The 115343-nt window shown below is 41.0% G+C and carries 91 protein-coding genes and 2 tRNA genes (1 of these 93 running past the window's edge); 29 read left to right on the forward strand and 64 right to left on the reverse strand.

Annotated elements, in window-relative coordinates:
- Window positions 1-286: 286 nt before the first annotated feature.
- Both HPE56_RS10630 and HPE56_RS10635 read left to right on the forward strand, forming a co-directional pair.
- Entirely contained in the window at window positions 287-1000 is a 714-nt protein-coding gene (locus HPE56_RS10630; protein ID WP_188243743.1) for a hypothetical protein, read from the forward strand.
- A 226-nt stretch (window positions 1001-1226) separates the two neighbouring features.
- The gene (locus HPE56_RS10635) at window positions 1227-2876 is read left to right on the forward strand and encodes an AAA family ATPase (RefSeq protein WP_188243744.1); all 1650 of its coding nucleotides are present in this window, start codon (window positions 1227-1229) and stop codon (window positions 2874-2876) included.
- Between the two features lie 376 nt (window positions 2877-3252).
- Here HPE56_RS10635 and HPE56_RS10640 read toward each other — a convergent pair whose 3' ends face one another.
- The 3 genes from HPE56_RS10640 to HPE56_RS10650 form a co-directional block, all read right to left on the reverse strand.
- Window positions 3253-4530: a site-specific integrase gene (locus tag HPE56_RS10640; protein ID WP_188243745.1), complete on the reverse strand. Its 1278-nt coding sequence runs from the start codon at window positions 4528-4530 to the stop codon at window positions 3253-3255.
- A gap of 383 nt (window positions 4531-4913) precedes the next feature.
- Window positions 4914-5102 (reverse strand): hypothetical protein, encoded by a 189-nt coding sequence (locus HPE56_RS10645; protein WP_188243746.1) that lies wholly within the window; start codon window positions 5100-5102, stop codon window positions 4914-4916.
- A 135-nt stretch (window positions 5103-5237) separates the two neighbouring features.
- A complete protein-coding gene (locus HPE56_RS10650) occupies window positions 5238-7307 on the reverse strand; it encodes an alpha/beta hydrolase family protein (protein WP_188243747.1) in 2070 nt (689 codons plus the stop codon).
- A gap of 986 nt (window positions 7308-8293) precedes the next feature.
- Here HPE56_RS10650 and HPE56_RS10655 point away from each other — a divergent pair.
- Both HPE56_RS10655 and HPE56_RS10660 read left to right on the forward strand, forming a co-directional pair.
- The gene (locus HPE56_RS10655; protein WP_188243955.1) at window positions 8294-8518 is read left to right on the forward strand and encodes a sigma factor-like helix-turn-helix DNA-binding protein; all 225 of its coding nucleotides are present in this window, start codon (window positions 8294-8296) and stop codon (window positions 8516-8518) included.
- A complete protein-coding gene (locus HPE56_RS10660) occupies window positions 8466-8648 on the forward strand; it encodes a hypothetical protein (protein ID WP_188243964.1) in 183 nt (60 codons plus the stop codon). The genes HPE56_RS10655 and HPE56_RS10660 overlap by 53 nt, the downstream gene beginning before the upstream one ends.
- Window positions 8649-9080: 432 nt before the next feature.
- Here HPE56_RS10660 and HPE56_RS10665 read toward each other — a convergent pair whose 3' ends face one another.
- Window positions 9081-10472, reverse strand: coding sequence for a glycoside hydrolase family 28 protein (locus HPE56_RS10665; protein ID WP_188243748.1), 1392 nt, complete (start codon window positions 10470-10472; stop codon window positions 9081-9083).
- Window positions 10473-10984: 512 nt separating this feature from the next.
- Between HPE56_RS10665 and HPE56_RS10670 the strand changes: the two genes are divergently transcribed.
- Window positions 10985-11614 carry a SanA/YdcF family protein gene (locus HPE56_RS10670; RefSeq protein WP_223170274.1) on the forward strand — a complete coding sequence of 210 codons (630 nt, stop codon included), beginning with the start codon at window positions 10985-10987 and terminating at the stop codon, window positions 11612-11614.
- A gap of 56 nt (window positions 11615-11670) precedes the next feature.
- Entirely contained in the window at window positions 11671-12924 is a 1254-nt protein-coding gene (locus tag HPE56_RS10675; RefSeq protein ID WP_188243750.1) for an NRAMP family divalent metal transporter, read from the forward strand.
- Window positions 12925-12962: 38 nt separating this feature from the next.
- On the opposite strand, the gene HPE56_RS10680 is transcribed toward HPE56_RS10675, so the two are convergent.
- The 7 genes from HPE56_RS10680 to HPE56_RS10710 form a co-directional block, all read right to left on the reverse strand.
- Entirely contained in the window at window positions 12963-14891 is a 1929-nt protein-coding gene (locus HPE56_RS10680) for an OmpA family protein (protein ID WP_188243751.1), read from the reverse strand.
- A gap of 120 nt (window positions 14892-15011) precedes the next feature.
- Window positions 15012-16004: a PorP/SprF family type IX secretion system membrane protein gene (locus HPE56_RS10685; protein WP_188243752.1), complete on the reverse strand. Its 993-nt coding sequence runs from the start codon at window positions 16002-16004 to the stop codon at window positions 15012-15014.
- Window positions 16005-16011: 7 nt separating this feature from the next.
- A complete protein-coding gene (locus HPE56_RS10690; protein WP_188243753.1) occupies window positions 16012-20283 on the reverse strand; it encodes a Calx-beta domain-containing protein in 4272 nt (1423 codons plus the stop codon).
- A 164-nt stretch (window positions 20284-20447) separates the two neighbouring features.
- On the reverse strand, window positions 20448-21332 hold the full coding sequence (gene fabD / locus HPE56_RS10695) for an ACP S-malonyltransferase (RefSeq protein ID WP_188243754.1): 885 nt from the start codon (window positions 21330-21332) through the stop codon (window positions 20448-20450).
- A 200-nt stretch (window positions 21333-21532) separates the two neighbouring features.
- Window positions 21533-22048: a gamma carbonic anhydrase family protein gene (locus HPE56_RS10700; RefSeq protein WP_188243755.1), complete on the reverse strand. Its 516-nt coding sequence runs from the start codon at window positions 22046-22048 to the stop codon at window positions 21533-21535.
- Window positions 22049-22075: 27 nt separating this feature from the next.
- Window positions 22076-22804 carry a LytR/AlgR family response regulator transcription factor gene (locus HPE56_RS10705; RefSeq protein WP_188243756.1) on the reverse strand — a complete coding sequence of 243 codons (729 nt, stop codon included), beginning with the start codon at window positions 22802-22804 and terminating at the stop codon, window positions 22076-22078.
- Window positions 22801-25011 (reverse strand): tetratricopeptide repeat-containing sensor histidine kinase, encoded by a 2211-nt coding sequence (locus HPE56_RS10710; RefSeq protein ID WP_188243757.1) that lies wholly within the window; start codon window positions 25009-25011, stop codon window positions 22801-22803. The genes HPE56_RS10705 and HPE56_RS10710 overlap by 4 nt, the downstream gene beginning before the upstream one ends.
- A gap of 207 nt (window positions 25012-25218) precedes the next feature.
- Between HPE56_RS10710 and HPE56_RS10715 the strand changes: the two genes are divergently transcribed.
- Together HPE56_RS10715 and HPE56_RS10720 are read left to right on the forward strand one after the other, a co-directional pair.
- Window positions 25219-26073 (forward strand): DUF4349 domain-containing protein, encoded by an 855-nt coding sequence (locus tag HPE56_RS10715; RefSeq protein WP_188243758.1) that lies wholly within the window; start codon window positions 25219-25221, stop codon window positions 26071-26073.
- An 11-nt stretch (window positions 26074-26084) separates the two neighbouring features.
- Window positions 26085-27269: a vWA domain-containing protein gene (locus tag HPE56_RS10720; protein ID WP_188243759.1), complete on the forward strand. Its 1185-nt coding sequence runs from the start codon at window positions 26085-26087 to the stop codon at window positions 27267-27269.
- 74 nt (window positions 27270-27343) lie between these two features.
- Here the strand turns inward: HPE56_RS10720 and HPE56_RS10725 are convergent, their stop codons facing one another.
- On the reverse strand, window positions 27344-28336 hold the full coding sequence (locus HPE56_RS10725; protein WP_188243956.1) for a PorP/SprF family type IX secretion system membrane protein: 993 nt from the start codon (window positions 28334-28336) through the stop codon (window positions 27344-27346).
- Between the two features lie 122 nt (window positions 28337-28458).
- Here HPE56_RS10725 and HPE56_RS10730 point away from each other — a divergent pair, with 122 nt between their 5' ends.
- The 3 genes from HPE56_RS10730 to HPE56_RS10740 all read left to right on the forward strand — a co-directional run bounded on the left by HPE56_RS10730 (window position 28459) and on the right by HPE56_RS10740 (window position 30655).
- Entirely contained in the window at window positions 28459-29367 is a 909-nt protein-coding gene (locus HPE56_RS10730; protein WP_188243760.1) for a NifU family protein, read from the forward strand.
- A gap of 71 nt (window positions 29368-29438) precedes the next feature.
- Entirely contained in the window at window positions 29439-29639 is a 201-nt protein-coding gene (locus tag HPE56_RS10735; RefSeq protein WP_188243761.1) for a dodecin family protein, read from the forward strand.
- A gap of 179 nt (window positions 29640-29818) precedes the next feature.
- Window positions 29819-30655 carry a mechanosensitive ion channel family protein gene (locus HPE56_RS10740; protein WP_188243762.1) on the forward strand — a complete coding sequence of 279 codons (837 nt, stop codon included), beginning with the start codon at window positions 29819-29821 and terminating at the stop codon, window positions 30653-30655.
- Here HPE56_RS10740 and tsaB read toward each other — a convergent pair.
- From tsaB to queG, 25 genes are all read right to left on the reverse strand, one after another.
- Window positions 30652-31326, reverse strand: a complete 675-nt coding sequence (tsaB, locus tag HPE56_RS10745; protein ID WP_188243763.1) for a tRNA (adenosine(37)-N6)-threonylcarbamoyltransferase complex dimerization subunit type 1 TsaB — start codon at window positions 31324-31326, stop codon at window positions 30652-30654. The genes HPE56_RS10740 and tsaB overlap by 4 nt on opposite strands.
- 88 nt (window positions 31327-31414) lie before the next feature.
- Complete coding sequence (locus HPE56_RS10750) at window positions 31415-32764, reverse strand: TolC family protein (RefSeq protein ID WP_188243764.1); 1350 nt, start codon at window positions 32762-32764, stop codon at window positions 31415-31417.
- 30 nt (window positions 32765-32794) lie between these two features.
- Window positions 32795-33943: an efflux RND transporter periplasmic adaptor subunit gene (locus HPE56_RS10755; protein WP_188243765.1), complete on the reverse strand. Its 1149-nt coding sequence runs from the start codon at window positions 33941-33943 to the stop codon at window positions 32795-32797.
- Between the two features lie 42 nt (window positions 33944-33985).
- Complete coding sequence (locus HPE56_RS10760) at window positions 33986-35248, reverse strand: ABC transporter permease (RefSeq protein WP_188243766.1); 1263 nt, start codon at window positions 35246-35248, stop codon at window positions 33986-33988.
- Window position 35249: 1 nt separating this feature from the next.
- Complete coding sequence (locus HPE56_RS10765; RefSeq protein ID WP_188243767.1) at window positions 35250-36479, reverse strand: ABC transporter permease; 1230 nt, start codon at window positions 36477-36479, stop codon at window positions 35250-35252.
- A complete protein-coding gene (locus HPE56_RS10770; protein WP_188243768.1) occupies window positions 36472-37173 on the reverse strand; it encodes an ABC transporter ATP-binding protein in 702 nt (233 codons plus the stop codon). Before HPE56_RS10770 ends, HPE56_RS10765 begins: the two co-directional genes overlap by 8 nt.
- A 173-nt stretch (window positions 37174-37346) precedes the next feature.
- Window positions 37347-38459 (reverse strand): efflux RND transporter periplasmic adaptor subunit, encoded by a 1113-nt coding sequence (locus tag HPE56_RS10775; protein ID WP_188243769.1) that lies wholly within the window; start codon window positions 38457-38459, stop codon window positions 37347-37349.
- Window positions 38460-38487: 28 nt separating this feature from the next.
- Entirely contained in the window at window positions 38488-39744 is a 1257-nt protein-coding gene (locus tag HPE56_RS10780) for an ABC transporter permease (protein ID WP_188243770.1), read from the reverse strand.
- Between the two features lie 30 nt (window positions 39745-39774).
- Window positions 39775-41025 (reverse strand): ABC transporter permease, encoded by a 1251-nt coding sequence (locus HPE56_RS10785; RefSeq protein ID WP_188243771.1) that lies wholly within the window; start codon window positions 41023-41025, stop codon window positions 39775-39777.
- Between the two features lie 111 nt (window positions 41026-41136).
- Window positions 41137-41352 (reverse strand): hypothetical protein, encoded by a 216-nt coding sequence (locus HPE56_RS10790; protein WP_188243772.1) that lies wholly within the window; start codon window positions 41350-41352, stop codon window positions 41137-41139.
- Window positions 41353-41354: 2 nt separating this feature from the next.
- Window positions 41355-41885 carry a DUF420 domain-containing protein gene (locus HPE56_RS10795; protein WP_188243773.1) on the reverse strand — a complete coding sequence of 177 codons (531 nt, stop codon included), beginning with the start codon at window positions 41883-41885 and terminating at the stop codon, window positions 41355-41357.
- Window positions 41886-41890: 5 nt separating this feature from the next.
- The gene (locus HPE56_RS10800) at window positions 41891-42616 is read right to left on the reverse strand and encodes an SCO family protein (RefSeq protein WP_188243774.1); all 726 of its coding nucleotides are present in this window, start codon (window positions 42614-42616) and stop codon (window positions 41891-41893) included.
- A 138-nt stretch (window positions 42617-42754) separates the two neighbouring features.
- A complete protein-coding gene (locus HPE56_RS10805) occupies window positions 42755-43390 on the reverse strand; it encodes a thioredoxin domain-containing protein (RefSeq protein ID WP_188243775.1) in 636 nt (211 codons plus the stop codon).
- Window positions 43391-43504: 114 nt separating this feature from the next.
- Entirely contained in the window at window positions 43505-43891 is a 387-nt protein-coding gene (locus HPE56_RS10810; protein WP_188243776.1) for a cytochrome C oxidase subunit IV family protein, read from the reverse strand.
- A gap of 61 nt (window positions 43892-43952) precedes the next feature.
- Window positions 43953-44930, reverse strand: coding sequence for a cytochrome c oxidase subunit 3 (locus tag HPE56_RS10815; protein WP_188243777.1), 978 nt, complete (start codon window positions 44928-44930; stop codon window positions 43953-43955).
- Between the two features lie 98 nt (window positions 44931-45028).
- On the reverse strand, window positions 45029-45610 hold the full coding sequence (locus HPE56_RS10820) for a cytochrome c oxidase subunit 3 (protein WP_188243778.1): 582 nt from the start codon (window positions 45608-45610) through the stop codon (window positions 45029-45031).
- Window positions 45611-45692: 82 nt separating this feature from the next.
- Window positions 45693-46610 (reverse strand): heme o synthase, encoded by a 918-nt coding sequence (gene cyoE, locus HPE56_RS10825; protein WP_394355048.1) that lies wholly within the window; start codon window positions 46608-46610, stop codon window positions 45693-45695.
- Window positions 46611-47003: 393 nt separating this feature from the next.
- A complete protein-coding gene (locus HPE56_RS10830; protein WP_188243780.1) occupies window positions 47004-47723 on the reverse strand; it encodes an energy transducer TonB in 720 nt (239 codons plus the stop codon).
- Between the two features lie 60 nt (window positions 47724-47783).
- A complete protein-coding gene (locus HPE56_RS10835; protein WP_188243781.1) occupies window positions 47784-48176 on the reverse strand; it encodes a VanZ family protein in 393 nt (130 codons plus the stop codon).
- Entirely contained in the window at window positions 48169-48549 is a 381-nt protein-coding gene (gene gcvH / locus HPE56_RS10840) for a glycine cleavage system protein GcvH (protein WP_188243782.1), read from the reverse strand. Before gcvH ends, HPE56_RS10835 begins: the two co-directional genes overlap by 8 nt.
- A 217-nt stretch (window positions 48550-48766) precedes the next feature.
- A complete protein-coding gene (gene sov / locus HPE56_RS10845) occupies window positions 48767-55963 on the reverse strand; it encodes a T9SS outer membrane translocon Sov/SprA (protein WP_188243783.1) in 7197 nt (2398 codons plus the stop codon).
- Between the two features lie 5 nt (window positions 55964-55968).
- On the reverse strand, window positions 55969-56550 hold the full coding sequence (gene ruvA, locus HPE56_RS10850; protein ID WP_188243784.1) for a Holliday junction branch migration protein RuvA: 582 nt from the start codon (window positions 56548-56550) through the stop codon (window positions 55969-55971).
- A gap of 165 nt (window positions 56551-56715) precedes the next feature.
- On the reverse strand, window positions 56716-59007 hold the full coding sequence (locus tag HPE56_RS10855) for an NADP-dependent malic enzyme (protein WP_188243785.1): 2292 nt from the start codon (window positions 59005-59007) through the stop codon (window positions 56716-56718).
- A 160-nt stretch (window positions 59008-59167) separates the two neighbouring features.
- Window positions 59168-60496 (reverse strand): MFS transporter, encoded by a 1329-nt coding sequence (locus HPE56_RS10860; RefSeq protein ID WP_188243786.1) that lies wholly within the window; start codon window positions 60494-60496, stop codon window positions 59168-59170.
- Between the two features lie 122 nt (window positions 60497-60618).
- On the reverse strand, window positions 60619-61512 hold the full coding sequence (gene queG, locus HPE56_RS10865) for a tRNA epoxyqueuosine(34) reductase QueG (protein WP_394355049.1): 894 nt from the start codon (window positions 61510-61512) through the stop codon (window positions 60619-60621).
- 223 nt (window positions 61513-61735) lie between these two features.
- Here queG and HPE56_RS10870 point away from each other — a divergent pair, with 223 nt between their 5' ends.
- The gene (locus HPE56_RS10870; RefSeq protein ID WP_188243788.1) at window positions 61736-62425 is read left to right on the forward strand and encodes a collagen-like protein; all 690 of its coding nucleotides are present in this window, start codon (window positions 61736-61738) and stop codon (window positions 62423-62425) included.
- Window positions 62426-62504: 79 nt separating this feature from the next.
- Here HPE56_RS10870 and ruvB read toward each other — a convergent pair whose 3' ends face one another.
- The gene (gene ruvB, locus HPE56_RS10875; RefSeq protein ID WP_188243789.1) at window positions 62505-63527 is read right to left on the reverse strand and encodes a Holliday junction branch migration DNA helicase RuvB; all 1023 of its coding nucleotides are present in this window, start codon (window positions 63525-63527) and stop codon (window positions 62505-62507) included.
- Between the two features lie 182 nt (window positions 63528-63709).
- On the opposite strand from ruvB, the gene pckA reads away from it, so the two are divergent.
- Window positions 63710-65284 (forward strand): phosphoenolpyruvate carboxykinase (ATP), encoded by a 1575-nt coding sequence (gene pckA, locus HPE56_RS10880; protein ID WP_188243790.1) that lies wholly within the window; start codon window positions 63710-63712, stop codon window positions 65282-65284.
- 109 nt (window positions 65285-65393) lie between these two features.
- On the opposite strand, the gene HPE56_RS10885 is transcribed toward pckA, so the two are convergent.
- The 9 genes from HPE56_RS10885 to HPE56_RS10925 all read right to left on the reverse strand — a co-directional run bounded on the left by HPE56_RS10885 (window position 65394) and on the right by HPE56_RS10925 (window position 78167).
- Window positions 65394-66215 (reverse strand): GIN domain-containing protein, encoded by an 822-nt coding sequence (locus HPE56_RS10885; protein WP_188243791.1) that lies wholly within the window; start codon window positions 66213-66215, stop codon window positions 65394-65396.
- Between the two features lie 159 nt (window positions 66216-66374).
- Window positions 66375-68201 carry a cytochrome c oxidase subunit I gene (locus HPE56_RS10890; RefSeq protein ID WP_188243792.1) on the reverse strand — a complete coding sequence of 609 codons (1827 nt, stop codon included), beginning with the start codon at window positions 68199-68201 and terminating at the stop codon, window positions 66375-66377.
- Window positions 68202-68236: 35 nt separating this feature from the next.
- A complete protein-coding gene (locus HPE56_RS10895; protein WP_188243793.1) occupies window positions 68237-69295 on the reverse strand; it encodes a cytochrome c oxidase subunit II in 1059 nt (352 codons plus the stop codon).
- Window positions 69296-69441: 146 nt separating this feature from the next.
- The gene (locus HPE56_RS10900) at window positions 69442-70764 is read right to left on the reverse strand and encodes an urease accessory protein UreE (RefSeq protein ID WP_188243794.1); all 1323 of its coding nucleotides are present in this window, start codon (window positions 70762-70764) and stop codon (window positions 69442-69444) included.
- Between the two features lie 20 nt (window positions 70765-70784).
- The gene (locus HPE56_RS10905) at window positions 70785-71363 is read right to left on the reverse strand and encodes a c-type cytochrome (RefSeq protein WP_188243957.1); all 579 of its coding nucleotides are present in this window, start codon (window positions 71361-71363) and stop codon (window positions 70785-70787) included.
- A 10-nt stretch (window positions 71364-71373) separates the two neighbouring features.
- A complete protein-coding gene (locus HPE56_RS10910) occupies window positions 71374-71895 on the reverse strand; it encodes a DUF3341 domain-containing protein (RefSeq protein WP_188243795.1) in 522 nt (173 codons plus the stop codon).
- 6 nt (window positions 71896-71901) lie between these two features.
- Window positions 71902-73638 carry an NrfD/PsrC family molybdoenzyme membrane anchor subunit gene (nrfD, locus tag HPE56_RS10915; RefSeq protein ID WP_188243796.1) on the reverse strand — a complete coding sequence of 579 codons (1737 nt, stop codon included), beginning with the start codon at window positions 73636-73638 and terminating at the stop codon, window positions 71902-71904.
- 33 nt (window positions 73639-73671) lie between these two features.
- Window positions 73672-76797, reverse strand: a complete 3126-nt coding sequence (locus tag HPE56_RS10920; protein ID WP_188243797.1) for a TAT-variant-translocated molybdopterin oxidoreductase — start codon at window positions 76795-76797, stop codon at window positions 73672-73674.
- A gap of 32 nt (window positions 76798-76829) precedes the next feature.
- Complete coding sequence (locus tag HPE56_RS10925; protein ID WP_188243798.1) at window positions 76830-78167, reverse strand: cytochrome c3 family protein; 1338 nt, start codon at window positions 78165-78167, stop codon at window positions 76830-76832.
- A gap of 236 nt (window positions 78168-78403) precedes the next feature.
- Here HPE56_RS10925 and HPE56_RS10930 point away from each other — a divergent pair, with 236 nt between their 5' ends.
- Window positions 78404-78772, forward strand: a complete 369-nt coding sequence (locus HPE56_RS10930) for an SPOR domain-containing protein (protein WP_188243799.1) — start codon at window positions 78404-78406, stop codon at window positions 78770-78772.
- A 39-nt stretch (window positions 78773-78811) separates the two neighbouring features.
- On the opposite strand, the gene infB is transcribed toward HPE56_RS10930, so the two are convergent.
- The 3 genes from infB to rimP are packed head-to-tail and all read right to left on the reverse strand — an operon-like array spanning window position 78812 to window position 83396.
- Window positions 78812-81646 carry a translation initiation factor IF-2 gene (infB, locus tag HPE56_RS10935; RefSeq protein WP_188243800.1) on the reverse strand — a complete coding sequence of 945 codons (2835 nt, stop codon included), beginning with the start codon at window positions 81644-81646 and terminating at the stop codon, window positions 78812-78814.
- A 42-nt stretch (window positions 81647-81688) separates the two neighbouring features.
- Entirely contained in the window at window positions 81689-82921 is a 1233-nt protein-coding gene (nusA, locus tag HPE56_RS10940; RefSeq protein ID WP_109651218.1) for a transcription termination factor NusA, read from the reverse strand.
- 13 nt (window positions 82922-82934) lie between these two features.
- Window positions 82935-83396, reverse strand: a complete 462-nt coding sequence (rimP, locus tag HPE56_RS10945; RefSeq protein WP_188243801.1) for a ribosome assembly cofactor RimP — start codon at window positions 83394-83396, stop codon at window positions 82935-82937.
- Between the two features lie 190 nt (window positions 83397-83586).
- Between rimP and HPE56_RS10950 the strand changes: the two genes are divergently transcribed.
- Complete coding sequence (locus HPE56_RS10950; protein ID WP_188243802.1) at window positions 83587-84912, forward strand: cation:proton antiporter domain-containing protein; 1326 nt, start codon at window positions 83587-83589, stop codon at window positions 84910-84912.
- A gap of 138 nt (window positions 84913-85050) precedes the next feature.
- Here HPE56_RS10950 and HPE56_RS10955 read toward each other — a convergent pair.
- A tRNA-Gln gene (locus tag HPE56_RS10955) sits at window positions 85051-85122 on the reverse strand.
- A 210-nt stretch (window positions 85123-85332) separates the two neighbouring features.
- Here HPE56_RS10955 and HPE56_RS10960 point away from each other — a divergent pair.
- Window positions 85333-88665: a glycosyltransferase family 117 protein gene (locus HPE56_RS10960; RefSeq protein ID WP_188243803.1), complete on the forward strand. Its 3333-nt coding sequence runs from the start codon at window positions 85333-85335 to the stop codon at window positions 88663-88665.
- 143 nt (window positions 88666-88808) lie between these two features.
- Here the strand turns inward: HPE56_RS10960 and HPE56_RS10965 are convergent, their stop codons facing one another.
- From HPE56_RS10965 to HPE56_RS10975, 3 genes are all read right to left on the reverse strand, one after another.
- The gene (locus tag HPE56_RS10965; protein WP_109651210.1) at window positions 88809-89105 is read right to left on the reverse strand and encodes a thioredoxin family protein; all 297 of its coding nucleotides are present in this window, start codon (window positions 89103-89105) and stop codon (window positions 88809-88811) included.
- A gap of 92 nt (window positions 89106-89197) precedes the next feature.
- On the reverse strand, window positions 89198-90427 hold the full coding sequence (locus HPE56_RS10970) for a metallophosphoesterase (RefSeq protein WP_188243804.1): 1230 nt from the start codon (window positions 90425-90427) through the stop codon (window positions 89198-89200).
- 57 nt (window positions 90428-90484) lie between these two features.
- On the reverse strand, window positions 90485-91207 hold the full coding sequence (locus HPE56_RS10975) for a copper homeostasis protein CutC (RefSeq protein ID WP_188243805.1): 723 nt from the start codon (window positions 91205-91207) through the stop codon (window positions 90485-90487).
- Window positions 91208-91248: 41 nt separating this feature from the next.
- On the opposite strand from HPE56_RS10975, the gene HPE56_RS10980 reads away from it, so the two are divergent.
- The 3 genes from HPE56_RS10980 (at window position 91249) to HPE56_RS10990 (ending at window position 95619) form a co-directional block, all read left to right on the forward strand.
- Entirely contained in the window at window positions 91249-92244 is a 996-nt protein-coding gene (locus HPE56_RS10980) for an isoaspartyl peptidase/L-asparaginase family protein (RefSeq protein ID WP_188243806.1), read from the forward strand.
- A gap of 61 nt (window positions 92245-92305) precedes the next feature.
- Window positions 92306-95140, forward strand: coding sequence for a DNA polymerase I (polA, locus tag HPE56_RS10985; RefSeq protein WP_188243807.1), 2835 nt, complete (start codon window positions 92306-92308; stop codon window positions 95138-95140).
- Window positions 95141-95271: 131 nt separating this feature from the next.
- Window positions 95272-95619 (forward strand): T9SS type A sorting domain-containing protein, encoded by a 348-nt coding sequence (locus HPE56_RS10990; protein ID WP_188243808.1) that lies wholly within the window; start codon window positions 95272-95274, stop codon window positions 95617-95619.
- 50 nt (window positions 95620-95669) lie between these two features.
- Here the strand turns inward: HPE56_RS10990 and HPE56_RS10995 are convergent, their stop codons facing one another.
- Together HPE56_RS10995 and HPE56_RS11000 are read right to left on the reverse strand one after the other, a co-directional pair.
- A complete protein-coding gene (locus HPE56_RS10995) occupies window positions 95670-96170 on the reverse strand; it encodes a lipocalin family protein (protein ID WP_188243809.1) in 501 nt (166 codons plus the stop codon).
- 76 nt (window positions 96171-96246) lie between these two features.
- On the reverse strand, window positions 96247-98898 hold the full coding sequence (locus HPE56_RS11000) for a DUF5916 domain-containing protein (protein ID WP_188243810.1): 2652 nt from the start codon (window positions 98896-98898) through the stop codon (window positions 96247-96249).
- Window positions 98899-99165: 267 nt separating this feature from the next.
- Between HPE56_RS11000 and rplM the strand changes: the two genes are divergently transcribed.
- From rplM to HPE56_RS11050, 10 genes are all read left to right on the forward strand, one after another.
- Window positions 99166-99621: a 50S ribosomal protein L13 gene (gene rplM, locus HPE56_RS11005; RefSeq protein ID WP_188243811.1), complete on the forward strand. Its 456-nt coding sequence runs from the start codon at window positions 99166-99168 to the stop codon at window positions 99619-99621.
- Entirely contained in the window at window positions 99621-100007 is a 387-nt protein-coding gene (rpsI, locus tag HPE56_RS11010) for a 30S ribosomal protein S9 (RefSeq protein WP_188243812.1), read from the forward strand. The genes rplM and rpsI overlap by 1 nt, the downstream gene beginning before the upstream one ends.
- Window positions 100008-100251: 244 nt before the next feature.
- Complete coding sequence (rpsB, locus tag HPE56_RS11015) at window positions 100252-101349, forward strand: 30S ribosomal protein S2 (RefSeq protein WP_188243813.1); 1098 nt, start codon at window positions 100252-100254, stop codon at window positions 101347-101349.
- A 74-nt stretch (window positions 101350-101423) separates the two neighbouring features.
- The gene (gene tsf, locus HPE56_RS11020; protein ID WP_188243814.1) at window positions 101424-102248 is read left to right on the forward strand and encodes a translation elongation factor Ts; all 825 of its coding nucleotides are present in this window, start codon (window positions 101424-101426) and stop codon (window positions 102246-102248) included.
- Between the two features lie 154 nt (window positions 102249-102402).
- Window positions 102403-103110: a UMP kinase gene (gene pyrH, locus HPE56_RS11025; protein ID WP_188243815.1), complete on the forward strand. Its 708-nt coding sequence runs from the start codon at window positions 102403-102405 to the stop codon at window positions 103108-103110.
- A gap of 42 nt (window positions 103111-103152) precedes the next feature.
- Complete coding sequence (frr, locus tag HPE56_RS11030) at window positions 103153-103710, forward strand: ribosome recycling factor (RefSeq protein ID WP_188243816.1); 558 nt, start codon at window positions 103153-103155, stop codon at window positions 103708-103710.
- 143 nt (window positions 103711-103853) lie between these two features.
- On the forward strand, window positions 103854-106247 hold the full coding sequence (locus HPE56_RS11035; RefSeq protein ID WP_188243817.1) for an efflux RND transporter permease subunit: 2394 nt from the start codon (window positions 103854-103856) through the stop codon (window positions 106245-106247).
- 229 nt (window positions 106248-106476) lie between these two features.
- Window positions 106477-107910: an asparagine--tRNA ligase gene (gene asnS, locus HPE56_RS11040; RefSeq protein WP_188243818.1), complete on the forward strand. Its 1434-nt coding sequence runs from the start codon at window positions 106477-106479 to the stop codon at window positions 107908-107910.
- A gap of 39 nt (window positions 107911-107949) precedes the next feature.
- On the forward strand, window positions 107950-109407 hold the full coding sequence (gene rpoN, locus HPE56_RS11045) for an RNA polymerase factor sigma-54 (RefSeq protein WP_188243819.1): 1458 nt from the start codon (window positions 107950-107952) through the stop codon (window positions 109405-109407).
- Complete coding sequence (locus tag HPE56_RS11050; RefSeq protein WP_188243820.1) at window positions 109407-110012, forward strand: hypothetical protein; 606 nt, start codon at window positions 109407-109409, stop codon at window positions 110010-110012. The genes rpoN and HPE56_RS11050 overlap by 1 nt, the downstream gene beginning before the upstream one ends.
- A gap of 674 nt (window positions 110013-110686) precedes the next feature.
- Here HPE56_RS11050 and HPE56_RS11055 read toward each other — a convergent pair.
- The 8 genes from HPE56_RS11055 to HPE56_RS11090 all read right to left on the reverse strand — a co-directional run.
- Window positions 110687-110932 carry a hypothetical protein gene (locus HPE56_RS11055; RefSeq protein ID WP_188243821.1) on the reverse strand — a complete coding sequence of 82 codons (246 nt, stop codon included), beginning with the start codon at window positions 110930-110932 and terminating at the stop codon, window positions 110687-110689.
- A gap of 203 nt (window positions 110933-111135) precedes the next feature.
- Window positions 111136-111846, reverse strand: a complete 711-nt coding sequence (locus HPE56_RS11060; protein WP_188243822.1) for a porin family protein — start codon at window positions 111844-111846, stop codon at window positions 111136-111138.
- Window positions 111847-112072: 226 nt separating this feature from the next.
- Window positions 112073-112555, reverse strand: a complete 483-nt coding sequence (locus HPE56_RS11065) for an ExbD/TolR family protein (protein ID WP_188243823.1) — start codon at window positions 112553-112555, stop codon at window positions 112073-112075.
- Between the two features lie 19 nt (window positions 112556-112574).
- Window positions 112575-113189 (reverse strand): ExbD/TolR family protein, encoded by a 615-nt coding sequence (locus HPE56_RS11070; protein WP_188243824.1) that lies wholly within the window; start codon window positions 113187-113189, stop codon window positions 112575-112577.
- A gap of 9 nt (window positions 113190-113198) precedes the next feature.
- Window positions 113199-113630 carry a hypothetical protein gene (locus HPE56_RS11075; RefSeq protein WP_188243825.1) on the reverse strand — a complete coding sequence of 144 codons (432 nt, stop codon included), beginning with the start codon at window positions 113628-113630 and terminating at the stop codon, window positions 113199-113201.
- A gap of 24 nt (window positions 113631-113654) precedes the next feature.
- Window positions 113655-114404, reverse strand: coding sequence for a MotA/TolQ/ExbB proton channel family protein (locus HPE56_RS11080; protein WP_188243826.1), 750 nt, complete (start codon window positions 114402-114404; stop codon window positions 113655-113657).
- 229 nt (window positions 114405-114633) lie between these two features.
- Window positions 114634-114721, reverse strand: a tRNA-Ser gene (locus tag HPE56_RS11085).
- Between the two features lie 67 nt (window positions 114722-114788).
- Window positions 114789-115343: the 3' portion of an asparaginase gene (locus HPE56_RS11090; protein ID WP_188243827.1), read on the reverse strand. 474 nt of this gene lie beyond the right edge of the window; only the last 555 of its 1029 coding nucleotides appear in the window; its start codon lies off the right edge, out of view; its stop codon occupies window positions 114789-114791.

A 115343-nucleotide genomic window follows, 5' to 3' on the forward strand; every position in this document is an offset into this window, starting at 1 on the left:
AGATCGTCCTTGACTTTTTTTAAATACATATTCTTAAGGTTTTTATCAAACAGTAAGATAACGTACTTTTATAAACAAACTAAAAGCTTCCGAGGTACGAGGATTAGTTCAACACCGTATAAAAATAATTGCGGTTTAGTGCTTAATCAAAGGTAGTTGCGTGCTTGTAACGTCTGATTTTCCTGCGGAAAATCCTCACATACAAACCCGCAACTATTCTTATACATAAACGTTAGCTGTAATTTAAAAGCAACAATCCGTCTATCGAATAATCAGGAACAATTAAGTGAAAAAAGAAAGAAGAAAACTACCATCAGAAATTTTAAGAAAAGCAACTGGAATTGACGAAATACAAGACGGAATAATTTCAGGTGCAATATCCACCATTCCTTGGCTTGGACCAGTAATGAATGAAATATTTATTCAAGTCCCGAACAGAATTCAACAAAAAAGGATTAATGAAACTGTTCAGATTTTACAAGAAAAGGTAAGGAGAATAGAAACAAACGAGTTAATTGAAAAATATATTCAAAGTGATGACTTTTACGATTTTAATGTCGGTTTCTGGAAATCTTCAATGCGAGTAAGAGATGAAAAAATACGAAATACTTTAGCTAACGTTTTTATGGATTCCGTCTTGACTCAAGAAAATTATGAATTAAGTGTAAATAGACTATTTCTTGACTTTTTAGTGAGTTTATCACCAATTCAAATAATACTTATTTCTTACATTAATTTCAATGAGAAATTGCTGGAAAAAATCGAATCTTATGACAACTTCTTTGCAAAATATAATGAGTACGACAAAAAAATAGTGATTGACCAATCTGAATTTAAGTTTTATTGTCTAGACATAGAGAATAAAGGTTTAATTACAACAAATGGAGGTTTAAGGGATTTTGGAGTTAAGGACTCTATTTTATATGACCATACATACGTTGAACCTTCTGTAAAAATGACAGAACTGGGAAAAAGATTTATGGAATTTATTATAAAATGAAATAAAAACTACAGCTAACACAGGCTATAGCAAATAGGGCAAAAAGTGCTATATTTAAGGGCTTGGGCTTGTTTACTAAGTCCGCCAAATCTTTTGGATTTGGCAATTAAAAAAGAAAAAATAATTACAAAACAAAAAGCTCTGGCTCATAGTTCAGACGGAAACGAAAAGTTTCCTTGCCTGCCCTACTTGCCATAGCCCAACCGTTGTGCTCAATTAAAATAGAATGGAAACTAAAATTAAACTAAGCAGATTACCAGATGAAGAATTCGTCTTTAACCGAATAAACATTCTATTAGGTGCAAATGGTACAGGAAAATCCAAACTTCTAAAGGAATTAAGAGACCAAGCTCCGAACTACTTTGGAAACAGAACCGTAATTTTTGTCGAAGGTGGTCGTACAATTAAACTGACTAACTCACTTCAACTAACAAGACATAACTTTCAACAATACGGAACACTTCAGAAAGCGAATCAGACATTTCAAAGTAAAAGGAAATCCACTCTTTCAGATAGAGTAATGGACGCGCTACTTTTGTTGGACAGAATGGGTCAAGAAATTAGAGGACAACATTCGGACAAAGTAAATGAGTGGCAAAAAAACGGACAAAATGGCCCAATGCCTTTAAGAGAAGAACCACCGTTAACAAAGCTGTTTACTCTTTTTTCTGAAATATTCCCTTCTATCGAACTCAATTTAGATTCGGCAAACAAATCTATTACTTGTACAAAAAATGGAAGCAGTCCATATCCACCGTCAGAACTCTCTGATGGAGAAAAACAAGTTCTTTCAATTCTTGCTGATATCGCAATACTTGGTGATGACAGCAGTCTAATTCTTGTTGACGAGCCTGAATTAAACTTAAACCCTGCTTTGGCGTGTCGTGTTTGGGACACCATTGAAAATGACCTTCCAGATTGCGTTTTTGTCTATACTACACATAATGTTGGCTTTTCAATGAGAGCTAATGTGGATAACGTTCTAGTCTTAAGCAACACTAACGAAAACATAAGTGAAATAAGCAACATTGGCGAGATTGATGGTAATGATTTAAGAGCACTATTGGGTAGTATCCCAGCAATTCTTTCGACTTCAAATGCCTTAATAACTGAAGGACGTGAGACTTCTTTTGACTCAATATTTTATCGATGGTTAGTAGGAAGAACAGATATTGAAATTGTACCTATGGGAAGTGGAAGTGATGTTCAAGCTGTAGCAAATCGTTTAGGCATTTGGAATGCAATTGCACCTTCCGTTAAACTCATGGGTGTTTTCGATAGGGATTATAAATCAAATGAAACAATTGATAGTTTAACTTCTGATAATTGTATTCCTCTGTTATTTCATGAAGCTGAATCTTACTTCTGTATTCCAAACGTGGTTGTACAAATAACCCAAAATATGGGCTTAAAAGAGGCTGTTCCTACTGCCGAGGAAATTGAAAATTTAATAATCTCAGAATTTGAAAAATTAAAATTAGAAATTGCTGCTCAAAGAGTATTTGACAGAGCCAAGATTAATCTAGCAGTTTCAATTCCAAAAACAGAATTGAAGCAAATTGATACAGTTGAATCACTTGAATTAAAGCTAATTGAAGAATCCAAAAGCCAAACTGAATATGCTAATGAAAATCTTGATGAAGCTAAAATCAAGGAAATCTTAAAAACAGAATTGGACTTTTGTGAAAAAGCAATAAACGAAAGGGATATCGAACTGATCCTAAGTCTATTACCCGGTAAGTCATTAATTGCTAAAATAAGTTCTATTTCAGGAGCTAGAAATCCTTCAGACTATGCCAGGGCGTGTACAAAACACTTGTCAATTGACGAATACGAGCCATTTAAAAAGTTAAAAGAATCACTGAAATTTGAATAAAATAACTGAGCACAACAACAGTAACCGTTGCACAAGCCTTTAATCAGACATAATATCATCGATATAAGCCTCTTCAAGGGGCTTTTTTCTTATCAACTCAGAAGAGAAACACCAATTTTAGATGCTTTGTAGAAGTACCGAACAAGTATTGAAAGGCACTTTTCACTAAGGTTGTCAAAGCAAGCTGCCCGGCCCCACTTTTGGAGCGCTTTTCAATGAATTTCAGGTATTTCTTCAGGTTGCTCATAAACTTCCTTGCATGCTTGTTGTGCCTGTGTAATCGAATGTAGCAACAACATTTTTTATGTAATTGATATTTAAAGAATTACAATATTATCATGTATTTATGTAGTCCTAAAAACAACTTTTAAATAAGTCAATCGAAATATTTATAAGATTCTACAGCTAAATCAAGGTTTGATTTTTTGATATAATTAAGAAACATCTTTTCAGAGCTATGACCCGTTATATTTATTAAAAAAGTAGTTGGGACTTTGCCGTAATAATTACTCGCAAATGATCTTCTACCAATATGGGAACTAACAAGCTCCCATTTTTCAAAGGTATCTGATACATCTCGATAGGTTTTATCCTTTACCTTGGTTCGTTTCTTTCCTTTGACCAATTCATTCAATCCGGCTTTTTGACAAACAACTTTGATATAGTCATTATACTTTTGATCTGAGATAGGTCTAGGGAACTCCCCTCCTCTTTTCTTCAAAACTTCCCTAGCTTCTTTTGACAAAGGTATTACCATACGTTTCTTTGTCTTTTGCTGAGTGAATTCCAAAAAGTATTTACCTTTCTCAATCCTAATATTTTCTTTTGTGAACCTCATAAAGTCCGAAACCCTTTGACCAGTATAACAACTAATCAACAACCAATCCCTAGCATTATCCAAATACCCTGTATCCAGCTTTAGATTTTTGATTTTTTCAATCTCACCAAAATTTAGAAAAATATGATTGACTGGCTCTTTTGCTATTTTCAAACTATCTAATTGAACATGAGTTTCGAGTCCTGAGTATCTAGCATGATTACAAACCGTCTTTATCAATGACAGTTCCCTTTGTTGTGTGTTCTGAGAGTATTTCTCATTATTACAATAATCTTGATATTTGATTTTAAAGTCCTCGTTAATATCCTTGATCAAAATTATTGAACCAAGATATTCCTGAAGCCTAACCATTTTATTCTTTGTTACCTTTATCCTTCTAATTCCTTTTTCGTCAAGCTCGTTTCTTCTGTATTCAATATAATGATCAAAATATCCAATTAAATCAGTTGGGATTTTAGGACCATCATTTGAGGTCGGGTTATAGTACTTTTCAAGAATTGTGTTGAGCCATTTTTTATCAATAACCTCTTTAGAATCTACCTTATCAAATGCGGAAAGAATATGGTCCTCAATCCTCATTAACTCCTGATTGGTTTCTGTATAAAGATTCCTTTGGTCTACATCTTTAATATCCCGGAGGTTTTTCTTATGAGTTTCATCCCAGTAGTATTTAGATACTTTCAGTTTTGTTTTAGCCCCTAGGACAAAATCCTTATACCCTTTCTCGTAGTCTTGGGACACAACCCTATAAAGCAACCTTACATTTAAGAAAGCCTCTCTTTTTGTGGACCTGTACAAAAAATTCACTGATGCCATATATTTGTATTATTTTTGTACGGCAAAGTTAAAAATTATTCAAAATAATTCAACAGTATTCAATGTGAATATTTTATTAATCCTTCCTAAACCATTGTATACAAAGGCATATTTTAATATTTACGGTAATTTCAAGAAATTGTATTATTGAATAATAGTGTTCCCGTCTCGAGTACAGAAGAAGAAAGACCAAAGCGAAAGCTTTGGTTTTTTTGTTTGTGGTTTTGCCGAATTTATTCGAGTAATAATGCGAACAAACTACCAGTTCACAACACAAAAAAACTAATAACAAGAGGGCTTTTCCAATAATAACACGATCAGGAGGAATCGATCACAATACAATCCCATCCCAAGCATTTTCCTATCCTATTATTGGACACCCTCTAGTAATAAAGCATTTCGAAATACTGGGTGTATTTTTGGGTCATAGTAACATTGCGGTTTGGAAACATCAATGGCAGGAATAAATCCGTAGGACTTAGATCGATTTCTTTTTCGGTCTTGTCGTTCAGAAGACCGTCCTCTTCTTTTTCGTTTTCCTTGATAAAGCCCGTGGAAGCATAAAAGTTCATTTAATTCCCCCACCAATACCGACCCTCTTCAAAAACATAAAACGTTTCAAGTAATTGTCTACCCAAACCACAATTTAAAAAGTACCGGGAATTCTTAAAAGAAATCGGAGCGCCTGACAACAACGCCTGGTTACTTTATTTAGCAAAAAAGTTTAATGATTCTTTTACTCCTCCTTCTGATAAAGGGGTTTTGATTATTTTCAATCTATGTTTTGGATGTAGTTCTACAAGATTGAGCAGCTTGTAATATGGTAAACTTCCCGGAACACTAAAGAAAGCTTCTTCTGGATTATAATATTCCTTGGTAATGCCTTCCGGACCAGACAAATATTGGTTGATTACTACTGATCTATCAAAAGGATTCTTGAGCGCTATGTAATGAAGGAAGCTAAAACTTGCAGAATTTTCAATCATGGCATGCAATTTCCTCTTTTTATTCCGGGTATCTTTATGAATAAATTCCACAATCAGATCTATGGATTCTGCCTGAATACCTGTTATACTTTTGCCTACCAAATTTGCACCGAACAGATAATTTAAGGGCACCTGTTCAACAATTCCATCTCCTGAAAAGTCAGGATTAGACAACTCCCCCATTCCTGGAAGGTCGGCCGAAACTACCGTATAACCCTTATCCATTAATTCATTTACAAATGTGCTCTCCAATATAATTTCTTTTCCCTTAGGATGCAGCCACAATAGCACCTTATCAGCTTTGGAATCAGCTTTGGTAGCTACGTACACCGGCAAAGCATAATCCCCTTTTGTATTTTCAAGAAAATACTTCTCTACTTCCATTCCATCTTTAACAATTTTTCCGGTAAACACAGCCGATGATAACTTACGGTCGAGTTTTATCCCCGCCAATTCAGCCGAATACTCAGGCAAAAAGAATTCCGAAGTTCCTTTTTTACTAGCATATTCCCGGTTTAAGTTAAAAACCGTTTTACATTTTAACGAAGAGCTAAGCTGACCGGTTTGCGTTGACCATAGGTCTTCCACAGGGAAAGGTTCTATTTCAATGTCATTAGAATCCCCAGGCAGGGATAAATGCTTTTGAAAGAAACCATACATTGCCATCCTGTTTAATTTGGTCGATTCATGTTTTCCCATATCTTCTACCATTTCAACATTATCCCCTTTTCCAAGGGCTACATATGATTTCTTTACTTCATCAAATGTTTCACGTGCTCCCTGGATACTGAAAAAATCATTAATAGTTGTGATAATCAGGCTTGGCTTGGGCATCCTAACATGTAAAAAATCAGGGTGGTCAATTCCTTTAGAGATTCCATTATACAAATTCTGCTCGGCATCCTGAACACCTACGGACTGTAACAACCTCTTATAATTCGTAATAAAAGCTTCTGGTGCCGCTGCATAAATACGTTCGTCGCAGGCAGCTATCATAGCTGTTTGTGTACCTCCCCCGGACCTTCCCGTAATCCCGATACGCGATACATCAACTTCAGGTCTCGTATAAAGGTAATCCACTACCCTTATACCATCCCATATAAAATAGTCCGATAGTGAGACTCCCCACAACAGGGCTTGGGCTCCTGCATAAGAATGTTCCAGTGTAGGACCTCCTATTAGGGAGTTTCCTGTTTTTGAATCTAGGTACTGTAATCTTTCACCTTGTCCAATAGGGTCAAACGCCATTACAATAAAGCCTTTGGATACTAGGTTTAAAATAACATGTTGATATCCTTTACTTCTAAAGCCAAGACTAGTATGTCCTGAAGTAAAAATAATAGCAGGGGCAGGGTCTTGTCTTTTGTTAGGAAGAAATAGGCTGGCGGTAACATAAAATCCTGGATGGGATTCAAAAATAATTTTTTCAACTCTAAATGCTTCCCGTTCTATAGTTCCCGTAATCTGCGGATTCAGTGGTGTCTTCTCAAATTTGGAAAGAGGGGAAATCAATATATTCTTTATGCTATCCCTGTAGGACAACCAATCTGATTTTGTCTTTAAACCATCAATCGTTCCTTGCCTCTTTTCTAGATATTGAAATGCCGCATTATTGATTATCCGTTGTAGCGCATCATCATTGGATTTGTGAGAAATCCATTCATTGGTCTTTCCTCGGTTTACGTGAAAAACAGACTCCACAGGAATTTGAGCGTTCAAAACATTACTAACTAAGAAAAAATTCAAAAGCAATAGCGTAAACCTTAAACTCCTTATTGAAAAAAATACCATGTTGAATTTGTTTTTTTTATAAATGGATATAATTAATATTGGCTATTCAAGAAATTTCCCGACTTTCTATTTTGTTAAAGGAAATATCCCTTAGATTTTTCATTTTACCAATAATATATCCCCATTACTATCATAGAATGTAGAGTCTTTTATTGGTGAATCTTCTAGCCCCTCCGCATGAACAACCCTCTTGGCGTACAATTTACAATCAATTGAATTCATAATCGCATGAGAATAAAACCATCTCAATTTATTTTACAATAGTATCTGCTATTGTAAATTTTGTCTAACCAATTGTTACACCCTTCTACCTACTGACATTACTACCATCTAAAAAGAAATCTATCTTGACTGATAACCATATTTGGCTACAACATTCCTTGTTGTTGATAAATCATTCAAAATAAAAATATCGTACTTATTACCTCCAGGGTATACTCTGATGGCAATGTGCCCATTTTTAGACTTAAAAGCTTTGGAAAGGGATTCTCCCAAATATTGTTCGTTCACAGGATGTAGCGAGTTGGTAAACAAATCCCGTTCACCTGGATAAACATATGGACTCATAATGCATCTCAAAACATCCTCCCCCGGATGTCGAATGGTCCAGCTTTGACTAATCCATACTCTTGGTTGTAAACTACTAATAAAAAATTCATTCTGGGAATCGCGATTACCATGATGGTTTAGTAAAGCCACATCAACGTTTCCTATAACCGGGGCAACATGTGATTCCATGCTTTCGGGATCGAGGGAACTCGTATGTCCGATCCCGGGAATATCACCCCCCCGTATAAAAATCGAATAAACCGTAGCTTATACGTATGCCTAAAGAAAGACTATTTTCCGAAGGGTGATCAACTGGTTTATACTTACGAAATGCTACCCTATTACCTGTTGCAGAAGCGATTTCTCCATTTGCAAAAAGACTCTTGACAACAAAATTGGGAAATAAGGATGAATACACGTTGGAGCGCAACATAAAGATGGTACATCGAGAAATTCAAAAGCTGCCCCCAAAATGCAAGGCAATATTCCTTCTCAGCAAACAAGACGGACTTACCAACCTAGAAATTGCTGAGTACAAGGGGGTTTCAATAAAAGCGGTCGAGGCTCATATTACTAAGGCCTTTTCTATACTTAGGCAAACCATTGGAAATGAAGTACATCACCTTTTATTCCTTTTATTCAAATTCAAAAAAAGCAATTGACTTTAGTCAAACCATTGGTAATGGTACTATTTCAATCAAAACATTGCTCTATCTTCCCTTGTTGCCAGAGACCAAAATTCAGTACGGACACAGTACACAGTTTTATAGTATTTACCATCTAAAAGCGTAAAACTTTGGGATTTTATCAAGCCCATTACCCGAAAATCCCGGGTGCGCATCTAGATTTAATAACAAATTGCAATCCCTTAATGCCTGGCTTACTCTCCCTATTTTAATGCAATGGAAATTATAATGCCCTCCTTTTATTCAGAATTCGCCCCATGTATAATAAGGGCAAGGATAATAACGAAACAATTTTAAGAAATAGAGTAAAGGAATGATGGGTTAATTTGTCCATATCGTTAAAAGCTCCCTGCTTTTTCCAATACATCATCTGCTTCCCTATGCATAAAATTCGCTTGGCAATTGAATGTCGTCGTTACCGAAGAAGACAATATGACTTTTATAGTATCTGAAAGGGAATCTTACCTCCTACTTCGTTGTCGAAAATAAATCTAGCCATATGCCCGTCATTATGTATGATAGATTGTTGTGTGTTGTGTTATTCATTTTCATCTTGAAATAAAAGCTCTTTTCCTTTAATGGATATATTATTAAAACTAGAATTTTCAGTATTACTGAATTCTGATTTGCTATTCTCTTTTATTACCATAATATTTTCTAATACAATATGATGTATTGGTTTATTGATTAAACCTTTAATATTTATCCCTTTGTCTTTAGCACTACTACATATTATGTTCTTCAATTGAATATGATGAAATTCTGAAGGGGAATTACCTCCTGCATAACTGTGGTAATTGTTTGTAAAGAATATTGCTGTTTTCGTTTGGTCAATATAAACACCATCGAAATATATATTACGGATAAAACCACCCCGATCTTGATTTGATTTAAATTGTATGGCATTTTGTTCTACCGTTTTCATAATAAAGTTCTCAACATATACATTTTCTATTCCACCCGACATTTCACTACCAAAAGCAATTCCATGCAAAACATTCTCAGCGATGCAATTTCTGATGACTATGTTTTTACTTGGACGATTAACCCTCCATGCATCGTTATCTCTACCCGATTTTATCGCTATAGCATCATCCCCTGTATTAAAAATACAATCTTCAATAAGGACATCTTCGCTAGAATCAATATCGATTCCGTCATTATTCGGCATGTGACTTTTTATTTTCACATCTTTAATGGTTATACTTTTACAATATGTAGGTTGTATAATCCAAAAAGGTACATTTTCAATGGTAATATCACTAATTAGAATTCGTTCACAATTAAAAAATTGGATAAACGAAGGTCTTAAAAAATGACCTTCCCCAAACAAACGCTGATCAACGGGTTTGAGTTCCTTACCCATTTTCCTAAGACTTTCTTGCGCTGTTTTTTGTAAAGGTTTCCAAGCACCCATACCCCCTTTAGCATTTCCATCAAACTGTCCCTTTCCTGTAATGGCAATATTATTTTTACCGTTAGCATATATATACGGAGAATAATTATATATCTCTACTCCTTCCCAACGAACTAGTTTCATTGGTAGATAATCTTTAGGATTCTGACTAAATACGATTTTTGCACCTTCTTGGAGATGTAGATTGATATTGCTTTCAAAATGTATGGGGCCTTCAAATAAATACACCCCTTCAGGAACAACAATTTTTCCTCCCCCTTGCGAACTGATTTCTTTCATTAAAGAATCCATTAATGGTTTGCAATTCATTTCACCATCACCTTTTGCTCCCAATTCCTTAAAATTGCTTACGGATTTTGCAATACGCGGTAATTGTATACTTTTTATTATCTCTGTTTTAGAAATACTGCCACTATCAATTGCATCTTGCGTATTGCCTTTACAACCTAATATTAAAAGAAATAATATATTAATGGATATAAATAAGCGAAGGGTCTTTATGTAATTTTTCATTTTGTTATAGTTTGATTCAATAACTAATAGATCATATGTTCGTAAAGGCAGCTAGTTTACAAAGTTAAAAGGATATAGTTTATACCATATTTTGACTTACCCTTATTATTACTTATTTATTTTTAATCTTATTTTCATTAAAGAAACCTGAAATTACGTTTCAAAGGAAGACCTTCCAAATGTCCGTTCCCATATCCTCTATAACCATATATTTACCTTTGAATACTGCCGTTAGATACACCTATTAGTATGACTTCTGTCTTACGGCCCCATTTTGGCCTGCCTTCAATACTTTCATATTAGATTGATCATTGGATTTAGGTATTCTTTCCGGAAAAGGTCTATTGGAAAAATCATGAATAGAAACAGGGGTTTCCCATCCCAAACATATTTCTATCCTATTGGGCACCCTTTAGCGAAATAGCATTTCGGAATACAGGGCGTTTTTGTTTATTTTGCCCCTAATACTTTTCTTATTTGGCTACCTTTACAATATGGGTAAAGTGTTCACAATGGGATTTTTAAAAAAGGTAGGTTTACTGATCGCCTGTGTACTATTACTCATTTTTATCTGTAATTTGATTATTGAATCGGGCGCCAAAGGCAAAACATTCTCATCGCTGAACACGGTTCCCAAAAACCGTGTAGGCTTGGTCCTTGGTACTGCCAAAAAGCTCGTGGGTGGCCAACCCAATCCGTATTATTCCAATCGTATAAAAGCCACCGTAGAACTGTTCAATTCCCACAAAATCGATTTTGTATTGGTAAGCGGTGATAATGAGACCATTTATTACAACGAACCTAATACCATCAAAAAAGACCTCATTGAACAAGGCATCCCCAAAGAACGCATCTATTTGGACTATGCAGGCTTTAGGACCTTGGACTCCATGGTAAGGGCCAATGTTGTTTTTGGCTTGGACAGCGTTACCGTCATCTCACAAAAGTTCCATAACGAACGCGCCATTTACATTGCCAACCAAAAAGGATTGCACGCCATAGGGTACAATGCACAAGGTATTCCAGGAAAGGGAGGATTCAAAGTGCAAATCAGGGAATATTTTGCCCGGGTAAAGGTCTTTATCGATCTTCTTTTAAAAACCGAACCTAAATTCTACGGTAACACCATCGAAATAAAATAGCCCCAAGGTATTTCGCTTAAAAAGATTATTTTAGGATGATTATTCGCGAACACCCAATGTCAAAACTCAAAATACTATTCAGAAATCTGGGCCCCGGCCTTTTGTTCGCAGGCATGGCCATAGGAACGTCCCATTTGGTATTATCCACAAAGGCAGGCGCCCAATATGGTTGGATAATGATTATCCCTATTGTACTCGCCAACATCATTAAGTATCCGTTCTTTGAATTTGGGGTGCGCTATACCAATATTACCAATACATCACTGATTGAAGGGTATTTAAACCGTGGCAAGGCCTTTCTCTGGTTCTATGCCTTGATTACCTTGGTGTCTACCTTTACGATCCTGGCCGCTTTATACACGGTTACCGCAGGACTTTTCATCAATCTATTCCAGATTACCAACATTCCCATAAGTACGATAGCCTTAGGCCTTTTTGCGTTTATATCTTTACTGTTGATCGTTGGACGGTATAAGCTTCTGGAAATATCCTTGAAATTCATCGTTACCATTTTATTCGTGGCCTTAATGATCACAACGGTCATGGTTGCTTTTAAAGGTAGGGTCGATGCGGTTCCCGATTTTAAACCGATTCCGATTTTCAATGAGGCAGGTATTTTGTTTTTGATCGGATTAATGGGATGGATGCCTACTACCGTGGAAGCCTCCACTTGGATCAGTCTCTGGAGTATCGAAAAATGGAAGAGCGGAAAACGCAAGCCTACTTTGAAAGAATCACTGCTCGAATTCAATATCGGATATATCCTAACGGGGGTATTTGCTGTTTTCTTCCTTATTATCGGATGGTTCACCTTGTACGGAACCAACACCGTATTAAGCGGGAATGCCGTAGATTTTGCAGACCAGGTCGTTCAATTATTCACCACACATATAGGGGATTGGGCCTATATCTTCATTGCTACGGCTGCTTTTGCCACCATGTTCAGTACCTGTATGTCGGCCCATGATGCCATAGTGCGGGTAAGTTTGGATACGTTGGATCTACTATCCCCAAAAGTTCGACTACAAACCAAAAAATGGCCTTTTGCGGTACTGGTTGTCCTACTCTCAACCATCAACCTGATCGTGATCTTTGGTTTTGGTTCGAATATGGGAAAACTGGTGGCCCTGGCTACCTTTGTCTCTTTTGTAGTCGCACCGATTATAGGTTACATGAACCTGAAGAATGTCATGAGTAACGAAATACCACTGCACTTAAGACCCAAAAAAGGATTACAGGTATTGACCTATGCCGGCATTCTCTTTTTGGCCCTGTTTTCGGTCTATTATTTTTGGATCGTGATTTTTTGACCCTCCAATTAAAGGGTTACATCCTCAAATAATACAACCTATAACTCCTGGGCATTCTTCACTACAATGAGTGTACGATCATTCTGTTTGTGCAGAAAGTCCAAACAATAGACCCCATCAGCACATTTATTGACCAGATTTTCCTCTCCGTAGCCCATGGCGGAAACGATATTGGAACTGGCAACACCTTTACTTACCAAATAGGATCGGATGGCATCGGCACGCTTTTGGGAAAGCTTTAAATTCGTTGCTTTGGCCCCTTTGCTATTGGTATATGTTTCAATACCCAACTGCAAAAGAGGGAAACGTTGAACCGCCTCTACCACTTTATCAAGTTCGGTCGCAATCGCCGCAGTTATATCGGCCCTACCCCTTGCAAAATAGAACTTCTGTAATTTCAAGACTTCCTTCCCTTCCTTTTCGGTCAAAACATCATCGATCATCGATAGTCCCATCTGAAAACCTTTATCCTCTAGACCGGCATAATCATTTTCTTTATAAGTAACCGAAAAATTGGAAAAACGTTCTTTTGAAGCCTTGACCGTAACTTCATCTTCCCAAGGAATCTCAATTCTAAATTCACCCTCCTCATTGGCGTAAACCTCGGTCAAAACAGCTCCTTCCTTATCAAACAACTGTACCAGGGCCTTGCCAACCGCTTGATTGGCCTTAAGGTTAACCACGCGACCTTTTAAGGACAGGGTTTTTAAACCGAGCTCTTCCATAGATTTAAATCCATAGATATCATCATTACCCTTGCCCCCTTTTCGATTGGATGAAAAGTAACCCAATAGGCCTTCAGGCCCATCCTGTTTTATGATAAGACCAAAGTCATCCGCTGTTGAGTTGATCCCCTTACCCAAATTGATGGGTATACCGAAAGACCCGTCTGCGTACATCTTGGCCTTGTACATATCCATACCTCCCAAACCATAAAATACATCGGAAGAAAAATACAGGCTCTTTTGGAAAATGTACGGGGCTATCTCATTTCCTGGGGAATTGATCCTTGGTCCCAAATTTCGGGGTTCAGACATGATCTGTCCATTGTTGGTCACCACATAATAAATATCGGTTCCCCCATAGCCCCCTTCAAAATTGGCTGCAAAATACAACCTCGAAGTCGCGGCTTCATAAAAAGGATAGTAGAACGAGACACTCAGGTCCTTGAGCAAAAAACGTTGGTCACCCTGACCCCCGGACATGGCAATGGCCAAGGAATTTTTACCATTATCATCAAAACGCAGTTCCCCATCATAGGTATTGGAAGTCACATAGAACAATTTGTCCAACTCCTCGGAATAATAGGGAGTGGCCTCATGATATCCACTTTCCGGAATGCCGATAAAGGTATTGGCGTTCAATACATTACCATCGGAGTGCATCCTCCCTACATAGATATCCAAATATGCCTCCCCAGAGGGTTTATACACCTCTTTGGATTTCTTTCCCCGTCCGCTACTGAACAATAACTTATCCTTATAAAAACTTGGGGCAAAATCGGCTTGTGGACTATTTGCGCTTACATTGGTTGTTTGAAGCCCCTTATTTTCGCTTTGGCTGGAATCCAACAAACTGTAATTGAAATCGGCATTTTCCAGCAACTCATTGGCAAAATCATTGCTTTTTGAACCGAGGAAGGTCCGTACCCTTGCCACGTCGGATGTTTTTGCCAAACTCTGCAGCATCATATTAAAGCGAAGACCGGACATTATGGTATCTTTCTTATGGATATCCAGATATATTTTTGAAGCATCGGCATAATCGCCTAGTTTGTAATAGGAATCCGCCATGTTCAATAACTGACTGTTTTTCAAGGGTCCCTTCGCCATTTCCTTTTTATACTCTACAATCGCACTTTTGTAATCATAGCCATAAAAAAGAATGTCTGCCTTTGACTTTTCCTCTTGGGCAAATGAATGTGCCAAGATCATAAAACAGCATAGTAGTAAAGCCTTTGTTCTCATGTGTGTATTTTCAATATGTTTTCCCGTCATAGCCACGCCTTGATCACTTTTATACCATTTACATTGCTGTCAATGGTCTTGTTGTTCCTCTGGATGCTATGGTATTCCCTTCTATAATTCCTAAAAGAACCTTGGACTATCTATTTGCTTTGGTTTGCCCTTAGCGTTATTGGTTTTGGGTTCCCTACTTCGGTTATTTCCTTTTCCTAAATAAAATTTGAGAATGACCTCGTGTGAGCCATTGTTATATTCTCCCAAGCCATTCGTATTGTAATCATAGGAATACCCTATAAACATACTACTTGAAGCCTGAAAACCTGCCAGAGCGCTCACGGCATTATCCACTCTGTAGGACGCTCCCAAGGTTACTTTATCATTGATCAGGAAGTTAGACGATATATTAATGTTCACTGGTGACCCCTGAAGGTAATTGACCATGAACGCGGGTTTCAATTTCAAGGTCTTTGATAGATCGAACACATAGCCCCCAATAAAATTGAACTGTACCTTATCCTCAACCAAAACAGCCACCTCATCCCCATATATACCATTGGTCAGAAAATTTGGAATGGACAGTCCAGCATACCAATTATCGGAATACAAAAATGCCCCGGCCCCGATCGTAGGGTAGAATTTATTCACGGTTTGCTCGTTGAGCAGCGGTTCATTTTCTATTTCGAAATCCCCTTTATTGAAATCAACGTTCAAGAAAGACCCACCTACATCCAAGCCGAAGGAAAGTTTGGTATCGTCCGAGACACTTACCTGGTACGAATAGGCGACATCAACATAGGTTTGGGTAAACGGTCCCAACTGATCGCTGACCACGTTAAAGCCCAATCCGTTCTTTTCGTTGGAAAAAGGAACATTGACCCCGAACCTCATCGTTCTTGGCGCCCCAGGGATATCGAGCCATTGCGCCCGGTACAACCCGATGATCTCGGGGGTTTCGACCGTACCGACATAGGCAGGGTTGAAGCTCCCAATATTGTACATGTACTGGGTATATTGCGGTTCTTTTTGTCCATGCGCCATAAAGGATACGAAGAATACCATTAGGGAGACAAAACAGATTGTTTTTGCAGCAAAAGTATGTGTTGTTCTGTAGTTCATTATCGTATTATCTTATGATTTGGATCCAACCTTTTTTAACTTCAGACCCATCGGCCAAATCCAAAATGTAGAAGTAAGTCCCTTTCGGCAATTCCTTATTATTACGTGTTCCATCCCAAGTATTGTCATAGTCCCGGGTCGCAAACACCTGATTCCCATAACGGTCGTAGATTTCCAACGAGTTACCCGCATATTCAGGGTTGGTGATACAATTGATATACAAGAAATCGTTGGTGCCATCGCCGTTAGGTGAAAACTGGTTGAACAGGAATCCGCATTCATTGTTACTGCGTTCCCCGACCTCTATGGTAACCGTAGCCTCATTATTGTCCGGGTCAATATCAAATGGGGAAACCGCTGTGATCGTGGCCGTATTATCGTAAAAACCTGATGCTATGGTTTCGACCAAGATTACGAGGGTAACACTATCCCCTGCATTCAACAAAGGAATATCCCAAGTACCTGCCACTTCATCATAAACCCCACTACCGACTCCGGTAAAATGTGAGATATAGTTAAAGCCCATCGGATCGAGGACTTCACTCACCTGAATGGAGGCCGCATCTTCCATAGAAATATTATTTACCGTTATGGTAAAGGTCATTTGTTCGTTTATCCTCAGGTAATCGACATCGGCCGTTTTTGTGATTTCGAGATCCACGGTAGCCACACAGAATTCGCTATCGGGGTTTGGCAAACATGGGTTGGTATTCGCAGGATCCAATTGATCCACGACACCATCCATATCGGTATCGTCGATATTGGAATCCAAGGCATCGATGATGCCATCCCCATCTTCATCCAAAGGATTGGCGGAATCGTCCCCGACTTCGACGCCATCCTCGATACCATCGCCATCGGAATCCACGTTGTTTGGATCTGTACCCAGAATAGCCTCAACACCATCAAAAAGTCCATCTAAATCACTATCCATATCACAATCATTGACCGTTATGGTCACTTGTGAGGTTACGTTATCACAAAATGGTGCGGTTGCATCATCGGTGGTATAGGTAAACACATAACTCCCTTCTGTCAATCCTTCAAAATCAATGATATTATCACTGCCTAGCACTATTGAATTCGAGGGGTCGGTGGTAACACTCCAGCTACCACTACCTTGTCCCGTTATCAAATCATCCAAATCCCTAATGGAAGTCCCATTGGCGGCAATACTACAGGCCGAAGTATTGGTTGTAGTGCCTGCCGAGGGTGCAGGATAGATCGTCGCTACCACTTCCTGTCGTTCAGACACACAACCGTTGGCCGTAGCCTCCACAAAATAACTGGTTGTGGTTGAGATATTATCGGTAAAGGTAAGCCCTGTACCAAGGAGGTTCCCCCCTGTTGCACTATCGTACCATGTAAAGGTTGGCGGGGTATCAGCATCGGCAGCGGCATTGGCCGAAAGGGTTACTTCCCCTGGACCACATAATTCATCCCCAAGGGTCCCGGCGATGACCGGTATGGGGTTTAAGGTCAATTCCACTTCGATGGTACCACTGGCACAATTATTGTCCGCGTCATAGAAGAAACCATAATACGAACCCCCATTGGCCGGATTATCAACTTCCGAAGGAAGCAAATGGGCCCCTGTATTTAATGGATTGGAAAGTAAACTCCATGTCAGTACCGTTCCTGCCGGTGGTGTTGAATCGGTATAATCGTTTAAACTCATAGGCGTACCATCACCGTAGGTAAACGTACCGCAGAAGGTGGTTTGTACATCGGTATTTAAAATGGGTGCGGCAACGCAGTTATCATCATCATTGATCGTACCGGTCGCAGAACCACCTGCAACAAGACTAACACCATTGGTAGGTGTTCCCAATTGCACGGTAAACGTCTCTGAATCCTCTAAAATAGCATCATCCACTATAGGTACTATGATTTGCTCAATCTCACCGGTAGTACCATCAAAAGTGATCGAACCCCCGGCACTATCAAAATCAACTCCGCCACCTGTGGCCGTACCATTTGAAAGCGTATAATTTACGGTTGTCCCTCCCGAAATGGCATTACTCAATGTTACATTAAAGACTATGGTTCCGCTTGCGGCATTTTCATTATTGGCTGCATTTGTTATTGACAATGAAGCCACATCATCATCGACATTGGTCACTGCTATGGTTTGGTTCGAAAGACCATCGAAACTATCGTCACTATCGTTATCGGATACACTTACCGTTATATTGTAATTTTGATCACCATCTACCTCAGTATCATCGACCGGATTTAAGGTAACTGTTTGAGGTATACTATAACTCAGAGGTGTAAAGGTCAATATGGCCTGTCCAGCGGAAATAGTACCTTCACCCGTATCTCCAGAGGCGACCAACAACACTACATTACTCTGAGGCTGGGCATCCAAAACCACCGTAAAGGTCTCACTAGTGCCGTTTTCCGTTGTGGAAAGCGTAGTGGTGGATAACGTAAAGCCTGCGGTGTCATTGTCTACAATATTTAAACTTGCACTGTTTGCAGTACCAAGATCGTAATCGGCACTTCCTAACAAGGTAAGAGTAACCGTCTCCGTGCCCTCTACAATCACATCGTTTACAGGATCAATGGTCACTGTAGCTGTTCGACCACCATTAGGTATGGTTATCGGAGTGCCAATGAGGACATAGTCTGCCGTAACTGCAGTTCCTCCTATGGTATAATTTACGGTTACAGGGTTTCCTGAAGCGTTTATCGCACCTAAATCAATCTCGAAAACACCATTGTTATTACCTGCTTCCGCTCCAGTAGCATCGGTGGCGGAAACTGTGGCTGTAAAAGTATCATTATCAGTGATGTTGACCGTAGCCGTTCTATTGGCCACTGCCCCCAGATCATACCCCGCATCTGCAAGCAAGGTCAAAACAACAGTCTCTGTTCCTTCCACTACCGTATCGTTAACAGGATCAATGGTTACTGTAGCTGTTTGATCACCATCAGGAACAGATACTGACGAACCTATTGTGAAGTAGTCGTCGGTATTATCTGCCGTACCAGTAATAGTATAATTCACTGTCACAGCTGATCCCGTGTCATTTACAGCTCCTAAATCAATCTCGAAAACGCCATTGTTACTACCCCCTTCCGCTCCAGTGGCATCCGTTGTAGATATTGTTGCCGTAAAGGAATCATCATCGACATTCGTGACTGATACATTCTGGTTCGGTAATAGATCAAAGGCATTATCACTACTTGCATCCACTACCCTGAGCCTAACATTATAAGTTTGATCACCGTCAACTACTGCATCATCCACTCCCGTTACCGTTACTATTTGTGGCGTATTCCAGTTCGCGTTGGTAAACGTTAGATTTGCTAGATCAACAGTGCCTTCATCCGTATCTAACGAGGTTACATCGATGACCACATCGGTTAGTGGCTGTGCATCCAATACTACCGTAAAACTATCCGAAGTACCCGTCTCATTCGTTAACGTACTACCACCTGATGCTACAACAGTGAACCCAGGGATATCATCATCAACATTCGTCACGGACACATCCTGATTTAGTACGGGATCAAAATCATCGTCGCTACTTGCATCTACTACTCGAAATCTTACATCATAGGTTTGATCATTATCAACTGCCGTATCGTTAACCCCCGTTACCGTTACTGTCTGTGGCGTATTCCAATTAGCATTGGTAAACGTCAGGTTTGCAGGGGCAACCGTACCTTCACCCGTATCTAACGAAGTTATATTGATAACTACATCCGACAAGGGTTGTGCATCTAAAACAACGCTAAGATTATCAGTAGTCCCAGACTCATTGGTCGATGTACTACCCCCAGATTCAGTTACCGTAAAGCCAGCAACATCATTATCCAAAATAGTGATTTCGGCAGAAGCATTACTTAAATCTATGCTATAACTACCTAAATCTATCTGCCAAATAACGTTTTCATCATTTTCAATTAAGTTATCATCCAAAACATCAAGAGCAACTGTAGTTGATGCATCTCCAAAAAAATTAGGAGATAGAGAAACAGAAACAGGAAGGGCCGTATAATCATCACCTGCAGTCGCAGTACTTGATGGATCTACAGATAAAAAAACGTTTACTGGATTAAGGAATGTACCTCCAGTTAAACTTATGGTATATTCCCCTGAAACTGGCCCATCTTCTTCAGCAGTAGCCTGCGAAGCTGTTATGGACACCGTCTGCCCATACCCGCTAACGGACAACAACAGAAACGCACCAAAAAACAATAACTTTTTGGAAATCTTGGACATCGCTTGAAATGGGGTAACCATGGTATCTTTTCTTTTCTTTTTCATAGACCGTTTTTTTGAACCTACCGCACCAAAAAATAGTTGATGAACCTGTATGGTCAAACCAAAAAATAGGGAGTCAATATTACTAAAAAAAAAGCGATCACCTTAATTCCTAGGATTAAAACAGGCTTTTTTGGCTCAAATGCAATATACTGGGTCAAGACCCCTTAGGATACCTCTGCCGAAACGGCCTCAACCGTGGGTTCAATTTTCTTGACCAAGCCTTGTAATACCTTACCGGGACCTACTTCCGTAAACAATGTAGCCCCATCCTTTACCATATTTCGCACACTCTGCGTCCATTTTACGGGGGAAGTCAATTGGGAGATCAAATTCTTTTTAATTTCAGCAGGATCCGTCACCGCCATGGTCGTTACATTTTGGTAAATCGGGCATGTTGGCGCTGAAAATTCAGTGGCCTCGATGGCCGCAGCCAATTGTTCCTCAGCCGGCTTCATCAAAGGCGAATGGAAGGCCCCTCCCACAGGAAGCACCATGGCCCTACGGGCACCCGCGGCCTTCAAACTTTCACAGGCGGCGTTAATGGCATCCACTTCCCCGGAAATCACCAATTGTCCAGGGCAATTATAATTTGCCGCTACCACAATCCCTTCGGTCTCCCCACAGATTTTTTCAACCACCTCATCTTCCAACCGCAATACGGCCGCCATGGTTCCCGGTTGCAACTCACAGGCCTTCTGCATGGCCAAAGCCCTTTGTGAGACCAATTTCAATCCGTCTTCAAAATTCAAAACCCCGTTGGCCACCAAGGCTGAAAATTCCCCTAGGGAATGTCCCGCAACCATTTCAGGTTTAAAGGCATCACCCATAACCTTACTCAAAATCACCGAATGGAGAAATATGGCAGGCTGGGTTACCTTGGTTTGTTTTAGATCCTCGTTCGTACCTTCGAACATGATATCGGTAATTGGAAAACCCAAGATCTTATTGGCACTTTCGAACATCTTTTGTGCCAATGGGTATTTTTCATAAAGATCCAATCCCATTCCTACGAATTGGGCTCCTTGACCGGGAAATATATATGCATTCATAATTTTAAATTTTGGTTAGCAAAAATAGGGAATATTCTCGCACAGACGACAGTACGACACAAAAATACCCTTCCTTGGCCGTCAGCCATAAAAAAGCCATTGCTTTGAAAACAAACCAATTACAACAAATTAATCCGTGGTGACCAAATCCAATACTTCAGCTTTTGGAAACGTCCCCAAACCGAATAACGGGATAAGGACTACTCCTCCTTAAACCAACTGGAGTATTTTATATAGGCATTGGCAATCCTATCGATCTCGCCCTTGCTCAATTCCGGACTGATATCCTTTATTTTTTTTGCGGGCATACCGGCGAAGATAGAACCTTCGGGTACGTGGGTACCTTTGGTCAATACGGCCCCGGCCGCAATGATACTATTGCTTTCGACCACGCAATCATCCATGATGATGCTTCCCATCCCTACTAGAACATTATCCTTGATGGTACATCCGTGCACCAGTGCATTATGCCCTATGGAAACGTTATTCCCAATGGTGGTGGGTGATTTCTCGTACGTACAATGTACCACGGCACCATCCTGAACATTCACCTTATTTCCCATTTTGATAAAATGCACATCGCCCCTAAGGACGGCATTGAACCAAACACTACATTGATTGCCCATGGTTACTTCGCCCACAATGGTGGCATTTTCAGCTATAAAACAATCTTCTCCTATTATTGGGGTTTTCCCCCTAACCGATTTCATTAACATTGGTTGTATCGTATTTTATTTTGTAGTTCAAAAATACGCCAATAATTCCTTCTTTTTGGATGCGGAAACCAAAAGTTCCCTCCCATTTGATACGACCACACTGCCCCCTTTTCCTTTTTTGTATTTCACGACCTCATTCACATTCACCAGATACGATTTATGGATACGTGCAAAGGGAAACCCGGAAAGTGCCTCCTCAAAATACTTAAGGGTCTTACTCACCAAGATCTTCTTGTTTTCCAAATGGATTTCGGTATAATTATCATCGGCTTTGCAATAGAAGATCTCGCTGACATTGAGCACCTGGAAACCGTCTTGCTGGGGAATGGTGATCTTTCCCTCCACACCCGGCAATTGGGCATTCAACACCTTATTCTCCAAGTCCGTCTCCTTGGTCTTGATTTCGGAGACATAGTCCACCGCCTTGATCAATTCATCGATATTGATGGGTTTCATCAAATAGTAGGCCGCATGGTTGTTCAGGGCATCCATGGCGTATTGATTGTAGGCCGTGACAAAGACCGTTTCAAATTCCCTATCCGGCAATTGGTCCAGAAGGTCGAAGGCATTGCCATAGGGCATTTCAACATCGAGAAAAACCAGGTCCAACGCATTGTTTTCGATAAAATCCCGTGCTTCCTTTATTGAGGCGGCTTCCCCTAGGACCGTAACGTTTTCACAATATTTCGACACATAGTTTTGAAGTATCTCCCTACTATTGGCCTCATCCTCTACAATAAGCGCTTTTAATTTCATGTATCCTTTTTTAACGTGAAGAGGACCTTGGTTCCACTACCATCTTTACTTAAATCGGTGATATGAACGTCTACCTTGTCCTTGTACATTTCATTGAGGATGGCAATTCGTTTACTGATATTGCCCATTCCCTTTGATTTTTGTTTTTTCTGGTTTTGGGTCTTCAAGGCAGCGGATTTCTTTCTTCCGATACCATTGTCCTCAATACTGATCCGAATGGAATTCTTATCTATGTTTTCCAAATGGATGCGCAAGCTGCCTTTGTCCTCCTTGTAGCGCAGACCGTGCCATATTGCATTTTCGATATAGGGCTGTAAGAGCATAGGCGGAATTTGATAGCTTTCCAAATCAATATCCCGATCCACATCCAAGGTATAATCGAACTTATCGGGAAAACGGGAATGCTCCAATTTTACATAGAGCCGCAACAATTCCAATTCCTTGGTCAGGGGAATGAAATCTTCCTCGGAATTCTCCAATACCGTCCGCATCAGGGTTGAAAAATCACTCAAAAACCTGTTGGCGCTACGCTCATCACTCTTGGCGATATAACTGTTCACCGAGTTTAAAGCATTGAAGATAAAATGCGGGTTCATTTGGGAACGCAAGGACTTTAAGGCCAGAAGGTTATTGGCCAATTTTTGTTGCTGGTTGCTCCGGTAGAAAAAGAAGGCCGCCACCCCCAATAACAACATTCCAAAAAGCAGGGAATAGATCACCCAATTTTTTCTCTTGTTACTTTCCTCCTGCAATTGTTGATCGGTAATCGCCAGGTCGTACTTGCTCTGTGACAATTGCCGTTCTTGTTCCAAGCCATCGATACGGCTCTGTTTCGACGAAATTTCGCGATTGAGTCGCGCAGCACGGGAAATTTCCTGTTCTTTTCGGATGTAGAGGGTATCGACCACGGCCACATAGTCTTGATAGGTCTCCAAGGCCTTATTGAACTCCCCCTTGTACTCATAGGCCTCTGACAACTTTCGCGTGGCATCCTTTTGAATGATCAAATCGTCCTCACTGTCGGCCTCCACGATACTCTTTTGTAAATAGGGAATGGCCTCATCATAATTTTCCTGGGCGATATAGGCGTTTGCGATCTTGTAATTGATCCGTTGGGAGGTAATGGAGTCAAGGGATTCCGGTTTATCGAGACTCACTTTGGCCCGGGCCGGTAATTCCCCGAGTTCGTTCAGACTCTCTTTACGCAATTGGATTTCCTCATCGAACCGGTTCTTCTTATTGTAAAAGTCAGCCACTTTCTCCTTTTCCTGTATTGATCGTTGGGGCGCCTGACGTTTGGCCAATTGCAATGAATTGGAATAATACCCCTCTGCCTCGATATTCCGATTGCCTTTTACATAGGCATCGGCGATCCTCGAGTTCAGATCGGTCACTTTGGGGGCTATCTGGTTTTTCTCGGCGATGGTCAACCCTTCCGAATAAAATGCCACGGCCTTATCGATATTCCCCATGCCCAAATAGGCATCCCCCAAATATTCATAGAGTTCCACTTTTTGGAATGGAACCATTTTATTGATCTTTGTCAAGGGCAACAAGGTTTGCTCTGCCTCCCCGAAATCCTTATTGGCCACATAAGCCTTGCCCAATAAAAAAATGGTTCTAGTTGTGGATTGGGCATCTAGGGCATCGGACAAGTTGGTAATGGCCAGGTCGTATTGCTTATGATAGAGATACACCTCGCCGAGAACCGTCAAAGACCGTGAAAGCTCCCCTTTATCGGCCCTTGGCCCTAAGTGTGTGATTGACTTTGTAATGTAGTCAATACTTTTTTCAATATCGTTCTTCTTAAAGTAATTGGCAGAGTCTAGATATAGCGCGTGTAGCGACAAGCGGTCAAGGGAACTTTTACTTCCTCTAAAACTACCGTTGCTTTTAGCTACATACCCCTTGACTTTCACATCAACATCCTCATTGCTTCGAATCCGGTGACGCACCGTTTCAAAATGCGGGCTTTGGAAGGTGAGTTCCTCCCCGATGTACGCATCAATCTTAAATTCACCAAAGCTATTGGTCAAGGTATAGGATCCTGAATCTGTGGAAACCCCAACACCGGAGATCGGCGAATCGTTCTCCATTCCTTTCACCGTTCCCTTGATCTCGACCTTGGCCTGTGCCATCAAAACCTGTGGGAGACAGGATAACGCCCCTATGAGCAGTAGCAGTATGATGTGGTTTATTCTTTTCATTATTCCTTAAACACAACGTAAACTTAGCTGATTTATGCGGCAATAAAAAATGCCTAAACAGCCAAAATAGGCAATAAGATAGCCTTAATGTGGACTTTACAGAACCAAAGGGACGCTTTACTCATTGAACAGGGGCTTTGCCTCATTCCTTGTTTTTTCGCAAAAAGCCTAGAGATACATTTACCCAGTACAATGAAACCACTGGACATGAAAACAACACGAAAGCTTAAAGTTAAAAAAACAGTATTTATCCTTTGCATAGGGTTCTTCGCCCTCTTTGCCTATCGGTTGGCGACAGCAGGGAAAGAAACACCTACACCGGGACCGTTTATCCATCAACCCGAAGTTTCGGAATCCAATCTAGATATCCGCAAGAACTATGCGACCATAAAACACAAGGTACAATCCGGACAGGCCCCCATGCGTATCGATCAGAAATACGAAAAAATCGCCGATATCAAATCGTCTACCAATCGGTTCGATTTGAATGAACAACGGATCAGGAAACAGATTTTGGATTTTAACGGACTCATACAGTTCGAGAACAAAAATGGGAACACTGGTTTCCGCAACCTGAACCTGGTCATTGGGGTACCTCCCAAGCATTTTGATTCGATGTATCAGCGACTTATCGAAATTGGCACCGTACAGGCCAAGCAAATTACCAAAAAAGACAAAACCAATGAATACAAGGAACTCCGCGCCAAAAAACTATCGCTAGAAAAAATCAGAAGTTCCCTGATCGCCCTTAAGGGGGAAGGGGGCCGTATTGAGGAATACATGCAACTTGAAAACAGGATCCTTGAGATCGAACAACAATTGCAAGACCTCGGGGTGAGCTTGGGGAACTTTGATGAGGAAAATGAATTCTGCACCGTTAAACTCTCACTTTCCGAGGTCCAAGTACATCAGATGGATTTATTTGAAAGGATAACGTCGGCCATAATGTGGACCCTCGCGACCTACCTTAAACTTATGCTAACCTTAACCCTAATGGCAGGTTTCGCTTACTTGACCGTAGCTGCCATAGAAAAATTCCGTCAAGGAAAAACAACAAAATAAAAACAACTATTATGAAAAATCTACATCGAATTCTAGGAATGTGCTTATTGGCAACAACGATCCATACGGCCTATGGCTGTGAATTAAGTCCAAAAAACACGAAAAGCAATGCTGTTATAGCCGAAGCCATTGTTCCTGGGGAAAATGAAAAATCAGATAACAACACGGTCAAAATCGCTTTGTTATTGGACACCAGCAACAGTATGGACGGGTTGATCAACCAAGCCAAATCGCAACTTTGGGATATTGTAAACAAGTTTACCCATGCCAAATGCGGCAACGACATACGCCCTAAATTGGAGATAGCCCTATATCAGTACGGCAATGACAATCTATCATCCCGAGAAGGGTACATTCAGCAGGTCCTGGATTTTAGCAGTGATCTTGATGAAATCTCTGAAAAACTATTTTCATTGACCACCAATGGAGGTGAGGAATTCTGTGGACAGGTCATTCAAACCTCATTGAAGCAATTGGACTGGGGGAAGAACCCTGACCATTTGAAGATGATCTTTATTGCCGGCAACGAACCCTTTACCCAAGGAAAATTGAATTATAAGGATGCTGTTGCCAATGCCAACGAAAAGCAGGTGGTTGTGAACACCATATTCTGTGGCAACTATGAACAAGGCATAAATTCGGCCTGGAAAAAAGGGGCCACCATGACCGGAGGGGAATATTTAGCCATAGACCACAACAAGCGTGTCGTACATATCGACACCCCTTATGATGACATCATCATTAAATTGAATGGCAAATTGAATACAACCTACATCTCGTACGGAAGTCTCGGCGCCTCCAAAATGGCCATGCAGGCAGAACAGGATGCCAATGCCGAGGCATTGGAGGAAGTGGTAATCGTGAAAAGGGCCGTAAGTAAAAGCTCCAGGATGTATAACAACGCATCGTGGGATTTGGTCGATGCGGTGGAAGACGAGGATTTTAATGTTGCGGCCATCGAAAAAGAACAATTACCCCAAGAACTGCAGAATAAATCAACAGCGGAAATAGAAGATTATATCGAAACAAAAAAGTCGGAGCGTGCCGGTATCCAAAAAGAGATACAGGAACTCAATGCAAAACGGGATGCATACATTGCCAAAAACCAAAAGGAAAACACCGCTGGCGAATTGGAGAACGCCATGTTGGAAGCCATAAAAAAGCAAGCTGAAAAGAAAAACTATAGGTGGGATTAACAGACCCTAACGGGCTTTACATCAAACGCTATATACCCTTACATGGGTATGTGGCGTTTTTGTGTTTGGGAAACCTATTGCGCAGCAGGGCAATAACAATCGTATCTACGTTCCGATTGCCCAAAATCGTACCCCACGGTAATCTGATGGAATCCTCCGTTATCAAAACGCACATCCCCCATTTGATAGGAGTAATTATAGGAAACCATAAAATTTTTGAAGTTCGCACCTATAATCGGGGTTATCAATTGCAGTCGTTGTTCCCCAAAGGAACCATCGACCAAGAACTGTGCCCCGTCGAAACTTCTTCTATAGGATAAACCACCCCAAATTCTACCAAAATCAACATCCTTATACACCTTGGCATTGATATCCATGGTCTTTTCTTCCGTAAATTCGGTAAGTTGAAAAAGAACAGACGGTTCGTATTGCCATTCGCTCTTTCCAAAAACATATCCTGCCGATATCAGATATCGTCTTAGGTTATCAAATTCAATGGCCGAATACAGATCCCTTCCGCTACCCAAGGCATTCAATACGGAAAAATGCGCATAAAAGTCCATTAAACTATACGACATCCCTAAATCCACATTAAAATAACTGACACTATTATTACCTCCGGTTATAACCGGATCGGGAATAACGGAACGAAATTCGGATTCATCCAGACTACTTTGTAGCAATCCACCACTGATACCGAAAGACAATTGGTTTAAATAGCGCACATCGCCACCCAGTTTTAAGTGATGCGCATAGGTAAGCTTTAGACCCGTTTGGGAATGATATCCATTGGCGTCGTTAAAAAATATGGCCCCCACACCGCTTGGTCCGTCACCAAGTCGAAAATTGGCACTCAGTGTTTGTAGGTTCGGGGCTTCATCCACAGAAAACCATTGTTTCCTAATCGTCCCCCTAATCTTACCACCTTCCCCTATACCCGCCATTGAAGGATAAACCAGATAATAGTTATCGGACAGATAATCAAAATATACGGGAATGCCTTCTTGGGCCAAAGACCTAAAGCCAAAAGCCAAAAAAACAAAGATTAGCAGCAAGCGAAATTTCATATAGATACTGGGGATTTCCAATTTAATATCGACCAAACATAACATATAACGGTTGAATCGCAACATTATTATATTTCGACAAAGTACGAATAAGTTCGTACTTTTGCCGAAAACATAATTATATGAAGTCGTACTCAATAGCTGTAAAACAAACGAACAACCCTGCGGTTGTAAAATTTGAGACCAACCATTTCATTACCAAAAACAATAATTACGAGTTTAAAAATATAGATGAGGCCAAAAAATCACCCCTGGCCCAACAGTTATTCCATCTTCCTTTTATCAAAACCGTTTACATTTCGGGTAATTTCATAGGATTGGAACGCTTTAATATCATCGAATGGGCCGATGTCCAGGATGAAGTCGCACAGCAATTGGCCGACTACCTGAATTCCGGGGAGCCTGTTGTCATCGAAGATGACACGACCAACACCAATAAAGTACCCATTACCGTTTATGCCGAAGTGACACCAAACCCATCGGTCATGAAATTTGTCTGTAACATGCGGATTGTACCGGCCACTTTCGAATTCAAGAACATCGATGAGGCCAAAGACTCTAAATTGGCGAAACAGCTCTTCCAATTTCCTTTTGTAAAAGAAGTATTCTTGGATGAGAATTACGTTTCCGTAAGCAAGTATGATGTTGCCGAATGGGATGACATTACGATGGAGCTACGTGAAATGATCCGGGAATTCATAGCCAATGGCAATGAGGTGATTTCGGAAAATAGCATTGCTGTTTCCAAGGCAGAGACCGCAAAAGCCGATGCCCTTCCCGATTTCTTGGACGACACATCCAAACAGATCATCGACATATTGGAAGAATATGTAAAACCTGCGGTAGCCAGTGATGGTGGCAACATCCTTTTCCAATCCTATGAATCGGAAACCAAAACCGTCAATGTAATCCTTCAGGGGGCCTGTAGTGGATGCCCCTCATCAACCTATACCCTAAAGAATGGCATAGAAACCATGCTTAAGAATATGATGGGTGACAAGGTCAATGAGGTTGTTGCCTTAAACGGTTGATTTTCATGTTTTGCATTAGCCTTTCTTCTTTTAATTCGTTAACTTGAAGGAAACAATAAAAAACACTAATTATGTCAGTTTTAAAAGTTATCGAAGTATTGGCCAATTCTGAGAAGAGTTGGGAAGATGCCACAAAAAAAGCAGTAGCGGAAGCCTCTAAAAGCGTTAAGAACATTCGTTCCGTATACGTTCAAGAACAAAGTGCCAGCGTAAAAGATGGTGAGATATCCGATTTTCGCGTTAATGTAAAGATCACTTTCGAGGTTAAATAACCCTTGCTTGAATCGAATACCAAAGCGTCCTTTTCGGGCGCTTTTTTTGTGGTATACGTTATCGACCCCTTGCCAAGGATTGCACCATTGCCATAATCCTCCAAGATTAACAATTGTTTAGTGCTTATAATTTGATAGGGGAATGGAATTTTATTTTTTTTGCACAAAAACCATATCACGTGAATATACTTAACGATTACGAAGAAAGTATTACAAAAGCCCAGGAATGGCTGTGGGAAATTCTTCCAGGACTGGTCACTTCCATAGTTACAGCCGTCCTTATTTTAGTAGTTGGGCTATGGATCATTAGATTAATCAATAAAATGGTCAGGAAGTTCTTCCTTAAGGCGGATTACGACCCCTCTCTGGAAACTTTCCTGCAAAGTTTTATCAGTATTGGTCTAAAAATAATGCTTTTTGTATTGGTAATCACCCAATTGGGTGTACACTCCTCTTCGTTAGTCGCAATTATTGGCGCGGGCGGACTGGCCATTGGATTAGCCCTTCAGGGTTCCCTGGCCAATTTTGCGGGCGGGGTACTTATTCTGGTCTTTAAACCCTTCAAGGTGGGTGATTTTATCTCCGCCCAGGGTATCGATGGCACGGTTAGGGAAATCACTATTTTCACCACCAAATTAAGCACCTTTGGCAATCAAATCGCCATAATTCCCAACGGACAACTATCCAACAACAACATCATTAATTATAACGCCCAAAATACCAGAAGGGATAAAATAACGGTGGGAATAGGATATGACTCCAACATAAAACAAGCAAAAGATATTTTACTTGAAATATGCGCAGAAAACAAGGATATTATGGAAGATCCCGCGCCGGAAGTCTATGTTGAGGCATTGGCCGACAGCTCCGTTAACCTCTCCCTGCGTTTTTGGGCAGAAAACGACGTATTCTGGGCAGCGCATTTCCATGTAATGGAAGAATTGAAAAATAGGTTGGACGCGGCTGGAATAGAAATCCCCTTTCCACAAAGGGTTATACACCAAAAGCAGTCCTAGGGCTTTTTGCGTTGCATCATGAAATCCTTTAGATAATAAGGCTCAAAATAGGCTACATCCTCAAAGTCTTTTTCCTGATACTTCCTAAAGGACAATATCCCCATCTCACGAGCAGAGGGGACAACCGCTGTATTGTAGGTCACATTTTCGTGTTCTATGACTCCCATACATTTTTCAGCCCCACTGCCCAATAAAAGCACCTTACCTTTACTTGCGTACTCTTGGAAGGAATCCTCATCAATGATTTCCGCCTTCGTCTCACGCACTTCCATCAAATCCTTATCAAAAACCATGGAGTACACTTCCATTCTACGGGCATCCAACAATGGGACGATAAAATCAATTTCGGAAGCCTTGGCCTGTTCCGCCATACTTCGGAGGGTAGGCACCGAAATCAAGGGTAAATCCAAGGCATAACACAACCCTTTTGCTGCGGATACGCCAATACGCAATCCTGTATAGGAGCCGGGGCCTTTACTCACAGCAACCGCATCAAGATCATCCTTGCCCAAGGAGGCTTCCCGCAGCACCTCTTCAACAAAGACATGCAATTGTTCGGAATGGGAAAAATTAGGCGTATTGTGTTCCTTAATCGCTACTACGTCCCCATCTTTCGCTATGGAAACAGAGCAATTGGTCGTAGCGGTCTCTAAATTCAGTATCAAAGCCATAGCTTGCAAAGATAGACCTAATGCCCTAAATATAAAAAGGCCCATTACGAATTCCAGTAATGGGCCTTTACTTATTCCAACAAAGCTTTTAATTCAATGTAAGTGGTATGCCAAAATAGAATTCTAGGATCTTCAACCTGAAAATATAGGCATATTTCGTCCGTACCACATCGGCTTCCGCATTATCGACCCTGGATTGTGCCTGGCTGTAGTTAAAGGAGTTCATCAACCCCACATCAAAACGTTCCTTGGCATAGTCATAAGCCAATCTTCTCGCTGCCAATGTTTTTTCGGCAGCCTCGTAAGACTTAGAAAAGGTAGTAACATCCACATAGGCCTGATTTATGCGCGTCTCCAGATCTAATTTGTCCTGTTCGAACTGTAGTTTGGATTTCTCCAAACTAATTCTAGACCTGCTTACATTATTTCGTGTGCTCCATCCGTTAAAAATAGGGATGTTCAATTGAGCCCCATAGGAAATACCATCGAAAATCCACAATTGATCCTTAAACCCAGGAGTATACGGCACCCCGTTACTGTCAGGAATTGCGGTAACATCGGAATATCTTGTCCCGTACTGTAAGAACCCCGACAAGGTTGGAGCGTAGGCCCCTTTGGCAATCTCTAAATCCTTTTCTGCAAGCTCCACATTGGACTTGGAGAATTTAATGTCGTTCCGAAATTCCAAGGCCTTGGCAAATATGGTCTTCGGGGAATTATTCAATACTTCAGAAGGTGGAATTTCAAAGACTTCCTCTGCCACGTCAAAGTTTTCATAATCGGTAATCTGCAATAATTGCGCAAGGTTGATCCGTGAAATCAACACCAAACTCTCATTATTCACGATCTGTTGTTCCTGATTCGCCGCTGTGGCCTCAATCTCCAACAAATCCCCCTTGGCAACCACTCCGGATTCAACCAACTCCTTGGTCCGTTTTAAATCCTGTTCGGTAACCGCATATTGGGCCTTTGACACCTTTAGGGCCTCCTTGTTCGATAATATTTGAAGATAGGCATTGGCCACGTTCAATCGAATATCATCCTTTAAATTATCCAATCGATATTGACTGGATAACGCCGCCATTTTCGCCCTATTCAACCTTTTGATATTCCGTAACCCATCGTACAATGTAATGCCCGCACTTAAACTGGCGTTTACATTGAATGCCGTACTATTCGTAGGAAGGTTATTGGTCGGATTGATAGAAAAACCCGTATTACTCGATGCCGATGTCGATGCATTTAAACTTGGCAACAAACCGCCCAAGGCATCCTTTTCGTCTATCTTAACATTTTCGAGATCCAACTCATATTGTTCTACGGTCAAGTTGTTCTCAACGGCATAGGTAACACATTCTTCCAAGGTCCACTTTTTCTGCTGGGCCGTTGCCCATCCAACGGTAAATACCAGGAGTATAGCTGTTAGTTTGAATTTCATTTTATGATTTTTTGATTACTGATTGATGATTTATTCCTCACTTTCCTCGGAGTCTTCTTCTTCCTCCCCCTTTTTGATCGGTTCGGTCTTGTTCCATTGTTTTACTTCGTCATCTTTAGTGAGACCGGAAACGATTTCAACGTTTACCCCATCAGAAATCCCTATTTCAATATCCTTACGCTCGAACTTTTGGTCCTCCACATTTCCAACCGCTACCTCTACATAAGGCTTATCCGTTTTATTATCAAATTGTAACAAGGCCTCTGGAATGACCATAATACTATCTTTCTTTTCCAAGACCATCGATGCATTGGCGCTGTAACCCGCACGGATGAAAACATCGTCATCTACCTCGACATCCCCTTCGATCTTAAACTGTACGGCACCGGTTTCCTCGACGCCTTTAGGGGCAATAAAACGCAATTTCGCATCCAATTCCTTTCCTTCAATAGCACCAAGGCTTATTTTCAGTGGTGTTCCCAATTTCAGTTTCCCTACCTCTCCTTCATCTACCTTGCCCTCGAAGATCATCTTGGTCAAATCCGCAATGGTGGCAATGGTGGTACCGTCATTGAAGTTGTTACTTTGAATGACCTGAAACCCTTCCTCTACAGGAATCTCTAAAATAGTGCCATCAACTGTCGCCCTTATGTTCGTATTGGCGCTTGCCGAGCCTCCTGCAGAACCCCTTTTGATGATTTGGTAATCGCTTTGGGCATTGCTAAGCTCTTGTTTGGCTTGATCAAACTGTAATTGTATATTGTTGAAGTCTTGGTTCGATATGACCCCCTTCTCGAACAAGGCCTTATTCCTATTGTACTCAATGGTCACATTGTTCAACGCCAATTCGGCATTCCTCACCCGGCCACGAGCTTGGTTCAAAGACTGTTCATTCGGCACTACCTTGATCCTGGCAATCAAATCCCCAGATTTCACTTCAGCGCCTTCTTCCAAGAAGATTTTCTCTATAATTCCTGAAATCTGTGGTTTGATCTCAATCTCATCTTCGGGAACAACCTTTCCTGTAGCCACGGTTTTCTTTTCAATATTGGCAATGAACGGTTTCATGGTTTCATAGGTAACCGCGGATTTACTGTTGGATTTTATAAAAAATGCCGCAGCCCAAAGCGCTCCTAGCACTAAAAGTCCAATCAACGAATATTTTAAAATTTTGTTCATTTTAATAACTTTTTATTTATATACTGGTTTGTTGTTTATTTTCTATTCTTCACGCAAAGCATCAATGGGTTTAATGCTTACCGCCCGATGTGCCGGTATAAGCCCTATCAATGTCCCCAATACCACCATGATGGCCAGGGCTCCCAAAACATAAGGAATGGGCACCGTTGGATTGGTATATGGAAAATCCAGATCCTTTGTCATATTGTTGATTAGGCTCAACAGGCCTGCCCCGAGGATTACCCCAATAATTCCCGCCAAAACAGTCAAGAATACAGACTCCAGTATTATTTGGGACCTCACCTCATTAGGTGTTGCACCAAGAGCCCTTCGCACCCCTAATTCCTTGGTACGTTCCTTGACCGATATCAAAAGGATATTGCCAATACCGATTACCCCTGCCAAAATAGTGGCTATCCCAACGATTAGGGACACAAAGGTCAACCCCTTGGCAAAACCGGAAATCTTGGTGAACATTTCCCCTAGATTGAAGGAACCAAAGGCCCTATCATCATCTGGGGCCACCTTATGGATACTTTTCAAGATCGACTTTACATCCTTCTCAACCTGTACAACGTCCGCATCATCATAGGCGGCAATACACATATACCCAATATTATCCCCGGAATTGTACAATTTCCGATACGTGGAAAAGGGGATGAAAATATCTCCATCGTTATCAAAACTGACGCCTTGTGCCATTTTATGGACACCGATTACTTGAAAATACACACTACCGATCCGAATATACTGGCCTACCGGATTTTCATCTTTTTCAAATAATTCCTGTAAATTCCGTTCCCCTATCACGCAGACCTTCCGCGCCTGTCTGATGTCCTCATCATTGATAAACCTACCCCCATCGAATATTTTCTTGGTGGCGATTTTGGTATACACCGGATAATCGCCGTTTATGGTATACGTTCCTGATTTTTGACCACGAACCGTATAAATCGGATCGGAACCAAAATTGCCCAATGTAATTCGGGGTGCTATATATTGTATTTCGGGAATCCTGTTTTGCAATTCCGTTACATTATCCAACTTTAATTGCATTTGCCTACCGGTTTTAAATCCGCCATACGGCTTGCTCGTACTCTGCCCCCAAACGAACATACTGTTCATTGAGACTGTTTTGAACACCTTTTCAAAACCGTTGTCCATTCCTTTTGCGGCCCCGGAAAGACCTATATAGACAAAGATTCCCCACAGCACCCCAACCATGGTAATAATCGTTCTGGTCTTATTCTTTCCAATAGAACCAAAAATCTCCTGCCATGTATTTTTATCGAATAAGAATCCCATACTAATCGTCTCTTAATGCCACTATTGGTTTAATTCTTGAAGCACGCCTAGCGGGTATATACCCAGCAATCGCACCACATACGATCAACAAAATCGTCGCAAAAATCGCCAACCCTAAATTTATGTAAGGATTGGTAATAAAATAATCCTTCAATTTATCGCCCATGAAACTTAAAATCGCCATCCCTAAAATCATCCCGAACACCCCCGAAACAGTAGTTATAAAAGTTGACTCCAACAATATGGAACCAACCACCGCCCTAGGCGTGGCCCCTAGGGCCTTCCGGATTCCCAATTCCTTGGTCCGTTCCTTGACCACGAATACCATGATATTACTGATCCCTATGATTCCTGCCAAAATGGTTCCAAAGGCTATCGCCCCTCCTATAATGGCCAAAACACCCGCAAATTGCTGATTTTGTTCATATTGGTCCATCACATTCCGGATATAAATCCCATTTTGGTCCTTTGGACTTATGTACTTCTTTTCCCTAAGGAAATTATCGAGACTTTTATCAAAGGCCATGGCCCCTGCATAACCTATTTCCGGTTTAAACCCGACGACGATTTGGTTAACCTTGTCCGTATTCTTTTCGATCAATTGCCTTGTGGTGTACGGAATGTAAATCCTACGTTCCTCATCATCACCCCCATCATCCTGAAAAACACCGATAACCTTAAAAACGCTCCCTGAAATATCAATGTATTTGGCGATGGCATCCTCATTCCCAAACAAATCCTTCTCAACCAACCTTCCGATGACCGCATATTTAGCCTTCTTTTTGACATCCTCAAAATTGAGATAGCGGCCTTTCATAATAATGGTCTTCTCAGCAAATTGATAGGACTCACTTACGGCCCTGGTCGTATAATTATTGGATTCATTATTGTATTTCACCAGTCCACTACGATCGATTCTCGGAGAGACATATTGGACAAACATCGAGAAATTCTTACCAATATCGGCTAAATCGCTATTGTCAAATTCAATCTGTCGGTTTGATTTATAGCCTTTATACGGCATGGAAGTTCGTCCCGGAAAAATAAAGAAGGTATTGGTAGAGTCATCATTGAAAAACTCATCGAATGTGTTTTGGAGTCCGTTGGTCAAACCAACCAAAGAAACGAATATAAGAATACCCAAGGCTACGGTAAAGCCCGATAAGAACGTTCGTAATTTGTTCTTTTGGATCGTTTCGAATATTTCCTTCCAGCTATCCCTACTAAACATATTGCGAAGCCCTTACCTGAGTAACTTTCTCGTCCTTTTCGATAACCCCATCCTTTAAATGAATGATCCGCTTGCACATATGGGCAATATCATCCTCATGGGTCACCACCAAAATCGTATTTCCTTGGTCATTTATTTTTTGGATAAGATCCATCACCTCATACGAGGTCGTACTATCCAAAGCACCCGTAGGCTCATCGGCCAACAGCACTTTAGGTTCCGCTGCCATGGCCCGGGCAATGGCGACACGCTGTTTTTGACCTCCGGAAAGTTCACTGGGCAAATGGTGTGCCCACTCCTTTAGGCCCACTTGCTCCAAATACTTCATCGCCCTTACCTGACGCTCCTTTCTTGGAATCTTTTGATAATACAGGGGCAAGGCCACATTTTCCAAGGCACTTTTATAATTGATCAAGTTGAACGATTGAAAGATAAACCCCAAAAACTTATTGCGATATTTGGCGGCTTTGGTCTCATTTAGATTTTTAATGGGCACACCATCCAGGGTATAATCCCCTGAATCGGCCTCATCCAACATTCCCAGGATATTCAGCAAGGTTGATTTACCTGAACCTGAAGACCCCATGATCGCCACCAATTCACCTGCCTCTGCCGTAAAATTTATTCCTTTTAGTACATGAAGGGAATTGCTTCCCATTTTATAGGATTTATGAAGATCTTTTATTTCAATCATGTTGGTTTGTTTGTTGTTTGGAATTATCACTAATCGAATCCAAGGATATGACTTCGAAGTTGTTGAAATGTTACAACAACAACTCCAAATATTATGTTAAAAAACTTAAACGGACACCCGTAAGCCTTTAAACCTGATTTCTGGGTCCACTTTCATTTATTTAAGAAAGGCCTTTAATCTTCCGATTCCTCAGGTTCTATCTCATTCCAGACCTTGATCTTATCGCCTTCTGAAATTCCGGATTTGACCTCCACAAAGATACCATCACTAATTCCCAATTCAATATCCTTACGCTCAAAATCCTGTTCCCCTTTTTCAATCTCGACAAAGGGTTTTTTAGTATCCACATCAAACTGCACCAAAGCTTCCTTAACGGCCAAAACACTGTCGGCCCTTGCTAGAATTATAGAAGCATTGGCACTAAGACCGGCCCTAATGAATACGGTATCCTGCTTATCAAGGGTTCCTTTGATCTCAAATTGGATGGCCCCGTTCTCTTCCTTCCCTTTAGGCGCAATATAATCCAGAACCGCATCAAACACCTTATTTTCAATGGCTCCCACGGTAATTTCCAAGGGGAGGTCCTCCTTGATCTTGCCCACCTCGGACTCATCTACCTTACCTTCAAAGATCATTTTTTCAACATCTGCGATGGCTGCGATGGTCGTACCTTCATTAAAGGTATTGCTTTCAATCACTTGATTGCCCACTTCAACGGGTACATCCAGGACCATACCACTGACCGTGGCCCTGATCATGGTATTCGCTGTATTACCATAACCACTCGTCGTCCCAGTCTTTACAATATCATAGCGCTTGTTAGCCGCACGATAGGCCTGTTGCGCCTGGTCAAAGCTAAGCTGCGCCCGCTCTAGATCGACCCTTGACACCACCCCCTTGTTAAAAAGCCCTTTTTGACGGTCCAAATTCCGTTTTTGATCATCAAGGGCAATCCGGGCTTCATCAATATTGTTCTTGGCATCATTTAAAGCATTTAAGTTTGGCACTACCTTTATTCGGGCCAAAAGGTCACCGGACTTAACATAATCACCCCCTTCAACGAAAACCTCTTCGATGACTCCCGAAATATTAGGTTTAATGAGCACTTCCTCCAAGGGAAGAATACTACCTGTTGCGACAGTTTTTTTAATGATGTTTTTCTTGCTTGGTGTTTCGGTTTCATACACCACGGGATCTTCAGCATTCTTATGGTATAAGTAATACATAGCCCCACCGAATAAAACGATGATAAGCACTAAAATAATTCTTGTAACCGACTTTTTCATTTTTGATTATTTTTCAGTTTGATTGATGTTATTCTATTCGTAATGCCTCAATAGGTTGGATCTTAATGGCTTTGTTTGCAGGGATAAATCCAGCCAATAGCCCTGCTATCACCAAAATGCCCATTGCTATTAAAACCACACCCAGACTTACACTTGGGTTTAAAAACATATTGACGGGCCCAACCGAATCCAAAACGGCATTGATACCATAGATGGTGAAGGAACCAAATATGATACCCACCATCCCGGATATAATGGTCAGAAAAATAGACTCCATCAATATTTGTAGTTTGATTGACCATGGGTTTTCCCCTAGAGCGCGACGAATACCTATTTCCTTCGTACGCTCCTTTATGACGATCAACATGATATTACTGACCCCAATAACACCTGAAATAAGCACCAATACACCCACAAAGTAAGCGATAAAACTTATGGCGCCAAAGAGGCTTTCTACGCGATTATACTGTTCATAAAGGTCAAAATACCCAATGGCCCGCTCATCATCCGGGTGTACTTTCCTGCTTTCCTTTACCGTTTTCAATATCGTCTTGTTCAGTTGACTTATCGATTTTCCATCCTCAGCCGTTATGGCCATCCATCCTACATTATCAGCCCGGTTGTAAGCTTGTGAAAATGTCGTAAATGGCATATAAATTTGGCGCTCACTGTCCTCACCCCCACCATTACTCGATTTTTCCTTATAAATTCCAACAACCATAAAATTGATACCACTTATTTTTACATAGGTACCTATAACCTCTTCATCGGTATCATAAAGATCATTTCTGATGCCGTTTCCAATAACAACCACCTTTCGTTTCTCCTTGATATCCTTATGGTTTAAAAAACGCCCTTTTGAAATGAATATGGAATTCTGCTCTATAATTTCCGGATAGTCCCCAAACACACGATATTGTCCGCCTTCCGTGCCCCGAATCACATTATCGCCATCTGACCTCCCCATACTATTTCTTGGGGATATAATCCGTAGGCCGGGGACATTGCGGCGAATCAAATCGACATCCTCCAATTTAAAACTAAACTCCCTACCCTCCGGAAGCCCTTGATAAGCCATTGAGGTCTTCTCTGACCACATAAACAATGTATTGGTGGCCACCCCATTGAATTCTTGTCGAATACCATTTTCGAGGCCTTTGCCCGCAGCAAGTAAGACAATCAAAATGAAAATACCCCAACCCACCCCAAATGCCGTCGCTACGGTTCTGAGCACATTGCTTGAGAGCACCTCCATTATTTCTTTCCAACGATCTTTACTGAACATTTAATTTCCTAGATTAAGGTAATGGTATTATTATTCATCGCGTAAGGCCTCAATAACCTGAACTTTTACCGCCTTCCATGCAGGGAAAAAACCCGCCAAGGAACCAGCGACCATAAGTAATAAGACGGTTGAAACCGCTACATTGAAATTAACTGATGGATTTAATATATAATCGACCTCGACATATGGACCAACAATCTCCAACAGTCCCATACTAAAGATCAATCCAGCGAAACCCGATATTGCCGTTACAAATATTGCCTCGTGCATTATCATTCCTATAATCGACCATGGTTTTGCCCCCAATGCCTTTCGTATTCCTATTTCGCGTGTACGTTCTTTAACGACAATCAACATGATATTGCTAACACTTACCACCCCAGCTACAATCGTAAAAAAACCTATTACCCAGAAAAACAACTTAATACCTCCCATTAATTGATAAAAACGCTCTGCATCATGTATAGGGTTCCAAATATAAATGGCACGGTCATCTTCGGGCGCAACACCATGGGCCTGCTTTAAATAGGTCAACAGTCTTGCCGTAAAATCATTGTTCTTTTGAACGGTAGCTTCAAATGATTCCATTTCCGGAAGCATAAAGTTCAGGTTACTGATCTTGTCCGAACCACTAAATGCAAGTTGGGCAGTGGAAATAGGAATGAAAATACGTTCCTCCTCACCTTCTTCCTCGCCGTATTCGCCAAATACACCTACTATTTTAAAACCTGCACCTGAAATGGAAATGTATTCCCCAATAGGTGTATCCAAATGACCAAAAACCTCCCTCTTGATCTTATTACTAATGACAGCTACCTTTGCGTTCTCCTGAACATCCATCTCATTGATATACCTACCTGCGGACAGAAACTCATTTTCAATGCGCTGTAAGTCACCATTGGTACCTACCACATCATATACCAATAGATCATTATTATAGACCACTTTGACATTGCTTGGGAAATAGAGGATGGATGCTTTTTCATAATCACCATCAAACATAGATTGTACGGTTTGATAGTTTTCGTTACGCAATTGAACACGCCTACCTGGATTAAGACCCTTATACTCAATTGTCGTACGCCCAGGCCATACCCATATACTTGTTACGGCATCTCCTTTAAATTCCTCTGAGATACCATTTTGCATGCCTTGCCCAAAACCCAATAAAATAACCAGGATAAAAATACCGGAAGCGACGGAAAGCCCCGTCAAGAAGGTCCGTAATTTATTTTTACGGATAGTATCAAAGATTTCCTGCCATCTTTCGATGTCGAACATAGGGTTGATTTTGATTGATGAATACAATAATCAATATTGTACTACCATAAGACTACAAAATCTGCCAAATGTTACAGTAAGACCTTAATTAAATCATAAAAAAGAAACCGATCATGTTTTCATTTTTCTGTAAACGAAATAGAAAACACCTGCAACCAGGATATACGGAATGGCCATTAAATAAACAATCCCATTGTTTATTCCTTCAGCAGCCGACATATTACCTTCGCTTTCAAGAACTGCCCTACACATGGCACATTGGGCCTCACTGTTCTGAGGAACCATAAGAAAAACAAGAATCAGAAGTAAGATAAGTTTTGTTTTCATTGCTACACATAATAAGGTGAAATCATCAAATAAACCACAACCCCGGTAACGGCCACATACAGCCAAATGGGAAAGGTAATCCTTGCCAATGCCCTATGGGCCTCAAACTTCTTTAAATAAGCCCTGGCATACGTTCTTAAAACCAATGGTATGATTACGATGGACAAAATAATATGGGTAATCAATATGAAATAATATACATATCGTATAGGCCCTTCCCCACCAAAGGTCGTAGAATCGGAGGTCATGTGATAAGCGATGTACATTACCAAAAACAGGAGTGAAAGTACAATACAGAAGGTCATCAATTTTTGGTGAAGTTCCCTTTTCCCATTTTTAATGGCCCAAACGGCAATAATCAGGACAAGGGCCGTAAGTCCGTTTATTGAGGCATAAATAGGAGGCAAAAAAGACAATGGCTCCACATTTGGGATTTTCACCCCGAACAATATCGCAACCACAACTGGAACGGTTATGGAAACCACAGTTATCAACTTATTGAATTTTTTCTCCCTTATATCGACTGAATCCATGCCAATTATTCCTTTAAAAGTTTTTGTATATCCTCCTTTAAAATGGATATCTGTTCTTTCTCACCTTGACTGTTCTCACCTTGACCCTCGGTTATGGTACCTCGATAATAGATAATCGGGTTTCCAAAACCATCCACCCTAGAGCGCAAGAACCCTTTCTTATCGACAAGAGCGAATAGACCTGCGTGCTCAAAACCACCGGGGGCATCGGGCATCTCTGAAACAAAAATATTGAATCCTTTATTGGCCAACTCATAAATGGCCTCTTGATTACCTGTCAACAAGTGCCAATCTAAATTGGTAATACCATGTTTTTCTGCATACGCCTTCAAAACCATGGGGGTATCATATTCAGGGGTAATCGTAAAAGAGGCTACCCCAAAATTTTGTGCTGTCTTAAACGCTGCCTGAATGTCGACCAAATTCTTCGTCATTATAGGGCATATTGACGGACAGGAAGTAAAAAAGAACTCGACCACATATACTTTTCCTAAATAATCCTTGTCCGTGATGACCAAACTGTCTTGATCAATAAACTCGAATGCCGGTACGCGTCTTTTTTTTCCATTCAAATAAAGGTATGCCAATCCAGCCTTGTTATCCTTTAGGCTTATACGATCGTTCTCCACGACAGTACCCGACCCAATTCGATCAACAATCCTAGGAATAAAGATGATACCAAAGACCAGGATCACCAAGGATATCCAAACATAGGTGTATTTGTTTTTCATACTTTTTTACTTTTACCTCCTAGCATCCGCAAAACCAAACCTATCATTATTCGCTACGGACAGCCTACTTTTTATACCCTAACGGGTATTAAAAGGATAGTTTGGATTTTAGCAATATTGCATAAGACCAATGCTTTCTTATAGATTTTTACGTTCGGCATTATTCTTTTTTAATGCCAAACGGTATTCTGCCAAAATAATTTTTACATCATCTTCCATTTTATTGTTCAAATCGGCAACCGAAGTGGCATCAAAACCAAATTTAGTCCCTTCATCCTCATCATTGGTCCTTCCGCGAAGATTCCTGTCCTTATCAATAATAAAAACATAAGGGGTGGCCATATTTCCATCCAAGGTTAAATCTGTTTTCAATCCATCGAACAACGCCTGTATCCGTTCCTTATCCCCATAGACAAAGTTCCATTTAACGACATCGGCCAAATTACCCAATTCGGATTTAAGGGCCTCGACCTTACTTTCACTACCATTGGGCACTACCATTACAAACTGAAAGTCATTGAACTGATAGAACCTTTTATAAATTTTCTGGTTTAGATTGAACGCAACGCCTTTTTTGTTTTCCAGATCACTACCCAAAAACCCCAATATCGTAATCCTATCCTGAAGCAGGATATTTGCATCAACATCAGTGATGTCAGGTATATTTTCCGTGAGGATAGGAAGCTTTCCGAAATTATTAATGCCCGAGGCAAAAAAGAGATAAGCTACGATAGGCAGGATAAACAATACTACTAAAACTACGGTCTTTTTCATTCTGGAAATGTTGCCCTTTTTCGGCAAACGAATATAAGATGCTGAATTCATTCCAGCATATACAAAAATAAAAAAGACGGTCTTTAAACCGTCTTTTAATTTGTTAATTATATCTTAGTTGAAGTCCCAGGTTATAAAACCATCCTGAATAACATTGTGGATGTAATTCCCTTCTACCAAAAGGATAAAGACCAGATAGGCGACCAAAAATAGCGGGGTCCAAACAACTGCCCTTCGTAACGAGCTTTTTTCATCCCGTAAATGCATAAAGTCCCATGCGATATAATAAGCCTTAACCAAGGTTAGAATAATGAATATCCAGTTTAATACTTTCATCCCCAACACATGGTTATGTGTCAGTACTGTCGGCTTGGAAATACCCAAGGCAACCTCAATTCCCGTTACTATGGTTAAAAACACAAGGACCCCCCAAATTTTTTGGGTATTCGACTTGAATTTTAAAAGTCCCCTGAAAATCTCCAATTTATGTGCGTGTGCCATGTTAAATCTATCTATTAAATTTTAAATCAATCCTTAAAAAGTTACCTGAAACAAATCCAGATTAAACCAAATAAAAGAAAGTAAATACAAATACCCAAACCAAATCCACAAAATGCCAATAGAGTCCGACTTTCTCAACCATTTCGTAATGACCTCTTTTTTCATAGGTACCCAAAGCCACATTAAAGAAGATAATGAGATTGAACATCACCCCCGAAAAAACGTGAAAACCGTGGAATCCTGTTATAAAGAAAAAGAAATCCGCAAATAACCGACTCCCATATTCATTGTGTATGAGGTTGGCGCCTTCTACCACCTGGGTTGCATTTTTAAGTTTCGCCAAGGATTCCTGCCTCGACAATACCTGCTTCACTCCTTCTTCATTAATAACTTCGGTACGTACAAGAATATTGCTATCGGCCTTAAAACCTTCCAAAACCTCATTTACCGAATAACTGGGCTGGGATCCTTCATCGTAGAACCATATTCCATTTTTATTCTCGTGTACGACCCTTTCGTCAGGTAGTGTCATGGCAAAATCAGCCAATGCCGCCCTTTCACCGGTATCAGCATTCACAAATTGTAAAATACGTCCTCCCTTGGTTTCCACTGCCCCATAATCACCACTTATGAAAGTAGCCCATTCCCAGGCTTGGGAGCCTACGAAAATCGCACCCCCGATAATGGTCAGGAACATATACCAAATTACACTGTTCTTTTTCATTTTATGACCCGCATCAACGGCAAGAACCATTGTCACAGAGGACATAATCAATACAAATGTCATAAATGCGACATAGTACATGGGGTAGTTGCCATGAAAGAAAGGCACGTGAGTAAACACCTCGTCGGCAATCGGCCACGTTTCCATAAACTTAAACCTTGAAAAACCATATGCGGCCAAAAAACCGGAAAATGTCAAAGCATCGGAAAGAATAAAGAACCACATCATCAATTTTCCGTAGCTCGCTCCCAGAGGACGGTTACCACCACCCCCCCAAACGTTTTCTTCCACACCCGTTGTTACCGTAGAATCCATAAATTAGTCAGTTATCTTACAATTAGAATTTTCACAAAAATACATTTTTTCATAAGATACAAAAGTCTAAGACCAAGAAATCAAAAAAAAATGGACTTTTAATCGACCAAAACCATGAAAGAGAGTAGGTAGACCCATAGAAGATCAAGAAAGTGCCAAAATGTGGCCCCCAATGACAGCCCTAGGTATTCTTGGGACGAATACTTCCCCTTTTTCTGATTGAACAGCACGACCAACAAAGAAATGATACCTGCCACGACATGCACGACATGGACTGCTGCAATAAGGAAAATGTAAGACATTTTAATACTACTTGTGGGTCCGGTGAAATAATAGCCTTGGGCCACCATTTCCGAAAAACCTTTAAACTGCAGAGCAATAAAGGCCAACCCCAATAATAAAGTAAGGAACAACCAATTTGTACATACCTTAACAGCATCCCTACGTATGGCCTTCTTTGCCAACATATATGTAATACTACTTAAAACAATGATCACCGTACTAAAATAAAAAGCAGATGGCATCTGTATATTATCAAGCCAATCCTCCCGCCTACTACTTACGATATAAGCACTGGTCCAACCGGCAAAAGCCATGAGTAAACTCACGATTCCGAACCATAGCATCATTTTTTTTGACCTATCATTCTTTTCCTTTTGGGTTCCTTGAGTTAAATCCATAAAATCCGATTCATAAAATTTATTACTTAAAAGTCGATATTTCCCTATTTACCACAGGGTAACAATGAGCAATCCCTTGCCATTAAAAGAGGGCCGGAATATATTTATCCAATACATACACCACTTGCATAAAGGTAATATAGGTTACGCTGGCCAGCATTAATTTTCTTGCGGATACATTGTCCCTTTTTTCATACAACCTAAATGCAAAGAAAAGCATTACACCCCCCATAATGAATATTATTACGGCAGCGGGAATGGACAATTGCAAGCGACCTGTTATCCCCAATACCGGAACGACGGATATTACCATCATCCAAATAGTGTACATAATTATCTGTAGGGCCGTACCCTTGTCTTTTTTACCTGTAGGAAGCATCTTGAATCCCCCTTTTTTATAATCATCATCCAACATCCAAGCCAATGCCCAAAAATGTGGGAATTGCCAAAAGAACTGAATCATGAACAAGGTACCCGGTTCAATACCAAATTCGTTGGTAGCCGCCACCCAACCCAACATAAAGGGAATAGCACCTGGAAAAGCCCCAACGAATACCGAAAGCGGGGTCATGGTTTTCAGGGGGGTATAGACACTGGTATACAAAAAGATGGAAATCGCACCGAACATGGCCGTCTTGGGATTCAGGAAATATAAGGATACAACCCCGAGGACTGTCAACACAATCGCAATGGTCATTCCTTGGTTCACCGACATCCTACCTGAGGGTATTGGCCTATTCATGGTCCGCTTCATCAAAGCATCCAGATCCTTTTCGATAATCTGATTATAGGCATTGGAAGCCCCTACCATACAATACCCTCCAAAGGCAAGTAACAATAAGGAAACAAAACTGATTTCGTCAGCACCCAACAAATAGCCGGCAAGGGAAGAAAAGACGACACTGACCGCCAGTCTTACTTTTGTAATTTCCTTAAAATCAGCAAACCTCATAGACCATGAGGTACTTTTTGCTGGTTTAATCACGGTCTTCATTATCATTTTTATCAAAACGCAAATATAATCGTAGTAAGCAAGGTGTGCAACGAAATACCAAGGTTTATGATTTCAATGAACCAGAGACGTAAATTCACCACAAAACACTATTTATCAACACAATACACCTAAAACACCCCCACAAAGGAACTGTCATATACATTACAGTCCTTAAAATGAAGTCAATCAATAGGCCTATAAACCAACACAATGGGCAAGCCCTAATTGAATGGTACAACAACCCAATTCAGGATCAACCGATCGAAAAACGGAATATCCGACTAAAGGCAAAAAACAGTATCAAAAAAAAATCCTGAGCCAAAGCCCAGGATTCTGTACATTAAATATGAAGTCATTCCTATACTACTGATACAAATTCAGTTTGTATAGTAATGGCAATTATTGCAATCTAAAGGTAATAGGAATACTGAAAGGTACCCTTACAGCCCTACCCCTTTGTTTTCCTGGAGTCATTTTAGGAAGCTTAGCGATAATCCTAGCAGCTTCTTTCTCCAAGTTCTTATCCGGGCCACGCATTCTTACGCCTCCGATACTACCATCTTTTTGGATAACGAACATAACGTTTACCCGTCCTTGAACACCCATTTCCTGGGCAATTTCAGGATAACGGAAATTCTTGGCGATATGCTTTTGCATTTTCTGTTGAAAACAATCACGCATGGCTTTTGCCCCTTTACCTTTTTCCCCTTCACAACCTGGGAAAATCGGTACATCCTCGATTACTGCGAAAGGCACATCGATATCTTCTTCTACCTCTTCTACTTCAACATCCTCAACTTCAACAATCTCTTCTTCCTGACTGGTCTCTGTAGATTCGATAACGGTTTCCTCAACTTCTACCTCATCCTCAACGATCTCGATAATTTCAGGTGCTGCTGGTGGCGGTGGTGGCGGTGGAGTCTTAATTTGCTCAGTCATTGGAACCTCTTCGTCCAACATATCCTCAACATTCATGGAGACATCATAATCATTACTCTTCTCATAGGTCTTCCATTCCAATCCCCTCCAAACCAAAAACATCACAACGGCCAGTCCTATAACGAAATAGGTGCCGCTATTTCTTCTTAAATCCGCTTTTGGGTTCTTTTTTAATTCCATATTTAATTTTTTAATGTTCGCTAATTTAACTAAATAATTGACAAAAAAACAAGTAATACTTTATTTTAACCCTCTTTGGCCGTAAAATTGGGACAAAATGATAATGAAACCCACGGCCACACCCGTACTATTCGCCATCGCATCAAACACATCGCCAGACCTATTCACTGTCAAGGTACCCTGAATAACTTCAATAACCATACCAAAAACAACAAGTAAAAGAGCCAATTTTATGATTTTAACCAAAGTTTTGGCCCAAGGGTTATTTAATGATAAAAAATACAGTGATCCCAAAATAACCGCTACAAAATAAAATGTAAAATGCACGATTTTATCTGCGTAAGGAATACTGAATGTCGGCAAATCATCCGCCTCAAACGAATATAAGCTGGAAAAAGTGACGAACACCATCCAGCCTATAAACAAAATTGCGAATAAGTGCCTTTTATGCACTTATCAATGCTTTATAGTCTACATCACTTAGTAAACTATCAATTTCTGTAGCATCACTTATTTTTACCTTGATCATCCAACCTTCCCCATAAGGATCCGTATTGACATTCTCCGGTGCATCTTCCAAGCCTTCGTTAAATTCGATTATCTCCCCGGACAATGGCAAGAACAAATCGGAAACGGTCTTTACGGCCTCTACCGAACCGAAAACCTCATCCTTATCCATGGTTTCATCAACGGTCTCAACCTCTACATAAACGATATCCCCCAGTTCTCCTTGGGCGAAGTCCGTAATTCCAACGGTAGCGACATCGCCATCCATCCTTACCCATTCATGGTCTTTGGTGTATTTTAAATCTGAAGGTATATTCATTATATGAATTTTTATTATTAACGAAACAAATGTAAACGATTCCTAAAAGGTATTCAAAAAAATCAATTACAAGTTTTACCTACCTACAGTTAGAACGGTATACAAAAAGCAAATTCCTATTTTGAACCTTAAGACCGATACCCCTTAGAAGGCGTTTGGACAAAACATCATACGGGCATCACTTTCTAATAGGCAAGACCACTTGGCATGGACAACCTTAATTACCGAAATTATATTTGATCGTGAACCCGGTATTGATCGTTGTCTGTGGAAATGCCGTTGAAACCGCGAATTTGGAGAACGAATGATCATAAAAGAACAAAGCATTCAAACTTTTGCTCAAGGCATAATCGGCGGTGAATTTGAGTGAGAATAAATTTTGACCGGAAGTTATCTGGTTGTTATCGATATCCAGATTTCGGATGATCGTAATATTATCGCGAAGTGTAACATCCGTTTTAAGGTTTAAATCCCCCTTCAACCTTGTTTTATTACCTCCGACATTGGTCACGAATTTAACGTCCTTGATTCGATAACCCAAACCAACCGTATATTCCTTTCCATTGATCTCGGTCATCAGGTTATTATCAAAACTCAAGGACAAGGCCCTATCGGTACGAATCTCCGCCAAGACACTTACTGAGTTCTTCATCTCAAAATCGACACGCACCAATGGATTGAACTGATCGGTCAATACCAAATTGTTCAAAATAAGATCAGGCAACCTATCCCCAGTCTCGGCATCGAACTCCGTATTCTGTTTTTCAAGATTTGTCTGAAAGGAATTGATACTATAGGAAGCCCTATATCCATGACTCAATGAAAAACGCTTGAATTTCTTTTTAAACCATTTGTTTCGCATTAGCCCTGTAAACTTAATATTCCAATTTGGAATGGGAATCTGCCTGAAGGCATCCAAGTTCACACGGTTTACATCCTGACCCGTATAAGCGGCAAAGAAAGCCGGAAGCAGCACTTCTTGTTGGGTTTTTCCGTATCGTTGTGGAAACCCATCTTCATCCAACGTTCCTGGCAATTCCCCTCTATCGGAAACCAGCCGGTTGGCAATTGTAATCCGATTCTGCTTGAATGTTTCGAAAAGCTCTGAACTGAACTCATCGCTCTTACTGAATGCCGTTCCGATCATCATGGTCGAAATACTGAAATTACCGTATTCATTACCCAATTGGTTAATGTACTCATATACCCCATTACCCAGATCACTTACTTCAAAATTTTCTTGATAGCTACTGGTATATTGTCGATCTGCAGAGAGATCTATGGTCAAATCTTTCAGGGGCTGTGCGGTAGCGGTAACATTCAATTGCTTATTGGTCCTTTTGATAAACTGCTCATTGAAGTCCGCAAAATTCGTCAACCATCCATTCCGAGCCGCCTCATATCGCACATCGGACTGACTACCGAACACAAATCCTATCGTTGGACGGGCCGTTCCAATAAAACCAACGGACTGGGTATACCCCGGAAGTACCGTACCACTATTCTCATTGTAATTTATGTTCAATCTTTTGACCATGGTAAGAATATCGACAGCGGTATTGAACAATGCCCCAGTTTTTTGCTTAGGGCCTTTTGTATCGGAAGCCACATTGCCGGCCTTATCCCTTCGTACCGGCCCTTGGTTCGTGATTCCTTTTCCATCACGTTTTTTAAGTCCAATAAGATCATAAAACTTCTGCATTGCCAATGTTGCGGAAATGTTATGGGTACTTGCATTCTGAACCGTATTGATCGTTGTTTCATAGCCAAGGGACTCGCTAGCAACCTCGGCCAAGGCATCACCCCCACGTTGCCAATCAAAATTACTGGTATACGAATATTGGGCACTGATAAAATCCAAAGCCGGAATCTTGTTAAAAGGAAGTTGGTAATTGAGTTGCATCTGTTGCGAATGCCTGTTGGGTTCCCCTAAATCCCAGAATCCGTCCCACAACCCCAAAGCTTGGTTGATTTCAGAATCCGGATTCCCTTCCTCCGTATAATAATTACGAACGATATTATTGTTACTTGCCGTTAGATTGAGGCTTAAGGATTTCGAAAGACTATAATTAATGGCGTACTGCCAATTGAACATGTAATTACGTTGTTGAAGGAACGGCAAGTCCAATGCTTCTACACCTTCCTCAAAAACATTCCGGAATTTCTGTTGGTTGAACTGTCGATTGATGTTCGAATTTACCGAAACACTGGCTGGCAGAAGATTGAAATTCAAATCTTTCAACCATTGCCAATAGGCCCCTGTGAACAATGAATCCTTCTTCGCAAAAGGCGCCACCTCTACCGGTTTAAAACTATGATTATAGACAAAGCCCGTAACCACACTCTGATCTTGCATATTGGCAATCTCATAATCGCGATGCTCTGTTTCGTTATACGAATAATTAAAGGTGAAATTCTCAATATCATAGAAATTGGCATCGGCATCCTCACCCCGATCCTTACGAACCCCGATCAAATTAATACTGGTTCGTTTCGTATAATCCTCTGCCTGCTCCAAAATCTTATCGGCAGCTTCCTCCGTGGTAGCGGCTGCAATCCGATCTTCCAATTTCAAATCATCGTATACCGGATCAAACTCAGGAGTGATTATCTCTTCGGAAATGCCATAATTGAAAGGAATCTGTACCCCCCATTTCTCAGGCAACAATTGACCTACATTGACATTAGTGACCAAATCATAGGAAACGGCATCTTCACGCGATCTTTCATTCGGCGTTTGATCTATAGACCCAAAACCTGATGTACTTTTACTTCCTGTTGCCGAAACGTTCGCAAAGTCGGCAATATTCGCATCGACAGATGCTATGGCGGCCCAGCCCCCATCATTATCCAAACCTGCCAAACGCAATTCATTGAACCAAACTTCCCCCCGGGCAGGAAGGTCATCGATATTCTTTACACCAACCATCATATTCCTGATGCTTCCCAATGATGGATTCCCTTTTATACCGATCCTTAATTTCCCCAAAGTCCGGGATGCAAATTCATCAACAGCAACTGCCTCGCTGCCCTCAATTTCATAAAACTGAAGTTCATCGAGAGGAACATCCCCAATATTGGCAATCCGTAAGGATTTTACTTTATTCAAATCGCTCAATATAACCTCCATCTCATTGGAATCGGGCCAAACATCCTCATCAAAGGATGCCCCGAAAGGCGTGAATTGTAAAGGCAATTCAATTTGATAGTAATTCTCTGAAAGATCGGTTCCAATTCGCAGAAACCCTACCAATGGTGTGTCATCATCAGAGTAATCACCATCGCCAATTTTTTCCGCATGCATGTACATCTTCAGTTTTTCATATTGACGAATATCAATATTCAAACTTTTGAAAACCCCTCGCGAATCCTCAGATTGCAGATTCTCAACCTTGAAGGACAAGGATTGTTCATTTTGACGTATAATCGTATTATTATTGTTCAACTGCTCGCGCTCTACTCCTGGAGGCAAAACATAAGGAATTGGCGACCTGGAACTATTCTCTTCTATGTTAACCGTATTCACATCGACGATAGTGCCATCATCCGAAGGGTCACTGTCAATCAACTCATCCTGTAAGGTCTTGGTGTAGGTACGCCAATCGCCACGCACCAAATCCAAGGTAGCAAATCGGAGTACGACATCGCTACTAAAACCGGTAAGGTACATTCGCATAAAACTGATAGACCTGAAATCGGTAATTCCTCCGATTGCATCCGTAAAATCACTTAATGGAATCTTATATTGGATCCACCTACTATTTAATTGATTACCGTTAGGCAAATCAGGTGTAAGTCCTTCATTAATATCGGTTACGTATTTATCATCTATACTCGTATTGGGCTTAATGGGAATGCGATATTCATAATAGCTATTGACCGTATTCATGGTCAAATCACGATCCACATCCTCTACATCGGGCAATGTGGTTGAACCACGGTTAGTATCGGTAACCTGTACAGGGGAGTTACCCTGGGGGTTATTAAAATTCAAATACCTTTCCAAAATACTTCCTTCCCGATTGAGGTAATATTCATAATTATCCAACGCTGGGTCTTCCCCAGGACCATAAATGTCAGCTTCCGCTGAATCATCCAAGCCGTCGAAACCAACATCCTGCAACACGCGATTACTTTCATTGGCATCAAAGGCATACACCAAGGCTTGTGTTGCCGGAACGACACCCCAAGAAGGTTTATAAATCAATCCATCATCATCTACCGGCAATCCATTTTCATATTGTTTTCTACCATCCTTTAATATGTCCTCTGAAATGTTCCCTAAGTTTATAACAAGTTCCCCCGGATCAGTTGCTATACCATCAACATAGGGGTCTAAAACCCAGAATTGCACAAACTCCACATTCGACTGTTCAAAGTCGGTGCTACTTAATGAACGCATAATACCTGCCCATTTATCATCGGGATTCTCAGTCTCAAAATCCGAATTGGCATTATAAGGTCCTTTAATATTGGGGTAATACACCAAATCCAAGGTACTTTGCACCGTCGTTTGCCCTTGGGCAATATCTGTCTGTGGAAAGACCTCATCTACGAACACCCTTCGGGTCGCATTAGTAGAGACATCATTGTCGCTAACACTTGAAGGCCTTTGGTTGGTATAAAAAATCGGATCAATCGTATACCATGCCATTTTAGCCCGCCCATACCCATTGATAAGGTTCGCGGGATCTTCTGGGGAACTACCCGAAAGTACTCCACCTGGTGCAAATTCCAATGGTGTACTGGCCAGTGACCAACCTAGGGAGGAACGAATATCTATTAACGCCTGGGCGCCTTCAAAATCATCCAAATAGGTTGTGGTTTCACCCTCAAAATCAGCATTTTTAGGAGAGTTTGGCTTTAACCAAGCCACTTCACCCCGTACTGAAAGATTCGAAGGTACGTCTGTATCTATATTAGGAAGTTTATTTGCCAAGCGTGTTAAGAAAGGCACTTCCGTAGAGAAATTTCCGTTCAATCCGAAAATCGTGTTGTTTACAGGTTCAACGCCATAGTTCGATTTTTGTGTCAAGGGCCTTTCGTTCAAATTCAATAAGGTAGCCCCCAAGATAAAATTGTTGTTTACCTGATGCTCAACATTGATACCTGTAAACCTTCTCGTCTGTTGGCCAAATACGGCATTATTCTCCACTGAAATATTAATGGGGGTATCCGATGCTTCCAAACTAGGGTCCAAAATCTGTACCGTACCCGCCTGATAATTCACGGTATAATCTACACCTTCCCGCAACGTCCGACCCCCCGCCGTAACGGTCACAGAACCTTGTGGCACATTAAATGCCCCTATTGAAATACCATTGCTGCCTTCTGACTTATAGGTACCCTTTATCAAGAACTTGTTCTTAACCGGGTCTTGTAAGGCAGCCGCCTGGGTAAGCTCATACATTTCCCTAAAGACGTATTTTCCTTGATTCTCGTTATAGGTCGTCTCATTATCATAGTTTCCACCACCACCCAGTTGGTTGTACAAAAACTCCCCAAAGGGTTCGACTTTGGTAAAAATAATCCTTCCGTTTTGGGTATCCACGGTAAGGCCAGACACAAAATCAAAAAAGCCATCACCACCAGGTTGTACGTCTTTATACGCATTAAGTCTATCAAAATTGAACACTTCCAATAAAATCCTTTCCTCAAGAGGGCCATCTGCACTGGTTTCATCAGGCCATCCCGAACCAGGACCTTCGGCAACCGGTGAAATGTAATTTCTTGGGGTGGGATCCGAATACAGGATATTCATTTTAAAATCATCCTCACTCAAACGATATGCACCTGTCGCATAAATGTTCTTCATCATCAAATCCCAAATAGGGTCGGTGATATTGGTGATATTACTTTTTAGCAATTTCAAAACCAAGGTATTGTTGTTTACCACAGGATTCACACCCCCGGAAACCGTCGTTGCATCCAATCCGCCATTGGCGAATTCCCCTACCTGATATACTTCCCCGTTATAGGTATATTGATAAGCAACCGCCAAGACCTCATCGTTACTCAACCTTTGATTCAAGGAGATGTAACCCAATTGGGTATTGAATTGATAATCCCGATCCACTTCAAGTTTCCTGGCATTTTCCAGAATGGCATAATCAAAACCTTGATTAACTTGGTATCCTGGTATATTGAATCCCGATTCCACTGTTGCAATATCCCGAATTGAAGAGGTCAAAGCCCCTCCCGAACCTATGGCTGCGGGATCAAAATCATTGGCGTTATTTCTAGGCAAGGCATTACTGGGGTTATTGAAAAACCCAGCAGGATCACCGTTAGCGATGCCGATTCTTGTTCTTTCCTCCTTCGATTCACCCAAATCCTGAAGCGCCACAACATTACGCACATTCAAGGTTTGTTGACTCCTATTGGTAACCCATACTTCCAAACGGGTTATCTGCACCTGACTTTGAATGTACGGGTAATTGGCTAAGGCTCCATCATAAGCATCCCTAAAATATTGACCTAGGAAAAAGTGCCTGTCCTCATCATAATCCAAGGCGGTAAGTGAAAATTCGTTGATTGTACCTCCACCCTGGGCAACCACCGTATTATTTTGGGATTGTTGTTCCGAGAATACCGCTGTGACCTTGGTCTTGCCGAATTGTAATTGGGTCTTTACCCCGAACAGGCTTTGTGCACCCGTGATCAAGGAACTATTAAGCGGCATATTTACGTTACCCACTTCTATTTTCTGAAGAATATCATCCTCTGTCGGTGTATAGTCCAGTTTTACAATATTCTGGAAATCGAAAGTGGCTTCGGTGTCATAATTGGCCGTAACCTGAAGTCGTTCACCAATTTTACCCAACATACTCAAACTAATACGTTGATCAAAATCAAAAGATAGATTGGTACGGTTTCTTGGGGAAAGTGAAGGATTATCGTTTTTTTGCCAAATCACCCCTAAATCCATCGCAACAGAACCTTGGGGAATCACTTCGATGGTATTACCCCCAAAAACAGATTCGAAAAAGTTGTTATTGACATAGAAATTTGGCAATAGATTCTTTCTAGCATCCTCACTCCCTTCCTTCTTTCCGGAATAAGCATCATGTTTCTCCTTAAAATAATCCTTGATACCTTCTTTACGAACAAGTTCATAATACTGGTCTGGTGTAAGGATAATAGGATAGCCAATATTGAAGTCACCTACCTTCTCGGAATAGATATACCTATCAAGATTGGGATCATAATTATATTTGGAAATAATGCTCTCCGGATTATCCATTTTTAACCTTCCTAAGGAAAAACCGGTTTTCACAGAGTCTTGCACTTGCTCAGTATCACTATCGCCCTCAGTATCTTGTGCGTAGGATTCCTCAATGCACCCGAGTAAAAAAGCGTATAGGAATATAAGCTTAAATGAAAATTTAAGAATTTTTTTTGCCCCTTTTTTCAAACTTATTACAAATTTTTAAGCGCCAGTTTAATAATGTTCTCTACGCTTAGTGCAGGTTCTTGGCTTACTACCTTGTCAACAACCTTTTCAGCTTGTCTTCGGACAAATCCTAGAACCTCTAAAGCAGATAACGCTTCTTCTTTATTTGTATTGTTTGAACTGATGGAAACTTCGTCAATATCGTACACCTTTAAAATCTTATCCCTAAGATCAAGAATAACCCTTTGGGCCGTTTTAGCCCCAATACCCTTGATACCCTGAATCGTTGCAACGTCACCATTGGCGATTGCATCCCTGATCTGGGCAGGTGACAAGGAGGAAAGCATGGTTCTGGCCGTACTCGCCCCAATCCCGGAAACCGATAACAGCAACCTGAAAATCTCCCGTTCCGATTTCTCGGCAAAACCAAAAAGTGTATGGGCATCTTCCCGAACCTGCAAATGGGTAAACAGGTTGATGTTTTCCTGATCCTTTATATGCGAAAAGGTATTCAAGGATATGTTCACAAAATACCCTACCCCCGCACATTCGATAATAACATGGGTTGGATTCTTTTCAACTAATTTTCCATTAAGGTGGTGTATCATGGGGAATAATATTTCAAATTCAAATAGTCTTGGCAAGTGCCCCAATGGGTTGATTGCAGTTTAATACGTCAATGTGTTCCAAAACCCAAAGGTATAGATTTTCACTTCGATAATCGCTTACACGACCTCGCCCTATACCCCAAGACATTATGCCTTCATTTTTTATTAATCCCTCTTAAAGCGCTTGCGTTTTTCCCTTTCCTGGGCATCGATAACGGCTACCGCCGTCATATTCACCATTTCATCGACATCGGCCCCTAATTGCAATACATGTACCGGTTTATTAAGTCCTAACATGATAGGCCCTATGGAATCGGCCCCATTGAGCTCTTTCAATAACTTATACGTAATATTGGCCGAGTCCAAATTTGGGAATATCAAGGTATTGACCTTCTTGCCTGCCAACTTTGAAAATGGGAATTGGCTTTGGTGCAATTCCATATTCAACGCAAAATCTGTTTGGATTTCACCGTCAATCACCAATTTAGGATAATTTTTATGTAAAATCTTTACCGCTTCGGTTACCTTTTTCGCATTTGGATGTGATGAAGACCCAAAATTGGCATAGGACAACATGGCCATGATAGGTTCAAAACCAAAGGCTTTTGCCAAATTTGAGGTCATAACGGCAATCTCAGCAAGGACCTCCGCCGAAGGATCGATATTAATTGATGTATCAGCCAAGAACAATGGCCCTCGTTCTGTATTCATTATATTCACTGTGGCCGCGCGCCGCACCCCCTTAGTCCTTCCGATTACCTCAAAAATGGGTTTAATAACCGTTGGATATGCCCTTGAATAACCTGAAATCATTCCATCGGCATCACCCTCATTTACCATCATGGCCGCATAATAATTACGTTCCCTCATATTGGTCTTTGCCCCATACAAAGTCAATCCATGCCTTTGGGTCGCTTCCCAATGTTTTTTGGCGTAACGTTCCCTTGTCTTTAACGAGTCCTCCGATTTCGGGTCAATAATCTTGACATCGGCATTGAACCCTATTTCCTTCTTCAATTCCCTGATCACCTCTTCCTCACCCAATAAAATCGGTATAGCGATACCCTCCTCATAAACAATCTGTGCTGTTTTTAGGACATCCAAATGGTTGGCTTCGGCAAATACGATCTTTTTAGGGTTTATTTTTGCCCTTTCATGCAGCAAGCGTACCACTTTATTGTCACTTCCGGAGCGTCTTAATAATTTTTCCTTGTATTTTGCCCAATCCTGAATAGGCTCTTTGGCCACCCCACTTTCCATGGCCGCCTTAGCTATTGCCGGCGGAATCTCGGAAATCAACCTAGGATCAAAAGGCTTGGGAATAATATAATCCTTGCCAAAAGTCAGCCTGGTCTCCGAATAGGCAATATTCACTTGTTCGGGCACTGTTTGTTTTGTCAATTCCGCTAAGGCGACCACAGCCGCCATTTTCATTTCCTCATTGATCTTGGTAGCCCTTACATCGAGTGCCCCCCTAAATATAAAAGGAAAGCCCAGTACATTATTCACTTGGTTAGGATGGTCCGATCTACCCGTAGCCATTATGATATCCTTTCTGGTTTTTATGGCCAATTCGTACGAGATCTCTGGATCTGGGTTGGCCAAAGCAAAAACAATGGGATTCTTGGCCATGCTTTTCAGCATTTTGGGAGTAACTATATCTGCAATGGACAGTCCGATGAACACATCAGCGTCTTTCATGGCCTCGGCCAAGGTCTCTATTTTTCTTTCAGTCGCGAATTCGAGCTTCTCAGGGGTAATGTTCTCCCTGTTTTTATGAATTACGCCTTTACTATCGCACATTACAATATTTTCGGCCTTAGCCCCAAAGGCCTTGTACAATCTAGTACAGGAAATTGCCGCTGCCCCAGCGCCACTGATTACAATGCGCGCATCCTCGATCTTCTTATTGGTAACCGTCAAGGCATTCAATAAGGCTGCGGAAGAAATAATGGCCGTTCCATGTTGATCATCATGCATTACGGGAATATCCAATTCCTCCTTTAATCTTCTTTCTATCTCAAAAGCCTCGGGTGCTTTTATATCCTCAAGGTTTATACCACCAAAGGTTGGTGCAATGATCTTTACCGTTTCAACGAATTTGTCAACATCGGTCGTATCCAGTTCAATATCGATTGCATCTATATCAGCAAAAATCTTAAACAAAAGACTTTTACCTTCCATTACCGGTTTGGAGGCTTCCGGTCCTATATTTCCCAACCCCAAAACTGCCGTTCCGTTGGTTATGATGGCCACCAGATTCCCCTTGGAGGTGTATTTGTATACATCATCTACATTTTTTGCTATCTCTAAGCATGGTTCTGCTACCCCAGGGGAGTATGCCAATCCCAAATCGCGTTGGGTGGAGTAGCTTTTTGAAGGTACTATCTTAATTTTTCCAGGTTGGGGTTTCGCATGATAAATCAATGCTTCACTTCTTAACTTCTTGTCGCGCATAGTCATAAATTGTATGTCAAATTTAGGGGTAATCTTTGAAAAAAATAAGTTCCAAGTACAAATATTACCGATATAACTACATAATAGACCCTATGTGCCTATGACATAATTATCCATGGACAATTTGAAGCATTCGTCCTTAACCACAATATGAATATTATTATTGAGCTTTCTTCCCTATTTCCTCCTTGGAAACGTTCAACCGCAAGGTGAAGGCCGCGGCGATAATGAAAAAGACTCCGGCAAACAACATGGCATTTACCGCGTTGGCCCCTAAAATATTTTTGAAAATAGGTCCGAAAGTCAAGGTTTCAATCCCCATGGGGATTACAATCATCATATTCAGGATACCCATATAAACACCGCGTCGTTCCTGGGGCACGATTTTGGAAACCATAGTATAGGGAATCCCCATCATTGCCGCCCAACCTATACCGAATAAGACCATGGGAATCAACACATAGATCGGATCACTTATGTACGGTATGGACAACAGGGCCAATCCCGTACCCAATAAACTGGCCGCATAAATTTTCTTTCCCCCGTATTTCAAGGTGAGCGGAACAAGCATCAAGGCCACTACGATTGTTGCTATATTATAGGTGGTACTCATTTTAGCCGCCTGTGCAGCAGCTTCTGAAAGATCATAGCCCATAGTTGTCCTGAACAAGGGCGTTATGAATTGCCAGTACACAAAAAGGGCATACCATTGAAAAAGGTACACAACGGATAATTTCCACATAAAAGGAGGCATCTCTTTCACTGCCTTGGAAATCTCAACAAATGGCATTTTAAAACGTTCAGCGAAAGGCAAGCCCTTATGCGCCTTAATATCTGCAAGCTCTTCTTCGGAGGGTGGAATTTCAGGGGTTTTCAATACCGACCATAAAATGGTGCCCACAGATAGTACCGATCCAATGAAGAACGAATAATACAACCATTTTGGTATCGATCCAACCACTTCCGAAGCGGCATCCCCTCCGAACCAATCCTGAAACAAAAAGATAGAGGCATTCGCCAGTACAATCCCGGCCCCTACGAATAGACTCTGCATTTGATACCCCAAACTCAACTGTTTCTCTGGTAATTTATCACCAACAAACGCCCGATAAGGTTCCATGGCCATATTATTGCCTACATCCAAAATCCAAAGTAACCCTACGGCAAACCATAACGCCGGACTCAAGGGAAATGCAAACAGACATATACTTCCAATGATGGCACCTATAAGGAAAAAAGGTTTTCTTCTGCCCCAACGCAGCGACCAGGTCTTATCCGAAATTGCACCGATAATAGGTTGTACGACCAAACCTGTAACCGGACCGGCAATATTCAAAATAGGCAACATATCCTCAGGAGCCCCTAGAAAAAGAAATACGGGATTGATCGCTGTTTGTTGCAGTCCAAAGCTGAACTGGATTCCCAAGAATCCTACATTCATATTGAAAATCTGCCAAAAACCCAGGTTTGGTTTTTTTATAAGGGCCATGTTTTTTTTGTGGTTTGGTGGTTAATCTACCCAACAAGATACCATTTTATGCTCGACCATAAAGAAAACTCCAATATAAAGCCAGAAGCAGGGCCACTTCAAACGTTTGCGTGTGGAAAAGTTTATTTTAAAAACCGAATATTCCGTTTTAATCCCGAAAATTTGGTTCGTTTTACCGCGGATTTTTTAAAGATCGTATTAAAGACCTCTTGGGTTATCTCTTCCCAATCTTTTTTATCGTTTGACAACAAATCAGGATGGGGGTTGAATAGGGGTTCGTTGTGCGATTTTGAAAACCGGTTCCACGGACAAACATCCTGACAAACATCACAGCCGAACATCCAATCATCAAACTGACCATGGAATTGGGCAGGGATTTCGTTCTTCAATTCAATTGTAAAATAGGAAATACATTTGCTACCGTCAACCACGCTGGGCTCAACGATCGCCTGTGTGGGACAGGCATCGATACATGCTGTACAAGATCCACAATGGTCGGTGACCGGATGATCATAGTCCAATTCAAGATCTACGATCAATTCCGCGATAAAATAAAACGAACCGACTTGTTGGGTCAATAGATTACTATGTTTCCCAATCCACCCCAAGCCACTTTTGGCAGCCCAAGCCTTATCCAGGACAGGGGCTGAATCTACAAAGGCACGCCCATTGACCTCTCCTATTTCCGCAGTGATAAATTCCTGCAACTGTCTTAGTTTTGATTTTATGATGTGATGATAATCCTGTCCGTAGGCATATTTTGATACCTTATAAGTACCTTCTTTTTGTTTGTCTTCCGGATAGTAATTCAACAATAAGGAAATAACCGATTTTGAGCCCTCGACCAATTTGGTAGGGTCTAATCGTTTGTCGAAATGGTTCTCCATATACTGCATTTCCCCATGCATATTTTGATTCAACCATTTTTCCAACCTAGGGGCTTCCTCTTCCAAAAAGGCTGCCTTGGAAATACCGCACGACAAAAAACCGAGGCGTTCGGCTTCGGTTTTAATCAAGGAAGTATATGACGTTTTAGTGCTCAAGATTAGTTCGGCAAAGCTAAAGAAAAAACAGAGGTCTCCTATATACCACTACCCGATCTTCAAAAAAGGCAACTCCGTTTGTATTCTCTTACTTGTAATTTACACAAGATTTAACCTATGTTATACATATATACAACAAGATCACTATTAAATTTAATATTTTCATGAAATTCATAACAAATCAAACTTTAAACCCATGAAAATTATTTTAAGAATTATATTATGTTTTTTTGCTGGAAGTGCATTGATGCTAACAGGATGTTCCAAAGATGGGGAAGTGGGTCCCATTGGCCCACAAGGACCACAGGGTGAACAAGGCATTCAGGGCATTGAAGGGGAACAAGGAATCAAGGGGGATACCGGAAATGCCAATGTAACCCATTATGATTTCATCGTTGCAAACACAGATTGGTCCGAGAACCTTCACTTTGGGGCAAACAATGAATATCGCTATTATACTGTTCCCGCAGATAGTGTCGGAGGGGTAGGCTTATACACTTTTTATGAAGAGGGAAATGCAATTTTGGCTTATGCCACGCCTATTTATGCTTCAGAATCAGGAATGGGTACTGCGACAAACATGGCAAAACTATTACCCTATACAGGAATGGTTTCGACGTCATTGGATAAATTTGGCCTATTGATTGACCTGCAGGTTAACGGTAATCGACTTTTATTGGCAAAAACGATCAATGGTTATGAGCCTGACCGAATTCCAGATGAAGAGGTACCGACCACTATCAAGTTCAGGATCGTACTCATCGAATCTTCCAATGGAATAACAGGAACAACCGGTAAGGCAAACCTTTTAGACAACCTGAAAGAATCTGGTGTGGAGATAAGCAATTATAATGAAGTGATGAATTATTTTAGCCTATCCCATTGAATCCTTAATAGTGTATCAATAAAAAAACCGAGGCGTTCTGCTTCGGTTTTGATCAATGGCATATAGGTTGATATCAAGCTCAAAAGAGTCCTGGTTGCGTACCTCCCTTGATTCTCCCTAGGTGTTTATAGGCCAATTCGGTAACTTCGCGCCCTCTAGGAGTTCGCATGATAAATCCTTGTTGAATCAGAAAAGGCTCGTACACTTCCTCAATGGTCTCTGAACTTTCCGAAACCGCGGTAGCGATTGTGGATATTCCAACCGGCCCTCCTTTGAATTTATCGATAATGGTTGTCAGGATTTTGTTATCCATTTCATCCAGACCATGGGCATCGACATTCAAGGCTTTTAAACTGTATTTCGATATTTCCATATCGATACTACCATTCCCCTTGATTTGGGCAAAATCGCGAACCCTTCGCAAAAGCGCATTGCAAATTCGGGGTGTTCCCCTACTACGGCCTGCGATTTCAATGGCAGCATCCTGGGTAATGGGTACTTTCAATATTTCCGCACTCCGTTCCACGATAGTCGATAACAATTCAGTGGAATAATATTGCAGTCGACTCTGTATACCGAAACGTGCCCGCATGGGTGAGGTTAATAGGCCCGACCGGGTCGTTGCCCCGATCAGGGTAAAAGGATTTAAATTGATCTGGACAGACCGGGCATTGGGACCTGTCTCTATCATAATATCTATTTTATAGTCCTCCATTGCAGAATAAAGATATTCCTCAACTATCGGACTCAACCTATGGATCTCATCAATAAAAAGCACATCCCTTTCCTCTAGATTGGTCAAAAGACCCGCTAAATCCCCTGGTTTATCCAATACTGGACCTGAAGTGATTTTTATACCTACCCCCAACTCATTGGCGAGTATATGGGCCAAGGTTGTTTTCCCCAATCCCGGAGGACCATGGAACAAAGTATGGTCGAGGGCCTCATTCCTCTGGTTAGCAGCCTCTACAAAAACCTTCAAATTTTCAAGCACTTGATCCTGCCCTGCAAAGTCATTAAAAGTTACGGGGCGCAATGCTCTTTCCAAATCAATTTCCTCAGGCGAAAAATTGCCTGTGGTGGGATCTAAATACTCATTCATATACGAACAAAGATAGTGAAAATCAAATGTTAAAATTCACTTGTAGCGTACCAACTATATCGTTATTGTTCTTTATCTTGTAGCATTCATGATAATTGTCATCTTTTGTGAGGTGATTATTATCAATCTTTGCGCAGAATTAAAAAAAATAATTTTTAACAACCATTTTAAAGCAGAAAACAATGTCAGCAACATTTGATCTTAAAAAGTATGGTATCGATACCGAAAAAATCTACAGGAACAGTAGTGTCCCTGTTTTATATGAACTTGGACTCCGTTTGGAAAAGGGAACCGCCATTTCCGATGTAGGAGCCTTAATGACCTTCTCTGGTGAAAAAACCGGTCGTAGCCCAAAGGACAAAAGAATTGTACGCCACTCAGATTCTGAAAAAAATATTGATTGGGGAAAAATCAATATGGGATTGGACGAGCACACATTCATGGTCAACCATGAAAGGGCCCTTGATTACTTGAATACACGTGATCACCTTTTTGTCGTTGATGCTTTTGCCGGATGGGATCCAAATTATAGAATCAAAACAAGAATCGTTTGTACAAGGGCTTACCATGCATTGTTCATGCAGAACATGTTGATTATGCCTACTGAGGAAGAATTAGCGAATTTCGGAGAGCCTGATTATGTGATCTTCAATGCAGGTCAGTTCCCTGCTAACCGTTACACTTCTGAAATGACCTCCAAGACCAGTGTTGATTTGAACTTGGAACGTAAGGAAATCGTGATTTTAGGTACGGAATATGCCGGTGAAATGAAAAAAGGTATTTTCTCGGTAATGAATTACCTAATGCCTTTGCAAGGTGTGTTACCAATGCACTGTTCTGCAAACGTTGGTGAGAAAAACGATGTAACTATCCTTTTTGGTCTATCAGGAACAGGAAAAACCACTTTGAGTGCAGATCCTAAGCGTAGATTGATTGGTGATGACGAACATTGCTGGACTAACGAAGGAACTTTCAATATTGAAGGTGGATGTTATGCCAAAGCAGTTGATCTTTCTGCTGAAAAAGAACCGGATATCTATAATGCCATCCGTTTTGGAACCGTTTTGGAAAATGTGGTTTATGACAAAGACACAAGGGAAGTTGATTATACAGACACAACAATAACCGAGAACACCAGGGCTTCTTATCCTATCAATTACATTGATAATGTACAGATTCCTTGTGTTGCCGGACATCCTGAAAATGTCATATTCCTTACCTGTGATGCTTTTGGTATATTGCCTCCAGTAAGTAAACTAACCCCTGAACAAGCGAGTTATCACTTTATCTCTGGATATACTGCAAAGATGGCAGGTACTGAGATGGGAGTAACAGAACCAACGCCTAACTTTAGTGCATGTTATGGAGCTGCCTTTATGATGTGGCATCCTAACAAATATGCTGAATTATTGGCTGAGAAAATCAAAAGCCACAAGGCTAATGCTTGGTTGATCAATACAGGTTGGACAGGTAGTGGTTCAAGAATGAAGTTGAAATATACTAGAGCCATGGTAGATGCTATTCACCACCACGATTTTGACAATGTAGAATACGTGAAGGATGAAGCATTCGGATTCCAAATCCCTACAAGTTGTCCTGGTGTACCTTCTGAGGTATTGATTCCAAGAAACACTTGGGAAGACAAAGCCAAATATGAAGCTACTAAATTGAAACTTATCAATCTTTTCAATGAAAACTTCAAGAAATTCGAAGCGAACACAAACCCGGATATTATTGCAGCAGGCCCAAAAGCCTAAATAGCTTTATTATCCAAACCAATACTTTCCTTTACTGTAAAATCCCCATTGCAAATGCAATGGGGATTTTCTTTTTTCCTACCCTTTTTCAATAAGGGGAACCCCTAGATTAATTTTCCTTAAGCAATTGGGAAGTATCCAAGAATGCTTCAATGCTAATTTTAGGGTCACCATAAAGCTGTGTTTTTGAAGACCCCCGGGAAGCTAATTTAAATTCCTCCAAAGCCTTGATCTTAACATTTGGGGAGCCTTTCATGTCAGCCACAACGGAAGTTGCTTCCATTCTTTCCGCCTTTAAGCTTGAATTCCCCTTGAGTTTTACATTCAGGACATCTGCATTTCCTTCCATACTTGCACTCGCATTGTCAGACATCCAAATGGTATTGGACATCCCAACAGCATAGATGCGGGCATCAACCCTATCCTTTAGGGAAATATGCAATGAATCACTTGCCAAATTAAAGTCCCCGGAACTCATCCCCTTCATATTCACAGTCATGATTGGGGCCGTGGCATTCAATTCCAACCGTGACGGACCTTCGAGGTTAACCGTAAACCTATCGGATGAAATAACATCCTTCATGTTGACCTTACCGTCTATCATCGATATGGTTTCCAAATCGGTATAGGTTATGACCATATCCAACTTCTTCTTCGAAGTAATCTTATAGAATGAACTAATAACCAAGGTACTGTCCTCTACCTTGAATTTGAGCACATCGATTAAATTATCGTCCGCATTAATGGTGTATGCGTTATTTGAGCCTTTCTGAAGCACCAACTCCAAATCGTCAACCAATTTAATGGCATTAAAGAAAGGGAGCTCCTCTTGCACCTCTATGACATTCTTATTTCCTTTTATCTTAGGTTTTCTCTGCGCAAATGTTTGGAAGCAAACAAGCAACACGATAAGGGTTATACAATTTTTCATTTCAATGGTTTGTGTTCAATAACGGTCCATATGCTTTATATGGCACCCTTTAGTTTATTAAATATATTACAAAAAAGCCAAATCGACTTTTAGTGATATATCAAAAAAAATGCCCAACTTGATAAGTTGGGCATTTTCCTATATGTTGATTTCGAAATCCTAATGGTTTTCTTCCTCCTCGTTATCCTGTATAGGTGTGTTCTGTGGAATAAAATCCTGCCCCGCAATGATGTATTCACCATCTTCCCCAGTCTTACTATAATCGTAAGCCCAACGGTATACCTCTGGAATAGCTCCTGGCCAATTTCCGTGAACATGTTCTTGAGGTGTTGTCCATTCCAAGGTATTTGATTTCCATGGATTTTGAGGTCCTTTCTTACCATAGAACATGCTATAGATGAAATTCCCCAAGAAAACCAACTGAGCTAGTCCGGCTATCAAAGCAAAGACAGTCATCAATACCTGTACATCGGTCAATTCGTCAAACATAGGGAATGCCGTGTTTTCATAATAACGTCTTGGCACTCCTGCCATTCCAACGAAATGCATCGGAAAGAACACCCCATAAGCACAGACTGCAGTTATCCAAAAGTGGATATAGCCTAAATTTTTATTCAACATCTTACCTTCGAACATTTTAGGGAACCAATGGTACACCCCAGCAAACACTCCGTAAAGTGCGGAAATACCCATTACCAAGTGAAAGTGGGCAATCACAAAGTACGTATCATGGACATTGATATCCAATGTACTATCCCCAAGGATTATACCGGTAAGTCCACCAGTGATAAAGGTTGATACCAAGCCAATGGAAAACAACATAGCCGGGTTCAATTGTAAGTTACCTTTCCAAAGTGTAGTGATATAGTTGAAGGCCTTTACCGCTGAAGGAATGGCGATCAATAAGGTCGTAAATGTAAATACAGATCCCAAGAATGGGTTCATCCCTGAAATGAACATATGGTGGCCCCAAACGATTGTCGATAAGAAGGCAATCGCGATAATAGAAGCAATCATCGCACGATAACCAAATATGGGTTTACGAGCATTGGTAGACATTACCTCTGAGGTTATACCCAATGCAGGTAGCAATACAATATAAACTTCGGGATGTCCCAAAAACCAGAATAAGTGTTCGTACAATACTGGGGAACCACCTTGATAATGCAATACCTCACCTTGTATGAATATATCAGAAAGGAAGAACGATGTTCCAAAACTCCTATCCATTATCAACAATAGTGCTGCTGATAAAAGTACCGGAAACGAAACCACCCCTATAATTGCGGTAACAAAGAATGCCCAGATAGATAAAGGCAATCTAGTCATTGACATGCCCTTTGTTCTAAGATTAATAACCGTTACAATATAATTCAATGAACCTAAAAGGGATGATGCGATGAAGATAGCCATCGCCACCAACCAAAGGGTCATACCTAATCCTGATCCCGATTGCGCCATGGGTAATGCACTCAACGGTGGATAAACCGTCCAACCCGCTGCTGCAGGCCCAGCCTCTATAAAAAGAGAGGAAATCATGATTACACAGGATAAAAAGAACAACCAATAGGAAACCATATTCAAGAAACCGGAGGCCATATCCCGCGCTCCGATCTGTAATGGAATAAGCAGGTTACTAAAGGTACCACTTAACCCAGCTGTAAGCACGAAAAAGACCATAATGGTACCATGAATGGTTACCAAGGACAAATATATGTCCGCATCCATAACCCCTTCCGGGGCCCATTTGCCCAACAAGGCCTCAAAAATCGCAAACGACTCTCCTGGCCATGCCAGTTGCATCCTAAACAATAAGGACATGGCTATACCAATAAAGCCCATAACCAGAACGCCAGTAATCAAATACTGTTTTGCTATCATTTTATGGTCCTGACTAAAAATGTATTTGGTCACAAAAGTCTCCTTGTGATGATGCCCATGATCATCAACGTGGTCTTCAATATGTGCATGTACTGTGGCCGACATAAATATTTCTTTTTTTTTATTTTTTAAACTTAACTCTATTGAACTGATACCATCGATTGTGAAAAGGTTTGCTGTTCAGCAAGCCATTTATTGTATTCTTCCTCCTCTTCAACAATAATCTTCATTTGCATATTGTAATGGGATTTACCGCAAATCTTATTACATAGCAATATATAGTCAAATTCCCATGGATCTGAATTTTCAGCTCCTGCCGCAGCCTTTTTAGCCCGTATAGCATTGGTTCTTTTTACCTTTTCTATAATTTCGGGCTTGTTCCTCATATCGGCAGTCGTGATTGTCGGCGTAAACGAGAATTGCGTGATCATACCAGGAACACAGTTCATCTGTGCCCTAAAATGAGGCATATAAGCGGAATGAAGAACATCTTGTGAGCGCATTTTAAAGTTCACCTTTCTGCCTACGGGAAGATGTAGTTCCTTAACGATAATGTCATCCTTACCATAAGTATCCGATTCGTCAACACCTAGGATATTGGCCTTATCAATATCAATCATCCTAACATTGGCACCTCCCAAAACATTGTCTGCCCCAGCATATCTAGCCGTCCAATTGAATTGTTGTGCATAAAGCTCTACAACTATGGGGTCGTCATCATCGTTTATGTCCATGATACTGGTCCATGTATAAAGTCCCCAAAGTATCAAACCCGCCAAAACGATAACAGGGATGATTGTCCAAATAAACTCCAATCTATCATTATCGGCATAGAAGAGGGCCTTATTCCCTTTCACACCTCTGTATTTATAACCGAAATAATACAATAATGCCTGGGTAATTGTCTGCACGAAAAATATAATCGCCATAGAGACAAGCATTAAACTATCGTATTCAGCTCCATGTGCTGATGCTGCCTCAGGTAAAAGCATTTTTCCGTACTTCCAGAAACTAAATATGGTAATGCCATAGATAAAAATCAAAAACACAAACAACAAATACCCATTGTACTTATTATCATTGTCATTGGCGATTTGGGAGTCCACTGCTTTAATTTGTGACAATTCAAAAATCTTGGTCATTTGCCAAATGGCAATTGCCACTAAAACCAAAACGGCTAAAATCAATATTGTAGTCATTGTTATATTTAAAATTTCGCTTTAAACTTAGTAAAAAAAACTTAAACCCACTATCCCCGAAGTAACACCCTTCAACGATGGGCAAAAACATTTATCCCCCACTACCCAGCAAACACTGGGAAGGAGGGTATATATTTATTCTAAAATTAATAATGAAAATGTCTACTTTCTTCGATAAACGGGTTGCGTTTAGGTTGAAGAGGTGCTTTTGTCAGTGCCCTAAAGACCCAGAAGATAAACAATCCGGCAAAGAACAGAATGGCTCCAATTTCAGGAATTCCGATAGACCATTGATCACCTACCGTAGAAGGCATGATCATATTGAAAATATCCATATAGTGACCTGCTAGTATAATAATACCGGTAAGGATGACAAACCAGTTGATTCTTTTATAGTCACTATTCATTAAAAGTAGTAATGGCAACACAAAGTTCATAACGACCATTCCAAAGAAAGGAAGTTTAAAATCCTCGATACGGGTAACAAAATACGTTACTTCCTCAGGTATATTGGAATACCAAATAAGCATAAACTGTGAGAACCAAAGGTAGGTCCAGAAAATACTGAAGCCGAACATGAACTTGGCCAAATCATGAATATGGCTATTATTAACATCCGGCAAGTAATCCTTTGATTTCAAATAAATCGTTACCATGGCAATAACGGTAATCCCGGAAACAATCATACTTGCAAACACATACCATCCGAACAAGGTACTGAACCAGTGTGGATCCACACTCATAATCCAATCCCAAGACATAATCGACTCACTGATCAAATAAAACACCAAAAATGCGGCGGATATCCTAAAATTCAATTTGAAATTCGAGTTGTCATCCGAGGCATCCTGTTTTAAGGAAAGCTTTCTGGAATATTCCCTATAGAGTATCCAGCCTCCCAAGAAAATAGCTGCACGAATCAAGAAGAAAGTAGGATTCAAATAACCCGACTTGCCCATTAACAATTTATCATGCGCTACAACATCAGCGTCCATCCATACAAATAGATGGTTCATGTGCAATACAGACAATACCAAAATAACGAATATAATAATCCCCCCAGGGACCAAATAAGAGGTTATCCCTTCCATTACACGGAACAGCAATGGAGACCAACCGGCTTGGGATGCCCTTTGTATAGCATAAAATGCCAAAACACCCAATGCGATCATAAAAAAGAAGAATGCTGCCACATACAACGCTGACCATGGTTTATTCTGCAATTGATGCAAAACATGTTCATCATGTGCTGCATCGTGGGCCTCAGCATGCTCCCCATGGGCATTTGCCTCTGCGAGTCCTGCCGCTTCGGCATGTGCATCACCATGACCCTCATCGTGACTGGCCACCATGGCCTTAGCCTCTTCAACGGTGCTTGGGGCCGACATAAAACCAATTCCGATACCTAATAAGCCTACAATCATCATGATGAAGGAAGCCATTCTTAGTCTGCTTGAAAACGTGTACATATCTTACTCTATGTATTATTTTATAAATCTTGTTTCAATTTCATAACGTATTCGGCAACTTGCCAACGTTCTTCATGGTTCAATTGTACGGCATACGATCCCATAGAGTTTAAACCATAATATATTACGTGATACGTACTCCCCACTGTAATATCGCGGGCTGCATCCGCATAATTGGGAACGCCCAGAATTTTCTCCCTTTTCACCAATGTACCTTGTCCATCCCCTTTTGGTCCGTGACAAATAGCACAATAGATATTAAAAAGCTCTTTGCCCTTTGCCAAATTGGCCTCACTTTTCAAGGAATCCAAAGGACTGGTCTTTAACCTGGAAAGTTCCTTCCCTTCAATGGTATTCTCCAACCCATAAGGCATCCAACCTCTTGGAATTGTATTATCCGGTGGCAACATGGCTTCCGAAACACCTTTGAACAATGCAATCCTAGTGACCTCATCCTCATTGAAACCTTGGTAAGTCTCATAGCCCACTGGTTCATACATATTAGGCATATACTGATAATTAGGTCTTCTCTTATTGGAACATGAAGCCATCAACAGTACCAAACCAAATGCTATTCCTACTTTAATAAAATTGTTCATCATTTTAGGACTACTTTTCTGAAACATTAATTTCTACCGCACCGGTATCCATCAATAAGTTCTTTAATTCTTTTTCGTTGTCGTGAATGGCCAACTCCATAACAAAATGGTCGTCGGTAGTTCGTACATCAGGATTCTCAGCCTTTTTAAAAGGCCACAACTTACTTCTTAGGTAAAATGTGATTACCATTAAATGCGCTGCAAAGAAAACCGTTAACTCAAACATGATCGGAACGAATGCCGGCATGTTTTCCAAATAGCTAAAACTAGGCTTACCACCTATATCCTGGGGCCAATCCTGAATCATGATATAATTCATCATAACTATTGAAACCGCAAGACCAACACACCCATAAATAAAAGAGGTTATGGCAATTCTAGTGGGCGCCAGCCCCATGGCCTTATCCAATCCATGAACTGGAAAAGGACAATACACTTCCTCTATATGATACTTGGCGTCCTTCACCTTTTTGACGGCATGCATCAGCACGTCGTCATCATCGTAGTATGCATGTATAACTTTAGATGCCATATCTTCTTACTTGTTATTTAATTTTTTTGCCTGACTAGCCCAATCATCACGTTGTGCCCTACCTGGGAACGAACCGGTAATTGAGTCCAACAAATTATATTCCTTCTCGGTCATTCGACTAACTTGGGCGAATGTATAAATACCTATTTGGTTTAAGGTCTTCTCCATTTGAGGTCCAATACCCTTTACCTTCTTAAGATCATCTGCCTTCTCCTTGGAAGCATCGAACGTTCCTATAGAATCCAATAGACTGGAAACACTCTCTTTTGCACCAGAAGGTTTTTCCTCTACAGGTTCGGCCACCGTTTCAACCACATCTTCCCTGATTACGGTATTCGCATTAATTTGATACAAAGGCTTACCTGCCTCCCTTAGTTTTTTATATTTTTCCCCTGAGGATTTTAAAATCGTCTTCACTTCCGCCTGCGCAATTACAGGGAAGGTTCTTGAATACAAAAGGAAAAGTACAAAGAAGAACCCAATGGTACCGATAAATGTCCCTATATCTATGAACGTAGGGGAGAACATACTCCATGAAGAAGGTAAATAATCCCTGTGCAATGACGTTACAATGATCACAAAACGCTCAAACCACATTCCGATATTCACGATGATCGAAATAAAGAAAGAGAACATAATACTAGTTCGCAACTTTTTGAACCACATGAACTGTGGTGAGAACACATTACAGCTCATCATTGCCCAATAGGCCCAGGCATAAGGTCCTGTCGCCCTATTCAAGAAAGCGTACTGCTCATACTCAACCCCGGAATACCATGCCATAAACAACTCTGTAATATAAGCACAACCTACAATAGAACCTGTAATCATGATAACAATGTTCATCAATTCTATATGCTGAACAGTGATATAAGCCTCAAGACCAGAAACCTTTCTCATGATTATCAACAAGGTATTCACCATGGCAAAACCTGAGAATACCGCCCCAGCCACAAAATATGGTGGGAATATCGTGGTATGCCATCCTGGAATGACGGATGTAGCAAAGTCAAAAGATACGATGGTGTGTACAGAAAGTACCAACGGAGTGGCCAAACCAGCCAATACCAAGGAAACTTCCTCAAAACGTTGCCAATCTTTTGCACGGCCTGTCCAGCCGAAGCTCAATATGCCATATATTTTCTTTTGAAAGGGAAGCACTGCCCTATCACGAATCATTGCAAAATCGGGCAACAACCCTGTCCACCAGAAGACCAATGAAACAGATAGATACGTCGAAATCGCAAATACATCCCAAAGCAATGGAGAGTTGAAGTTCACCCACAACGAACCAAATTGGTTTGGTATCGGCAACACCCAATAAGCCAACCAAGGTCGACCCATGTGAATAATAGGAAACAGACCTGCCTGTACAACAGAAAATATGGTCATCGCCTCCGCTGAACGGTTAATGGCCATTCTCCATTTTTGCCTAAAAAGCAATAGTACGGCGGAAATCAAGGTTCCTGCGTGACCTATCCCTACCCACCAAACAAAGTTGGTAATATCCCATGCCCAGTTTACGGTTTTATTCAAACCCCAGGTACCGATACCGGTAGAAACAGTATAAATTATACAACCAATCCCCCAAAGGAATGCTACCAAAGCTATGGAAAAAACTATCCACCAATGCTTATTGGCTCTTCCTTCAACAGGAGCGGCTATATCCACTGTTACATCGTGATAGCCTTTGTCTCCAAGTACTAAGGGTCTTCGTATAGGTGCTTCGTAATGCGACGCCATAATCTTTTATAGTTACTTTGCTAAATAATATTTTTACGCTTCGTTGTTATTTCTCACTTTAACGTGATAGAATACATTTGGTTTGGTCCCAACATGCTCCAATAGATGATACATACGATCACTCTCTTTCAACTCAGCGACCTTACTTTCCTTATCATTGACATCACCAAATATAATGGCTCCATTACTACAGGCCATGGAACAGGCCGTTTGGAATTCACCATCTTTTATCACCCTACCATCCCTCTTCGCATCAAGTATGGTTTTCTGTGTTTTTTGGATACACATAGAGCATTTTTCAATAACACCCCTTGACCGAACAGTAACATCTGGATTAATGACCATTTTTCCCAAATCGTTGTTCATATGGAAATCGAACTCGTCATTGTTGTTATACAAGAACCAGTTGAACCTACGAACCTTATAAGGGCAGTTGTTGGCGCAATACCTAGTCCCCACACATCTGTTGTACGCCATTTGGTTTTGACCCTGACGACCATGTGATGTTGCGGCTACTGGACAAACAGTCTCACAAGGAGCATGGTTACAGTGTTGACACATTACAGGCTGAAAGGCCACTTGAGGATTAATTGCTGGATGTTCCAATTCACCAAAGCCTCCAAGGGAACCTTTCTCCCCAGACAACCCACTGAACTCATCCTTTTTGGTGTTATCACCCTCAAAGGAATCCTCAGAGGAATAATATCTATCTATACGCAACCAATGCATATCACGGGAACGTCGCACTTCTTCCTTCCCGACCACTGGTACGTTGTTTTCTGCACTACATGCCACAACACAAGCACCACAACCCGTACAAGCGTTCAAATCTATGGACATATTGAAGTGATGCCCTATCGAACGATCAAAACTATCCCATAAATCAACTGTTGTAGCCTCTACTTCCTGATGGTTTAAAGAAACCATAGGCACCTTGTTCCACTCGGCATGATCTTTAGTGTTAAAGATCTCCAAAGTGGTCTCTTTTATGATATCACCCCTACCCATAAGGGTATTGTGTAATTGCATACAAGCAAATTCATGCATTCCGGCAGCTTTCTCAATGGTTACCGATTGCACATTATTGAATCCTTGGTATAACGGATAGGCATTCACCCCTGTCTGCATCTCGGATTTCATTCCGACCTTACGACCATAACCCAACGCCAAACCTATTGACCCTGGGGCCTGACCGGGCTGAATCAATACGGGCACCTGATCCAAGGTCACCCCATTCACGGTTAACTTGGCATAACTACCATCCAAACCTCCGTTGGCAGCGTGCTCATTAATCAACTCCAAACGTGTTGCATCCGCTTTGGAAACGGTAACATAGTTATCCCAAGATACTCTGGAAATCGGATCCGGAAACTCCTGTAACCATGGGTTTCCAGCCTGTTGTCCATCACCCATACCAACCTTCGAATACAATGTAAGCTCAAGACCTCCACCACTAACGGCATTTGACAGCTTTTTCACAGCAGAGGAAACATCCATACCAGAAGTATCCCCACCATCAAGACCTACCGCTGAAGCCACGGCCTCAACAATTTCCCCAACAGCATTGGAACCTGTCGATACATAAACACCATCATGCAAGGCATTATTCCAATCGTTTTCAGCCAATACATCCGTACTCCAAGTTTCCTTTATATAATCATAATAGCTTTTATCGCTATCCATCCACTTCAATAGAGCCGATTGAAACTGTCTTGTATCAAAAAGCTCTTTTATCGTAGGCTGGATTAAACTGAAATGCCCTTTTTTAATCTCTGTATCGCCCCATGATTCCAAATAATGGTTAGCAGCAGCGGCATAATCCGTCAATTCCGTAGTCTCATTCCAGTTGCCTGAAAAGGTAACGGAAAGATCAACCTTGCCAAGTCCCTCTTCAAAATCAACAGCATTAGGCAACGTATACATTGGATTGACACCATCCATGATCAAGGCACCAACACGACCAGCCTTCATATCCACCACTAGGGCATTCAGATCCTTAACACTACCCTGTCGGACATATTTGGGAGCTTTGGCATCGAAAGCCCTACTTCCCAACATCTCGTTAATAGCCAAAACAACGGCCTGGGCATCTACATCCTGCAAACCAGTAACTACAACGGCGGCACTTTTATTCTTATTGATCTCACCAACAACCCCATCAATGGCCTGTTCTGCATATTCAGGAATTTCACCACCAACGGAAGACCCATTTAATTTGGCATACAGTTTGGCAAGTGCTATTTTTTGTTGCATTGGTGTTAATGGCACTCGTTTATCCGCATTGGCGCCGGACAAGGACATATTAGCCTCGAACTGTACATGCTTTGACATTTTCCCGTTTTTGGGAACACGCCCTCTAGAATAACCACTATCATATCCGCCCCCTTGCCAATCCGCAAGGAAGTCAGCCCCAAAAGAGACTATTACCTCCGCTTTTTCAAAATCATAATCCGCCAATGCCCTATCGCCATAACGCGCTTCAAAAGCGGTTAACGCAGCATCCTCGGAAATTGCATCGTAAACCACGTGGTTTACCGCTCCATACATTTCCTTGAATTCAGCTATAAGTTTGGCAGTCGACGGACTTGCATAAGTCTGCGTCAACAAAGCAATCTGTTTTCCAGATGCTTTCAAAGTATTCAACTTGGCCTTCACCTCTGTATCAAGAGCAGTCCATTCAACCGGCTCACCAGCCTTCATGGGACCCTGCAGACGCGTACTATCATATAAGGACAATACAGAACCTTGAACACGGGCATTTGCACCCCCATTCACTTTGGCATCGGTATTATTCTCGATTTTTATCGGCCTACCCTCCCTCGTCTTAACCAGGACACTAGCAAAGTCGAACCCGTTGGCTATAGTGGTTGCATAATAATTTGCAACACCAGGAATTATGCGTTCTGGCTGAACAACGTAAGGAATTGATTTTCTTACCGGTCCCTCACACGCCGCCAATGATGCCGCAGCGGTACTAAAACCAACATATTTTAGAAAATCCCTTCTGTTCGTATTTGTTGAAGACAAATTCTCTTTGTTTCCCAAAAATTCATCAACTGGAATTTCCTCAACAAATTCATTTTGTCTTAGCGCCTCAACAATGGAATCGTTTGGATTTAACTCCGCTTCGTTTTTCCAATATTTTTTGTTTGATGCCATACGATCTATCTGTAATTAGCTACTTTATTTTATTAATAATGACATTTTCCACATTCCAAACCACCCATCTGGGCAGCGGTAAGCTCTTCAACCCCATATTTCTTGGAAAGCTCTTCATGGATTTTTGCATAGTACTCGTTATCCTCAACCTTGACATTGGTTTCCCTATGACAATTGATACACCATCCCATAGTAAGTGGAGCAAACTGTGACATGATTTCCATTTCCTCAACAGGACCGTGACAAGTCTGACATTCAATTCCCGCAACAGAAACATGCTGGGAGTGGTTGAAGTAAACCAAATCAGGAAGATTATGGATCCTCACCCATTCCACTGGCTTACTTTCCCCGGTGTAACTTTGATTATCCTCATCCCAACCAACGGCCTTATACAATTTTTTAATCTCACCTGTATAGAACTCATTCGTATACCCATTGGCCAAGTCCTCTTGTGAAGGACCCTCAGGGTTACCTTTATACTCATAAATGGATTTATGACAATTCATACACACATTCAAGGAAGGAATACCTGAAGTTTTGGAAACCCTAGCCGATGAATGGCAGTACTTACAATCTATCTTATTATCACCCGCATGCACTTTATGCGAATAATGTATCTCCTGAATTGGCTCATACCCTTGGTCAACGCCCACTTGCATCATCCATCCATATACAAAATACGCACCCGACAACAACAAAAAGACCACAGTGACCAAAACCAAGAATTGATTCTGGGCGAATGCTTTCCATAAAGGCAAGCCCCTCTCCGATTTGGCTTTCTCCAAATCAAGACCATTGGCCACCGCTATTCGCTTTAAGGTTCCTTGCACCAAGACCAACATCATCACCAAAAGACCCAGTATAATAACCAGAGCTCCTAAAATCATCTCGTTGGATATTCCTGAAGAAGAACCACTCCCACCCCCTTCGGCTACAGCAGCACTCGCAACAACCGGTTCCGGTGGCGGCGCAGCGGTATATGCCAAGATATTATCAATATCGTCATTCGACAAGGTAGGAAAAGGAGTCATTGGAGCTTGATTATACTCACTGAACACCTTATTGGCATAATCATCCCCAGATTTAATCACTCCAGGACTATTTTTAACCCAAGCATAAATCCATTCCCGATCCAAACCTTCATCGGCATTAAGACGGGATTCCACATTAGCCAAGGCCGGCCCTGTCATCTTCCTGTTCAACGCATGACAAGCAGCACAATTCTGATTAAAGAGTGCCTTTCCTTTTGCAGGGTCACCAGAAGCAACAGCCCCATCCTGTGCAAAAATAGAAACGGAAAAAAGCAGAAAAACTACTAGACTAACACCTAAAACCCTGGAAAATTGATTGCGGTATGTTACCTTTTTCATATATAGAATATTTCAATCGAAATTTTTGGCACGGTTATTACTACATCAAAAGATAAACACATTTAAAAAAACCGTACCTGCATTGACGGCAAAAATAAGGATTAGACTTTATCTGCAAAATGTTAATGTATTGATAATACTAATTTATAATTATTCTAAATAAGATGGAAAAGCTTTCAATAATCATTAAAAATTTACTTTTGTGCAAAACGAACATACCTTATAAACATATCGTAATGAAGTCACTGTTAATTATCGGGATTATCACTTTCTCCACCACAATAGGCCTTGCACAGCAGGGACAGGTAAACATTCAACAGGATAACCGCATAGAGGACCTACTGGATATTTACAAATCCTCCAATGAAAATCACGACTATTATAGAATACAAGTAGGTTTTGGCTCTTTTGCCAAGGCCCAAGGCATCAAAAAGAGTGTGGAGGTTGATTTTCCCAATCTATTTTCGAAGATCGATTTTGACTCCCCTACGTATCGCGTAAGGGTTGGCCGCTTCAAAACAAAACTTGAAGCCGAGCGCAAATTCATTGAGGTTCGGGAAAAATACCCAGATGCCATGCTTTTAAAACCAAAAAAATCGACTTGAAAAAGCCGATTTTTTTTTAACCTATTTATAGAGTAACCACTATCTTGATTTCAATTTCTTTTTAACTGCCACCTCTTGGAAAGCTTCAACGATATCGAGTTCCCTAATATCATTGTAATTCTTAACCTGCAATCCGCAATCATACCCTTTGGCGACTTCCTTAACATCGTCCTTGAATCGTTTTAACGATGACAATTCACCCGTATAGACAACAACTCCATCCCGAATCAATCGAATATTGGAATTCCTGAATATTTTTCCATTGGTAACCATACAACCTGCGATGGTTCCGATTTTGGATATTTTAAAGGTTTCCCTGATTTCAGCCGTACCCGTAATCTCTTCCTTCATTTCTGGAGACAGCATACCTTCCATGGCATCCTTAAGGTCATTAATGGCATCATAGATTATGGAATACATTCGAATATCGATTTCCTCTTTTTCAGCCAACATCCTGGCATTACCCATTGGCCTGACGTTAAATCCTATGATAACCGCATCGGAAGCAGAAGCCAAGAGCACATCGGACTCTGTAATCGGCCCAACACCTTTATGTATGATATTGACTTGTATTTCCTCGGTGGATAATTTTTGGAAAGAATCGGTCAATGCCTCAACAGAGCCATCCACATCACCCTTAAGGATAATATTCAATTCCTTGAAATCACCCAAGGCAATACGTCTTCCAATTTCATCCAAGGTAATATGCCTTTGTGTCCTAACGGATTGTTCACGTTGCAATTGGGACCTTCGGGTCGCAATTTGCTTCGCTTCACGTTCATCCTCAAGTACATTGAATTTATCACCTGCCTGAGGTGCACCATCCAATCCAAGTATGGATATAGGTCGTGAAGGCCCTACCTCACTAATCTCTTTTCCTCTTTCATCATGCATGGCCTTCACTTTACCACTACATGTACCTGCCAAAACGTAGTCCCCTATTTTCAAGGTACCCGCTTGAACCAATATTGTTGAAACATATCCTTTTCCTTTATCAAGGAAAGCTTCCACTACCGTACCCGAAGCTAATTTGTCCGGATTGGCTTTCAATTCCAACAGTTCCGCTTCAAGAAGTACTTTTTCCAATAACTCCTTCACCCCGTCACCTGTTTTTGCCGAAATATCATGGGACTGTATTTTACCTCCCCAATCTTCAACCAACAAGTTCATTTGGGCAAGACCTTCCTTGATCTTATCCGGATTGGCCGTTGGCCTATCTATTTTGTTTATTGCAAATACGATTGGCACCCCTGCGGCCTGTGCATGACTAATAGCCTCCTTCGTCTGCGGCATTATATCATCATCAGCAGCGACCACAATAATGGCGATATCGGTTACTTGGGCACCACGTGCACGCATTGCCGTAAAGGCTTCGTGACCAGGAGTATCCAAGAAAGTAATTCTTTGTCCGCTTGAAAGTTTCACCCCATAAGCACCAATATGCTGGGTAATACCACCACTTTCACCGGCGATCACATTCTCTTGTCGAATATAATCCAATAAGGATGTTTTACCGTGATCCACATGTCCCATTACGGTTACGATAGGCGCCCTAGGTTTTAAATCCTCTGGAGCATCGACTTCCTCTACAATACTTTCCTCTATATCGGCAGTAATGAACTCAACCTCATAGCCAAACTCATCGGCTACAATGGACAATGTTTCGGCATCCAACCTTTGGTTCATGGTCACCATGATTCCCAAAGACATACAGGCGGATATCACCTGGGTCGTGTTAACATTCATCATGGTAGCAACTTCACTCGCTGTAACAAACTCGGTTACTTTAAGTATTTTGCTTTCCAATTCTTGTTGTTCAAGATCTTTTTCGGTCTGTTGACGGTGATGATCTCTTTTATCCCTACGGTATTTTGCACCTTTTCCTTTCTTGGATTTACCTTGTAGTTTTTCCAAGGTTTCCCGTACTTGTTTTTGTACATCCTCCTCAGTAGGCTCAACCTTGTTTACAGTTGCAAAACGTTTTCCGCCTTTTCTGTTACCGGGCGCCCCAGTTCTTTGTGCCGGACCTCTATTTGGTCCACTACCAGGACTACTGACAATTCTTTTTCTTCTTTTCTTCCTATCGGCATTATCGCCGGAAGCCTTAGGTTCTTCTTTCTTCTTTTTGGGCCTATTGAACTTACTAAGGTCAATCTTGTCACCCATTATCTTAGGACCACTAAGCTTTTGATATTGGGTTTTTATTTTTTCTTCTTTGGGGGACTCCTCAGTCGGTGCCGTGTTTTCCTTGGCCTTTTCTTCCTTAGCAACTGGTGCTTCGGCCTTTTCAACCTTTTCAACAGGTTTCGAAACAACCTCTTCCTTTACATCCTCCTTCTTAACCTCAACTTTTTCGACCGCTACTTCCTTGACTTCCTCTTTCTTAACGGCTACTTCCTTGACTTCCTCCTTCTTAACCTCTTCTGGCTTGACTTCTTCTTTCTTAACAACCTCTTGCTTTACTTCCTCTTTCTTCTCCGCTACAACAGGTTGTGATTTTTTCTTGGGATTCAGGTCGATCTTACCAACAGTCTTAGGACCTGGAAGCTCTACTTTGGCCTTGATTATCCGCTCAGAAGCTTGATTTCTTTTTTCACGGGCCAGCCTACGCTCTTCCTGCTCCTGCTCAAGTTGCAATCTTATGGCTTCCTTTTCTTTGCGCTTTTCCTCACCAACTTCCTTAGAAGCAACCTTCTTGCTCATATCGGTTTGAAACTCATCCAATAGCACTTGGTGTACCGCTTCGGATATTTTTGTGGTGGGTCTCGCATCTACCTCATGCCCCTTCGACTTTAGGAAATCTACTGCCCTGTCCAAAGAGATATTGAGCTCCCTTAAGACCTTATTAAGTCTGATTGTTGCATTGTCTGCCATAAATATTACTTCCTTATTCTAAAAACTGCCGCTAATATATAGCTAATCTTCTAATTCTTCCTTAAGTATACGCACAACTTCAGAAATCGTTTCCTCTTCCAAGTCTGTTCTTTTCACTAGATCATCAACATCTTGCTCCAATACACTTCTTGCCGTATCCATTCCTATTTTCTTGAATTCCTCTATAATCCAAGCATCGATTTCATCCGAGAATTCAGTCAATTCAACATCTTCCTCAACTCCTTCACGGAATACATCTATCTCATAACCCGTAAGTTTTCCGGCAAGTCTAATGTTATGACCTCCCCTACCTATGGCTTTAGAAACCTCCTCCGGCCTTAAATATACTTGGGCCGTCATTTTCTCGTCGTTTAGCTTCACTGAAGAAACCCGAGCAGGACTCAAAGCCCTGGTCACCAATAATTGAGGATTGTTCGTCCAATTGATAACGTCTATATTCTCATTACCCAATTCCCTGACAATACCATGTATACGAGACCCCTTCATACCCACACAGGCACCAACAGGATCAATACGATCGTCATAGGAATCAACAGCCACCTTAGCTTTCTCCCCAGGAATACGCACTGCTTTCTTGATGGTAATCAAACCATCGAAAACCTCAGGTATTTCCTGAAAGAAAAGTTGCTCCAAGAAACGGGGTGAACTTCTCGACATAATGATTGTCGGTTTATTACCTTTCAGTTCAACACTTTCGATGACACCACGAACATTATCCCCTTTTCTAAAGAAATCAGAAGGTATCTGACGATCTTTAGGTAAGATAATCTCGTTACCCTCATCATCCAACAAGATTATAGCCTTATGCCTAATATGATGCACTTCAGCAGTATAGATCTCACCTTCCAAATCTTTAAACTGTTTGTAAATGGTCGTATTGTCATGCTCATGGATCTTCGAGATAAGATTTTGGCGCAAGGCTAAAATCGCCCTTCTACCCAAATCGATCAATTTTACCTCTTCCGACACATCCTCTCCGACCTCAAAATCTGGTTCTATCTTACGAGCCTCCGACAAAGAAATCTCCTCATTGGGTTCCTCGACCTCTCCATCCTCAACCACGATACGGTTTCTCCATATCTCCAAATCCCCTTTGTCAGGATTTATAATAATATCAAAATTATCATCAGAACCAAATTTCTTTTTAAGCGCATTCCTAAAAACATCTTCCAAAATCGCCATTAGCGTAACCCTATCTATGAATTTATCGTCTTTAAATTCCGAAAAAGATTCAATCAGCGCAATATTTTCCATTTGTATACTACTATTAATATTTTAAAATAACTTTTGCTTCCTTAATTTCAGAAAATAAAATTTCCTTTTTTTTCTGAACCGTGGTTTTCCCTTTTCCTATGGGTTTGGGTTCCCGTGCCTTCCATTCCAGTACAATGCCTTCCGCATTGGCCCCGGTAAGACTGCCTTCATACAGATCATCTTGGGTCTGTACCTTTATTTTTCTACCAATATTCTTTTTAAACTGTCGAGGACACACCATTGGGGACGCGGCTCCTGCCGAAGTCACAGTCAAAGAAAAATCCTCTTCATCACGATCTAGGTTGTGCTCTATGGCCCGGCTAACTTTTATACAATCCTGTACACTCACACCATTATCACCATCCAAAACAACATGGATACTATTGTCGGCACCCATTGAAAAATCGATTAAAAAGAGTGATTCGTCCTGGTCTAGGGCGTCATCCAAAAGTGTTTTGACTTTATCCTTCAACATAATTTTCAGTAACAAAAGAGGGGACAAATTGTCCCCTCATGAATACCTTAATATCCTTTCAGTGATGCAAATATACAACATTTTTATATCCACAACAAGCTTATTTCAATGATGTGCAGATATATTAACACTCCTGCCAAAAGTGATATTTAAATACTATTTTTAGTTTTTATTCAAAAGATCTTATTTTATGGAAATTTTTTCTTCATATAACATAATAATCGAAGCTTCGATCATTGTAATCCTCTCTTTCTGGTTCAATAGCCTTTCGAAAAAGACCAACATACCGTCCGTACTAATGCTTATCGCTTTAGGCATTATCCTGCAATACGCCATGGGGTATTTCATGCCCGACAAACCCGAGTTCGACGGCGCCCTCGAAATTTTGGGCATTGTAGGGTTGATCATGATCGTTCTTGAGGCCGCCTTGGAACTTGAACTCAAGAAGAACAAAATCATACCCATCATCAAAGCAATGGGTATCGCACTCTTAGGCCTATTGGGGTCTGCCTGGGTTGCCGCCATTATCCTGCACCAATTTATACCGGAAATGAGCATGCAGTCGGCATGGCTATACGCCACTCCCCTTTCAATCTTATCAAGCGCCATAATCATCCCCAGTGTAAACGGACTTAGTGAAACCAAAAAGGAATTCCATATTTACGAAAGCACTTTTTCAGACATTATGGGAATCATGATGTTCTATTTTCTTATTGGGGGATTAAACCCTGCGGAAGACACCGGGTTTTCCGGTTTTTCAATCAATCTACTGATTACCATTGTCATTGCACTGGTCGCCAGTTATGCCATTATCCTGATTTTCCAGAGAATCAAAAGTCAGGCAAAACTCTTTTTGTTGATCGCCGTACTCTTATTGTTATACGCCATAGGAAAGAAATTCCACCTTTCCTCCTTGATCATTATCCTGATTTTCGGTTTGGTCATCGCCAATGTCAAACTATTCTTCCCTGGGCGATTGTCTACATATTTAAAAAAAGGGAAGGTAAGCCAAATGTACCACGAACTCCATATCATTACCTTGGAAACCGCCTTTATCGTACGTACCTTTTTCTTTGTGATATTCGGACTCACCATTGCCATTTCCTCCCTTTTTAGCCTAAGTGTCGCTTTGGTCAGTGTTTTGATCATCGTTTCTATTTACCTGATACGATTCGTAATACTCCGAACTTTCTTTGGCAGCGACATAATGCCCCAATTATTCATAGCACCCCGGGGATTGATCACCGTTCTATTATTTTATGCCATACCCAAAGAGGCCCAGGTTGCCAATTTTGAATCCGGTATTTTACTATTTGTGATTATAGCGACAAGCTTGATCATGACATGGGCACTGATCAAAGATGGCAAAAAACCAGGTGTTCTGCTGGATGAAGAACTAATGGACAGTACACAGGAAACAACCCCATCGCCGAATTTGGAAGTCACCAGCACCGAATCCAAGGAAGACACCCCTTTGAAAAAGGCTATTGACGATTCGGATATCACCGAAGAATAAATGGGTACTTTCAAAAAAAGACAGATAATTTCCACAAACACAACATTTGATCTTACCCAATAAACTTCCCACCCCAGCTTTTCCCTAAAATGAAAAAATCCCGATATCATTGGACATCGGGATTATACATGAAATTTGTTGGCCTACTAGGACTCGAACCTAGAACGACTGGACCAAAACCAGCTGTGTTGCCAATTACACCATAGGCCATTACCTCATCTAAAGTCATATTCCCAAAACAAACAAGAATAATTTCAGCTTTAGAGCGTGCAAATTTAAAACAAAGTTTGGTTTGAGCAAACATTTTTAATACAATCGCCCAAAAAAACCAAAACTAGCCCTGTTAAAGGTTTATCAAAATTGTATGAGGATGTCTATATTAATTACTAAATTCGCCCCCAAGGTAAAACCAAAAATTGCATGTTTTCTAAGAATTTCGAAAAATGGGACACCATACTCGGATGGGTAGTCTTCTTTATAGCCCTAATCACATATAGCATCACCGTAGAGCCCACCAGCAGCTTTTGGGATGCAGGGGAATATATCGCAACCTCAGCCAAATTACAGGTCGGTCACCCTCCGGGAGCCCCCTTATTACAAATGCTCGGCGCCTTTTTCGCCATGTTTGCCCTGGACCCCGATCAAATTGCCCGTATGGTCAATTACGTTTCCGGGGTGAGTAGCTCCTTTACTATTCTTTTCATGTTCTGGACCATTACAAACCTTACCCGAAAACTAATCGGTCAAAAGGAAGTATTGACCGATAGCAAATCGATAGCCGTTTTAGGGAGTGGACTGGTTGGTGCCTTGGCATTCACCTATTCCGATAGTTTTTGGTTTAACGCCGTAGAAACCGAAGTATATGCAAGTGCAAGTTTTGTAATGGCATTACTACTTTGGCTAGGTCTAAAATGGACGGACAATTTGGATACCCCTCGCGGCAATCGCTGGCTTATCCTTATTTCATTTGTCGTGGGACTGACCTTCGGAATACAGTTTATGGGCTTTTTGGCCATACCGTCAGTAGGACTCCTTTATTATTTCAAAAAATATAAAACCACTACCGTAAAAAACTTCCTTTTGGCCAATATTTCGGTGGTTGCCGTTTTAATGTTGGTATATAAGTTTTCATTGACCTATGTACTTAAACTTTTTGGATGGGCCGAGGTCTATTTTGTCAACACCATAGGGTTGCCATTTAATTCAGGCTCCCTGATTATGGGACTCCTATTTATAGCCACATTCTATTTCGGATTAATGTATACCCGGAAAAACAATTATCGGGACGCCAACACCATTGTATTGTGCATCATGTTCCTGTTCTTTGGTTTTTCCACCTGGTTACTCTTACCTATCAGGGCGAATGCCAATGTGGTGATCAACGAAAACAACCCATCAGACGCTAGATCACTGTTGGCTTACTACAATAGGGAACAATACCCTGGCGTGGACAGTCCCGTTTACGGGGCATATTACTCCGATATTTTCGCTCCTGCGGGAAAGGAAATGGATGACAAACCCAAATATGAAAAAGACCTTGAAAAAGGAAAATATGTTATCGTAAACCATTACAAGAATGCATTACAGGACTCCAATGAAAAGCACAAGGGAATCTTACCCCGCATGTGGAGCGGCCAACATGCAGAGAACTATATGCGGTATTTTGGTCCCTTGGATTTCAAAATGAAAAAACCGAACGATGAACTTCGTGAGGCCGTACAGCAAGTAAAAACCGGATATGCCAATGGGGAGATAGATGCCGAACAATATATAAGTTTCCTAAAACGGTTCGATGAATATCTCGAAGTGCAACCCCCATCAGTTTGGGACAATGTAAAATACATGTTCGAATTCCAATTCGGCTACATGTACTGGCGCTATTTTATGTGGAATTTTGTCGGAAAGAACAACGATGTCCAAGGTCGCTACGACGAAAACGGCAAATGGCTATCGGGTATTCCCATCATCGATAGTGTCTTTCACGGAAGCCAGGAGAACCTGCCCAGTGACATCAAAAACAATAAAGCCCGGAATACCTATTTCTTTTTACCCCTGATCCTTGGTATTATCGGAATCCTCTTTCAAGTATCGAGAAACCCCAAACAATTTTGGGTCCTGTTTATTTTCTTTTTATTTACGGGAATCGCCATACAATTTTACACGAACCCCTACATATTCCAACCGCGGGAAAGGGATTATTCCCTTGTGGGCTCTTTCTATGTCTTCGCCTTGTGGATTGGTCTCGGGGTCTACGGATTGTTCGATGAATTTAAAAAATGGCTCTCACCAAAGATATTGGCACCAGCGGTGACCCTTATATGCTTATTGGCAGTACCTACCGTAATGGCCGTACAGAATTGGGACGACCATGATCGATCGAATCGTTTTACAGCGGAATCCTCGGCAAAGGCCTATTTGGATTCGTGCCAAAAGGATGCAGGTGCCATCTTATTCACCATTGGGGATAACGACACCTTTCCACTCTGGTTTGCCCAAGAGATCGAAAATTACAGGACTGATGTACGGATTGTCTGTACAAGTCTTTTCGAGACCGACTGGTATGTAGACCAAATGAAACGAAAAGCCTACTCAAGTGACCCTATACCTTCCCAAATAACCCACGAGAAGTATAGATGGGGCTCACGGGATGTTTTGTATTTCCAAAATGTTGACCCCCTATTCAATCGTGAAGTATCCAAAAGCCGATGGAACATAAAGGATTTTATCGACTGGATCGACAGTGACAAACCCCAGACCAAATTCAAGTTTTTCTTGGAAAAACAGGATATTGATGTAGATGAATACCCTGAGAACACCCAAAACCTGGTGTACTACCCCACCCAGAAAATCCGAATTCCCGTCAACAAAAAGAATGTACTTGAGAGCGGTTTGGTAAAAGCAAAGGACTCTGCACAAATTGTAGACTATATCGACATCAACCTACCTAGTGCCATTACCAAGAAAAGCATGATGATGTTGGACATTGTCGCCAACAACGATTGGAAAAGACCCTTGTATTTCTCTGGTGGAAGCTTCGATGATGCTGAATTCATTTGGATGAAAGACTATCTTCAATTGGATGGAATGGCGTATAAATTGGTCCCTATAAAAACCGAACGAAGCAATTCGTTTGATATGGGTAGGATTGACACTGAACTTATGTACGATATCGTCACCAAATGGTATTGGGGTAATTCAGGTGACCCTAGAATCTACCATGACCCACAAACCAGGGTCCAAGGTATTTCGTATCGCAGCAACCTTGCCCGTTTAATGGAGCAATTGATCAAAGAAAACAAAATTGACAAGGCCAAGAACATCATTGATTTGGCCATGGAGAAAATACCCGTGGAATACTTTGGCTACTACCACTTTGTTTTACCCTTCATAGATGGTTATTACAAAGTCGGGGAAACCAGCAAGGCCCATGAAATATACTCCTCGCTAAAGAAAATATACCAAGAACGATTGGAATATTACGAAGGGACTCCCTTGGATCAGCAGTACAAGAAAATCGATGACATCATCTCTGACATGGAATCCTATCGAAGGTTGATCGATGTACTTATCGAGAACAATGACCGTGAAATGGCAGAAAAGGAAACTATGATATTCAATGAATACATCGATAAATTCAGTCATTTCTATCAGGATGAAATCCCAGAGGAACCATTGATCAACGAAGGCAATCCTGACGTATCGGACACCATTGCCATTGACACTATGAGCACTATTGAATCTGTCGAAGAATAATTGGGATTCCAGAACCAAACAACCTATTGGCAACTGCTATTTGGTCAAAATTAAAAATCACACAAGTGACCCTTCAATTTTGACCAAATACCATGTCAATTGAATACCTTACCCACAGGCCAGATTACCAGTAAAAAAAAAGATTAGACGTATTCGTTTAGAATACCGATTAGGGTATTGGCATCCTGTTCGCCACTTTGGCGCCAGACCATTTCCCCTTTTTTATAAATCATCAAGGTAGGCAACCCCTTTACACGAAGTGCCTGGGAAAGTTCCTTGTTTTTATCCACATCGATTTTTATGACCTTCCCCTTATCACCAAGGGCGGCCGCCACATCCCTAAGTACGGGATGCATTGCGGTTGATTGTTCGTTCCACTCAGCATAGAAATCCAACAATACTGGTACATGTAAATCTATCAGTTCACCAAACTTAGACATATAGAGTTGTTTCGGTTACAAATCAAATGTAAGAAAAAATGTTAAAAAACCAGTTTTTGCCGCTATTTTGTGCTCCTAGTTGGCCGTTAAAATCATGTTAACGCCTTTTTTCTTAAGGTAATCACCGTAATTTCAGGCCAAATTCCAACCCTGCCTGGATAACCCAAATACCCAAATCCGCGATTGACATTGATATACTGCCCCATTTCCTTATAGATGCCCGCCCAATACTTATAACGCCATTTAATAGGGCTCCATTTGACCCAACCCGGTATTTCAATCCCAAACTGCATACCATGGGTATGACCACTCAAAGTAAGATGGTAATGATAGTCATCATCAATAACGACATCTTCCCAATGCGACGGGTCATGGCTCATTAAAATCTTAAAGTCATCTTTTGAAATGGTTTCAGTAGCTTTTGAAAGATCACCGGCTTTTTTAAATCCGCCCCTACCCCAATTCTCAACACCTACCAAAGCAATCTTATCGTCTCCTTTCTTCAAATACCGGCTTTCATTCAACAAAAGATCAAAACCGATTTCGCGCTGTATAACTTTAAGGTCCTCGAGATTCTTACTTTTCAATTCCGGGGTGTCCCAATCTACATAATCGCCGTAATCATGGTTCCCCAAAATAGAGAACTTACCTTCCTTTGCCTCCAATCGCGCAAAGGTCTCTTTCCAAGGAATCATCTCCTCGGCCATATTATTCACCAAATCACCTGTAAACAAAATAACATCACTTTTTTGTTTATTAATAAGGTCTATGGCATATTCTATTTTTTTTCGATTGTCAAAACTACCACTATGTATATCGGAAATCTGTGTAATCTGATAGCCATCGAAAGCATCGGGAAGATCGTCAAATTCCAATTGGTATTTCAACACTTGAAAATTATACTTGCCCCGATACATACCGTAAAGCAATGCCCCAAATGGCAAGGCGGCTATTCCCATGGCAATCATACTCAAAAACCTTCTGCGTTCCGGAAAAGTAAATTCCTTATTGCCCCCAAAAAACTTATTGTAGGTGCCACTCAAAAAACGAAAGAGGTCTTCCGAAAAAAGAAATATCACCGTAATGACATTAAATGTAAGGATGGTCAACAAAAACCCAAAGGCATAACTCTTGGGCCGGCTCAAAACCCTTCCCGCATCATCACCCCAAGCAAATTGATAGATGAAATTCAACAATACGACCAAAGAAATACCAATATAGGTAAAATAGACCCATGGGTATCTAGTAACCGCCCTAAGAGCCTGTAAGGCATAGAAACCAAGTGCAGTATAGAGGGCTACAAAAATTATCCAACGTAACATAATCCTATTTTTAGCAAAGTTATTTCATCTAAGGATGCCATGAACACCATTTACGGTTTATTTAACTTCTTTCAATACGTTCCGAATCGCTTCCACATTGGAAACAAAGACACCTTGATCCTGTAAAAAAGAGGCTGAATTCATAGAAACCTTCGGATCAACCTTCAATCGAGGCACAAAGGATGTTCCTGATAAATGAACCACCTTAAATCCACTATCCTTGAATTTATGAACATTACCCGCATTTACCCCTCCGCCCGGCATTACCACACATGAGGTAGCTATATCATTTAGGCGGGACAATAACGCTATCCCTTCCAAGGCGGACTTTTCCTGACCGGAAGACAGAATGTAATCGATACCCAAACCTTCCAATTGTTTCATGGTCTGTAATGGATCCAAGACCCAATCAAAGGCACGATGAAAGGTGAATTTCAAACCTTTCGACAATTCGACCAATTCTTTGGTACGCTCCACATTCAACCTAAAATCGGTATGTAAAACCCCCGATACGATTCCGTCGAAACCCATTTCAACACAAAGGGCTATATCTTGCTTCATACTATTGAACTCACCATCGGTATAACTGAAGTCACCACTACGAGGGCGAATAAGCACATGCACGGGAATACCGATATTTTCCTTAACGCTTTTCAACAATCCAAAGGAAGGTGTGATTCCACCAACCGCCAACTCGGAACACAACTCGATCCTATCCGCTCCTGCTTTTTCAGCATTCATCGCAGATTCCAACGAATTGGCACAAACTTCTACTAACATATTCTTATATTTAACTCCCTAAAATTAAGTAACACATATAGATGAAACGAAGAAAGTTCCTGAAAAATTCAAGTACGATTACCGCCGGATTGGTTTCCGCCCCGCTATTGGCTTCATGCCAAGACATCAAAAAGATTGAAACTAAGACAAATGACATCCCTACCGAAATAAAACCTATAGCTATTTGCACATGGAATTTTGAAAACGCCACAGCAAAAGCATGGGAGGTATTGAAGGTCGGAGGAAGCGCCTTGGATGCCGTTGAGCAGGGAGTCATGATTGAGGAAGCTGATGAAAATAACCAAACCGTAGGTATTGGGGGACGGCCTGACCGTAACGGAAATGTGACCTTGGATTCCTGTATCATGGACAAGGATGGAAACTGCGGCGCAGTATTGTGCATGCAGAATATCGCACACCCGGTTTCCGTCGCCAGAAAGGTCATGGAAGACACACCCCATGTAATGTTGGCTGGCAAAGGAGCTGAACAATTCGCTTATGAAAAGGGTTTTGAAAAAGTAAACCTACTTACCGAAAAATCAAAACAGGAATGGTTGGAGTGGAAAAAGACATCGCAATACAAGCCCATCATCAACATTGAAAACCACGATACCATCGGTATGTTGGCCATTGACAGGAACGGCGACATCTCAGGAGCCTGTACCACAAGTGGCATGGCTTACAAATACGCTGGCCGTGTTGGGGATTCGCCCATAATCGGGGCAGGACTCTTTGTCGACAATGAGGTCGGTGGCGCCACTGCGACCGGTGTTGGCGAGGAGGTCGTACGCACCGTGGGAAGCTTTTTGATCGTAGAATTGATGCGTCAAGGAAAATCGCCCCAGGAAGCTTGTGAGGAAGGCGTAAAACGGATCATTGCCAAAAACAAGGACAATACCGATTTTCAAATTGGCTTTATTGCCATCAACAAAAAGGGGGAAACCGGTAGTTTCTGTATACAACCTGGGTTTACCTATCGGCAATATTCGGAAGCCGGACATATCAACCATCCTTCCGATTCATTCATTAAATCTTAAAAAATAAATAGGTACGAAAAGAAACTTCGTATTTTTAACTTCGCACAACTAATTATCTAAAATGGCCGAACAAAAACGACTTTTTTTATTGGATGCCTTCGCTTTGATATTTCGCGGGTACTATGCACTTATAAAAAACCCAAGAATAAATTCCAAAGGCATGGACACTTCTGCCATTATGGGGTTCACGAATTCCCTTTTTGATGTCATCAGACGTGAAAAACCGGACCATTTGGCCGTTTGTTTTGACAAAGGAGGCAGTGCCGAACGCACCGAAATGTTCCCTGAGTACAAAGCAAACCGTTTGGAAACCCCCGATGCCATAAAAATCGCAGTCCCATACATCCAAGAAATCTTGAAGGCCATGCACATTCCCGTAGTGGTCCAAGAGGGCTGGGAAGCCGATGATATTATCGGCACATTGGCCAAACAGGCCGAAAAAGAGGAATACAAGGTTTTTATGGTTACCCCGGATAAGGATTTTGGCCAATTGGTTTCAGAGAATATTTTTATGTACCGCCCAGCACGTATGGGTAACGGCATCGAGATTTGGGGCATCCCCGAAATACAGAAACGTTTTGGGGTTGAACGCCCCGAACAAGTGATCGATTATCTGGGTATGATGGGTGATGCCAGTGATAACATCCCAGGCCTTCCTGGCGTTGGGGACAAGACTGCCAAAAAATTCATCAATGAATTTGGTTCTTTGGAAGGACTTCTTGCCAATACCGACAAGCTCAAAGGCAAAATGAAAGAGAAGGTCGAGGAAAATGGTGAACTCGGCATACTTTCAAAAAAACTGGCCACGATTTGCACTACTGTCGATGTGCAATTCGATGCCAAGGATTATGAAATGTCCGAACCGGACAATGAAAAGGTTCAAAAAATATTTGACGAGCTCGAATTTAGGCGGCTCAAAGATCAATTCGCAAAAATATTCGCTCCCGACGCTCCCCAAGCAAACGAAACCAAAACTGGTTCATCTTCCCCAAAAAAAGCAGCATCCGAAGCCGGTATCGGACAGTTTTCCCTATTTGGAAACGACGGCAATGCCCCTGCGACCACCTCGGAAACCTCAGGCAGAAAAACAATTAAGGATGTTTCGCATGTCTACCAGAGTGTCACAAGTCCTATGGCCATGAAACTCTTTATGCAGAACCTGATGAAACAACCATCGGTGTGCTTTGATACGGAAACCACAGGATTGAACCCGTTAACAGCCGAATTGGTAGGGATCGCATTTTCTTGGGAAGCAGGAAAAGGATTTTATATTCCTTTCCCGGACAGCAGGGATGAGGCCCAAGAACAAATTGAGCAATTAAGACCTTTTTTCGAGGCGGAAGACATTGAGAAAATCGGACAAAACCTGAAGTACGACATCAAGGTATTGCACAAATACAATATTCAGGTCAAAGGCAAATGTTTTGACACGATGTTGGCCCACTACCTAATCAATCCCGATATGCGCCACAATATGGACATACTCTCGGAAACCTATTTGAATTACACCCCGGTTTCGATAACCGAGCTCATTGGCAAAAAAGGCAAAAACCAATTAAGCATGCGTGATGTGCCTTTGGAAAAACAAACCGAATATGCCGTTGAGGATGCCGACATCACCTTTCAACTTGCACAACATTTTAGGCCCGAGTTGGCCGATGCCAAGACCGAAGAGCTATTCAATACTATTGAAATACCGCTTTTGCACGTTCTGGCGGACATGGAACTGGAAGGTATCACCCTGGATAAGGAATTCTTACACTCCCTTTCCGAGGATCTCGACAACGATATCCTGAATCTTCAAGAAAAAATATACAAGGAGGCCGATCAGGAATTCAACATCGCATCACCCAAACAATTGGGCGAAATACTCTTTGATAAATTGAAGTTGGTCGACAAGCCCAAAAAAACCAAAACCGGACAATATTCCACCGCTGAGGATGTACTTTCGTACTTGGCCAAGGACCATGGGATTGTTCAAAATGTATTGGATTATCGCGGACTCTCAAAATTAAAGAGCACTTATATCGATGCCTTGCCAGAGCAGATTGAACCTTCAACCGGGAGGGTACACACCGATTACATGCAAACCGTAGCGGCCACGGGACGTTTGAGCAGCAACAACCCGAACCTACAGAACATCCCCATACGAACGGAACGTGGGCGTCAAGTACGCAAAGCCTTTGTTCCAAGGGATGAAAATTACATCCTGTTGGCAGCGGATTATTCCCAGATCGAATTGCGGATTATTGCCGCCTTAAGCAACGAGACAACCATGATTGAGGCTTTTAAGAACGGTGAGGACATTCACGCCTCCACGGCTTCCAAAGTCTTCAATGTTCCGTTGGCCGAAGTAACCCGAGAACAACGTAGCAATGCCAAAACCGTGAATTTCGGGATCATCTATGGAGTATCGGCATTTGGACTAAGCAACCAAACCGATCTTTCCCGTTCTGAAGCCAAGGAATTGATAGAAACCTATTACAAAACCTATCCCAAATTACGGAGCTTTATAAGTGAACAGATCGATTTTGCCCGCGATAATGGTTACGTACAGACCGTTTTGGGCAGACGCAGGTATTTAAAGGACATCAATGGCAGTAATGCCATTGTCCGAGGAGCCGCAGAACGGAATGCCGTAAACGCCCCGATTCAAGGGAGTGCCGCGGATATCATTAAAATCGCGATGATCAACATCCACAGAAAACTTGAAGAAGGCAATTACAAATCCAAAATGCTTTTACAGGTACATGATGAATTGGTTTTTGATGTATACAAACCCGAATTGGAAGCGTTACAGACCATGATCAAATCGGAAATGGAAAATGCCTATAAACTTGCTGTTCCCTTGGATGTTGACTTGGGCATTGGGCAAAATTGGCTCGAGGCGCATTGATGAACCCAATGAAAGAAAACACCCCAAAATCCAACGCTTTCATTTTTAACCTTTTATTAGCAGAACAATAACACTAAACATTCCATATTCCACGTTATTGACAAAGAGGTAATCCAAAATACCGAAGGAAGATGGGAAGGATGGTATTGATTTGTATGGTCGTTTTAATGTGCTCCTATGCCGGGCAAGCGCAAGACAACACCCTTTCGGGAAACCAAGCTTCCCAAAACGAAACAGTTCAAAAAATAAAGGTATTTCCCAACCCGGCAACCAATGTGATCAATATTCTTGGGTTAAAAAACAGCGTTAGGGCCGATATTGTTATTTCTGACATCTACGGAAACACCCTTTTAAAGTATCAGTGGCAAATAAAGACCAATGCCTTGAACATTCCCGTTGCATCATTAAATGCAGGTATCTATATGGTAACCATTATTTCCCAAGAGCAAAAAGTACAGACAAAATTTTATAAGAAATAAAAAGCCCTGACTGATAATCGGGACTCTTTTTCATCTTCAAATATCCTACTTTACCTTCTCGCAAAAATCAATTCACCACCTTCATTGAAATTGGGAATATCAAGATCGGAAGCATCGATAATCATGGTATCCCCATCGATTTCCACATCTACATTGACCGTTTCCCCTTCGCTATCGACGATTGTCAACACAGCTCCATCAAACGTATAGGTACTCGTTTCAACATCACTTTCAGTAGGACAGGGAATATCCAATCCGGTCCCGGTTGAATTTACATTGATCTCGAGATAGTTCGAAGAATTATGCGCTGTAACAGTCAAATCGCTCTTAAATGTAAAAGCCAGAATGTAACAATCCTTTGCTGTTAAAAAGTCAAGTATATCCCTTGCATTTTTTGCATCATCGCTTGCTGTTTCGCTATCTATCATTAATCCCGTGGCATCCCAAGTCCCAACGATCGAAGTGGCATCCAGCACATCATCCTCCTTATCCGAAGAACAGGATAAGGCCGTAAACACAAGTAATACAAAGAAAAATTTATAATGTTTCATCTCTTATTTCGAATTGATTTTCAACAAACCCTAAACGCAAAAATAGATGTTCTATTATACTTCTTGCCAATACACCCTATAAAATAAAACGATAAGTAGCCTTTATCAAGAAGATATTCTGTGGTTTCTCGTTATTGAAAACATTATCCTGTAGGTCCTGAAAAAGCATTTCCCGCGGATTTCCCGTTTGTGATAAATCCTGCGACCAGACCAGGAAAATTTCCGACCCAGGGGTGTATTCCCAACGAAGTACCAAGTTGGAACGGAACTGTACAAAAGAGAAATCAGGGTTATCAAAACTAAAATCGGAAACACCATCCAAATCATCATCAACCGCGTATTCATTATCGGAGAGTGTGATCTGATTCTCCAAAAACGGGGAAATACGATTTTCGAAATTCTTGGCCAAAGGATCGGTCACTTCCTTGAAATCGCTATATCTTCCGCGAGAGATAAAGGGTTGCCCCCAATACTGAATGGTAAGATTTGGGTTTATGGTGTAATTAAGACGGAATGACATGCTCAAGGTCCTTTGATCCACCGTACCATTTAAATATCGGGTTTGACCCTTCACATCCAAATTATCGATGTACTGTAATTTGTTTTTATTGATGCCATATTCAGGCGATGCGGAAATCCGCAACGAATTAAAGGGTTGATAAACGATACCGAATTCCGCGTAGTAGGAACTAAAGGAATTGTCGGCAGCTTTATTTCCATTATGAAAAAAATCAAATCTCAATTTTTTTCGCCCATCCATTTCAATACCATTCCAAAAGGATAATTGGGGGGATTCCCTAAGTCGGGGTCCACCACGTAAGGCAAAATTCGAGTAGGAAATGGGTTCATAATTGAACCCAAGATTGCTATACCAATTGTTTTTCCAATTTTGCCATGAATTGGTATTGAACATTAGGCTGTTAAAATTTCCTCCAAAATCCCAAACACTCCAATGATTATAATTGACACCCACCTTCCGAAAGGTATTGTCCGGCTTCAAGGTCTGATAGCCTACCCAGGTATAATGTCGAATATCATCGGAACGTCTTTGAAACCCTATATCATTCAACTCGAGTTCCGGTGAACGCCATGTCGCCCCGGTCTCAAATTTCCAATGTCCATTCCCGATTTTTCCAAGTTGTAGGTTCCCTCCTGTTCCCGATAGTGAGGTTCTAGTGGAATCTAACCCAACATGGCCTGCACCAATCCTCTGAAATAAATGTGCGATGGATTCCTGGGTGTTTTGGATTGCCTGGGCACTACCCTGTACATGACTCCAAATAACATCACCCCCAACATACCAATCACGATCATTCCATTGATGCTTAAAATCAAAACCGCCCGTGAATGCCGACTTATGTAAAAAATCAAGACCGGATGTCAATCGTTCCCTATTGGTTGCCGTGAATATGCCACCAATATAACTGTTACGATTGTTGAAGTCTTTTTGCAAACGACCTACAAAATAATTGGTCAAGGGTTCAACTACCTCTTTTCTACGGACCCCTTTGTCATCTATCGTCGCTTGTTTTCTTGCCGTAACACTCTCTAAAACACCAATAGACCATCCATTTTTTGTCTTGCCACTAAATTTGACAGCCCCCAAAATATTGGTGTTCTCGGGTTGATCAACAAATTCATTGTCAGACACCTCAGGGTTTCCTTGGGGACTACGTCCGATACGGCGCGAATAGAAAACGTTGTCCGAACCAAAGGTATTTCCGGCTTGGGAAGAAGACACACTATAGTCAAAAATGTTCTTGTTCTCCACAAAGAACGGGCGTTGTTCCTCAAAGAAAATCTGAAAACCGTCCAAGGTTATGGCAGAAGGATCTGCCTCTACCTGGCCAAAATCAGGATTAATGGTCAAGTCCATAGTCAAATCATTGGTGATTCCGATTTTCGCATCAAGGCCAACAGCCAAATGACCATCGTTTCCATCAAGAAAGGGGTTACCTTCCTCAGCCTCATACGTTTTTAAACTACCTACCGTGTACGGCTGTATTTCCAATTGCTTTTGGGGTTCCAAATCCATTAAACCATGCAACTCACCAAACTCACTCACAAAACCACCCGTATCAGGTGGTAGGCGCTGCCACACGGAACGTTCCTCCTCCCTAAAATGCCTTCGCATCACCTCAAAACCCCAAACCTGTTCCTTGGACTTCCCGAATTTTAACTGACTTAACGGAATCTTCATTTCCGCATTCCAACCATCTCCATCAACACTGGTTTTGGTATACCAAATCGGATTCCAACTATCATCCTCGTTCCCCCCGTTATTCGATTCAAAAACGTCCCCTTTTACCCCAGCGGCAGAAACAATAAAACCAAAGGCAGTCCGTTTATCATAATAACTGTCGATAAAAATACCGACCCAATCCCCATCGAAACCATCACGACGTGAAAGACGTTTGACAATTTTTTCCGGTTCAGTATCCAAACATTGTATACCAACATATACAAACTTTTGATCATACGTAATCTTAAATCGGGTCTGATTGCTCGGGGCCGTATTCTCATCGGGCCGCGACTCAATGAAACCATCTTCCCAAGCTACATTATTCCATGATTCATCATTCAACTTCCCATCGATCAGTGGCGGTTTTACATCATTTAAAGCTTTCGTAGTATAAATCCTTTTCGGTATGACGACTGTCGAATCCTGGGCAAGTGAAGTTGTTTGTACAATAAAAATTGAACAAAACAATAGAAGGCTGGTCTTCATCTAATGATTATTAATTGATTGATGTTGTCCTAAAGACGATCGCAAAAAGGAAAAGTTACAGTTCAGCCTGTAATCACCCTTTTTACGATAATATCCAGGGGGTTTTCGCCTATCCAGTAACAGAAAAAAAAGAAGTACTTGACAAACTCTTTTTTAAATCGAAAAAATATTACGATTTTTGCATTTGCATTTGTATTTCTGCATATTAATTGTACATTTGCACCCCGTTTATAGGGATTGAAGTATTTAATCAATAAAAATATTAGTGTGGACACATTAAGCTACAAGACTATTTCTGCCAATAGAGCTACTGTTAATAAACAGTGGTTATTGGTTGATGCTGAAGGAGAGACATTAGGACGTCTAGCTTCTAAAGTTGCCAAATTACTTAGAGGCAAACATAAACCTAATTTCACTCCCCATGTTGATTGTGGAGACAACGTTGTTATCATCAATGCTGAAAAAATTACCCTAACGGGAAATAAATGGGACAGCAAAACGTACAGTCGCTACACAGGTTACCCAGGAGGCCAACGCACTACAAGTGTGAAACAGATGTTGGAGAAAAATCCCGGAAGAATCGTTGAAAAAGCAATCAAAGGAATGCTTCCTAAAAATAGGTTAGGTGCAGATCTTTTCAGAAACCTTAAGGTTTATGTAGGTGCAAACCACGATCAAGTAGCCCAAAAACCAACTGTAATAAATTTAAACGACCTTAAATAATGGAAGTAATTCACAAAATAGGGAGAAGAAAAACGGCCGTTGCCCGAGTTTATCTTTCAGAAGGTAAAGGAGATATAACGGTTAACAACAGGGATGTGACCAACTATTTCCCTACAGCGACCCTTCAATATAAAGTGAAGCAAGCATTTGCATTGACCAACACGGAGGACAACTACGATGTCAAGGTTAATGTTTATGGTGGTGGTATAACTGGACAGGCAGAAGCCATCCGTTTAGCACTTTCAAGAGCTTTATGTGAAATTGATGAGGAAAACAGGATTGCCCTTAAACCTGAAGGACTATTGACCAGGGACCCAAGAATGGTTGAACGTAAGAAATTCGGTCAAAAGAAAGCCCGTAAGAAGTTCCAATTCTCCAAACGTTAATATCAAATTTTTCAGGTGCTCTTTTCGAAGGGCACCTTTATTATATTTTCTAACTTGTTCATTGAAAGTCCCTCTTTTGGGTCAATTAAAAAATCCCGATTCCCATTTCTAATGGGAGTTTACGATATAAAAACCATATCGTTCCCGGGTAAATTAGTTTAGCATCTAAATGCTGGAGGCTTTGCGTTATTTCGCAATACCACTCCAACATTGCTAATTCAAAAGAACGTAAACTAAATTTAAAATGGCGAAAGTCGAAGTAAAAGAATTATTGGAAGCAGGTGTGCATTTTGGCCACCTAACAAGAAAATGGAATCCTAACATGGCGCCCTACATCTACATGGAGCGTAACGGAATCCACGTCATCAACCTTTACAAAACAGTAGCAAAATTGGATGAGGCCAACGAGGCCCTTAAAAAAATTGCTGCATCTGGCAGAAAAATACTTTTCGTTGCCACAAAAAAACAAGCGAAGGACATCGTTGCAGATAAAGTAGCCAAGGTAAACATGCCTTACATTACTGAAAGATGGCCTGGAGGAATGTTGACCAACTTTGTAACCATTCGTAAAGCCGTTAAGAAAATGGCCTCCATTGACAGAATGAAGAAAGATGGCACCTTCAACACACTTTCCAAAAAAGAACGCTTACAAGTTGATCGTTTAAGGGCTAAATTAGAAAAGAACTTAGGTTCCATTTCTGAAATGACCCGTCTTCCTGGTGCTCTTTTCATCGTAGACACCATGAGAGAACACATCGCCGTTAAGGAAGCCCTTAAATTGAATATTCCAATTTTCGCCATGGTAGATACCAATTGCGACCCTAGGGATATCGATTATATCATTCCTTCCAATGACGATGCATCAAAATCCATTGATATCATCATGGGTCAGGTTACCGATGCTGTTGCCGAAGGTTTATCCGAGCGTAAAGCCGAGAAACAAAGCGAAGCGCCAAAAGCCAAAAAAGAAGAAAAATCAACACCAGCTCCTACACCTGCACCAGCACCTGCAGTAGTTGAAGAAAAAGTAGCTGAGGAAAAAGTAGTCGAAGCCCCTAAAGTGGAAGCTACCGAACCAACAACCGTTGAAGCCGACGACCTTACCAAAGTAGAAGGAATAGGCCCTAAAGCCGCCGAAGCCATTGTTAAGTCAGGTATTAAAACCTATGCGCAATTAGCAGAGGCCAACGCCGATAACATCAAGGAAATCTTGACAGAAGCAAGTTCTAGAATGGCACACTTAGACCCAACGTCATGGCCTAAACAAGCCAAAATGGCTGCTGATGGCAAATGGGACGAACTTAAAGAATGGCAAGACAACACCAAAGGTGGTGTTGAATAGTTTTTCGTTAAGAAGACATTAAAACAAATAACAACATTGTCATAAACCTATGACAGAATTAAATAACAAATAAGATGGCTAAAATTACCGCCGCAGAAGTAAATAAATTAAGAAAGACCACTGGAGCAGGGATGATGGACTGCAAAAATGCATTGGTTGAATCTGAAGGGGATTTTGAAAAAGCAATTGAAACCCTTCGTAAAAAAGGTCAGAAAGTTGCTGCTAAAAGAGCCGACAGGGAATCCTCTGAAGGAGCTGCCATAGCTAAGGTAAATGCAGATAACACTACCGGTGTTATTATTTCATTGAACTGTGAAACAGATTTCGTTGCGAAAAACGAAAGTTTCGTAAGCTTGGCAAACGACTTGGCCACTTTGGCCTTGGATTGCGACACTAAAGAAGATTTTCTTGCTGCAGATTTCAACGGTATGAGTGTTCAGGATAAACTTACTGAACAAACTGGTGTTATCGGTGAGAAAATTGAAATTGGAGGTTTCGCCAAATTAAGCGCAGCTTTCGTTGGATCCTATATTCATGCTGGTAACAAAATCGCTACCTTATCGGGTCTTTCCGCTGTTGTAGATGGTGCTGATGTTGTTGCAAAGGATGTAGCGATGCAAGCCGCAGCAATGAACCCGGTTGCCCTGAATGAAGATGGTGTTGACCAAACTGTAATTGACAAGGAAATCGAAATTGCAAAAGACCTATTGCGTCAAGAAGGTAAACCAGAAGCTATGTTGGACAACATCGCCAAAGGAAAACTTAAACGATTCTTTAAAGACAACACCTTGGTGAACCAAGCTTTCATCAAAGACAGCAAACAAAGTGTTGCCGAATACGTAAAATCAGTAGACGCTAATTTAATTGTCACAGGATTTAAAAGGGTTGCTTTGGGCTAAACAAGGCTTTCCAAAAACAATAAACCACCATATATTCGTATGGTGGTTTTTTTTTGCCAAATCCCAAAGAAACAAACCTATCCCCGTATGCATGTAAAAATGGCAACGCACGATAAGTTTTTTTGACTATTTTTGTTAAAAATATACACTAGGCATGCAATACAAAAGAATACTTTTAAAACTAAGCGGCGAAGCCTTAATGGGCGAGAAACAATATGGTATCGACCCAAAGAGACTTGCTGAATATGCTGCGGAAATAAAGGAAGTGGTCGAAAAAGGCATGCAAGTAGCCGTAGTTATCGGCGGTGGCAATATCTTTCGGGGATTGGCCGGCGCCAGTAATGGCATGGACCGCGTTCAAGGAGACCACATGGGTATGCTCGCAACCGTGATCAATGGCTTGGCACTTCAAAGCGCACTTGAAATCGCAGGGGTGGAAACCCGCCTACAATCAGCCATAAAAATCAATGAGGTGGCTGAACCTTTTATTCGCAGACGAGCCATGAGACATTTGGAAAAAGGCAGGGTAGTGATTTTTGGTGGAGGAACCGGAAACCCATATTTTACAACAGATTCCGCTGCAGTATTAAGGGCTATTGAAATAGAGGCGGATGTAATCCTAAAAGGGACAAGGGTTGATGGCATATATACTTCCGATCCTGAAAAAAACAAAGACGCCACCAAATTCGACACCATATCCTTTAATGAGGTACTCAGTAAAGGATTGAAAGTTATGGATACGACCGCATTTACTTTAAGTCAGGAAAACGAACTCCCTATCATCGTTTTCGATATGAATAAAAAAGGGAACCTTCTAAGGGTACTCGATGGTGAAAATGTAGGCACAAAAGTAAATTTATAGTTTGGAACACTTTGTGCTAATTTGATTATTAAATTAAAGATTATGAACGAAGAAATTACATTTATTTTAGATACTGCAAAAGAAAGCATGGATGCAGCCATCATTCATCTTCAAAAAGAGTTTATTAAAATCCGTGCCGGTAAAGCAAACCCTTCAATGCTATCTTCCGTAATGGTAGATTATTACGGATCGCAAACCCCATTATCGCAGGTAGCCAACATAAATACCCCAGACGGCAGAACACTATCTGTACAACCTTGGGAAAAGGCCATGCTTCATGAAATAGAAAAAGCCATCATGAATGCCAATCTTGGGTTCAACCCCATGAACAATGGCGATATGGTCATCATCAATGTGCCTCCATTGACCGAAGAGCGCAGGATCCAATTAGCTAAACAGGCTAAAGCAGCAGGTGAACACGCAAAAGTTGGCGTACGAAATGCCAGGCAAGACGCCAATAAGGAAATACGCGATCTGGATGACGTCTCCGAAGACCTTCAGAAAAATGCAGAAGCGGATATTCAAGCCTTAACCGACAAATACATTAAAAAAATCGATGCTTTCCTATCCGTAAAGGAGGAGGAAATAATGAAAGTATAAGACTGTTATTTAGTATTGGAATCACAGAAAAGGCGACCCGTGGGTCGCCTTTTTAGTAAACGTTACCTTGAAATTTTATTTCATAGCTCCAATTTAGGAAGACAACCAAGCATTCTTTACCTTTGCGCTCGTAAAAATCCCAGATGGTAGCTAAATTAACACAAGGCTTTTGGGCACGGATCGCCCGGATTATTTTAAGGAATCGTATTTTAATTCTGTTTTTGGTCGCCGCCCTGACTTTCTTTTTGGCCATGCAGTGGGGAAATATGCGCTTCAGTAATTCCCAAGCCAATCTATTACCTGATGATCATCCGGTAAATATCGAATACAATAAATTTTTACGTCAATTTGGCGAAGAGGGCAATGCCGTGGTATTTGCCGTTAAGGATAGTGCCCTTTATACCCCAAAGAATTTCAATCGATGGAATAAATTGAGCAAACAACTGGGGGCATTCCCTGAGGTTGATTTTGTACTTTCCACAGATAACCTTCAAGAGCTTGTCAAAGACCAGGAAAATCAAAAATTCATCTTTGAACCCCTCATAAAAACCGAAATAAAGACACAAAAGGATGTTGATACCCTAATAAACCATCTTTTTAACGACCTCCCTTTTTATGACAATTTATTGTTCAATAAAGAGAGTAGGACTATTCGAACCGTCATGTATTTGGACAAGGATATTGTAAATACTTCGGTGAGAAAGGATTTCATCCTGGAAGACCTCACCCATCTCATTGACAATTTCGAGGAAGAAACCGGTTTGGACGTAAGGGTATCGGGTATGCCCTATATCAGGACAATGAATTCACAGAACATTATCGACGAAATTGGCAAGTTCATTCTTGCTGCCCTTGGCGTAACTTCGTTGATATTCTTTTTCTTTTTTAGGAGTTTCCGCGCCACCCTTATTTCAATGTTCGTTGTAATCATTGGAGTGATGTGGGCCTTTGGTATTTTAGGTTTATTACAGTATGAAATAACCGTATTGACGGCATTGATTCCCCCATTGATCATTGTAATAGGAATCCCCAACTGTATTTTCCTGATCAACAAATACCAACAAGAAGTCAAAAAACACGGGAATCAGGCACTCTCCCTACAACGGGTAATCTCTAAAATAGGGAATGCCACTTTGATGACGAACATTACCACAGCCTCTGGTTTTGCAACCTTCATTATAACCGACAGTAAATTGTTGAAAGAATTCGGTATTGTAGCCTCCATCAATATTCTTGGTATATTCGTTTTGTCACTTCTTATCATACCTATTGTCTATAGTTTTATGCCTTTGCCCAAAACAAAGCACTTAAAACACCTTAACAAAAAATGGATTGATGCTTTTGTGAATCGCATGGAGCACATCGTACGTGAAAAACGCATTACCGTATACATCACATCCATTGTCCTGTTGGTCGTGAGTATTATAGGCATCTATCAAATAGAAATTTCGGGTAGCCCTATCGAAGACATGCCAAAGAAGGCGCAATTTTTCAAGGACATCCGTTTTTTTGAAAAAGAATTCGACGGTATCATGCCTGTTGAAATTGTTGTGGACACCAAAAGGCCAAAAGGGGTACTTAAGCCCGCCACACTCAAAAGAATGGATCAACTCAGCACTGTGATCGATGAGATCCCCGAGTTATCGAAGCCGATTTCAGTCGTGAATTTGGTCAAATATTCGAAACAAGCTTTTTACAACGGCATTCCCAAGTACTACCAACTTCCCACAACCCAGGAAAACAGTTTTATAATGGATGTGGCCCGAAAGTCTTCGAACGACGGCAATTTATTGAAAAGTTTTGTGGACAGTACGGGGCAAACAGCAAGGATAACGACGTTTATGAAGGATGTGAAAACCGAGCGCATGGAAGATATCGAAGCCCGGTTATTGGAGAATGTCGCCAAGATATTCCCTGCTGAAAGGTACACTGTTTATTTGACGGGAAGCGCTTTGTTGTTTTTGAAAGGCACTAAATACCTGGTTAAGAACCTGGTACTTTCCTTGGCCTTTGCCATCTTCCTCATCGCCTTGTTCATGGCTTTTCTTTTCCGATCCTTTAAAATGATTGTCATATCATTGATTCCCAATCTATTGCCCCTTGTAATTACGGCGGGAGTCATGGGATTTGTCGGGGTACCCATAAAACCTTCCACCATTTTGGTATTTAGCATTGCCTTTGGGATATCGGTCGATGACACCATACACTTTCTTGCCAAATACCGCCAGGAACTGGCAACACACCAATGGCAAATTAAAAAATCGGTCTATGCCGCCTTACGGGAAACCGGGGTCAGTATGTTCTATACGTCAATTGTCCTCTTTTTTGGGTTTTCTGTTTTTGTCATCTCCAACTTTGGAGGCACTGTAGCCTTGGGAGCATTGGTTTCGGCCACCCTTCTATTCGCGATGATGGCCAACTTAATCCTGCTTCCCTCGCTATTACTCTCCTTAGAACGAAGTATAGCGAATAAGCAAGTCTTAAAGAAGCCACAGATAGACATTCTTCCCATAGAAGAAGACAACACCAAGGAATAGCCGTAATCGGAACAAAACTTTCCATGGGTCTTCGGTAAATGAATTCCCCTTCTGCCCCATAAACAAGCTACGCCTTGATGTATTTACCAGTCATCGACCCCAAAGTGAATCCCTAAAACAAGGAATCCCTTACAATAATACTCTTAACTCGGTTTTTTATACATTTTAGAACTCGCTTCTTTTTGTGCAAAAGGCTATATTTGAACTTTTAATTTTTATTTGACTTAAAATGAAATCTCCAAATGTAAAAGAACTGCTTTCTATGGCTCCAAAGCTTCAGGAAGTGACGGTAAATGGCTGGGTCAGAACCTTTAGAAGCAATAGGTTTATCGCCCTCAATGATGGATCAACAATAAACAACATCCAATGCGTTGTTGACTTTGAAAAATTAGAGGATGGCGTTTTAAAAAAAATAAATACCGGTTCCGCTTTGAAGATAAGTGGCACATTGGTCGAAAGTCAAGGTAGGGGCCAGAATGTTGAAATTCAAGTAAGCGACATATTCGTCCATGGCGATGCCGATCCGGAAACCTATCCTATTCAGCCGAAAAAACACTCTTTGGAATTCCTAAGGGAAAAGGCCCATTTACGCATACGGACCAATACCTTTTCTGCGGTAATGCGTGTACGTTCAGCATTGTCCTTTGCCATACACCAATATTTTAGACAGAATGATTTCTATTATTTCCATGCGCCGATCATCACGGGCTCCGACGCCGAAGGTGCGGGTGAAATGTTCAAGGTAACCACATTGGACAGCAAAAATCCCCCTTTAAATGAGGAGGGTGAGGTAAATTACAAGGAAGACTTCTTTGGCAAGGAAACCAACTTAACTGTTTCGGGACAATTGGAAGCCGAGACCTATGCCATGGCATTGGGTAAGGTATATACCTTTGGCCCTACCTTCAGGGCTGAAAACTCGAACACTTCCAGACATTTGGCCGAATTTTGGATGATCGAACCCGAAATGGCCTTTTATGATTTGGATGCCAATATGGATTTGGCAGAAGACTTCATCAAATATGTGATCAAGTATGTTCTTGAGAATTGTAATGATGATTTGCAATTTTTGGAAAAGAGGTTGCTGGATGAGGAAAAATCGAAACCTCAGGCAGAGCGCAGCGAAATGGCGTTGATCGAGAAATTGAAATTTATTTGCGAGAATAATTTTAAAAGGGTTTCCTATACTGAGGCCATAGACATCTTAAGAAACAGCAAGCCCAATAAAAAGAAAAAATTCCAATACACCATCGATGAGTGGGGTGCTGACCTTCAGAGCGAACACGAACGCTATCTTGTTGAAAAACACTTTAAATGCCCCGTAATACTCTTTGATTACCCAGCGAATATCAAGGCATTCTACATGCGACTTAATGAGGATGGAAAAACAGTTAGGGCCATGGACATCCTATTTCCAGGAATCGGCGAAATTGTGGGAGGCTCCCAAAGAGAGGAACGTTTGGATGTACTCAAGGATAAAATTGCAGCGCTTGGTATTGATGAAAAGGAACTATGGTGGTATCTCGATTTGAGGAAATTTGGTTCTGCAGTACATAGCGGATTTGGCCTGGGCTTTGAACGTTTAGTGCTATTCGCAACTGGCATGGGAAATATCAGGGATGTAATTCCTTTCCCAAGAACGCCACAGAATGCGGAGTTCTAATCTGAAATTGCTAACTTTATAAGGCAACAATCAATATCAATGCTCAAACAACACTTACAGTTTAAATTATCGCAAAAGCTATCGCCCCAGCAGATTCAGTTGATGAAGCTGATACAACTTCCTACACAGGCATTTGAACAACGCCTGAAACAGGAATTGGAAGAAAATCCGGCTTTGGAAGGTGGCAAAGAGGAAAATGACAGTATTGATGATGAATACGATGACCTATATGATGACGAGCCAGATGGCGACAGTATCAATACGGAGGATATAAATATCGATGAGTACCTCAGTGACGATGAGATTCCTGATTATCGTACAAAGGCTAATAATTATAGTGCCGATGATGACGAGAAGAGCGTGCCATATGCGGCAGGCACCTCTTTCAACCAATACCTGTTGAACCAACTGAATACCGTTTATCTTAATGATGAAGAATGGAGTATTGCCGAATTTTTGGTAGGTAGTGTGGATGAAAGCGGTTATATAAGGAGACCCTTGGCCGACATTATGGATGATCTGGCTTTTACCCAAAATATTTATACTGACGAAAAAACCATTGAATCTGTGTTGAAGGTGGTTCAGGCCCTCGATCCACCCGGAGTGGCGGCACGCTCTTTGGAAGAGAGTCTGATTATCCAATTAAAAAGAAAGGAACCCAATGCCCATATTGAAAGGGCTATTTTAATATTGGAAAAATCATTTGACCAATTTACCAAAAAACACTACAAAAAATTAATTCAAAAGCATTCTATTACCGAAGACGAGCTAAAAGGCGCAATTTCGGAAATTGAAAAACTAAACCCCAAGCCGGGTGGTTCCTATGCCGGGAACAATCGCATTGTTGAACACGTAGTCCCTGACTTCTCGATCAGAATCGTCGAAGGCGAATTGGAACTGACCTTAAATGGCCGGAATGCACCGGAAATGCATGTTTCCAAAGAATATAACAACATGCTCAAGGGCTTTAAGGACTCCAAGGAGAAGTCTAAATCCCAAAAGGACACGGTTATGTTCATTAAACAGAAGTTAGATTCGGCGAAATGGTTTATAGATGCCATAAAGCAAAGACAACAAACGTTGTTGATAACGATGAGTGCCATCATGGAATATCAAAAAGAATATTTCCTGACCGGGGATGAACGCAATTTAAGGCCAATGATCCTTAAAGATATCGCCGACGAAATCCAGATGGACGTTTCTACGGTTTCAAGGGTCGCCAATAGCAAATATGTTGATACCCCCTATGGCACCAAATTAATCAAGGAGTATTTCTCGGAGTCGATGAAAAATGAACAAGGCGAGGACGTTTCGACCAAGGAAATCAAAAAAATACTGGAAACGGTAATAGCCGAAGAGGCAAAGAAAAAGCCACTCACCGATGACAAACTGGCGGCAATATTAAAAGAAAAAGGTTATCCCATAGCACGTAGAACGGTAGCCAAATATCGCGAACAATTGGGCATACCCGTGGCAAGATTGCGTAAACAGATCTAATGAGGAATTTTCAAAAGGCAATTTCCTATATTTTCCACCCACTTTTTATACCCATTTCCGGGACCTTTGCCTATTTCCTGATCACCCCAAAATACAGTCCCTTAGAACTACAAAGTGGCAATATATTACCCATTTTCATCTTAACTGTCATCATACCCATTATCACCTTCCTTATATTAAAGAATATAGGCTACGTACACTCAGTCCAGTTGCCCACTGTCAAAGAGCGCAAATACCCTTTATTCATAAACCTGGTACTTTTACTCATGATCGTACTCAAGGTTATCCCCAATAATTATGTCATTGAGCTGTATTTCTTTTTTGTGGGTCTTGTAGGTGCCACCTTCGCCACTATGGTTCTTTTGTTTTTTAAAATTAAAAGCAGCATGCATCTATTGGGAATGGGTAGTTTGTTGATGTTCTTGATAAATCTTAGCATTCATTTTGAAATCAACATCACCATTGCGATAAGCTTTTTCATTCTAGCCATTGGCCTGGTAGCTACCTCTAGATTATATTTTAAAGCACATAACAAAATTGAATTGTTGATCGGACTTTGCCTAGGCCTAATTTCACAATTACTGACGGTTAAATACTGGCTGTAAGACTCTACAAAAGCCACATACACCCACTATTGGCAATTTTCAACCGCATCTTGGTTTTTTTAAGCAATGACCTACTCCGGGTTATCGCCTCCAGACACCATTGGGATACATTCCTTAATGCCCCATATGATTCAATAAAGTTACCGGAATGGTATTCCCACTTTCTATATACATCTTGGCCAACAAACATATATCAACACCCCATACAGTATGGCTACTCTGTTGTGGTGTTGTTTTCAAACCCCTATCCATTTATCCTGGTCCAATTTACAGGGGTCAATCAGTTCGTTTTCACAATCACATGACATAGTGCCCCCTAATGGATTTCCCAGCGTTAGAACGCTTGTATTTTATTCTTGCCATACATTTGACCATATAGAGGGTCAATCCCAAAAGTTGGGTGCTAATTAGAAAAAGAAAGTATAACCAATCCCGAAGTTCGTGTTCTGTTCTTTTTTGCATTGCCTCAAATGCATAGCATTCATGAATACCGCTAAAAAACAATAGACATGCCGATGAATAAAAAAGAAACAGGGCCGAAAAACCAAGGTATCGCATACCTTGGTTTAGAGGAGCCAGCTGCAGCCTGGCCATTTTGCTGAGACCCATATTGAGGAAAGCAAGTGAAACCCGCGGCCACACCGTCCAGGCCGCTTTCACTAAAGTGAAATGCTCTATGGACGGCTTCCTCCGCCCAATGCGGAAACCACTTGATTTAAAACGAAATCGAAAATAGGCCGTTCCTTTTTTAGGATTCCGTTCAGAGGCGTTAGAAATACAGAATATTTCCTATTTAGGTTAACTCGATTATTTGCATAAATATCCAAATACCCAGAAATTGTTCTTGATCCCATATAGATCGTATTCACTTCCCCTACCCCTGACCTATTCCTTCCATGGATTAAAAGGCAATATCCCATATTAGACCATTTTGAATACCTAAACCTATCACTATATCCGAATACCGTAATAATCCAATCGAAATGGATTCTATTAACGGAACTTATATTTAATCAGGGTATTCCACAAACCTATAGGGAGAACATTATTCATAAGAAATCCTCTTGGTTGCAAAGAACACACCAAAAACATGCTTGACAACCAAATAACCCAATGGACCTAATTACAGAATATAGAAAATAAAGCCAATGCGTAACGGCTTTAAATTAATGGACTCCGAGCCTATCATAGGGCCATCCTCAAAAAGATTACTGAGGGAGTAATATATATGTGCATTGAACGTATTGTATCCAATGTTAAGCATAATCCCATATTGGAACTTTGCAATATCCGGATTAGCGAAAGAAGTTTTATCCGCATCAGTAACCAATTTAGAGCGGGCAGCAAAAATATAACCCAACTTCATACCCGCATAGATCCTGGTAAATTTATATTCCTCAAGCGTGGAATTTCTCCATCTTAGCTCAAGAGGCAATTCAAGTACGTGGGTTTCCAACTTGTTTCGATCCACTTGAATGGTTTCATCGTCTATAACAATTTCATCATCAATTATTAGGCTATAATCTATTCCTTCCGAAGATTTAAATGCCCAAAGATTGGAATAATATGAATTTACGGCATACCCTAGTCCAATACCGATAGCAAAGGTTCTGCTGGAATTGACAGGAATATCCTTTATAATACCCCCCTGCAAACCATAAGAAAGGTTTCTTTGGGTAAAGTCATCAGGTTTGTCCCGAAAAAAATTATAGGTAATGCCCAAATAAAATTGATCTTCAAGATACCTAGAATCCAAGGTTTCGATTTCCTGGTTGTCTTGGGCATACAATCCCATTGCACAGCATAAAAGCAATCCAAGAATCAATTGTTTCATTACCAATATAATTAAGTTAGACTGTAAAAAGGTTTCATAAAATGTACTTACACCAATCAAATACCATTTTGGGGAACTAATTAATAGTCAAATAAAAACCCGGAAGCGATTAATCGGTTACTAAGAAAACACCCTGAAATAAACCTTTTACCTAAAAGTAAAAATAATGAAATAAAAAACGTCCTGACGGTATGGCCAGGACGTTTTTTAAGTTTGAAATATTGTATTACTGCAAGTTCCTAAAAGCATCGCCTTCATAAGTGGTGTAATTCACCTTAAGGGCGTTCACTTTTCTTAACTCTTGCTTTATATCGGATATCAATCCCATATTGGCATTCTTATCCACTTTTAAAGCTGTAGTCAAAACGTTTTGCAATTCTTGGGACTTTTTGGCCCTCTCTGCCAAAATATAATCACCAACTTCAGAAGGATTTGCGAATTTATCATTCAATTGAATCTTTGGTTCAGAACCAAAGACCTTTTGGAATTCTTGGGTTGGTTTACCAACATAGATATAAATCACACGATCCTTTTTCTCCAACTTCTTAACCTCATTAGCGTTAGGAAGTACGTTCTCTACCTTTAGTGAACTATCTTTCATAACCGTAACCGTCATGAAAAAGAACAACAGCATAAACACGATATCGGGTAACGATGCCGTAGACACTGGTGGTAGTTCTCCACTTTTTTTCTTACTAAATTTAGACATAACTTCTCTTTAGATATTATTAATTCGCGGTTGAGGTTTCAGCTTCTGATAGTTTCTGTGGAAACAAATCCTGTATCTTCTTTACCTTTTCCTTTAGGTCGTCCTTAACATTTTGTGCTGTTTCAGGGTTAAGATACTCCGCTTCCATGTCAGTAAATTTTCTGCCATATAGACGTTGTGCCTCCCTATTCCGCAAATCGTTATAAGCACCTACCAATTCATTCTGAACCGTGATATAGGTCCCGTATTTGGTTTCCCTATCATTCTTCAAGGAAATAATCGCCTTGGTTGGATTATCGGAAGATTCAGAATTCTTTTTGCCCTTGCAATAGTTGCAAGATCCATCACCGCCATTATCCAAAAAGGCCATTGCTTTTGCCCTTAAACTCTTTAGGTCAGTCAATTCCTCGTCGGCCAACAATTGGCCATTCTTATTGATATTCACCTGAAAGATGTTCTTTTGTTTAATAACAACATCTTCCACATTCTCTGGCGGCTCCATCGGTGGCAACATACGATCCAAACCAGCATCTGTCTCGATGGTCGTTGTAACCAAGAAAAAGATTAATAGTAAGAAAGCTATGTCCGCCATAGATCCAGCATTTACTTCTGGTGCTCCTGCTCTTCTAGCCATAGTTTATTTTTATTTACTGAACATTCTTTTAATTCCTGGCAAAATAATTGCCAGAATAGCCACGATTGTAAGAATAAAGAATACATTAAGTCCCATTCCTATTTTCTTCACTGTGCTCTCATCCGACATGGCCATATAGTCATCGGAAATATCCGTTCCACTTGCCAAAACATAGGAAATCAAAACAACCAAGATAAATCCACCTAACACAAATAAGGTTTTCTTAAGACCAGCTGGATTTGCAAAAAGGTTCTTCAATGTGAACACTAAACTAGCGACTACCGCAATACCCAATAAAAGGTAAGTAATCATGAACATTGTGTTCATCGCCCCACTTTGGGCGGCTTCTGCCATTGGCATATCCTTTTCTGGCAACATGTACCAGAGTACTGCGGATATAATACCAACAATTAACAAAAATATTTTTAAAAATTTATGCATGATACTATCTGTATTAAGTCCTACTTATTTCTTGTGGTCTACCAACATATCAATCAAAGAGATTGATGAATCTTCCATATCATTAACAATACTATCGATTTTTGCAATGATGTAGTTATAGAAGATCTGAAGTATGATAGCCGTAATAAGACCAAATACCGTTGTTAACAATGCTACCTGAATATCACCTGCGATCAATGAGGCACTCAAGTTACCTACTGCACTAATTTTCTGGAAGGCCTGGATCATACCAATAACCGTACCCATGAAACCAAGCATTGGGGCAATAGCGATAAACAAAGACAACCAAGAAACATTTTTCTCCAATTGACCCATTTGAACACCACCGTAAGCTACAACTGATTTTTCAGCAGAATCGATACTTTCATCAGCTCTGTCCAAACCTTGGTAGTATATAGAGGCAACAGGTCCTTTTGTATTTCTACAAACTTCCTTGGCTGCTTCAACACCGCCGGACGCCAAAGCATCTTCCACTTGTTGTTTCAATTTCGTTGTGTTGGTTGTTGCCATGTTCAAGTAAATGATCCTTTCAATGGCAACTGCCAAACCAAGTATCAAACACAAAAGTACGATACCCATGAAACCGGCACCACCTGTTATGAACATTTCCTTTAAAACCTGCGTGAAACCTTTAGTAGCTTCTGGTGCTGTTTCCTGAACAGCAACCATTGCTGAAGCAACGTTTGCACTTACCGTATTTGTACCTGCTACAAATAACCCAGCTACAGCTAGGGTAGAGAATAATCTTTTCATTTCTTTCAAACTTAAATTTAGTTAGTTAATAAGGGTTAAAGATAAATAAAAAACATAACAAAAATAGTATTTTTTTTTGCTTTGGGCAAGGGGAAAACCGCGTAGTTCCCATAACCTTCAATTTAGTAAAAACAAGCATTCCAAACCGCTGATTTACAGCTTAGACTCGCACATTAAAAAAAATGTTGAAGCCAACTCCCCATTTGTTTTTACGCACCAATGCTTTTTGCAGAGAGGAAGGGATTCGAACCCTCGATACACTTTTGGTGTATACACACTTTCCAGGCGTGCGCCTTCGACCACTCGGCCACCTCTCTAAATTAGCCCAAAAGGTGGGCCAATTAACAAAAAAATACTCAAGTAATGAAATTTAAAACGTTATTTTTATTGCATTTCTCCACGTAAGGAAGTTTCAAAAATCGTTTTAAACAGCTTTGGGGAAACATTGTCCCCCAATAAGTACATCAGCTTCGTTATAGCGGCCTCTGTCGTAATATCCTTACCATTAATGACTTGCATCCGCATCAACGCCCTGCTGGTTTCATACCTTCCCATGATAACACTACCCCCTGGACACTGTGTAACATTGACAACATGAAGATTTCGTTCAATGGCTTTTTTTAAGGCTTGCAACCACCATTTTTCCGTAGGAGCGTTTCCTGCCCCATAAGTTTCCAGAATCAGCGCCTTTAAGTTCGGCGCATTGAGCACGCTTTTGACCACCGATTCATTCAATCCCGGAAATATTTTCAAAATAGCCACATTATCATCCATGTGTTTATGAACCTTTAGCTTTTTTGTGGTTTTTGGCTTAAAAAGGTATTCATCATGCACTTTTAAATGCACACCGGACTCCGCCAAAGGCGGATAATTAGGCGAATTAAACGCTTGAAAATGCTCTGCGTTGATCTTCGTGGTCCTATTCGCACGATAAAGTTT

Origin of the sequence: Maribacter aquimaris, assembly GCF_014596745.1 — a bacterium.
GTDB lineage: Bacteria > Bacteroidota > Bacteroidia > Flavobacteriales > Flavobacteriaceae > Maribacter_A > Maribacter_A aquimaris.

Excerpts from the sequence above, each read along its gene's own strand:
- HPE56_RS10635 (WP_188243744.1), top strand. The coding sequence starts at position 1,227 with ATGGAAACTAAAATTAAACTAAGCAGATTACCAGATGAAGAATTCGTC.
- HPE56_RS10640 (WP_188243745.1), bottom strand. The coding sequence starts at position 4,530 with ATGGCATCAGTGAATTTTTTGTACAGGTCCACAAAAAGAGAGGCTTTC.
- HPE56_RS10645 (WP_188243746.1), bottom strand. The coding sequence starts at position 5,102 with ATGAACTTTTATGCTTCCACGGGCTTTATCAAGGAAAACGAAAAAGAA.
- HPE56_RS10650 (WP_188243747.1), bottom strand. The coding sequence starts at position 7,307 with ATGGTATTTTTTTCAATAAGGAGTTTAAGGTTTACGCTATTGCTTTTG.
- HPE56_RS10655 (WP_188243955.1), top strand. The coding sequence starts at position 8,294 with ATGGTACATCGAGAAATTCAAAAGCTGCCCCCAAAATGCAAGGCAATA.
- HPE56_RS10660 (WP_188243964.1), top strand. The coding sequence starts at position 8,466 with ATGAAGTACATCACCTTTTATTCCTTTTATTCAAATTCAAAAAAAGCA.
- HPE56_RS10665 (WP_188243748.1), bottom strand. The coding sequence starts at position 10,472 with ATGAAAAATTACATAAAGACCCTTCGCTTATTTATATCCATTAATATA.
- HPE56_RS10670 (WP_223170274.1), top strand. The coding sequence starts at position 10,985 with ATGGGATTTTTAAAAAAGGTAGGTTTACTGATCGCCTGTGTACTATTA.
- HPE56_RS10675 (WP_188243750.1), top strand. The coding sequence starts at position 11,671 with ATGTCAAAACTCAAAATACTATTCAGAAATCTGGGCCCCGGCCTTTTG.
- HPE56_RS10680 (WP_188243751.1), bottom strand. The coding sequence starts at position 14,891 with ATGAGAACAAAGGCTTTACTACTATGCTGTTTTATGATCTTGGCACAT.
- HPE56_RS10685 (WP_188243752.1), bottom strand. The coding sequence starts at position 16,004 with ATGAACTACAGAACAACACATACTTTTGCTGCAAAAACAATCTGTTTT.
- HPE56_RS10690 (WP_188243753.1), bottom strand. The coding sequence starts at position 20,283 with ATGAAAAAGAAAAGAAAAGATACCATGGTTACCCCATTTCAAGCGATG.
- fabD (WP_188243754.1), bottom strand. The coding sequence starts at position 21,332 with ATGAATGCATATATATTTCCCGGTCAAGGAGCCCAATTCGTAGGAATG.
- HPE56_RS10700 (WP_188243755.1), bottom strand. The coding sequence starts at position 22,048 with ATGTTAATGAAATCGGTTAGGGGGAAAACCCCAATAATAGGAGAAGAT.
- HPE56_RS10705 (WP_188243756.1), bottom strand. The coding sequence starts at position 22,804 with ATGAAATTAAAAGCGCTTATTGTAGAGGATGAGGCCAATAGTAGGGAG.
- HPE56_RS10710 (WP_188243757.1), bottom strand. The coding sequence starts at position 25,011 with ATGAAAAGAATAAACCACATCATACTGCTACTGCTCATAGGGGCGTTA.
- HPE56_RS10715 (WP_188243758.1), top strand. The coding sequence starts at position 25,219 with ATGAAAACAACACGAAAGCTTAAAGTTAAAAAAACAGTATTTATCCTT.
- HPE56_RS10720 (WP_188243759.1), top strand. The coding sequence starts at position 26,085 with ATGAAAAATCTACATCGAATTCTAGGAATGTGCTTATTGGCAACAACG.
- HPE56_RS10725 (WP_188243956.1), bottom strand. The coding sequence starts at position 28,336 with ATGAAATTTCGCTTGCTGCTAATCTTTGTTTTTTTGGCTTTTGGCTTT.
- HPE56_RS10730 (WP_188243760.1), top strand. The coding sequence starts at position 28,459 with ATGAAGTCGTACTCAATAGCTGTAAAACAAACGAACAACCCTGCGGTT.
- HPE56_RS10735 (WP_188243761.1), top strand. The coding sequence starts at position 29,439 with ATGTCAGTTTTAAAAGTTATCGAAGTATTGGCCAATTCTGAGAAGAGT.
- tsaB (WP_188243763.1), bottom strand. The coding sequence starts at position 31,326 with ATGGCTTTGATACTGAATTTAGAGACCGCTACGACCAATTGCTCTGTT.
- HPE56_RS10750 (WP_188243764.1), bottom strand. The coding sequence starts at position 32,764 with ATGAAATTCAAACTAACAGCTATACTCCTGGTATTTACCGTTGGATGG.
- HPE56_RS10755 (WP_188243765.1), bottom strand. The coding sequence starts at position 33,943 with ATGAACAAAATTTTAAAATATTCGTTGATTGGACTTTTAGTGCTAGGA.
- HPE56_RS10760 (WP_188243766.1), bottom strand. The coding sequence starts at position 35,248 with ATGGGATTCTTATTCGATAAAAATACATGGCAGGAGATTTTTGGTTCT.
- HPE56_RS10765 (WP_188243767.1), bottom strand. The coding sequence starts at position 36,479 with ATGTTTAGTAGGGATAGCTGGAAGGAAATATTCGAAACGATCCAAAAG.
- HPE56_RS10770 (WP_188243768.1), bottom strand. The coding sequence starts at position 37,173 with ATGATTGAAATAAAAGATCTTCATAAATCCTATAAAATGGGAAGCAAT.
- HPE56_RS10775 (WP_188243769.1), bottom strand. The coding sequence starts at position 38,459 with ATGAAAAAGTCGGTTACAAGAATTATTTTAGTGCTTATCATCGTTTTA.
- HPE56_RS10780 (WP_188243770.1), bottom strand. The coding sequence starts at position 39,744 with ATGTTCAGTAAAGATCGTTGGAAAGAAATAATGGAGGTGCTCTCAAGC.
- HPE56_RS10785 (WP_188243771.1), bottom strand. The coding sequence starts at position 41,025 with ATGTTCGACATCGAAAGATGGCAGGAAATCTTTGATACTATCCGTAAA.
- HPE56_RS10790 (WP_188243772.1), bottom strand. The coding sequence starts at position 41,352 with ATGAAAACAAAACTTATCTTACTTCTGATTCTTGTTTTTCTTATGGTT.
- HPE56_RS10795 (WP_188243773.1), bottom strand. The coding sequence starts at position 41,885 with ATGGATTCAGTCGATATAAGGGAGAAAAAATTCAATAAGTTGATAACT.
- HPE56_RS10800 (WP_188243774.1), bottom strand. The coding sequence starts at position 42,616 with ATGAAAAACAAATACACCTATGTTTGGATATCCTTGGTGATCCTGGTC.
- HPE56_RS10805 (WP_188243775.1), bottom strand. The coding sequence starts at position 43,390 with ATGAAAAAGACCGTAGTTTTAGTAGTATTGTTTATCCTGCCTATCGTA.
- HPE56_RS10810 (WP_188243776.1), bottom strand. The coding sequence starts at position 43,891 with ATGGCACACGCACATAAATTGGAGATTTTCAGGGGACTTTTAAAATTC.
- HPE56_RS10815 (WP_188243777.1), bottom strand. The coding sequence starts at position 44,930 with ATGGATTCTACGGTAACAACGGGTGTGGAAGAAAACGTTTGGGGGGGT.
- HPE56_RS10820 (WP_188243778.1), bottom strand. The coding sequence starts at position 45,610 with ATGGATTTAACTCAAGGAACCCAAAAGGAAAAGAATGATAGGTCAAAA.
- cyoE (WP_394355048.1), bottom strand. The coding sequence starts at position 46,610 with ATGATAATGAAGACCGTGATTAAACCAGCAAAAAGTACCTCATGGTCT.
- HPE56_RS10830 (WP_188243780.1), bottom strand. The coding sequence starts at position 47,723 with ATGGAATTAAAAAAGAACCCAAAAGCGGATTTAAGAAGAAATAGCGGC.
- gcvH (WP_188243782.1), bottom strand. The coding sequence starts at position 48,549 with ATGAATATACCTTCAGATTTAAAATACACCAAAGACCATGAATGGGTA.
- ruvA (WP_188243784.1), bottom strand. The coding sequence starts at position 56,550 with ATGATACACCACCTTAATGGAAAATTAGTTGAAAAGAATCCAACCCAT.
- HPE56_RS10855 (WP_188243785.1), bottom strand. The coding sequence starts at position 59,007 with ATGCGCGACAAGAAGTTAAGAAGTGAAGCATTGATTTATCATGCGAAA.
- HPE56_RS10860 (WP_188243786.1), bottom strand. The coding sequence starts at position 60,496 with ATGGCCCTTATAAAAAAACCAAACCTGGGTTTTTGGCAGATTTTCAAT.
- HPE56_RS10870 (WP_188243788.1), top strand. The coding sequence starts at position 61,736 with ATGAAAATTATTTTAAGAATTATATTATGTTTTTTTGCTGGAAGTGCA.
- ruvB (WP_188243789.1), bottom strand. The coding sequence starts at position 63,527 with ATGAATGAGTATTTAGATCCCACCACAGGCAATTTTTCGCCTGAGGAA.
- pckA (WP_188243790.1), top strand. The coding sequence starts at position 63,710 with ATGTCAGCAACATTTGATCTTAAAAAGTATGGTATCGATACCGAAAAA.
- HPE56_RS10885 (WP_188243791.1), bottom strand. The coding sequence starts at position 66,215 with ATGAAAAATTGTATAACCCTTATCGTGTTGCTTGTTTGCTTCCAAACA.
- HPE56_RS10890 (WP_188243792.1), bottom strand. The coding sequence starts at position 68,201 with ATGTCGGCCACAGTACATGCACATATTGAAGACCACGTTGATGATCAT.
- HPE56_RS10895 (WP_188243793.1), bottom strand. The coding sequence starts at position 69,295 with ATGACTACAATATTGATTTTAGCCGTTTTGGTTTTAGTGGCAATTGCC.
- HPE56_RS10900 (WP_188243794.1), bottom strand. The coding sequence starts at position 70,764 with ATGTACACGTTTTCAAGCAGACTAAGAATGGCTTCCTTCATCATGATG.
- HPE56_RS10905 (WP_188243957.1), bottom strand. The coding sequence starts at position 71,363 with ATGAACAATTTTATTAAAGTAGGAATAGCATTTGGTTTGGTACTGTTG.
- HPE56_RS10910 (WP_188243795.1), bottom strand. The coding sequence starts at position 71,895 with ATGGCATCTAAAGTTATACATGCATACTACGATGATGACGACGTGCTG.
- nrfD (WP_188243796.1), bottom strand. The coding sequence starts at position 73,638 with ATGGCGTCGCATTACGAAGCACCTATACGAAGACCCTTAGTACTTGGA.
- HPE56_RS10920 (WP_188243797.1), bottom strand. The coding sequence starts at position 76,797 with ATGGCATCAAACAAAAAATATTGGAAAAACGAAGCGGAGTTAAATCCA.
- HPE56_RS10925 (WP_188243798.1), bottom strand. The coding sequence starts at position 78,167 with ATGAAAAAGGTAACATACCGCAATCAATTTTCCAGGGTTTTAGGTGTT.
- HPE56_RS10930 (WP_188243799.1), top strand. The coding sequence starts at position 78,404 with ATGAAGTCACTGTTAATTATCGGGATTATCACTTTCTCCACCACAATA.
- infB (WP_188243800.1), bottom strand. The coding sequence starts at position 81,646 with ATGGCAGACAATGCAACAATCAGACTTAATAAGGTCTTAAGGGAGCTC.
- nusA (WP_109651218.1), bottom strand. The coding sequence starts at position 82,921 with ATGGAAAATATTGCGCTGATTGAATCTTTTTCGGAATTTAAAGACGAT.
- rimP (WP_188243801.1), bottom strand. The coding sequence starts at position 83,396 with ATGTTGAAGGATAAAGTCAAAACACTTTTGGATGACGCCCTAGACCAG.
- HPE56_RS10950 (WP_188243802.1), top strand. The coding sequence starts at position 83,587 with ATGGAAATTTTTTCTTCATATAACATAATAATCGAAGCTTCGATCATT.
- HPE56_RS10960 (WP_188243803.1), top strand. The coding sequence starts at position 85,333 with ATGTTTTCTAAGAATTTCGAAAAATGGGACACCATACTCGGATGGGTA.
- HPE56_RS10965 (WP_109651210.1), bottom strand. The coding sequence starts at position 89,105 with ATGTCTAAGTTTGGTGAACTGATAGATTTACATGTACCAGTATTGTTG.
- HPE56_RS10970 (WP_188243804.1), bottom strand. The coding sequence starts at position 90,427 with ATGTTACGTTGGATAATTTTTGTAGCCCTCTATACTGCACTTGGTTTC.
- HPE56_RS10975 (WP_188243805.1), bottom strand. The coding sequence starts at position 91,207 with ATGTTAGTAGAAGTTTGTGCCAATTCGTTGGAATCTGCGATGAATGCT.
- HPE56_RS10980 (WP_188243806.1), top strand. The coding sequence starts at position 91,249 with ATGAAACGAAGAAAGTTCCTGAAAAATTCAAGTACGATTACCGCCGGA.
- polA (WP_188243807.1), top strand. The coding sequence starts at position 92,306 with ATGGCCGAACAAAAACGACTTTTTTTATTGGATGCCTTCGCTTTGATA.
- HPE56_RS10990 (WP_188243808.1), top strand. The coding sequence starts at position 95,272 with ATGGGAAGGATGGTATTGATTTGTATGGTCGTTTTAATGTGCTCCTAT.
- HPE56_RS10995 (WP_188243809.1), bottom strand. The coding sequence starts at position 96,170 with ATGAAACATTATAAATTTTTCTTTGTATTACTTGTGTTTACGGCCTTA.
- HPE56_RS11000 (WP_188243810.1), bottom strand. The coding sequence starts at position 98,898 with ATGAAGACCAGCCTTCTATTGTTTTGTTCAATTTTTATTGTACAAACA.
- rpsI (WP_188243812.1), top strand. The coding sequence starts at position 99,621 with ATGGAAGTAATTCACAAAATAGGGAGAAGAAAAACGGCCGTTGCCCGA.
- rpsB (WP_188243813.1), top strand. The coding sequence starts at position 100,252 with ATGGCGAAAGTCGAAGTAAAAGAATTATTGGAAGCAGGTGTGCATTTT.
- tsf (WP_188243814.1), top strand. The coding sequence starts at position 101,424 with ATGGCTAAAATTACCGCCGCAGAAGTAAATAAATTAAGAAAGACCACT.
- pyrH (WP_188243815.1), top strand. The coding sequence starts at position 102,403 with ATGCAATACAAAAGAATACTTTTAAAACTAAGCGGCGAAGCCTTAATG.
- frr (WP_188243816.1), top strand. The coding sequence starts at position 103,153 with ATGAACGAAGAAATTACATTTATTTTAGATACTGCAAAAGAAAGCATG.
- HPE56_RS11035 (WP_188243817.1), top strand. The coding sequence starts at position 103,854 with ATGGTAGCTAAATTAACACAAGGCTTTTGGGCACGGATCGCCCGGATT.
- asnS (WP_188243818.1), top strand. The coding sequence starts at position 106,477 with ATGAAATCTCCAAATGTAAAAGAACTGCTTTCTATGGCTCCAAAGCTT.
- rpoN (WP_188243819.1), top strand. The coding sequence starts at position 107,950 with ATGCTCAAACAACACTTACAGTTTAAATTATCGCAAAAGCTATCGCCC.
- HPE56_RS11050 (WP_188243820.1), top strand. The coding sequence starts at position 109,407 with ATGAGGAATTTTCAAAAGGCAATTTCCTATATTTTCCACCCACTTTTT.
- HPE56_RS11055 (WP_188243821.1), bottom strand. The coding sequence starts at position 110,932 with ATGGGATATTGCCTTTTAATCCATGGAAGGAATAGGTCAGGGGTAGGG.
- HPE56_RS11060 (WP_188243822.1), bottom strand. The coding sequence starts at position 111,846 with ATGAAACAATTGATTCTTGGATTGCTTTTATGCTGTGCAATGGGATTG.
- HPE56_RS11065 (WP_188243823.1), bottom strand. The coding sequence starts at position 112,555 with ATGTCTAAATTTAGTAAGAAAAAAAGTGGAGAACTACCACCAGTGTCT.
- HPE56_RS11070 (WP_188243824.1), bottom strand. The coding sequence starts at position 113,189 with ATGGCTAGAAGAGCAGGAGCACCAGAAGTAAATGCTGGATCTATGGCG.
- HPE56_RS11075 (WP_188243825.1), bottom strand. The coding sequence starts at position 113,630 with ATGCATAAATTTTTAAAAATATTTTTGTTAATTGTTGGTATTATATCC.
- HPE56_RS11080 (WP_188243826.1), bottom strand. The coding sequence starts at position 114,404 with ATGAAAAGATTATTCTCTACCCTAGCTGTAGCTGGGTTATTTGTAGCA.